This is a genomic window from Rhizobium changzhiense, assembly GCF_013087625.1.
In the GTDB taxonomy this organism is placed as follows: domain Bacteria; phylum Pseudomonadota; class Alphaproteobacteria; order Rhizobiales; family Rhizobiaceae; genus Rhizobium; species Rhizobium sophorae.
In genome coordinates this window covers 169,733-285,075 of sequence record NZ_JABFCQ010000006.1, presented here as the reverse complement: position 1 = coordinate 285,075, position 115,343 = coordinate 169,733, and the positions used below count along the sequence as shown (strand labels likewise).

The 115,343-nt window shown below is 61.4% G+C and carries 100 protein-coding genes and 2 pseudogenes (1 of these 102 cut by a window edge); 56 read left to right on the top strand and 46 right to left on the bottom strand.

Annotated elements, in window-relative coordinates:
* The 3 genes from G9X68_RS26670 to G9X68_RS26660 all read right to left on the bottom strand — a co-directional run.
* Window positions 1–187: the beginning of a helix-turn-helix domain-containing protein gene (locus G9X68_RS26670; RefSeq protein WP_171604928.1), read on the bottom strand. 218 nt of this gene lie to the left of the window's left edge; the window shows 187 of its 405 coding nt (coding positions 1–187); its start codon is at window positions 185–187; its stop codon lies off the left edge, out of view.
* Between the two features lie 202 nt (window positions 188–389).
* The gene (locus G9X68_RS26665; RefSeq protein ID WP_171604927.1) at window positions 390–1,226 is read right to left on the bottom strand and encodes an amidohydrolase family protein; all 837 of its coding nucleotides are present in this window, start codon (window positions 1,224–1,226) and stop codon (window positions 390–392) included.
* Between the two features lie 75 nt (window positions 1,227–1,301).
* Window positions 1,302–2,087, bottom strand: coding sequence for an IclR family transcriptional regulator (locus G9X68_RS26660; protein ID WP_171604926.1), 786 nt, complete (start codon window positions 2,085–2,087; stop codon window positions 1,302–1,304).
* A 311-nt stretch (window positions 2,088–2,398) separates the two neighbouring features.
* On the opposite strand from G9X68_RS26660, the gene G9X68_RS26655 reads away from it, so the two are divergent.
* The 4 genes from G9X68_RS26655 to G9X68_RS32105 all read left to right on the top strand — a co-directional run bounded on the left by G9X68_RS26655 (window position 2,399) and on the right by G9X68_RS32105 (window position 8,008).
* Window positions 2,399–3,133: an SDR family oxidoreductase gene (locus G9X68_RS26655; RefSeq protein ID WP_171604925.1), complete on the top strand. Its 735-nt coding sequence runs from the start codon at window positions 2,399–2,401 to the stop codon at window positions 3,131–3,133.
* 94 nt (window positions 3,134–3,227) lie between these two features.
* The gene (locus G9X68_RS26650) at window positions 3,228–4,505 is read left to right on the top strand and encodes an L-fuconate dehydratase (protein WP_171604924.1); all 1,278 of its coding nucleotides are present in this window, start codon (window positions 3,228–3,230) and stop codon (window positions 4,503–4,505) included.
* A gap of 247 nt (window positions 4,506–4,752) precedes the next feature.
* Window positions 4,753–7,332 (top strand): caspase family protein, encoded by a 2,580-nt coding sequence (locus G9X68_RS26645; RefSeq protein ID WP_171604923.1) that lies wholly within the window; start codon window positions 4,753–4,755, stop codon window positions 7,330–7,332.
* Window positions 7,333–7,354: 22 nt separating this feature from the next.
* Window positions 7,355–8,008, top strand: a complete 654-nt coding sequence (locus tag G9X68_RS32105; protein WP_244956250.1) for a tail fiber domain-containing protein — start codon at window positions 7,355–7,357, stop codon at window positions 8,006–8,008.
* Between the two features lie 297 nt (window positions 8,009–8,305).
* Here the strand turns inward: G9X68_RS32105 and G9X68_RS26635 are convergent, their stop codons facing one another.
* Window positions 8,306–9,916, bottom strand: coding sequence for an NHL repeat-containing protein (locus G9X68_RS26635; RefSeq protein ID WP_171604922.1), 1,611 nt, complete (start codon window positions 9,914–9,916; stop codon window positions 8,306–8,308).
* A 149-nt stretch (window positions 9,917–10,065) separates the two neighbouring features.
* Here G9X68_RS26635 and G9X68_RS26630 point away from each other — a divergent pair, with 149 nt between their 5' ends.
* From G9X68_RS26630 to G9X68_RS26595, 8 genes are all read left to right on the top strand, one after another.
* Window positions 10,066–10,656: a hypothetical protein gene (locus G9X68_RS26630; RefSeq protein ID WP_171604921.1), complete on the top strand. Its 591-nt coding sequence runs from the start codon at window positions 10,066–10,068 to the stop codon at window positions 10,654–10,656.
* Between the two features lie 135 nt (window positions 10,657–10,791).
* The gene (locus tag G9X68_RS26625) at window positions 10,792–11,169 is read left to right on the top strand and encodes a hypothetical protein (protein ID WP_171604920.1); all 378 of its coding nucleotides are present in this window, start codon (window positions 10,792–10,794) and stop codon (window positions 11,167–11,169) included.
* Window positions 11,170–11,379: 210 nt separating this feature from the next.
* Complete coding sequence (locus tag G9X68_RS26620; protein WP_171604919.1) at window positions 11,380–13,329, top strand: DUF4384 domain-containing protein; 1,950 nt, start codon at window positions 11,380–11,382, stop codon at window positions 13,327–13,329.
* Window positions 13,330–13,352: 23 nt separating this feature from the next.
* A complete protein-coding gene (locus G9X68_RS26615; RefSeq protein WP_171604918.1) occupies window positions 13,353–14,969 on the top strand; it encodes a caspase family protein in 1,617 nt (538 codons plus the stop codon).
* Entirely contained in the window at window positions 14,966–17,494 is a 2,529-nt protein-coding gene (locus G9X68_RS26610; RefSeq protein ID WP_171604917.1) for a trypsin-like serine protease, read from the top strand. The genes G9X68_RS26615 and G9X68_RS26610 overlap by 4 nt, the downstream gene beginning before the upstream one ends.
* A gap of 11 nt (window positions 17,495–17,505) precedes the next feature.
* Window positions 17,506–18,690 carry a serpin family protein gene (locus G9X68_RS26605; RefSeq protein ID WP_171604916.1) on the top strand — a complete coding sequence of 395 codons (1,185 nt, stop codon included), beginning with the start codon at window positions 17,506–17,508 and terminating at the stop codon, window positions 18,688–18,690.
* Window positions 18,691–18,732: 42 nt separating this feature from the next.
* Entirely contained in the window at window positions 18,733–21,138 is a 2,406-nt protein-coding gene (locus tag G9X68_RS26600) for a protein kinase domain-containing protein (protein WP_171604915.1), read from the top strand.
* A 170-nt stretch (window positions 21,139–21,308) separates the two neighbouring features.
* Window positions 21,309–21,620 (top strand): DUF982 domain-containing protein, encoded by a 312-nt coding sequence (locus G9X68_RS26595; protein WP_171604914.1) that lies wholly within the window; start codon window positions 21,309–21,311, stop codon window positions 21,618–21,620.
* Between the two features lie 82 nt (window positions 21,621–21,702).
* On the opposite strand, the gene G9X68_RS26590 is transcribed toward G9X68_RS26595, so the two are convergent.
* Entirely contained in the window at window positions 21,703–22,674 is a 972-nt protein-coding gene (locus G9X68_RS26590; RefSeq protein WP_171604913.1) for a DMT family transporter, read from the bottom strand.
* 134 nt (window positions 22,675–22,808) lie between these two features.
* On the opposite strand from G9X68_RS26590, the gene G9X68_RS26585 reads away from it, so the two are divergent.
* Window positions 22,809–23,501, top strand: coding sequence for a hypothetical protein (locus tag G9X68_RS26585; RefSeq protein ID WP_171604912.1), 693 nt, complete (start codon window positions 22,809–22,811; stop codon window positions 23,499–23,501).
* Between the two features lie 138 nt (window positions 23,502–23,639).
* Complete coding sequence (locus G9X68_RS26580) at window positions 23,640–24,065, top strand: hypothetical protein (RefSeq protein WP_171604911.1); 426 nt, start codon at window positions 23,640–23,642, stop codon at window positions 24,063–24,065.
* An 81-nt stretch (window positions 24,066–24,146) separates the two neighbouring features.
* On the opposite strand, the gene G9X68_RS26575 is transcribed toward G9X68_RS26580, so the two are convergent.
* From G9X68_RS26575 to G9X68_RS26520, 12 genes are all read right to left on the bottom strand, one after another.
* Window positions 24,147–24,404, bottom strand: coding sequence for a CrpP-related protein (locus tag G9X68_RS26575; protein ID WP_171604910.1), 258 nt, complete (start codon window positions 24,402–24,404; stop codon window positions 24,147–24,149).
* 225 nt (window positions 24,405–24,629) lie between these two features.
* A complete protein-coding gene (locus G9X68_RS26570) occupies window positions 24,630–25,505 on the bottom strand; it encodes an FHA domain-containing protein (RefSeq protein ID WP_171604909.1) in 876 nt (291 codons plus the stop codon).
* A gap of 2 nt (window positions 25,506–25,507) precedes the next feature.
* The gene (locus G9X68_RS26565; protein ID WP_171604908.1) at window positions 25,508–26,413 is read right to left on the bottom strand and encodes a type II secretion system F family protein; all 906 of its coding nucleotides are present in this window, start codon (window positions 26,411–26,413) and stop codon (window positions 25,508–25,510) included.
* Window positions 26,410–27,273 carry a type II secretion system F family protein gene (locus G9X68_RS26560; protein WP_168312503.1) on the bottom strand — a complete coding sequence of 288 codons (864 nt, stop codon included), beginning with the start codon at window positions 27,271–27,273 and terminating at the stop codon, window positions 26,410–26,412. The genes G9X68_RS26565 and G9X68_RS26560 overlap by 4 nt, the downstream gene beginning before the upstream one ends.
* Before the next feature lie 94 nt (window positions 27,274–27,367).
* Window positions 27,368–29,266, bottom strand: coding sequence for a TadA family conjugal transfer-associated ATPase (locus G9X68_RS26555; RefSeq protein WP_171604907.1), 1,899 nt, complete (start codon window positions 29,264–29,266; stop codon window positions 27,368–27,370).
* Between the two features lie 19 nt (window positions 29,267–29,285).
* Window positions 29,286–30,245, bottom strand: a complete 960-nt coding sequence (gene cpaB, locus G9X68_RS26550; RefSeq protein ID WP_171604906.1) for a Flp pilus assembly protein CpaB — start codon at window positions 30,243–30,245, stop codon at window positions 29,286–29,288.
* Window positions 30,242–31,180, bottom strand: coding sequence for a hypothetical protein (locus G9X68_RS26545; RefSeq protein ID WP_171604905.1), 939 nt, complete (start codon window positions 31,178–31,180; stop codon window positions 30,242–30,244). The genes cpaB and G9X68_RS26545 overlap by 4 nt, the downstream gene beginning before the upstream one ends.
* A 1-nt stretch (window position 31,181) precedes the next feature.
* Entirely contained in the window at window positions 31,182–31,859 is a 678-nt protein-coding gene (locus G9X68_RS26540; protein WP_171604904.1) for a TadE/TadG family type IV pilus assembly protein, read from the bottom strand.
* Window positions 31,831–33,468, bottom strand: coding sequence for a TadE/TadG family type IV pilus assembly protein (locus tag G9X68_RS26535; protein WP_171604903.1), 1,638 nt, complete (start codon window positions 33,466–33,468; stop codon window positions 31,831–31,833). Before G9X68_RS26535 ends, G9X68_RS26540 begins: the two co-directional genes overlap by 29 nt.
* The gene (locus tag G9X68_RS26530) at window positions 33,465–34,265 is read right to left on the bottom strand and encodes a TadE/TadG family type IV pilus assembly protein (protein WP_171604902.1); all 801 of its coding nucleotides are present in this window, start codon (window positions 34,263–34,265) and stop codon (window positions 33,465–33,467) included. Before G9X68_RS26530 ends, G9X68_RS26535 begins: the two co-directional genes overlap by 4 nt.
* A 5-nt stretch (window positions 34,266–34,270) precedes the next feature.
* Window positions 34,271–34,834 carry an A24 family peptidase gene (locus G9X68_RS26525; RefSeq protein ID WP_168263328.1) on the bottom strand — a complete coding sequence of 188 codons (564 nt, stop codon included), beginning with the start codon at window positions 34,832–34,834 and terminating at the stop codon, window positions 34,271–34,273.
* Between the two features lie 13 nt (window positions 34,835–34,847).
* The gene (locus G9X68_RS26520; protein WP_003548168.1) at window positions 34,848–35,051 is read right to left on the bottom strand and encodes a hypothetical protein; all 204 of its coding nucleotides are present in this window, start codon (window positions 35,049–35,051) and stop codon (window positions 34,848–34,850) included.
* A gap of 393 nt (window positions 35,052–35,444) precedes the next feature.
* On the opposite strand from G9X68_RS26520, the pseudogene G9X68_RS26515 reads away from it, so the two are divergent.
* Window positions 35,445–36,837: pseudogene (locus G9X68_RS26515) on the top strand (TadA family conjugal transfer-associated ATPase).
* Between the two features lie 83 nt (window positions 36,838–36,920).
* Here G9X68_RS26515 and G9X68_RS26510 read toward each other — a convergent pair.
* Window positions 36,921–38,327, bottom strand: coding sequence for an RtcB family protein (locus tag G9X68_RS26510; protein WP_171604901.1), 1,407 nt, complete (start codon window positions 38,325–38,327; stop codon window positions 36,921–36,923).
* Window positions 38,328–39,021: 694 nt separating this feature from the next.
* Window positions 39,022–40,578 (bottom strand): RNA-binding protein, encoded by a 1,557-nt coding sequence (locus G9X68_RS26505; RefSeq protein ID WP_171604900.1) that lies wholly within the window; start codon window positions 40,576–40,578, stop codon window positions 39,022–39,024.
* A gap of 210 nt (window positions 40,579–40,788) precedes the next feature.
* On the opposite strand from G9X68_RS26505, the gene rtcR reads away from it, so the two are divergent.
* Window positions 40,789–42,396 carry an RNA repair transcriptional activator RtcR gene (gene rtcR, locus G9X68_RS26500; protein ID WP_171604899.1) on the top strand — a complete coding sequence of 536 codons (1,608 nt, stop codon included), beginning with the start codon at window positions 40,789–40,791 and terminating at the stop codon, window positions 42,394–42,396.
* 223 nt (window positions 42,397–42,619) lie between these two features.
* Here the strand turns inward: rtcR and G9X68_RS26495 are convergent, their stop codons facing one another.
* Genes G9X68_RS26495 through G9X68_RS26480 form a run of 4 tightly spaced genes read right to left on the bottom strand, consistent with a single transcriptional unit; the run spans window position 42,620 to window position 47,656 of the window.
* Window positions 42,620–43,165 carry a sarcosine oxidase subunit gamma family protein gene (locus G9X68_RS26495; RefSeq protein WP_171604898.1) on the bottom strand — a complete coding sequence of 182 codons (546 nt, stop codon included), beginning with the start codon at window positions 43,163–43,165 and terminating at the stop codon, window positions 42,620–42,622.
* On the bottom strand, window positions 43,158–46,115 hold the full coding sequence (locus G9X68_RS26490; protein ID WP_171604897.1) for a sarcosine oxidase subunit alpha family protein: 2,958 nt from the start codon (window positions 46,113–46,115) through the stop codon (window positions 43,158–43,160). Before G9X68_RS26490 ends, G9X68_RS26495 begins: the two co-directional genes overlap by 8 nt.
* The gene (locus tag G9X68_RS26485; protein WP_171604896.1) at window positions 46,112–46,393 is read right to left on the bottom strand and encodes a sarcosine oxidase subunit delta; all 282 of its coding nucleotides are present in this window, start codon (window positions 46,391–46,393) and stop codon (window positions 46,112–46,114) included. Before G9X68_RS26485 ends, G9X68_RS26490 begins: the two co-directional genes overlap by 4 nt.
* 12 nt (window positions 46,394–46,405) lie before the next feature.
* The gene (locus G9X68_RS26480; protein WP_171604895.1) at window positions 46,406–47,656 is read right to left on the bottom strand and encodes a sarcosine oxidase subunit beta family protein; all 1,251 of its coding nucleotides are present in this window, start codon (window positions 47,654–47,656) and stop codon (window positions 46,406–46,408) included.
* Window positions 47,657–47,743: 87 nt separating this feature from the next.
* Between G9X68_RS26480 and G9X68_RS26475 the strand changes: the two genes are divergently transcribed.
* The 16 genes from G9X68_RS26475 to minE all read left to right on the top strand — a co-directional run bounded on the left by G9X68_RS26475 (window position 47,744) and on the right by minE (window position 63,048).
* Window positions 47,744–48,703, top strand: coding sequence for a GlxA family transcriptional regulator (locus G9X68_RS26475; RefSeq protein ID WP_171604894.1), 960 nt, complete (start codon window positions 47,744–47,746; stop codon window positions 48,701–48,703).
* A gap of 78 nt (window positions 48,704–48,781) precedes the next feature.
* Complete coding sequence (locus G9X68_RS26470) at window positions 48,782–49,465, top strand: helix-turn-helix domain-containing protein (RefSeq protein WP_027665461.1); 684 nt, start codon at window positions 48,782–48,784, stop codon at window positions 49,463–49,465.
* A gap of 88 nt (window positions 49,466–49,553) precedes the next feature.
* The gene (locus G9X68_RS26465; protein WP_168312517.1) at window positions 49,554–50,462 is read left to right on the top strand and encodes a class II glutamine amidotransferase; all 909 of its coding nucleotides are present in this window, start codon (window positions 49,554–49,556) and stop codon (window positions 50,460–50,462) included.
* 38 nt (window positions 50,463–50,500) lie between these two features.
* Complete coding sequence (locus G9X68_RS26460; RefSeq protein WP_027665463.1) at window positions 50,501–51,187, top strand: GltB/FmdC/FwdC-like GXGXG domain-containing protein; 687 nt, start codon at window positions 50,501–50,503, stop codon at window positions 51,185–51,187.
* 14 nt (window positions 51,188–51,201) lie between these two features.
* Window positions 51,202–52,530 (top strand): FMN-binding glutamate synthase family protein, encoded by a 1,329-nt coding sequence (locus G9X68_RS26455; protein WP_003548137.1) that lies wholly within the window; start codon window positions 51,202–51,204, stop codon window positions 52,528–52,530.
* Between the two features lie 80 nt (window positions 52,531–52,610).
* Entirely contained in the window at window positions 52,611–53,918 is a 1,308-nt protein-coding gene (gene glnT, locus G9X68_RS26450) for a type III glutamate--ammonia ligase (protein WP_168315148.1), read from the top strand.
* A 94-nt stretch (window positions 53,919–54,012) separates the two neighbouring features.
* A complete protein-coding gene (gene purU, locus G9X68_RS26445) occupies window positions 54,013–54,897 on the top strand; it encodes a formyltetrahydrofolate deformylase (protein ID WP_168312519.1) in 885 nt (294 codons plus the stop codon).
* A 174-nt stretch (window positions 54,898–55,071) separates the two neighbouring features.
* Window positions 55,072–56,205, top strand: a complete 1,134-nt coding sequence (locus G9X68_RS26440; RefSeq protein WP_171604893.1) for an aminomethyl transferase family protein — start codon at window positions 55,072–55,074, stop codon at window positions 56,203–56,205.
* Between the two features lie 11 nt (window positions 56,206–56,216).
* Window positions 56,217–56,822 carry a dimethylamine monooxygenase subunit DmmA family protein gene (locus G9X68_RS26435; protein ID WP_097616669.1) on the top strand — a complete coding sequence of 202 codons (606 nt, stop codon included), beginning with the start codon at window positions 56,217–56,219 and terminating at the stop codon, window positions 56,820–56,822.
* Window positions 56,819–57,784, top strand: coding sequence for a PDR/VanB family oxidoreductase (locus tag G9X68_RS26430; protein WP_171604892.1), 966 nt, complete (start codon window positions 56,819–56,821; stop codon window positions 57,782–57,784). Before G9X68_RS26435 ends, G9X68_RS26430 begins: the two co-directional genes overlap by 4 nt.
* Window positions 57,785–57,818: 34 nt before the next feature.
* Entirely contained in the window at window positions 57,819–58,859 is a 1,041-nt protein-coding gene (locus G9X68_RS26425) for a heme-dependent oxidative N-demethylase family protein (protein ID WP_171604891.1), read from the top strand.
* Between the two features lie 40 nt (window positions 58,860–58,899).
* Complete coding sequence (locus G9X68_RS26420; protein ID WP_171604890.1) at window positions 58,900–60,237, top strand: NAD(P)-binding domain-containing protein; 1,338 nt, start codon at window positions 58,900–58,902, stop codon at window positions 60,235–60,237.
* Window positions 60,238–60,358: 121 nt separating this feature from the next.
* Window positions 60,359–60,961 carry a methyl-accepting chemotaxis protein gene (locus tag G9X68_RS32235; RefSeq protein WP_018448673.1) on the top strand — a complete coding sequence of 201 codons (603 nt, stop codon included), beginning with the start codon at window positions 60,359–60,361 and terminating at the stop codon, window positions 60,959–60,961.
* Between the two features lie 209 nt (window positions 60,962–61,170).
* Window positions 61,171–61,890: a septum site-determining protein MinC gene (minC, locus tag G9X68_RS26410; protein ID WP_171604889.1), complete on the top strand. Its 720-nt coding sequence runs from the start codon at window positions 61,171–61,173 to the stop codon at window positions 61,888–61,890.
* 85 nt (window positions 61,891–61,975) lie between these two features.
* Window positions 61,976–62,791, top strand: a complete 816-nt coding sequence (gene minD / locus G9X68_RS26405; protein WP_025397600.1) for a septum site-determining protein MinD — start codon at window positions 61,976–61,978, stop codon at window positions 62,789–62,791.
* Window positions 62,788–63,048, top strand: coding sequence for a cell division topological specificity factor MinE (minE, locus tag G9X68_RS26400; protein ID WP_003574994.1), 261 nt, complete (start codon window positions 62,788–62,790; stop codon window positions 63,046–63,048). Before minD ends, minE begins: the two co-directional genes overlap by 4 nt.
* A 41-nt stretch (window positions 63,049–63,089) precedes the next feature.
* Here the strand turns inward: minE and G9X68_RS26395 are convergent, their stop codons facing one another.
* From G9X68_RS26395 to G9X68_RS26380, 4 genes are all read right to left on the bottom strand, one after another.
* Window positions 63,090–63,470 carry a DUF6481 family protein gene (locus tag G9X68_RS26395; protein WP_171604888.1) on the bottom strand — a complete coding sequence of 127 codons (381 nt, stop codon included), beginning with the start codon at window positions 63,468–63,470 and terminating at the stop codon, window positions 63,090–63,092.
* Between the two features lie 246 nt (window positions 63,471–63,716).
* A complete protein-coding gene (locus G9X68_RS26390; RefSeq protein ID WP_027687567.1) occupies window positions 63,717–63,941 on the bottom strand; it encodes a hypothetical protein in 225 nt (74 codons plus the stop codon).
* A gap of 228 nt (window positions 63,942–64,169) precedes the next feature.
* Entirely contained in the window at window positions 64,170–64,379 is a 210-nt protein-coding gene (locus G9X68_RS26385) for a cold-shock protein (protein ID WP_003548109.1), read from the bottom strand.
* Between the two features lie 280 nt (window positions 64,380–64,659).
* Window positions 64,660–67,029: a trimethylamine N-oxide demethylase gene (locus G9X68_RS26380; RefSeq protein WP_171604887.1), complete on the bottom strand. Its 2,370-nt coding sequence runs from the start codon at window positions 67,027–67,029 to the stop codon at window positions 64,660–64,662.
* Between the two features lie 248 nt (window positions 67,030–67,277).
* On the opposite strand from G9X68_RS26380, the gene G9X68_RS26375 reads away from it, so the two are divergent.
* A complete protein-coding gene (locus tag G9X68_RS26375) occupies window positions 67,278–69,062 on the top strand; it encodes a trimethylamine N-oxide permease (RefSeq protein WP_171604886.1) in 1,785 nt (594 codons plus the stop codon).
* Between the two features lie 109 nt (window positions 69,063–69,171).
* Here G9X68_RS26375 and G9X68_RS26370 read toward each other — a convergent pair whose 3' ends face one another.
* Complete coding sequence (locus G9X68_RS26370) at window positions 69,172–70,203, bottom strand: aldo/keto reductase (RefSeq protein WP_168315143.1); 1,032 nt, start codon at window positions 70,201–70,203, stop codon at window positions 69,172–69,174.
* Between the two features lie 239 nt (window positions 70,204–70,442).
* Window positions 70,443–71,659: pseudogene (locus tag G9X68_RS26365) on the bottom strand (flavin monoamine oxidase family protein).
* Window positions 71,660–71,914: 255 nt separating this feature from the next.
* On the opposite strand from G9X68_RS26365, the gene G9X68_RS26360 reads away from it, so the two are divergent.
* The 8 genes from G9X68_RS26360 (at window position 71,915) to G9X68_RS26325 (ending at window position 79,015) form a co-directional block, all read left to right on the top strand.
* On the top strand, window positions 71,915–72,514 hold the full coding sequence (locus G9X68_RS26360; RefSeq protein ID WP_171604885.1) for a class I SAM-dependent methyltransferase: 600 nt from the start codon (window positions 71,915–71,917) through the stop codon (window positions 72,512–72,514).
* Window positions 72,515–72,637: 123 nt separating this feature from the next.
* On the top strand, window positions 72,638–73,312 hold the full coding sequence (locus G9X68_RS26355; RefSeq protein WP_011655266.1) for a response regulator transcription factor: 675 nt from the start codon (window positions 72,638–72,640) through the stop codon (window positions 73,310–73,312).
* Window positions 73,309–74,709, top strand: a complete 1,401-nt coding sequence (locus tag G9X68_RS26350; protein ID WP_171604884.1) for a sensor histidine kinase — start codon at window positions 73,309–73,311, stop codon at window positions 74,707–74,709. Before G9X68_RS26355 ends, G9X68_RS26350 begins: the two co-directional genes overlap by 4 nt.
* A 12-nt stretch (window positions 74,710–74,721) precedes the next feature.
* Window positions 74,722–75,702, top strand: a complete 981-nt coding sequence (locus G9X68_RS26345; protein WP_171604883.1) for a 3'-5' exonuclease — start codon at window positions 74,722–74,724, stop codon at window positions 75,700–75,702.
* Between the two features lie 160 nt (window positions 75,703–75,862).
* On the top strand, window positions 75,863–76,009 hold the full coding sequence (locus G9X68_RS26340) for a DUF1127 domain-containing protein (RefSeq protein ID WP_003548073.1): 147 nt from the start codon (window positions 75,863–75,865) through the stop codon (window positions 76,007–76,009).
* A gap of 625 nt (window positions 76,010–76,634) precedes the next feature.
* Window positions 76,635–77,471, top strand: coding sequence for a 5-dehydro-4-deoxy-D-glucuronate isomerase (gene kduI, locus G9X68_RS26335; protein ID WP_171604882.1), 837 nt, complete (start codon window positions 76,635–76,637; stop codon window positions 77,469–77,471).
* Window positions 77,468–78,232 (top strand): 2-dehydro-3-deoxy-D-gluconate 5-dehydrogenase KduD, encoded by a 765-nt coding sequence (gene kduD, locus G9X68_RS26330; RefSeq protein WP_319004761.1) that lies wholly within the window; start codon window positions 77,468–77,470, stop codon window positions 78,230–78,232. Before kduI ends, kduD begins: the two co-directional genes overlap by 4 nt.
* A 42-nt stretch (window positions 78,233–78,274) precedes the next feature.
* Window positions 78,275–79,015, top strand: coding sequence for a FadR/GntR family transcriptional regulator (locus tag G9X68_RS26325; protein WP_171604880.1), 741 nt, complete (start codon window positions 78,275–78,277; stop codon window positions 79,013–79,015).
* Window positions 79,016–79,036: 21 nt separating this feature from the next.
* On the opposite strand, the gene G9X68_RS26320 is transcribed toward G9X68_RS26325, so the two are convergent.
* Window positions 79,037–82,324, bottom strand: coding sequence for a GH36-type glycosyl hydrolase domain-containing protein (locus G9X68_RS26320; protein WP_171604879.1), 3,288 nt, complete (start codon window positions 82,322–82,324; stop codon window positions 79,037–79,039).
* Between the two features lie 345 nt (window positions 82,325–82,669).
* On the opposite strand from G9X68_RS26320, the gene G9X68_RS26315 reads away from it, so the two are divergent.
* From G9X68_RS26315 to G9X68_RS26305, 3 genes are all read left to right on the top strand, one after another.
* Window positions 82,670–83,338 carry a hypothetical protein gene (locus G9X68_RS26315; RefSeq protein WP_171604878.1) on the top strand — a complete coding sequence of 223 codons (669 nt, stop codon included), beginning with the start codon at window positions 82,670–82,672 and terminating at the stop codon, window positions 83,336–83,338.
* A gap of 851 nt (window positions 83,339–84,189) precedes the next feature.
* A complete protein-coding gene (locus tag G9X68_RS26310) occupies window positions 84,190–84,450 on the top strand; it encodes a hypothetical protein (RefSeq protein ID WP_131139697.1) in 261 nt (86 codons plus the stop codon).
* 362 nt (window positions 84,451–84,812) lie between these two features.
* Complete coding sequence (locus G9X68_RS26305) at window positions 84,813–86,126, top strand: MFS transporter (protein ID WP_171604877.1); 1,314 nt, start codon at window positions 84,813–84,815, stop codon at window positions 86,124–86,126.
* Here G9X68_RS26305 and G9X68_RS26300 read toward each other — a convergent pair.
* Window positions 86,123–87,712: a DHA2 family efflux MFS transporter permease subunit gene (locus G9X68_RS26300; protein ID WP_171604876.1), complete on the bottom strand. Its 1,590-nt coding sequence runs from the start codon at window positions 87,710–87,712 to the stop codon at window positions 86,123–86,125. The two genes, G9X68_RS26305 and G9X68_RS26300, sit on opposite strands and share 4 nt — an antisense overlap.
* A 588-nt stretch (window positions 87,713–88,300) precedes the next feature.
* On the opposite strand from G9X68_RS26300, the gene G9X68_RS26295 reads away from it, so the two are divergent.
* Window positions 88,301–90,322, top strand: coding sequence for a beta-N-acetylhexosaminidase (locus G9X68_RS26295; protein ID WP_171604875.1), 2,022 nt, complete (start codon window positions 88,301–88,303; stop codon window positions 90,320–90,322).
* An 86-nt stretch (window positions 90,323–90,408) separates the two neighbouring features.
* Here G9X68_RS26295 and G9X68_RS26290 read toward each other — a convergent pair whose 3' ends face one another.
* Window positions 90,409–90,885, bottom strand: coding sequence for a winged helix-turn-helix transcriptional regulator (locus G9X68_RS26290; RefSeq protein ID WP_171604874.1), 477 nt, complete (start codon window positions 90,883–90,885; stop codon window positions 90,409–90,411).
* An 89-nt stretch (window positions 90,886–90,974) separates the two neighbouring features.
* Between G9X68_RS26290 and G9X68_RS26285 the strand changes: the two genes are divergently transcribed.
* Together G9X68_RS26285 and G9X68_RS26280 are read left to right on the top strand one after the other, a co-directional pair.
* Window positions 90,975–91,790 carry an oxidoreductase gene (locus G9X68_RS26285; protein WP_171604873.1) on the top strand — a complete coding sequence of 272 codons (816 nt, stop codon included), beginning with the start codon at window positions 90,975–90,977 and terminating at the stop codon, window positions 91,788–91,790.
* A 47-nt stretch (window positions 91,791–91,837) separates the two neighbouring features.
* Entirely contained in the window at window positions 91,838–92,839 is a 1,002-nt protein-coding gene (locus tag G9X68_RS26280; RefSeq protein WP_171604872.1) for an NADP-dependent oxidoreductase, read from the top strand.
* Between the two features lie 26 nt (window positions 92,840–92,865).
* On the opposite strand, the gene G9X68_RS26275 is transcribed toward G9X68_RS26280, so the two are convergent.
* The 5 genes from G9X68_RS26275 to G9X68_RS26255 form a co-directional block, all read right to left on the bottom strand.
* On the bottom strand, window positions 92,866–94,068 hold the full coding sequence (locus G9X68_RS26275; RefSeq protein ID WP_171604871.1) for an ROK family transcriptional regulator: 1,203 nt from the start codon (window positions 94,066–94,068) through the stop codon (window positions 92,866–92,868).
* A gap of 96 nt (window positions 94,069–94,164) precedes the next feature.
* Window positions 94,165–95,364, bottom strand: coding sequence for an MFS transporter (locus G9X68_RS26270; RefSeq protein WP_171604870.1), 1,200 nt, complete (start codon window positions 95,362–95,364; stop codon window positions 94,165–94,167).
* Window positions 95,365–95,378: 14 nt separating this feature from the next.
* On the bottom strand, window positions 95,379–96,155 hold the full coding sequence (locus tag G9X68_RS26265; RefSeq protein ID WP_171604869.1) for an SDR family oxidoreductase: 777 nt from the start codon (window positions 96,153–96,155) through the stop codon (window positions 95,379–95,381).
* A gap of 25 nt (window positions 96,156–96,180) precedes the next feature.
* The gene (locus G9X68_RS26260) at window positions 96,181–97,044 is read right to left on the bottom strand and encodes a MurR/RpiR family transcriptional regulator (protein ID WP_171604868.1); all 864 of its coding nucleotides are present in this window, start codon (window positions 97,042–97,044) and stop codon (window positions 96,181–96,183) included.
* A gap of 25 nt (window positions 97,045–97,069) precedes the next feature.
* Window positions 97,070–97,456, bottom strand: a complete 387-nt coding sequence (locus G9X68_RS26255) for a RidA family protein (protein ID WP_171604867.1) — start codon at window positions 97,454–97,456, stop codon at window positions 97,070–97,072.
* A 111-nt stretch (window positions 97,457–97,567) separates the two neighbouring features.
* On the opposite strand from G9X68_RS26255, the gene G9X68_RS26250 reads away from it, so the two are divergent.
* Genes G9X68_RS26250 through G9X68_RS26240 form a run of 3 tightly spaced genes read left to right on the top strand, consistent with a single transcriptional unit; the run spans window position 97,568 to window position 100,657 of the window.
* Complete coding sequence (locus G9X68_RS26250) at window positions 97,568–98,050, top strand: hypothetical protein (protein WP_171604866.1); 483 nt, start codon at window positions 97,568–97,570, stop codon at window positions 98,048–98,050.
* Between the two features lie 30 nt (window positions 98,051–98,080).
* The gene (locus G9X68_RS26245) at window positions 98,081–99,556 is read left to right on the top strand and encodes a M81 family metallopeptidase (RefSeq protein WP_171604865.1); all 1,476 of its coding nucleotides are present in this window, start codon (window positions 98,081–98,083) and stop codon (window positions 99,554–99,556) included.
* On the top strand, window positions 99,557–100,657 hold the full coding sequence (locus G9X68_RS26240; protein ID WP_171604864.1) for a D-TA family PLP-dependent enzyme: 1,101 nt from the start codon (window positions 99,557–99,559) through the stop codon (window positions 100,655–100,657).
* A 24-nt stretch (window positions 100,658–100,681) separates the two neighbouring features.
* On the opposite strand, the gene G9X68_RS26235 is transcribed toward G9X68_RS26240, so the two are convergent.
* Window positions 100,682–101,665, bottom strand: a complete 984-nt coding sequence (locus tag G9X68_RS26235) for an MBL fold metallo-hydrolase (RefSeq protein ID WP_171605071.1) — start codon at window positions 101,663–101,665, stop codon at window positions 100,682–100,684.
* A 132-nt stretch (window positions 101,666–101,797) separates the two neighbouring features.
* Here G9X68_RS26235 and G9X68_RS26230 point away from each other — a divergent pair, with 132 nt between their 5' ends.
* The 3 genes from G9X68_RS26230 (at window position 101,798) to G9X68_RS26220 (ending at window position 103,779) form a co-directional block, all read left to right on the top strand.
* A complete protein-coding gene (locus tag G9X68_RS26230) occupies window positions 101,798–102,694 on the top strand; it encodes a LysR family transcriptional regulator (RefSeq protein ID WP_171604863.1) in 897 nt (298 codons plus the stop codon).
* A 241-nt stretch (window positions 102,695–102,935) separates the two neighbouring features.
* A complete protein-coding gene (locus tag G9X68_RS26225) occupies window positions 102,936–103,292 on the top strand; it encodes an ArsR/SmtB family transcription factor (protein ID WP_171378296.1) in 357 nt (118 codons plus the stop codon).
* Window positions 103,276–103,779 carry an SRPBCC family protein gene (locus tag G9X68_RS26220; protein WP_171604862.1) on the top strand — a complete coding sequence of 168 codons (504 nt, stop codon included), beginning with the start codon at window positions 103,276–103,278 and terminating at the stop codon, window positions 103,777–103,779. The genes G9X68_RS26225 and G9X68_RS26220 overlap by 17 nt, the downstream gene beginning before the upstream one ends.
* Before the next feature lie 76 nt (window positions 103,780–103,855).
* Here G9X68_RS26220 and G9X68_RS26215 read toward each other — a convergent pair whose 3' ends face one another.
* Window positions 103,856–104,749, bottom strand: coding sequence for an arginase family protein (locus tag G9X68_RS26215; RefSeq protein ID WP_171604861.1), 894 nt, complete (start codon window positions 104,747–104,749; stop codon window positions 103,856–103,858).
* 18 nt (window positions 104,750–104,767) lie between these two features.
* Complete coding sequence (locus G9X68_RS26210) at window positions 104,768–105,145, bottom strand: VOC family protein (protein WP_171604860.1); 378 nt, start codon at window positions 105,143–105,145, stop codon at window positions 104,768–104,770.
* A 304-nt stretch (window positions 105,146–105,449) separates the two neighbouring features.
* Between G9X68_RS26210 and G9X68_RS26205 the strand changes: the two genes are divergently transcribed.
* Window positions 105,450–106,034, top strand: coding sequence for a GNAT family N-acetyltransferase (locus G9X68_RS26205; RefSeq protein WP_171604859.1), 585 nt, complete (start codon window positions 105,450–105,452; stop codon window positions 106,032–106,034).
* 226 nt (window positions 106,035–106,260) lie between these two features.
* Here G9X68_RS26205 and G9X68_RS26200 read toward each other — a convergent pair whose 3' ends face one another.
* The 5 genes from G9X68_RS26200 to G9X68_RS26180 form a co-directional block, all read right to left on the bottom strand.
* Window positions 106,261–107,394, bottom strand: a complete 1,134-nt coding sequence (locus G9X68_RS26200) for an ABC transporter ATP-binding protein (RefSeq protein ID WP_171604858.1) — start codon at window positions 107,392–107,394, stop codon at window positions 106,261–106,263.
* Window positions 107,395–107,486: 92 nt separating this feature from the next.
* Window positions 107,487–108,692: an ABC transporter substrate-binding protein gene (locus tag G9X68_RS26195; RefSeq protein ID WP_168315291.1), complete on the bottom strand. Its 1,206-nt coding sequence runs from the start codon at window positions 108,690–108,692 to the stop codon at window positions 107,487–107,489.
* Between the two features lie 72 nt (window positions 108,693–108,764).
* Window positions 108,765–109,622 carry a carbohydrate ABC transporter permease gene (locus tag G9X68_RS26190; RefSeq protein WP_171604857.1) on the bottom strand — a complete coding sequence of 286 codons (858 nt, stop codon included), beginning with the start codon at window positions 109,620–109,622 and terminating at the stop codon, window positions 108,765–108,767.
* Entirely contained in the window at window positions 109,619–110,503 is an 885-nt protein-coding gene (locus tag G9X68_RS26185; RefSeq protein ID WP_171604856.1) for a carbohydrate ABC transporter permease, read from the bottom strand. Before G9X68_RS26185 ends, G9X68_RS26190 begins: the two co-directional genes overlap by 4 nt.
* 13 nt (window positions 110,504–110,516) lie before the next feature.
* Window positions 110,517–111,674, bottom strand: a complete 1,158-nt coding sequence (locus G9X68_RS26180; RefSeq protein ID WP_168313093.1) for a Gfo/Idh/MocA family protein — start codon at window positions 111,672–111,674, stop codon at window positions 110,517–110,519.
* A 320-nt stretch (window positions 111,675–111,994) separates the two neighbouring features.
* On the opposite strand from G9X68_RS26180, the gene yghX reads away from it, so the two are divergent.
* On the top strand, window positions 111,995–112,882 hold the full coding sequence (yghX, locus tag G9X68_RS26175; RefSeq protein WP_171604855.1) for a YghX family hydrolase: 888 nt from the start codon (window positions 111,995–111,997) through the stop codon (window positions 112,880–112,882).
* Window positions 112,883–112,948: 66 nt separating this feature from the next.
* On the opposite strand, the gene G9X68_RS26170 is transcribed toward yghX, so the two are convergent.
* On the bottom strand, window positions 112,949–114,322 hold the full coding sequence (locus tag G9X68_RS26170; protein WP_171604854.1) for an MmgE/PrpD family protein: 1,374 nt from the start codon (window positions 114,320–114,322) through the stop codon (window positions 112,949–112,951).
* Window positions 114,323–114,361: 39 nt separating this feature from the next.
* Here G9X68_RS26170 and G9X68_RS26165 point away from each other — a divergent pair, with 39 nt between their 5' ends.
* Window positions 114,362–115,336, top strand: a complete 975-nt coding sequence (locus G9X68_RS26165; protein WP_171604853.1) for a LysR family transcriptional regulator — start codon at window positions 114,362–114,364, stop codon at window positions 115,334–115,336.
* The last annotated feature ends 7 nt before the right edge of the window (window positions 115,337–115,343 follow it).

Here is a 115,343-nt window from a genome sequence, read left to right as displayed (position 1 = left end):
GCGCGCCGGCGATTTCGACCAGCATGCTGGCGGAAACGCGGTTGGAGCCCTTTTCGTATTTCTGGATCTGCTGGAACGTTACGCCCACACGATCGCCCAGTTCCGTCTGAGAAACTTTCCTCAACAGACGCTGGATACGGATCGTCTTTCCGACGTGAACATCGACGGAATGCGGTTCTTCTTTCATCTCATTTCCCTTCTGAAGGCAGCGGACAGGGAGTTATTCGCCATATCCGTGTCAACAACTTTTAGCCGAGATAAATAAGGCTAGCAATTGCTTGCATGTAGATAGAGTTAAGCCCGAAAATCTGGCCTTTTTGTCCTGGAATGGTACAAAAAAACATGCCGAAATGGCACGCCCTGGAGACCGGTCGCTTTATTTTGTGACGTCAGAGCGACCAGAGGCGTTGCGCATTGGCGAAAAGCAACCTCGATCGCTCTGCCTCGCTGCTGCCGGAGAGCATCGCATGGGTCGCCGAGACCCAGGTAGAGAGGCCGCCACCGAGCGTGCAGACCGGCCAATCGCTGCCCCAGACGACGCGGTCCCAGCCGAAACTTGCGGTCACATGTTCGATATAGGGCTGCAGCGTTTGCGCCGTCCATGTCTTCGCATCGGCATAGGCGACGACGCCGGAGATCTTGCAGACGACGTTCGGCCGCCGGGCAATCTCCGATATGCCGGCCTTCCACGTCTCAAAGGCATCCGAGCGGATATCCGGCACGCCGCAATGGTCGAGCACGAACTGTACATCAGGCGCAAGATCGGCGAGGGCGGTCACACGGCTCGCCTGATGCGGCAAGGTGCAAAGGTCGAAGGTCAGGCCGCTGCCGCCGATGCGCCGGATGTTTTCGCGAAACAGGGCGCCTTCGGAGACATCATCGGCCACGACATGCAGCACGCGGCGGAACCCCTTGACGAAGGGATCGGCCCTTTGCCGCTCGAGATAGGCGGCAAAGCCTTGCTCTTCCGGCCGGCAGGAGACGATGGCGCCGGCAATCAGACTGCCTTCCTTTTTGGCGATCCTGCCGACGTGATCGGTCTCTGCCTGCATCGCGGCGGGATCGACATCGACCTCCATATGCAGCACCGTGGTGATGCCGCAGCGCCGGGCCTCGGTCGCATAGGTCTCGTAGAGGAAATCGTGATCGAGATCAGGCGCGCCCGAGAGCCAGGGATAGGGCAGCGCCGATCGATCGATGATGTGCAGATGGGTGTCGATGAACACGCTCTTCTCCTCCAAGAGTGGTTGCGGCAAACCTATTCCCCGTGAATGGATTGTTCAAATAGAAATTCTTACGCCTCAGGCCGGGTTGACGACATCGGCGCCGGCAAGCAGCGAAAGCTGGGCGGCGGTCTTCTGCACCAGTGTGATCGCCTGCGTGATATCGGGAGCGGACGGCGCATTGACGAGCGCGATAAAGGGGCAGGTGAGGGCGGCGATGCAGCGGCGATCCGGCCCGAGAACGGGAGCGGAGAGATTATAGACGCCGGATGTCTGGGCGCTTGCCATCATCTCGTAGCCGCGCTCGCGGATCTGGTCGAGACGATCGTAGAATTCGGGCCCGAGTTCGACGTCCGCGCGGCTGCGCACATGTTCGGAGATCATCATCTCCCGCTCCTCCTTGCTGCGGAAAGCCAGCAGCACATGCCCCGAACCGGTGTCGAAGAGGCTGATATGGGCGCCGATGCGGATCGAGAATCCCCAATAGTCGGGCGCCTCCTGCTGGGCGATGACGACAGCAGCACCCCGATCGAAGACGGCGAGATGATTGGCCTGGCGCGTGCGCTGGGCAAGATCGCGCATCAGCGGCGTGGCGTAAGAGGCGAGCCGGCGCACCGGCGCGTGCAGCTGCGCAAGACCGAAGAGCTTCAGCGTCAGCGAATAGCGGTCGCCATCCAGCCGGGTGACGTAACCACGGCGCACTAAGCGATCGAGCATGCGGTAGAATTCGTTGGGGCTGCGGTCGAGCCGCTTGGCGATATCAGCCTGGGTCAGGCCGCTGTCGACGCCGGCGAGCAGCTCCAGGATATCGAGGCCCTTGTCGAGGGCAGGAGCGCGGTAGCGGTCTGACTCGTCGGTCTCCATTCCTTCCTCCTGTGAATATCATTCTGCATATACGCAGAACCGCAGCCGGAAAAGGAAAACTTCGCGCTTGACCCTTGGCCAATCGTCTGTTTGTCTATAAACAGACAAATCATGCCTGAAGACATCGCTCGATATCAGGTAAAAACCGCACGCCTTCCCGGCACTGAGGACCGGGCGGCAAGCCGCCAACAATATCTTGCCGGAGGACAGTCGAAGCGCGCAAAATGGGAAAAGGGGTGTATGCCCGAGCCTCATCAAGACAAACCGCATTCCGTCGTCCAGCGTAGACAATTCCAGAAAAGGCCCGTGATATGACAAACAGACTTTCCGGCAAGACCGTTCTCATCACCGCCGCCGGTCAGGGCATCGGCCGGGCGACGGCGGCAGCCTTTGCCGCGATCGGCGCCAAGGTCCACGCGACAGACATCAACACCGAGGCGCTGGCGACGCTTGCCGCGGAAACCGGCGTTTTTATCCATAGACTGAACGTGCTCGAAGAGGATGCGGTCAAGGCTCTGGTCGCCGAGATCGGCGCCGTCGATGTGCTGTTCAACTGCGCCGGCTTCGTCCATGCCGGTTCGATCCTCGAGATGAAGGATTCCGATCTCGAATTCGCCTTCGACCTCAACGTCAAGGCGATGATCCGCACCATCCGCGCCGTGCTGCCCGGCATGATCGAGCGCAAGGACGGGGCGATCATCAACATGGCCTCCGTCGCCTCCAGCATCAAGGGCGTGCCGAACCGCTTCGCCTATGGCGTCACCAAGGCAGCGGTGATCGGGCTCACCAAAGCCGTCGCCGCCGATTATGTCGGTCAGGGCATCCGCTGCAACGCCATCTGCCCCGGCACCGTGGAAAGCCCGTCGCTGCAGGACCGCATGCGGGCGCAGGGCGATTACGACGCGGCGCGCGCCGCCTTCATCGCCCGCCAGCCGATGGGCCGGCTGGGCTCGCCGGAAGAGATCGCCGATCTCGCCGTCTATCTCGCCGGCGCGACCTACACGTCGGGCCAGGCGATCGCCATCGACGGCGGCTGGACGATCTGATTTCAGCGGATGCGGCCGGCCCGGCAGTCTTGCCGGCCGGCCCGGCCACTGCAATCGGCCCTATATAATCGCCCATACAATCGGGAGAAACACCATGACCCGCATCACCGACCTTCGTGTCTTCGATCTCCGCTTTCCCACGTCGCAAAGCCTGGATGGATCTGATGCGATGAACCCCGATCCGGATTATTCGGCGGCCTATGTCATTCTCGATACGGATGCGCCGGGCCTTGCCGGCCACGGCCTGACCTTCACCATCGGCCGCGGCAACGACATTTGCTGCATGGCGATCGAAGCGATGCGCCACCTCGTCGTCGGCGCCGACCTCACAGAAGTTCTCGCCCATCCCGGCGCCTTCTGGCGCCATCTGACCAGCGACAGCCAGTTGCGCTGGATCGGCCCGGAAAAGGGCGCCATTCACCTGGCGACCGGCGCGGTCGTCAATGCCGTCTGGGATCTGCTTGCCAAACAGGCCGGCAAGCCGGTCTGGCGGCTCGTCGCCGAGATGTCGCCGGAAGAGATCGCCGATATCGTCGACTACCGCTATCTCACCGATGTGCTGACGCGCGCCGAGGCGATCGAGATCCTCAAGCGTGCCGAGGCGGGCAAGGCCGAACGCATCGCCATCCTCGAAAAAGAGGGTTACGCCTGCTACACGACCTCGGCCGGCTGGCTTGGCTATGGCGACGAGAAACTGCGCCGCCTTTGCCAGGAGGCGATCGACGCCGGCTTCAACCATATCAAGATGAAGGTCGGCCGCGACCTGGAGGACGATATCCGCCGCCTCAGGATCGCCCGCGAGGTGATCGGTCCCGATCGTTACCTGATGATCGACGCCAATCAGGTCTGGGACGTCGGCCAGGCGATCGACTGGGTCAAGGCGCTCTCCTTCGCCAAGCCCTTCTTCATCGAGGAGCCGACAAGCCCCGACGATGTCGCCGGCCACCGCAAGATCCGCCAGGCGATCGGCCCGGTGAAGGTCGCAACCGGCGAGATGTGCCAGAACCGCATCATGTTCAAGCAGTTCATCGCCGAGGGCGCGATCGACATCGTGCAGATCGATTCATGCCGCATGGGCGGGCTGAACGAGGTCCTCTCCGTGCTGCTGATTGCCGCCAAGTTCGACCTGCCGGTCTGGCCGCATGCGGGCGGCGTCGGCCTTTGTGAATATGTGCAGCATCTGTCGATGATCGACTACGTCGCGGTGTCGGGGACCAAAGAAGGCCGTGTCATCGAATATGTCGATCACCTGCACGAACACTTCCTCGACCCCTGCCTGATCGAGAACGCCGCCTACATGCCGCCCACCCTACCGGGCTTCTCCATCGAGATGAAATCAGCCTCGATCAGCAACTATACGTTTCGAGATTAAGGAAGTTTCGCCGCAGTCTGACGTATCCGATGCCGGCCGCATGATAGTTTCTTGATTTTTTATAGTCTTTCCCTGCCGTCGATGGGCTTCCAATCTGACGGGACTGCTCCAATTCACTTGGAGGCGGCAAAGCTTGCTTTTTGGACCGCCGAGGAATAGTTTTGAACTGTGAATGCAGAGGGGGCCCAGCACCAGCAGGCCAGCAAATTTTATTGAACTTAGACAATAGAATGTTTGCGATCGAGCCATGCCCAAGTTTCACGACGTCAAGAGACTGTGCGCTTTTCTGCTGATCGTCGCAGCAATGCTGCTATCGATCGGCACGGTACATGCCGCCGTCACCGAGGAGAGCGGACGCCGCGTCGCCCTGGTCATCGGCAACTCGGTCTACAAGACGCTGCCCTCGCTTCCCAATCCTGCCAATGATGTCGAAGAGGTCGCGACCACGTTGCGCGCGGCCGGTTTCGACGTGACGATCGGCGTCAATGTCGACCGCATCGGGCTCGAAGATACGGTGCGCCGCTTCCTGCGTTCGACCAGCAATGCCGAGGCCGGCCTCATCTACTATTCGGGCCACGGCATCCAGGTGGGCGGACAGAATTTCATCGTGCCGGTCGATGCGACGCTGGAGACGCCCTATGATGTCGAGACGCAGACCATGCCGCTCGACCTGATCCTGAACCATCTCAAGCAGAATTCGCGGGTGCAGCTGATCTTCCTCGATGCCTGCCGCAACAATCCCTTCAATGCCCAAAAATTCTGGATGGCGGAAAAACTGGAACCGGTCGGCGCCACACGCGGGCTTGCACGCATCGACAGCGATCTCGGCAGCCTGATCGCCTTTTCCACAGAACCAGGCCAGGTGGCGCTCGATGGCGAGGGCGCGCTCAGCCCCTATTCCGAATCCTTCATCAAGCGCGCCAGCGAACCCAACAAGGAGATCCGCCAGGTTCTGACCGATGTGCGCCGCGACGTGATCGCCATGACCGACGGCAAGCAGGTTCCCTGGGAAAACTCCTCGCTGATGGACAGCTTCTATTTCATCCCGGCGCCGCCGCCGCCAAGCGTCGAACCGATGCAGCAGGTGAGCGTGCCGGAGGGTGCGGCCACGACCAAATTGCCGATCGCCCCGCCGCATGACGAGATCGGCTCGGCGCTGCTCGTCACCCTCAACCAGCTTCCCAAGACCGGCAAGCTCAGCTTCGATGGCAAGCCGGTCGAGCAGGGCGCGAAGATGCCGGCCGCGGCACTGACGGCGCTGACCTATGATTCATCGGATGTTGCCGCCGGAACCGTCGGCCTGATCGGCTATACCGTGAGCGACCCTTACGGCCAGGCGACGCAGGGTGTCGTGGCGATCACTGTCTCGGCGGATGCCGGCGCCAAGCTCGCCCAGCTCGAACAGGAAAAGCAGGTACGGCTGGCCGATGCCGAAGCCTATCTGAAGGCGCTGCCGCGCGACGTGGACACGACGATCGGCGTCGGCCCTGTAGAAGCCAGCCTGCCGGTCGTGCCGGCATCGGCCGCGGAGATGACCTTCAAGGTCGCGGCCCTGCCCAACAAGGGCACGCTGCGCGCCGGAGACCGGGTGATCGGGCTCGGTCACGTGCTCGAAGCAGCCGATATTCCCGCTCTTTCCTATGAGCCGCAGATCGGCACCGAAAACCAGCCTTTCGCCCTGACGCTGCAGGCAGCCAATGACGACCTGCCACCGGCGACCGTCACCTTCAAGCCGGTGCTCGACGCCTGCGACACATCAGCCGCTGCCCCCCTCGACCTGCAGGGCGTGACAGCAGGCAAGCTGCCGAACGAGATCGTCGCCGATGAAGCACTGCCCGCCTGCATGGACGCAGTGAAGGCCTATCCCGAGGTGGCGCGCTTCGTTTACCAGCTCGGCCGCGCCCAGCTTGCGAACCGCGACACTAAGACCGCCTTTGCGACCATCAAGAAGGCGATGGATGCCGGGCATGTCCGGGCGATCGAGCAACTCGCCAGTTTATATATCGTTGGTGCTTCTGTACCAGCCAATCCCGCGAAAGCGAGTGAGATCGTCCAAGCCGGGGCCAAAAAGAACGATCCCTACGCCCTCTATGCCTACGGCAAGAGCCTCTTCTATGGACGCGGTATCAAGGCTAACACCCAGCTGGGTCTCAGACTCATGCTGCAATCCGCAGATCTCGGCCATACATTTGCAATGAACGAACTCGGTTATATTTTCCTCAACGGAGTTAACGTTCCTGCCGATCCAGAGCGCGGCATTCGCTTCTATGAGGCAGGCCTCGAACGCAATGATATTTATTCAATGAATAATCTCGCGCTGGTTTACCGGTTCGGAAAAGCCGTGCCTCAGGATCTCGGCAAAGCGTTGGAGCTTTTCACCAAAGCAGCAGAAGGCGGCCAACCTTATGCTCCTACAAACCTCGGCCGCATGTACAGAGACGGCATCGGTGTGGCCGCCGACAAGTCGGCCGCGATAAAGTGGCTGGAGACAGGCGCAGAACGTGGTGACTACTGGGGTGCGCTCGACCGTGCCAGACTGGCAAAGGACGAGGTCGCCGACCCCGAGAGCATGGCAATTGCTGCGCGTTATTTGGCCCTGGCAACTGCCGTCAACATGCCGAGGACAGGAGATCCGAAGAATCAAGCTCTGGCGGAACTCAAGACGCTACCTAACGCTGCGAAGAAGAAAGCAGAGGCAAGCTTTGTCGCCGAGCTAAGTGCTCAGGAGCAAAAAGCAATTCCCAAGTCCAAGTCGCTCGATGACAGGCTCGTCAAGCTCGCCAAAGCGACATGGGTCAAGCGAAATCCAAGGTACGATCTCTTCTAAAAGGCAATATGGGGCGCCCTACATGACCAACAAATCTATCATCCGTGTACTAATGTGCTCGACCTTCATCGCGGGCTCCGGCACAATTCTACAGAGTTGCATCTTTGATCCAGGCGGCAGAACACTGTTCGCCAGTGAAGAGCCGGCCAGGAACGCCACCCCTACCAGGAAAACCACGCCCACCGTCAGAAGAGTGGCCGCAACGAGCAATCAACCGGCTTTCGCCCGCTCTGAGAACGGTTCCGGGGGGAATTCCAGCTCGGGTGGCGGCATGGGCGGTGGCGCCGACTCTGGTAGTTCAGACAGCGGCGGCCCCAGTGGGGGGTGGGACGGTTCAGATCGCCGCTTGAAGACGCAAATTCGTCGCATCGGCACCTCACCCTCCGGAATTCCAATCTATGCATTCCGCTATCTCTGGGGTGGCCCACTTTTTATCGGCACAATGGCCCAGGATCTGCTTTTGATCCGGCCTGATGCGGTTATGCAGACTGCGTCCGGGTACTATATGGTGGATTATGCGCGTCTCGACATCGATATGGTTTCTGTAGAAGAAGGTATTTCGTTGGCGACGTCAGGGGCCGGCGCGGTAGCCGTAGCACTCTCTGTTAACGCCGCAAGCCGCCGCCCACAGGCACAACGCGTTTCTTCGGAAGGTTTCGTTCTGTCAGCACTATGATCGAGAAGACGGCCGACTGACCCATAAGATTCCTTTCAAAGGAATTCTTTGGTTCTCATGTCGGTCAGCGGCAACATAACCGCTGTTTGGGCGCTCTCTTTCTGTACCCTCGTCTATGTCCGGGCGGCTATCGCTCTCGGGCCACGATTTTACAACCCCACACACGCGGCACCTCGGGCCACTTCATCAAGCATCCCGCCTATCGGGAATACGTTGCAAGCGTCGCTGCGCATGGGCTTCTGACAATGGTGAAGCGGCGGCTGGCGTCGAGGACTGCGGCATGAGTTTTCCGACCGTTCAGCCGTCGAGCCCCTTGAAACGCACTGGCTGGTAGCCGCGCATCAACAGGCTGCCGAGCGAATAGGTATTGCGGCAGACGCGGCCCTTGCAAGCATTCGGTGAGGCCTCCATCACCTCCACCTTCTTGTCGGCCGTGAAGCGCATGAACAGCAGCACATGCGAGCCGGGCTTGTTCAGCGCGTCGCCCGGCCGCATCGACCAGGGGTCGGAGAGGCGCTTGGTGATCCCGGGGATGGCGCGCGTCGAAACGTGCATCTTCAGGCCCCAGGCATCGCTGACGAAACCGGAGCAATCGACGCCGAGGATATTGGATTGCGGCGCGCTCTTGGTGCAGACGTTGCCGGCGGTCTGGCCCTTTTCCACGCCGCCGATGAAATTCTCGAGCGGCGTCTTGCAGCCCCAGCAGTAGGGAACACCCTTGACCGTCTGGCCGCGCTTGCCGATCAGGTAGATCGGGCGGCGCAGCCGGTTCATGTTGACGCAGCCCGGGCCGGGATCCTTGCCATAGGCGGTTGATGTCACCAGCCAGTTCAGCGTCTCGAAGCCGATTGCCCGCTCGATGACGTCGCTGCGCGATTTCGGCACGATCGCCACCTTCGGCGTCTTGCCAAGCTTGCCGGCATTCGGCTGTTTGGCCGGGCGGGCGACGGCAAGCTTGCGGCCGGGCTCCCGACCGTCGAGCCGCAGCACCTGCGCCCGGCTTTCCTGCGATCGCAGATAAAGCACGTCGCCGCGCGGGCCGATCGCCACGAAGCGCCTGGAGAATACCGTGCCCGGTTCGATCGGCAGGTCGTAAACCCGGTCCATCGCCCCGTTCGGCGTGAAGCGCACTACCAGCATGCCGGTGCGCTCGGGCCGGTCGGCGGGCACGAGCTCGACCAGCGCATAGGGCCTGCCTGTCGTGTCGATGTCGAGAAGTTCGACGGTGCCGATTCGCCCTTCCGAGGCCAGCTGCAGCGAAAGGAAATTCTCCTCCGAGCTCGCGCGCCGCAGCAGGATCTCCGCCTTGTCGTTTGCGGCGGCCCGGACCTCGGCAACGATATCGCCGAGCCCGCGGCTCGGCACGTATTGAATGATCGGCGGGCGGGACTCTGGCCGGCTGGTGCTGCGGCCGATCTCATCGATGATGCTGTTCAGCGGCCCCGGCGACACCGAGCCCATGGAGGCGAAGACCGAGCGGGTGTAGTCGTCGGCATCAGCGCCGCCGTCGACGGCGCGCAGTGTCTGCGACCGGCCGTCGGCATCGGTGGATCGCTCGAGCGGCACGACGCCGTCCGACCAGAGGTAAAGTTCGTTGTGAACGACGGCGAGATCCTCCGGCGTCGCATTTTCCGGCAGCGGCAGGATCTCAGGCTCGGCCTGCGAGCGTTCGGCGTCGACGGCGAGCACGCGGCCGTTATTTTGGTCGAGGATGTAGATGGTGCCATCGTCGCCGACGGTGATCGCCGCCGGCCCGGATGCCTCCGCTTCCTCGTTGGAAGAGATGATGCCGACCGAACGCGCACCGTCGCCGCTGCGAAGCTCGATGATCGTCGTATCTTTGGCGAAAACCGGCGAGGCGACCGCAAGTGCCGCGGCAAACAAAAAATGCGACCCAAAACTACGCATTGCCTCGACCCCCAAGGACCGTCACGTCTTTAAAAATGGTAGGCTAGATATGGCTCGTCAGCAAGTCGTTGCTTTCCAAACGATTTGGAGATCTGCGCCGGCGATAGTACAAGATCATCGTCTCGAAGATTTATCGGCAGGAAATGCTTATGCTAGAATGGAACGGTGACGAACTGGCGCTCGACATAAGCTTGCTGGAACAGGTTCGCGCGGCGCGGATAAACTTCTCAGACCGCGTCTGCGCCGCCTCGGCCAGCAAGGACGACAAGCATCTGGCGCAGTTGCGCTCGGAGCCGACCTATCTGATGGCCGAGTTCCTCTATTCGATGAAGGTCTTCGGCATCAACACCGCCGAGGATATCGAACGCTTCGCCGATCTGCACAATGATTACGTGGTTTCGCTCACCCGCGATCCGGCCAAGCTGCAGCGGCTGGGGCTCTCGCAGGATCGTGCGCTCGCCTCGATGTTCACCGCCGACACCAAGCCGCGGCTGATCCAGAACTGGGCTGATAAATCAGGCGCGATCGACCAGTCCAATCTTGCCCGTTTCCTGGTCGCGGTGATGTCGAGCGAGACCTGCCGCAAGACGTTGATCGATTTCGAGACAGCAGGCTTCATGCAGCGCAAACGCTCGCCCTACGGCACCATGGTCGTCTGGTCGACCGGAATGATCGAGGAGATTTTCGGGGAGATGCTGCGTGATCTGCGCCTTAGCCTGCAGCAATTGAAGATTCTCTGACCTCCGCTGCCAGCCGATTTCAACCCTCCCAATCGATTGGCACTGAGCGCCGTTGCCTTCTTTCCGACCTCTCCCTATTGTCGCTCTGCTTGCGCTCTTGCGGCGCGCATCAGGTTGATAACGGATTTGACGACGATGACGAAATCCTGGCTCATGACCTTGTCGATCAGCCTTCTGCTGGCGCCGCAGATACCGGAGCTCGCGCATTCCGGCCCGGCCGAAGACGCGCTTGCGGCGCGAAACCCCTCGCTGGCAGCGCTGCGTCAACATGACGAAAAGGCCTTTGCTGCAGCGACTGCGATCATCGCCGAACACGAACGCGCCAAGGGGTTGACGCCCGGCGAGGCGAAGCTGCCCGATGCGACCTCGCCCGGCCGCGACATGGGCTCAGGGCCCGGCAAGGAATTCACGGTCGACAATCCGGATATTCTCTGGCTCTACAATTCCTCGCCCGAAGGAATGAGCGATCTGATCTCGATTTTGAAATCAGCCGGGCAGAAACCCAAGAACTAACCGCCTCCTCGCAGTTGGAACGGACTATAACAGGCACCGGATATTCCAGAGCGTGAGTCTTGCTCACGTCTTGCCTTGGCGGATTCTTCCAGGCTCCAAATAATTTGTAACCCTCCCTCAAGCAAGACAGGCAAAGCCATCCCAATTTCGCCAGTCAGTGCTATTCTCATCTTCAACACAGTGTGAGATGTTCGAAGAGGAGGTTTTCCAATGCCGAACCGCAAAGCCATCCTGGCAGCAGCCACCTTCCTTTCGTTTTTTTCGGTGGTTCCCGCCCTCGAGGCGCAGAACGAACGCACATTGACCGAAGCGCCGGCGCAGACCGGGCCTGTCAGCATCACCTTCGATCGCGCGGAAGCCAAATACGCCATCGGCGAAGTTGTCGGCCTCTTCATCCAGTCGACCGAGAACGCCTATGTCACGGTGCTGAACGTCTCGCCGAACGGCTCGGTCGTCAAGCTTTTCCCGAACAAATACCAGACCGACGCCCTTGTCGGCGCCGGCAAGCGCGTGCAGGTGCCGGATCCGGCAAGCGGTGCCAAGCTGCAGGTTTCCGGCCCGGTCGGCCAGGAGCAGATCAAAGTCTTCTATTCCTCCAAGCCGCTCAACATCTTCGCCGATCTCGGCGGCAGCGGCGGCGGTATGTTCCGCTCGATCGACGGCGGCATGGATGCCGTTTCCCGCAGCCTTGAAGAAGCCCGCAGCCTCGGCACCAAGATCAGCAGCAAGACGCTGATGCTGACGACGGTCGATAGTCTGGCTGCCCTCCCGCCCGTCGCAGCCGCCCCCGCAGCGAAACCGGTCGAGCAGGCTGCAAAGCCGCCCGTCGCGCCGAAACCTGCGGCCGCTCCGAAGCCGAAGCCGGTAACGAAACAGGAAGTCGCCAAGAAGCCGGAAACGGTCGTGGAAAAGCCGAAGCCGGCAGCCCCGAAAAAGGTCGCGCCGAAGCCTGTCGAGCAGGCAACACAACAGCCGCCGAAGAAGTACAAGATCGTCACCAATCTGGCGCCCGGCCAGGAGCTTGCCGCCGATGAACTGGAGCTGATCGGTCCGGCCGACACCACCTCATCCACCCGGCCGACCCAATATAAACAGCCGACACAGTACAAGCAGCCGAGCCAGACTTCGCAGACGAAGATGCCGAAACTGCCGATGCCGCAGATCAAGATGCCGCAGTTCAAGCTTCCCGGCGGTTTCAGCATCAAGATGCCACAGCTGAACCTCGGCCGTTCGGCAGAACCTGATCAAGACGGCGAGGAGATCGAGGTAGCAAACGCCGATACGCCTGTTTGCACCGCCCTTCTCGACAAGCTGAATACCGCCGTTGCCGCCAAGGATATCGGTGCTGCCGCGGCTGAGGCCGATGCGATCGCCGTCAGCGCCGATTGCGGCCAGTTCCAGGTGAATGCCCAGCGCCGCGTCGCGGCCCTCAGGCTTTCCGCTGCCCAGGAGATGATGGCCGCCAACCAGCCGGTCGCCGATTACGAGCCGCTGCTTGTCGCCGCCGACAGCCCGCAGGTGCTCTGGCAGGCCTCAGCCACGCTCGGCGAGATCTATTTCTCCGCACGCCGCTTCGCCGATGCCGCCGCCGATTACCAGCAGGCGATCGAGATCATCAAGAACGAGACCCGCACGCCGAAGGCACCGCCGGCCGAGACGATCTCCGATCTCATCCAGCGCGCCGCCCAGGCCCGCATCCTTGCCGCCAACCCGACGAGCGATAATCCGCAAGGCAGCTTCGTGCCGGCCGAAAAGGATCACCGCAGCGGCGTGCTCGGCGGCATCTATTCCGAGAATGTGCGCGGCATCGTGCCGGTCTCCATTCCGGTTCCGATCACCTTCGATTTCAACAAGTCGAGCTTCACCTCGATCGGCACCGAAGCCGCCGAGGAACTACTGGAGGCGCTGAAGGAGCAGAAGCCAGGCCGCATCATCCTCGTCGGTCACACCGACCGGCGCGGCAGTGACGACTATAATCAGAAGCTGTCCGAGCGCCGTGCTCAGGCCGTTGCCGATTTCCTGAAGAGCCACGGCCTCGACGCGACAATCGACGCCGAAGGCCGCGGGGCATCCGAGCCGGTGGACGTCACGGCAACCGCAAACCTCACCGAAGACGATGTCGATGCGCTGAACCGCCGCGTCGAATGGCGCCGCGAATAGGCCGGGCGAGGAGGAATCTGGCCATGACCGCATTCGTCTCCATGGCCGCAGCACTTGCCCTCCTCACCATGGCGGCCACCGACAGCCTGGCAAAGGTGATCGAGGCGCCCGAGCGTGGTGCGGTCAGGGCCGTGCTGATCGGCATCGACCTGTACCGCAATGTTCCGCCGCTGCACGGCGCCGTCGCCGATGCCGAGGACCTTTCGCTTTCGCTGCGCTCGGTCGGCGTCGAGGACATGACGCTGCTGAAGAATGGTACTGCCGACCGCGAGGGCATCTTCCATGCGATCGAGGCCGTGACGGAAAGGGCAGGGCCTGGCGACCTGATCGTGCTCGGCATCGCCGGCCACGGCTCGAGCGAGCCCGAGCGCGTCAAGGGTTCCAAACCGAGCGGCCGCGACGAGGTCTATATCCTTGCAGGCTTCGACACCCGGCTGCCGGGATCGCGCGAGCGCATCTTCGGCGACGAATTCAAGGCGCTGATCCGCAATATCGAGGCCAAGGGCGCCGATGTCGTCTTCATCGCCGATACCTGCCATGCCGGCGGCATGACCCGCGACGTCGATCCGCGCGGCGCCGAGATCACCTGGCGTCAGGCGCCGTCCTATACGATCGAGGAAGACGATCTCGCGCCGATTTCGACCACGGCGGATGCGCTGTCCACCGGCTTCGATTTCAAGCGGCTGACCTTTCTCGCCGCCGTCGACGAGAACACCAAGTCGCCCGAGATCACCATTCCCGGCATTCCGCAGAAACGCGGCGCGCTGAGCTATGCCACCGCCCGCGCCTTCGAAGGGGCTGCGGATCGGAACGCCGACGGCGCCGTCAGCCGCCGCGAACTGTTCGAATATGTGCGGCAGGCCGTCTACCAGTTCACCAACCAGCGGCAGAACATCTTTACCGAAAGCCCGCCCGGAACCGATCTCGATCGCGCCGTCGTCTATAATTTCGAAGGGGCGGGGGCACAGGCGGCAGCGGAGACATCAAACACTCCGCTGCCCGCCGAGCCCGCGCCGATCAGCGTTGCCGCCCTCGGCTCCGAGCCGGTGCTGCAGGGGATCGACCCCGCCGTCACGCCGTTCAAGCTGACGGAGGGTGCTGATGCCGAACTCGTCTTCGACCCCGAAAAGCACGAGGCGATTGCCGGCGGCGATGTCGTCGCCTCCGGCGTCGGCGCCGGCGACATGCCTTTCGTCGTCGACCGGATGGCCGCGCTCGATGCGCTGAAGCGGCTGTCGGAGACCAACCCGCAGACCGTGCGCGTGACGCCTTCCGATACCGTCCATCGCGAAGGTGAGCGCGTCGGCGTCACGGTGTCCGATATATCAGGCCGCAAGCTCGCACTCTTCGACGTCACCGGCGATGGAACCGTGCAGTTCCTCTATCCCGGCGAGAAGGAGGTCGATGCCGAGATGTCCGCGACCTTCGATCTCGATCTTTCGGTCGTCGCACCTTTCGGTACGGACCTGCTCGTCGCCGTCACCTCTGAAACCCCAATGCCCGAACTGATTGAATTCCTGAAGCAGAACGACCGGCGCCGTACTGCCGGCAATATCGCCAAGCGCCTCGGCGAATTCCTGCCCGAGGGCGCGCGCGTCGGATTTACGGTCCTCTATACCTCCGCCGGAGCCAAGCTATGAGCACGTCGATGAGCAAGGTCCTCAATATTGCGTCCGTCATGCTGCTTCTGGCGACTCCTACGCTGGCGCAGCAGGATACCGATTTTGCCGGCGAGGATGGCGGGCGCGTCATCGGCGGCCTGGCGGCCAAGAAGGGCGAATGGCCCTGGCAGGTCAAGATCCTGGCACCCGACCCCGAACAACGCGGCCGCTTCGGCGGCCATTGCGGCGGCTCGCTGATCGCACCGCGCTGGATATTGACGGCCGCCCATTGCGTCACCAGCGGCCGCTCCGGCAAGCAGGATCTCTTTGCCCGCGACCTGCTGATCGTCGAGGGCAAGTCGAAGATCGACAAGGTGATAGCGGTCGACGGGCCCGACAAGCCGGGGCTTGCCGTGGAAGAGGTGATCATTCACGAAGATTTCGACCGCAAGGTCTTTGCCAACGACATCGCCCTCATCAAGCTGAGCGAGCCCGCTAAATCGAAGCCGGCGATCCTTGCCTCAGCCTCGGATCACGAAGTGGAGGCCGCCGGCCACCCGGCCGTCGTCACCGGCTGGGGCTACACCAAGGCCGATCACGGCTGGGATGACAAATACCTGCCGACCGAGCTGCAGGAAGTGGAACTGCCGATCGTGCCGCGCGAGGACTGCCGCGCCGCCTATCGCGACAGTTCGATGCGCATGAACCCGATCGACGAGCGCAATGTCTGCGCCGGTTATGCCGAAGGCGGCAAGGATGCCTGCCAGGGCGACAGCGGCGGGCCGCTGGTCGCCCAGCGTCCCGACAAGCGCTGGATCCAGCTCGGCGTCGTCAGCTGGGGCGCCGGCTGCGCCGAGGCCGAACACTACGGCGTCTATACCCGTGTTGCCGCCTTCCGCGACTGGATCGCCGCAAAGACCGACGGCGACGTGCCGAATGTTGAAGGACCTGCCGCCGGCGATCAGGTCGCGTCCACCACGACCGGTGGCGGGACGAAGCAGCAGTCTGGGCAGAAAACGGCCAATCTCGCCATCACCACCCCGCCCGCCAGCGATACGGCGCCGGCCGGCACGACCGAAACACCTGCCGCCGACACGCCCGCCGGCGATACCTCGCCGGCAAACCAGCCCGTCGCCGACGAACCCGCCGTGCAGCCGCCGGTCGTCCAGACGCCGGTGATCGAAAGCTCGCCCGGCGACCGCGCCCTGTTGATCGGCATCGACGATTACGAGATGCGCGAGGCGAAACTGACCGGCTCTGCCACCGATGTGAAGGCGATGCAGGTATTCCTCGCCAAGACGCTCGCCTACCGCCCTGAACAGATCCATACGCTGACCAATCGCAAGGCGACCCGCGAGGCGATTCTTGCCGAAATCGACGACTGGCTGGTGCGCCAGTCGACCCCCGGAAGCCGCGTCTTCCTCTATTTCAGCGGCCAGGGTTCGGAAGAAATGGGCGCCGAGACGACGACCAGCCCGACGCTGGTGGCAGCCGATGCCAAGCTGGTGCGCGAGGGGGGCAAGGTAACCGTCACCAACCAGATCCGCGAAACAGAGATCGCCGCAAGGCTCAACAGCCTCAAGGACCGCCGCGTCACGCTGCTGATCGATGCCTGTCATGTCGGGCCCGGCAGTCGCAGCGCGGTGGCAGCACCTTCCGGCACCGTGCGTTGCCTCGGCCCGGCGCTGGCAGCGCTCGAGCCGCCGAACAAGTCAGGCAAGGAAGCCAAATTCTCCTTCGGCGGCGAAAACGCCATGGTCTGGTCGGCCGTCAACGCGGGGCAATGGGCCCTTGTCGACCGCGAGGCCAAGCCGGCGCTCGGCGTCTTCACCCGCCGCTTCATCGAGGGAGTGCAGGATGGCGTGGCGCGCGCCGCCGACAAGCCGAATGTCAGCAATGCCGCGCTTCTCGATTATGTCCGGCGCAAATCCGACGAATATTGCCGGACGCATGCGGGAGACTGCCGCTTCACCCCGGTGCCGCAATTTTATGGCCAGCCGGATGCGCTCGGCCGGGACGTCATCACCGGCGAGGAGGCGAAGACGCCGGTCGCTGCCGTCGAGAACACGCTGAAGAGCGACAACGAGGCCGGCGTCGCCGTCGACGTGCTGCCCGGCACCGCGGTCAACATCGGCGACAAGGTGGCGATGCGCGTCTCCACCAAAAAATCCGGTTACCTGATCCTGGTCGATATCGACGCCTCCGGCAAGCTGACGCAGCTTTACCCGAACAAGCGCTCGATGGGTCTGAAGCCGACCGCCAAAAGCGGCGACAACCGGCTCGATCCGGCCCGGCCGGTCGTCGTGCCGGATGCGCGCAATCCCTATACCGGCTTCGAATATGTGGTGGAGGGACCGGCCGGCGTCGGCATGGTCGTTGCCATCCTCAGCGACAAGCCGATCGAGGTGCTCGACCTGCCGGATGTGCCGACGCCGCTCATCGGCCAGCGCGCCGCCTTCAACTATGTCTACGATCTCGCCCGAAGCCTCAGGATCGTCGGCGACGACGAGACCGGCGCCCAAGGCAAATGGTCGTTCGATTCCAAATTCTATCGCATCCGCTGAAGGAGCGAACCATGCCGAAATCCACTCTGCTGGCGGGTCTTGCCGCTTCCCTGATGGCGCTTGCCCCGGCCGCCCATGCCGGCAACGCCGGCGACAGTAAGGCGATGCTCGCCGCGCAGGCAGGGCTTGCGGCCGAACTCATCGACCGGACGCTGGCAAAGGAGGGGGCGGCCAATATCATGGTGTCGCCGGCAAGCCTTGCCGCAGCACTCGGTCTCGCGAGCCTCGGCGCCTCCGATCAGGGCAAGGCGGCGATCGCCAAAGGCCTCGGCTTCGGCGGCGAGGTGAAGGGACCGGAGATTGCTCTTGACGCAATGACCCCGGAGAAGCCCGCAGCGGCGGACGCGCCTTTGGCGACGGCGGTCGCGATCGTCTTCGACGACAGACTGGTGCTCGTCCCTGATGCGCTCTCCATGCTCGCCGGCCACCGGATCAAGCCCTCGATCGAGGATCTCGACGGACCGAAATCGGTCGAGCACATCAACGGCTGGGTCAAACAGGCAACGCGAGGGGCCATTCCCACGATCCTCGACGCGCCACCCGGCGGCGGCTTCGTCAGCCTCGGCGCACTCTCCTTCAAGGCGCGTTGGAAAACCTCCTTCGAGAAGGAGAGCCCGGCAAGCCCCTTTCAGCGCCCGGATGGCTCGACAGTTTCGGTGCCGATGATGCATCTTGCCGGCGATGGCCAGAAATTCCGCTTCGACGAGAAATTCTCAGCCGTCGACCTTGCCTATGCCGGCGAGAGCTACAGCATGGTCGTGGTGGCGGCGCGCTCCGGCAAGGGTGTGGGCGGCGCGGACTTGAAGGCGCTCACTTCCTGGCTGCAGGGGGAAAAATTCGAAGCCGCCAAGGGCGAAATCTTCCTGCCCCGCTTTTCCCTGAACGACGGGCGTGATTTGATGCCGGTACTGAATGCGATGGGAGTGGCGCCCGAGAAAGCCAAGGATGCAGGTTTCCCGGGTTTTACCAAGGAAAACATCAGCCTGGCGCGCGTCCTTCAGAAGACGATGATCAAGGTTGACGAAAACGGCACGGAGGCGGCGGCGGCCACGGCTGTCATCACGGAACGCAGCATCGATCCGAAGCTTATTCGAGTCGTGGCCGATGCCCGTTTTGCCTTCGCGCTTCGCGATACGAGAACCGGCCTGCTGCTGGCCGCAGGACTTATCGGCGATCCGCTTCTGGTGGGTGAATAGAATTCGGTTTCATGAATGCAATGAATGCAGGGGGACAAGTGCATGAGAAGTGATCTGATCGCCCGCTACACGATCGGCGAGCCGGTCTATGAGAACGAGTTCATCGTCTATCCGGCCCAGGACAAGCGGATGGACCATGCGGTCTTCATCGTCACGCCCGATATGGCGCTGAAACTGGACAAGGCCCGTTTCGAGCGGGTCTGGACCTCCATCAACGAGGCCAAATCGCTGACGGCGCGGCGTTTCGTCGAAATCGAGGACCTCATCCCGCCGTCGCCGGAAGACGACAATTTCTACATCGTCGAGAAGCGGCCGTCGAAAACGCTGCACCAATATCTCGACGAAACGGAAATGGTAGCTTACGAGCGCGCCGTCGAGATCGGCCGCCACATCCTCGAGGGACTGGCAACACTGCACGGCGCCGGTTACGCCCACAATGCCCTGACGGACCAGTGCATCTACGTGTCGGAGGATTATTCCGGCCTGTCGGTCCGGATCGGCAACCTGCACCTGATCTCGAAGATCGGCGAGCACATCATCCCGCCCTATGTGCCGGAATTCGGCGCGCCGGAGATCTATGCCAGCGGCACTTTCTCCGCCTCCGCCGCGCTCGATATCTACGCAATGGGCATGATCGCCTACAAGCTATTCCTGCCGCGGCAGACCTATGCCAGCGTCTTCGACAGCGTCATGGTCTGGGAAGACGAGCACCAGCGCGAGCAGAGCTGGAAGAACATCCATCTTGACCCTTCCAACATCTTTCCCCGCTTGGACGTGCTGATCCCCGGCTTTCCCGAAGGTCTTGCAAGCCTTGTGGAAAGGATGCTGAGCCGCGATCCGGGCGCGCGACCGCGCACGGGCGCCGACGCGCTGGGCGAATTCGCGCGCGTGACGACAGGCATCCAGCCGATGTCGTGGGATCCGCGCGGCGGCATACCGCAGCAGCAGGACACCCCGAAACCGAAAAAATGGACGCCCGTCAAAATCTCCATGATCGCCGCACTGCTGCTGATCTGCATCGGCGTCGGTGCCATCACCATCCCGAAGCTGCTCCGCCCGGATCCGAAGCTCGTCGCCGACGTCGGAACCTGGAAGAAGGAGGCCGAAAGCCGCAAGCAGAAGGCGATCGCCGCCAAGGCGCCGGAGCGCCCGGCCAGTGACCAGGCGAAACTCTCCTATGACACGGGTGCTGCGGCGCTGACATCGGCCGATGCTCTGCTCAAGGACGAAGATTATGAAAAAGCCCTTCCGGGATTCCAGACGGCCGCCATCAACCTCGGCAATGCGCTGATCGGCATCTCGAAAGAGAATGCCGAGAAGGCGAAGGCTGCCGCTTCGGCCGCCGGCGGCGACAAGGCGCCGGGTTTTGCCGAGGCAGACGCCAAGATGAAGACCGCTGCCGATGCCGCCACCGCAAAGCAGATGCATGCTGCGGTCGGCGCCTACGACGAGTCGAAAACGACGTTTGACGATCTCGCCAAGGCGCTGACCGCGCTGACGGCCGCCGAAAAGGACGCCGTGGCAAAGCGCGAAACCGTCAATCGCATCGGCGCCGGCGATAGCCCCGACGTCGCCAAGGCGAGCGGGCTGATGACCGAGGCCAAGGCCAAGGCCGAGCAATGGCAGATGCCGGCCGCGACCACAGGCTATGGCGACGCCGCCAAACTGTTCGACTCCGTCATCGCAGATGTCATGGCGGCGAAGGACGAGGCAACGGCGTTGAAGCAGAAAGTCACCGATCTCACCGCCTCCATTGCAACCCGCGCCGGTGCTGCCGATCCGACGCTTGCGGCACTCGCCCCGAAGATCGGCGAGGCCGACGGCCGCTACACTGCAGAGGCCTATAAGCTCGCCATCGTTGCCTACCAGCCGATCCTTGCCGATCTGGAGGCGCTGTCGGCGCGCGGCTTCTGCCCGGTTTCGCAGACCCTTGCCTTCGAGACCGTGCCGGCCGGAAGTTATTCGCTGGAGAATGTCCGGCTGATGACCTCGTCGATGCAGGAGCTCGGCGGCATGCTCGGCGTTGCCAATGGCGCGGTGAAGATCGACAAGTCCTTCTGCATGCAGACCAAGGCCGTCACCCGTGCCGAGATGGCGGAATACTACACCGCCAATTCCGATCCCGCCGCAGCACAGGCCTATGCCGACAATCCTGAGCAGCCGGCCGACGACGTGCCGCTTGCCGTGGCGCAGAACTATACGGCCTGGCTGTCGAAAAAGCTGAACGCGCCCGTCCACCTGCCGTCGGCGACGGAATGGATGGCAAGTGCGGCGAAGATCACGCCGGAAAAACTGCCCGACAATGGCGATATCATCCTGCAATGGAGCGCCACCCCCTGCGAGGCCGGCGGCAATGTCGCCTTCATGGCGCAGGAAGGCTCGACCTTCGTCGTCTGCTCCGACGCGTCGGCCGGTGGCATCTTCCGGGTTACCGCCGAATTGCGGTGAGCGCGGCGAAAAATGGTACCGAATGGGGAGGGCGTGCGCACCCTTTCTGCTTCATTCGGCAGCTCGCGCTCAAGCCGCATCATTCGACAAATTTCAATTCCAAATTACAAAGTACGCGCGTATATTGAGCGTGGGGACTGCAGTATCCGTGCCTTGAGGGGTCGAGGACAATGTGCTGGAACACATCATCAGCATTTACGCCGGTTGGGTTTGCTTTGCGAGGCCCGGCATCTCGCAAGATCGTATGGACACTGGGCGACGCGGCGCGCCTCCTGATCAACGACTGGCCTTGCGATGACGGCGAGGAATATGTGGCTGCCGTGAAAGCCTGCGTCGACGCATTGAGCGGGAAGATTCCCCCGGAACAATTCCGGGAAGCACTTCTGCGTGCGGCCGATGAAGCGGGTATCGCAACTCTATCGCTCGTCCGGCAGGGAATGGGAGAGCGACGACCGGACCTGCCTCCAATGATGCGAACATAGGTCTTATTTCAAGGCGGCCACCTGCCTATCGACGTCAGGTTTGCGCCAGGAAGCGGTCATTGGGAAGCCAATGCGCTCGTACTCAGGCTTTGGTCGCCTCCGCTCTGGTCATTGGCTTCAGCAGGATGATGAGAAGCAAGCCGGCGACTATGAGTGCCGCGCCTTCGAGATGATAGCGTTGCAACTGTTCGCCGAGGAACAGGTAGGCGAGCACGGCGATAAAGATCGTCTGGATGTAAAGCAGCACGCCCGCCCGCGCCGCCCCCAGGGCCTCGATGCTGCGATTGAAGAGATAATACATAACCGCGCCGCCCGGGATCGCGACATAGCCGAGCGCGATAAGGCCGCTGGCATTCAGCGTCGAGCGCTCGTCGGAGACAAGCTCGAACAGGTAGAAGGGCAGCGCCGTCAGCACCGCTGCACCGAGGAGCAGCACTAGGAGCGCAAGGCGATTCACATCGAATTTTGCCCGGCGGAGCATGACGGTATAGAGGCTGAAGCAGAACGCGCCAGCGACGATCCACAACTCCCCGGGATTGAGATCGAGACGTAAGAGCGCAGCCGGGCTGCCTTTGACGATGATGACCACGATGCCAAGAAAGGCGAGGATCGATCCGATCGCCTGCCAGCGTCCCATCGGCTCAGCCAGAATGAAGCGGGCAAGAATCATGGTGATGATCGGGATCAGGGCGATGATGATGCCGGCGGTAGTGGCATCGGCATGTTCGAGGCCGACAAAAATCAGGCCCTGGCAGATCGCAAGCCCCACGCCGCCGATGGCGAGCAGCTCGAGGCCGCGAGCCCGCACAAGGGCGACCATGGCGCCGAAATGCTGGTACACGATCGGCATCAGGATCGCCCAGGCGATCAGCACGCGCCAGAAGCAAAGCGCCCAGGGCGGCATCTCCGAAGAGACCCATTTCGCGGCGATATAGACGCCGGCCGACAGCAGCCAGCAGAAAACCCCCACGGAATAGGCGGCTGCAAGCGAACCGCCCGCCGCCTGTTCCGTCCCGACCGTGTCGCGATGGACCGCCAAGACATGTATCGCCATGGCCCAGTTATGCCACAGTTCCCGTGTGCTGCACAGATGAAGGCAGCGGTATCCCCGGTTGCGAAGCGTCATTTGCGGTCATTGCGGCAATTGCCGAATAGGTTATCCTCCGCGCGTATCCAGGGGTGCGGCTTATGACTGATACCTCCCGACTGCTTCAACTCGCAGTGGAAGACAACATCGCCTGGTGCAGTAGGATTTGTTCTGCACATGGATCCAACGAAACTCGGTCTTCGGAGGCCTGGGCGAATTTGGCTATTTCGCCACCGTTTTATCCGAACATAATAACCCGCGAAAAGGGCGTTCAGAACGAAGTTGTTGAACTCACTCACAAAGTTCGTGAAGCCAATCACTCTCGAAAGTGGGGGATCAAAGACAGCTTCGGAGACCTGACTCTCACCGAGCAGGGTTTCGAACGAATACTCGCTGGGCATTGGTACGGTGGGACGGTTTCGAACGGCGAGTCTGTCGGCTGGAAGACCGTAACCTCCCCAGCCGAGTTGCATTTTTGGGAAAGAGCTTGGGGGTCTTCTGACGACACCATTTTTCCCAGCACCTTACTTGAAGATCAGAGGATAACCTTTTGGTTCAAGGGTGAGCTTAGCGCAATCGAATCTGGCTTTATCAGCTTTGACACCGGATTTTCGCTCGGATTATCAAACTGGTTCTCCATCAAAAGCCAATCATTCGCGCAGATGGCAGTGTTGCAAGCTGCAGGACCGTCTTCTCAAGGGCTACCTATCGTATGCTGGTCTAGGGACGATATTTCCGATGAAGATATGGGGCTGGCAAAACTTGGCCCTCTTCAAGTCTGGATATCTCAGTAATCAGTGAGCGATCCTTGATCGCTTTGGGCCAAGAGCAGCCAGGGGATCGCGTCCGCTCTTGGCGCTGAAAGCTGTCCGTTCGTCTATCGTCGAAAACATGTTGAGCAGCGCAAATAAGTGATGATCAGGAGTAGGGAAATGAGAGAAATTGCATGGGGAAACGACGACGACGGGATGCTTCTTGGGGCCAGAGTCCACGATGCAAGATTGATTTCGTTGGAGTTTGCGAACCGTCGCCATCTACTTTTAACTTTAAGGAGAGTTGATGGAACGGAGGTAAAACTCTCGTATGAGGGAGTTCAAGAAATTTCCCTGGGGCAAATTTGGGATGATTCGATCGTCATCGATATTTTCGTCTGGAGCGTCGAAAATGTGCCGGCTTCGCAGTCGGTAGATGTGGGATGGAACGCGTTGTTTCAGGGGCGGGCAAGCCTCCAATATCTTGAGGAGGATATAAGAAAAATAATCGATCGAGATAGGTCACAGTTTTTGTCCATCATAGGCTTCGTCAATGGCACATCAACTGCGGTGGTTTGCAAGATCCTGCGCATCTCAGAAGCTTGAGGGCAATGCCATATTGTTTCACCAGCGCCCGGACAAGACGCTTGTCATTGAACTCAGGCGTCGCAACCAAAATCAACAACGTCACGCATCGAGCGTATCTCGTTTGGCAGTCGAGATCAGCTCCTTGAAGTGAGTAACAATTCTACCTTCGCGGCTAGCGTTCTCGGCTTCCCAACCGAACTTCCACGCGTCGTGACGCGCAAGCCAATCTCCCAGAGCAGCGCTGTCACCAGTCGGCATCCTATGGGCCGCAAGGTATGGGTTCTCGTGAGCCTTCAGTCCGAGCACCCGCGCCCTTGAGCCTGCTTCCTGTAAATCGATCAGCTCTTCAATTGTCATACGCGATCCCCCACGATGTCGTCGACGGTAGCATCGCGGTCCGCGCATGCAAGCGAATGCTAAATTATGGGTTAATTTGGGACAGTTGCGAGTGGAGAGCACCTTCGATGGCTATCCCGCAGCCCGAGCATGCCTGCTTTGGCCCCCACAGCCCTCATATGTCCTCTTTCAGGATTTCATCCAAGACGTACCTTCACAGTGTCCTGTTTGATCAAAGCTCCGCGATCAGCGGCGCGCCACCGGCTTCACCGCAGCCCGCCGCTGCAGCGCGAAGCGCGCGGCCGAGCAGTTGACGTCGGGAACGAGATCGTAGGTCTGTTGGTAGAGGCTCTGCGCCAGCGTATTGTTGCCGCGGTTTTCCGAGGCGAGGGCTGCGAGCGCCGTACGCTTGTAGGCCTCGACGATCGGCTCGGCGGCCTTGGCCAGCGCGGCATCGTCCGATGGTTCGGCTGCCAGCGAAAGGGCGGCATAGGTTGCGTCGCCATCCCTGCCGACACGGCCGCCGACGGCTCCGTTGAAGCTGGCCTCCGAAACCTGGCGCATGCGCCGGGCGTTCTTGATGCATGTCGGAATGCGGGCGGCCTCCGCATTGATGCGTTCTGCCGTCGGGCCACCGTCTGCGCTGCCGCTGTCGGAGAGGATCACGTAGCCGATGATGCCGACGATGGCGAGATAGGCGACCCCTACGCCGGCGAGGAAGGCCGGCTGCTTGAGCAGCGACTTCTTCGGCTTGTCGTCACTTGCCTTGGATGCTTCCTTCTTCGGCGCTTCCTTGGCGGCGGCCTTGACGACGAACTGGAATTCGACGTCCTTGCCGAGGCGGAAGCTGTCTCCGGCTTTCAGCGAGGCGGTCTGCAGCAGGGCTTCGCCGCGCAGCATGATCGGGTTCAGCCCCATGCGGCGGATGATGAAGCCGCCGTCGCTTTGGCGCTCGATGCGCGCATGGATCGGCGCCAGGAACGGATCGTCGACGACGATGTCGGCATTGCCCGCCCGACCGATCGACATTTCCGGTTTGTCGAGCACATGGCTGCGGCTCTGGCCGCCGGGACCGGTCTGCAGAAGGCTAGGCTTGTTTCCGCGAAAGAAGGAAAAGACCATGATCAGAACATCCCACTCGACATCATCTCGACAATTGCAGGCGCCAGCACCAGAAGCAGGATCGATACGACGATCATCATCGCCGGCATGACAATCTTGGCCTTTAGCTTTTCGCTGGCCCTGTCGGCCTTTTCCCAGCGGCGGAAGCGCAAGTCCCGCGCATGTTCGCGCAACAGTTCCACGCGGTTGCTGCCCTCGACTTCGCCCTGGATCACGGCGCGGATGACACGGATGACCTCCTCGGCGGTCATACGGCGCTCCAAGCGCTGCAGCGCCTCGATCATGCCGGTGCCGAGCGCCACGTCCTTCAACGTCTGTTCGATCTCCTCACTCATGACGGTGCCGGGTGCCGCCTCGGCATAAAGCCTCAGGCTTTCCGGCAGCGTCGCCTGCGCCTGCTGCGTCATGACGACGAGGTCGAGGAAATAGGGAAATTCGCGCGAGATGCGTTCCTTGCGGTCCTGTGCCTTGTCGTCGGCGACGACCCAGAAATAGATGGCGGGGATCAGGCCGAGGATCAGCCCGGCTACGAGCCCGCCGATCACGCTGCCGCTGGCAATGCCGAACAGCAGGCCGAGCACGACGAAGCCGAACAGGCTCAGAACGACGAGAAGGGCGATATATTCCCGTCCCGTGACGCCGCCGAATGGCCGGCCGGCATAGATCAGCTTCTGCTCGAGCTGGGCGCCATAATCGGCCAGCAGCGGCTCGAAATGCGTCAGCACGAATTCGACCGGCGTGCGCATGCCGATGCTGTCGACGATATTGGGCGGCGGACCATCACCGCCTGCTGACCGGCGCACGACCTGAATGCTGCCGAGCAGATCGCCGATCCACCAGACGAACAGCGCAGCGGTGATCCCGGCAAAGACGACGGCGATCGGGGCGAGAGGTATCTGAGACATCATACCGACACCTTCATCATCGAGCGCATCCAGAAGAAACCGGTCGCGTAGAGAATGGCGCCGACGATCGCGATGACGATGCCGATGGCGTTGCCGAACACCTTGTCGATCAGTTCCGGCTGACCGAAGAAGATCATCAGGATCATGAACAGTGCGCCGCCGTTGACGACGCGGAAGTTCATGCGCGCCTGCGACGAGGAGGTGGTGATCTTCTGATCGAGCTTCCAGATTTCCTTGAAGGATTTCGACATTTCGGTCAGCGGCTCGGAGATGTCGCCGCCCTGGCGGGCAAAAAGACCGAGTGCCGCATCGACCATCTTGAAATGCAGGCTCGGCACGTTGCGGCCGTGGCGGTCGAGCGCCTCGACCAGGCCGATGCCGAGCTTCTGTTCGCGGGCGATGCGCTCGAACTCGCGCGAGGCCGGCATCTGGCCGGTATCGGCCACCGCATTGACGGCGATGGCGAGCGGCTTGCCGGTGCGCACCGCCGAGACGATCTGGTCGACGGCATAGGGAAGCTGCGATTCGATCTGCAGCCAGCGGCGCTGCAGAAAATAACGGATCACGCCCTTGGGGAGGAAGAAGGCGACGGGGATTGCGATGACCAAGCCGAAGATCGGCCCGAAGATCAGCGAGATCACGATGAAGACGACGATCGCCGTGATGCCGTAGGCGAGGATCATCGTATAGGGAGGAACGGCATCGCGCCCGAAGACCTGCGCCGCCTCGCTGGCGAGCGCGATGTCACGCTCGGTGGCGCGCAGCAGCGGCGCCGGCCAGCGCACCGGCGCGCCCCAGACGAGCAGCCCCGCCGTTATGGCGCCGAGGGCGACCGTAAAAATCTGCAGAATGCTGATATCCATGGCTTCCCCCTCAGAGCAATTCCAGGAAAGTGCGAAGCGGTTTTCCGTCTGGAATTGCGTAAAAACAAAAGCTTAGAGCGGTTCTGGAACCGCTCTAGACGAACATGTCCAGTTTTTCGATTTCGCCGTCGTCGTTGAACTCGACGAGCTCGGCGACGAAGCTCGGCAGGTAGCCGGTGAAGGCATGCATGGCCTGGCCGCCGGCGCGGCCGACGAGATTGAAGATCGGCTCGACGATGATGAGCCCGGTATCCGGATCGATGCCGATCACCTCCGATATTTCGGTGACGGCGCGCCGGCCGTTCGCCAGGCGGTTCAACTGCACGACGAGTTCGACGGCGGCAACGATCTGCTGGCGGATGGCCATGACCGGCAGCGAGCTCTGGCCCTGCAGCACCATCACCTCCAGGCGGGTCATCATGTCCTGCGGCGTGTTCGCGTGCGCCGTCGTCATCGAGCCGGCATGGCCGGTGTTCATCGCCTGCAGCATGTCGATCGCCTCCGCACCACGGCACTCGCCGACGATGATGCGGTCGGGGCGCATGCGCAGCGCGTTGCGCACGAGGTCACGGATGGTGACGCTGGTTTCGGACTCCGCCGTCTTCGGCCGCGATTGCAGATAGACGACATGGATACCGTCGAGCTGCAGTTCCGATGTGTCCTCGACGGCAACGACGCGCTCACCGACCGGGATGAATTGCGACAGGCTGTTCAAGAGCGTCGTCTTGCCGGAGCCGGTGCCGCCTGAGACAACGATGTTCTTGCGCGAACGAACGGCCGCCTCGAGGAAGGCGCGCATCGGCTCGCTCAGCGCGCCGGCGGTCACCAGTTTGCTGATATCGAGCCGCGACTTGCCGCCGAACTTGCGGATGGTGAGGCAGGCGCCCTTGACTGCCAGCGGCGGAATGACGGCGTTGACGCGTGAGCCATCCGGCATGCGGAAGTCGGCCATCGCCTCGCTCTCGTTGATCGAGCGGTTGGAATCGACGGCGATGCGCTCGATCACCTTCATCAGCTGCCGCTCATTGGCGAAGGCGAAGGGATAACGTTCCAGCAGGCCGAATTTTTCGACGTAGATCTCATCATAGCGCGTCACCATGATTTCCGAGATCACGTCGAGATCCATCAGTTCGGAAATCGTCCCCCAGCGATACATCAGCTCCTCGATATTGGAGCGCAGGTGCATATGGGCGATCTCGTAGCGGTCGCCGGCATTGAAAAGAGCCTGCCGGGACTGGAAGGCGGCGCTGAACCGGGTGTCGAGCTGGGCGAAATCCGAGCGGGTGGATTCGAAGTTCAGCTTGAGCTGCAGCGCTGAAATCAGCGCCTTGCCGACGTCGAAGAGGCGGCGATTATCCTGTTCCTCGCGCGAGAGGCTTGCGGCATTCGACGAAGCATCCCGCCGCCCCGTGCGGGCGATGCGTTTTGCCAGCCACCGATAGACGGCGTTCTTGATGACGAGGATGACGAGATCCTGCGGCGCAGCGTCCAGCGCCTCCTTGATGAACATGTCGAGACGCTCGCGGATGCGGCTGCGCGTCTCCTCGCGGCCGAAATCGGAGGATTTCACCAGCCGGTCATATTGCGTGTCCTTCAGCAGGCGCTCGTGAATTTCCATCTGCAGGGCGAGCACCCGTTCCTGATCGGGAAACTGCGTGACGGCTTCGGGGGCCGCGGCGGGCTCGACCAGTTCGATCGTGACGTTCGGCACCCAGATCGACATGCCGGCCGATACCGCAACCGGCATGCCGGCCCGAAGCGGCTGATCGTCGACCCGCGTCGGGTTGCGGCCGTGATGCTGCACCGACCAGCCCTGGCCGGACTTGCGCAGCACGAATTGCGGCGAGGAGACATGGCTGCCGCGCAGCCGCACGACGCCCGCGCCGGCGGGCAGCGTCAGCGTGCTGCTTTCGCCGACGAAATAGGTCTCGTTCGCCGAGAGCGGGATCACCTCCCGACCGCTGCCGTCCTCATAGGAAATCTTCAACAGCATGGCTCATTCCCCCGCGGCGTCACATGCGCGTCCAGTTGATGCTCGGCAGGTCCTCGACGGTATTGTCGGCCGGATTGCGCAGCACGAGATTGAGGCTGCCGTTCGACTGGCCCATGGCAAAAATCAGCATTTCAGCTTCCGACGGCGTCACTTCGACGGTCACATTGTTGTAGGTGCTGTTGGCCTTGGTGACCGCGCCCTCCGCAGTCGTCGCCGCCCCGACGGCCAGCACTTTGACATTCTGCAGGAAGGTGCGGGTAACGACGCGGGTGCGCGAGCTTATGCCGAGTTTATAATCCTGCGCCTGTTTGCGGTAGGCGTTGAGATCGTTCTCGTCGGCGCCTGGATACTGGGTGAGATAGTTCTTCAGCATCTGCTCGACCGGCGACTGCGGCTGGGCTGGAGCCTGCGGCTGTCCGGCCACGGCCGGCGCCTGGCCGCCCGGGGCGGCAGGCTGACCTGGCACGGCAGCGGGCTGGCCGGGCGCTCCCGGCTGGGTCGCGGCGGCCGGCGCCACGGGCTCGACCGGTTCGTCGACCGTGCCAAGGATATCGACATAGCTGCCCGGCTCGACGAAATGGCCGACGGCCGCGGCCGCATTGACCGGAAGGGTCAGCGCCCGCTTGCCGGGCGCGATCATCGTCGTCAGGCGTCCGCCGTCGGTATCGTCGAAATACTGGAAGAGCAGCACGGAGCCGGCCGGAATGTCACTGGCAGCCGTCCTGTCCTTCAGCCATTCCTGATAGGCGCTGGCGGCGGGAACCGCGAGCTTGGCGAGCGCCCCGAAGCTTTCCGGCAGCATCACCGGTTCGGCGAGCATGTCGGGCGTGATCGCCTGTCCTCGCGTGACCTTCCTGTCGGGCTGGAGCCGCATGAAGGCATAGGCCGTCTGCTCGTTCTTGACGCTCTCGGTCCAGAAATAGAGCAGAACGCCGGTGATGAGCCCGACGATGACAGCCGCGATGAGCTTCCAGTTCATGGTGTTATTCCCCCTACGAAGGGTTGCCTGATTTGAATGACTTCGACGGTCCGGCCGTCGGTCTTGCTGCGGGTGTAGAGGACATTGGCCTCGACGCTGCCGCGCCGGCCATAAAGGGCAGTGACCCCGCCGCGCTGCGCCCGCGGCGTCTCGATGGTGAAGCCGTCGCGGGCAAGCAGATCGGCGCGCTGGTCGGACCAGCGCACGGCCGACAGCGTGCCTTTCGACACGACCGTGCGCGACGTGTGGCCCTTGTCGCGATCGCCGATATCGCTCAGCACCTCGACACCGGCCGGCGGACGCAGCGACATCGGCAGCTTGCTGATATCGGCCGGAGCCGCGAAGGCCGGCAGCGTCGAGGCAACATCCTCGAAGCGGCTCATCAGTACCTCGGTCCTCGGCGCATCGGCGGGACGGCGGATCATGATCGAGACGCCTGGGATCGGCGCTCTTGCCGAAGGATTCTTAGGATCCTGCCGACGGAGATAGTCGAGGGCCGCCTCGCCGTCGCCGTCGAAGAACCGCACCACCACGGCAAGATCGTCGCGGATGCGGCTCGTCTTCGGAACGATCAGCATGTTGGCGGCAATGACGGCGGTCAGTTCTTCCTTATCGTTGCTTTTCGGCAGGGCAGGGCGGGTATTGACGGCCAGTACCCGCAGCCACTCGTCGGTGATATCGGAAATGCTGCGATCGCTCTGGTAGGGCGTGAATTCAAGCGGTTGACCGTTGATGACGAGATCGCGCGGCGCCCGCTCCGGCGCGCCGAGGATGCCGGCCAGCATCGAATTCAGCGTCACTTTGAAATCCTTGTAGATTTCGGCGCGGCCCGGTGTGGCGATGGCGGCGGCGAGCCCGACGACGAGCAGCAAACCAGTGAGGTGACCGGCGAGATAGCCGACGAGGCAAAAGGAGATGCGCGAGCCCTGTCTCATCTTATTTCGCTCCCGGAAAGACGCCGTCGAAAAGATCGCCGGAATCGTCGGCCACATCGCGGATTTCCCGGCGCAGCGTCGGATCGTAGCCGCGGCTCGTGGTATCGTTGTTGTGTGAGGCAAACAGCGTCGAGTCGTCGACCGTGAACGCGTCCTTCCAGCGGAGGCTCCTGATCGTATCGAGATCGTCGGAATCCCTGAACTTGTAGACCCGGTCGGCCGTCGCGGTGACGAGCTGCGGCTTTTCATTGGCGAGGTCGCCGACCATATCGCCGAAATCGCGGCCGTTCTTTAAGGTATTCTGTACGTCGTCCCAGACAAAGGTGCGCTGAGGGTCGCCGCCGCCTTCATGCGATGGCGTGCGCGAGCAGTTCATGGCGTCGCGTCCGGGCAGTGCCGGCAAAGCCGGGATCGGGAAGGCGTTCGAGAAATCCGACGTGCAGTCCAGCCCATTCGCCTCTGCGAAGGCGGCGTTGCGCATCGCCACCATGGTTCCGACCTTCTTGGTGGAAATCTTGTTCGCATGGATGACGAAAATCACGATCAGCAGGATAACAGGCGCAGCGAGCACGAATTCGATCGATGCCAGGCCGCGCTTGTCGCGGTGCAGCCGCATCAGCAGCCCGCGGCCGGGAGGACCGCTCATAGGCTCAGTGTGTGTTGACGGCAGCCCAGGCATTGGCTCCTCCCTGATCGAAGACGCGCGTCAAGCCGGTGAAACTGTCGGCCGCCGGGCTCTGCTTGATGGTGTTCGAAACGTCGCCGATATCGTCGGCAAGCGTGGCGGGCGCAAGCGATGCGAGCCAGTCCTGCGTGTAGAGGTCGAAGGCCGTGTAATTGTGGACCCAGCTCTGTGCCAAGGCATAGGCGGACGGTGTCTTGTCCTTGAAGATGCGGATCTGGAGCCGGGCGCGCGGGGCGCGCGAAACGATCGCCAGCGTCTGGTAATCGTCGAGTTGCTCGCCGCCAAAGGGCGTGAAGTTGAAAGGTGTGCGTCCCTTCAGCCAGTAAGGCTTCGGGAAGGAGATGACGGGCAGTGCGCCTGCCATCGAAATCGCAGCGCCCGCTGGGCTGCAGACCCCATTCCAGATCGTGTCGAACTTGCGGGTGAAATCGTTTTCATCCTTTGTCTGCTTGTCGGAATAGCGCGGCGGCACGTCGATCGGCAGCTGAAAGGGGTTCACGATGCCGAATTCGATGCCGAAGAATTCCTCTGCGACAAAGAAGCTGCCATCGAGCAGTAGTTCCTGCCACCAGCTGAGATCGCCAAATTGCTCGATGATCGCCTTGAACGGGACCTTGCTCAGATAGGCCGGGCCGAAGGCTTCATAAAAGATGTAGAAATCCACTAAAGCATCGTCGATGCCGCTTTCGTGATTGACCCAGTCGCGGATATGGCTGCCGTCGACGCCGCCTGCGGTCAACGGACCCTTGCCGTTGGGGAAGCCGCGATTGGCAAACTCGCCGCGCATGAGAAACGGATCCTGCCCCTGAGTGCCATAGGTCATGGCGAGGCACATTTCAGCATAGGCCGAGGCGGGATTGATGCCGTCACGATCGACCGGCAAGTTACCGCCAGCGCCTTCTCCAGCCTGGCCGCAGGATTCGCACGGCGGATGGAAGACGACGTGGTCCGACTTGTTCAGGCGCACCAGATGCAGGGCTTCGTTGCCGACGCGCTGAGGAAAGCTCTCGACCAGATAGTCGTTGAGGTCGTTCATGGCGTCGATGATGTCGCTGGACTTCACGATGAGGCCCCAGGGATCATAATCGATCTGTGCTTTTACCGTATATGCAATCGCCTTGGTGGCTCCTATCGCCCGGACCCCCTGGAACGCCAGGCAAGCACCGTAGATGATGCCGCCGACGATCGGGACCTTCTGCCAGCCCGGGCAATGGGGCATCGGCGGCATCGGCGGCAGAAGCGACGCCGGTCCGAAGCCATCCGTGAAAGAATATTCGGCGAGTTTCGCCAGAATGGCGCCCGAGCGCAGGGCCAGTTCCGCGGTCGTCAGCTGGAAGGCGACCGAGGTCGCCATGACGACGGTTGCCTGCGAGGAGGCGACGTTGTTCATCGCCATGATGTTGAGATAGCGGGCTTCCCAATCGGCATGGACGAGTGCTGCGGCATCCGCCGTGTCCTGCGTGCGCTGCTTGTCGTAGATCATCTGTCCCGTATTCAGGATCCAGACGATCATCAGGGCGAGCGCGATCGTCATGTAGAGAATGATCGGCGACAGGAAGCCGCGTTCGTCGCGGTGCAGACGCTTGATAAGGGTCGGTGTCATAGCAGGTTCACCTCCGCCGTCGAGATCGTGTAGTAGCGGCCGTCCTTCCTCTGGCCCCGGGCAAAGACCCAACCGGCATATTCGAGCAGCAGGAAACGCGCTTCCACCTTGGCGGTAACCGGCACGTGCGGCGAGCGTTTGATGGCGGCGGCATAAAGCGCCATCGGCGCGCGGTCGACGGTGACCGTGACGTTCTGCGGGTCGAACATGTAGCGGGCCTGGTTGCGCATCGCACGCCAGTTCTTCGAAAGGCCTGAGGCATCGGCAAGGCTTTTCAGCGCATCTTCCGGCGGCTGGCAGGCGCCAACGCATCTCAGCTGGTCGTAAGGGGCAGCCGGGATCAGTGCCAGGCGGGCGGCAAGATCGGCCTTGCCGGCGGCGGCATCGTCATCGCAGGTCTTGACGTCGATTAAGCTGCGGAGGGTGATCGGAAAAGCCGGGCAGAAATAGACGCGGGCGCTGCGGGCCGCCGCATAGGCGGCATAATGGGTGAAGAGGTGGTTCTTGGCCAGGATCGTGAACTGGAAGACCACGAACATGAAGAAGACGAAGACCGGTGTCACGAGCACGAAATCTATCATCGTCGTGCTGCCGGAGATATCGCCGTGAAGCTCCGATATACGGCGCCGGCGGGCGGAAAGCCGCGGCAGCAGCAGCATCGAGGCAAGCAGCATCATGGCGATCGCAAAGGTACCGAGAAGCGCGCCGTGATCCTCAGGGACCCAGAAGGTCCGCGAGTGCAGGATCGAACTCCAGAAGGCACCGTCGAAGATGGGGCGTTCGAGTTCCGCGCGCATTGCCGTTACCTCACGAGTGAAAGAGGGGTGAAATCGGGCATGAAAAGGCACCAGAGAAGTCCGAGAGCTGCGGCAACGCCGAAGCGGACGGTATGATGGGTTTCGCGCGGCTTCAGCACCGAAGCGGCATCGCGGAAACCGGCAGGCAGGAGAAGCGCAAACAGTCCGACCGTTCGGGCCAGCACGCTCCACTGAACGCGCCGCGCCATGGAGAAAACGGCGATCACGCCGCCGGCCATCAGCGATGCAAGTGTGACGTCGATGGCGGGCCAGAGGCCAAGAATGGCGCCGAGCGCCGCCATCAGCTTGACGTCGCCGCCGCCGCAGCTTCCGGCTGCGAAGGCGATGATGAAGATCAGGCCGGCTGCAAGGAGGCCTGCGAAGGCAAGCCCTATCCCTGCTAGACCGCCGCTGACTGCCGCCAACATGAACCCGCCAAGCAGGCAGGGATAGGTGACGGCGTTCGGGATATGACCGTGGCGATGGTCGAGCACCGCCGCGGTCATGGTGCAGGCGACGGCAAGAGCCGCCGCCGCAGGCATCAGGGTCAGATCATAGGTCGTATCCATGATCCCGACCCGCTTATTGACCCGGCTCAGGAATTCTCTCGGCATCCGAGAGCGCCGTGTTCTTTTCGTTGAACCATTCGCCGATCTGTTTGCCGAATGCGAGCAGGATCAGCATCAGCGGAATGACGATCAGGGCGACGGCCAAGACGATCTGGGCCATGTCGCCGCGTTCGTCCTTGTGAAGTGCAATTGCGAGAGTCTTGAGTTTTCCAAACATCTGATTACTCCTCATTCCCAGGTTTGTTTCGGTTCGAAGCCGTGGTGAAGATAAACCAAGCATGCGCTATCGATCCGAACGAGCATGTTGCTCGATCCAATGATATTTTCTGCTTCAGCTTTTCTTCCCCGGCGGCCAACGTTTGTTGAGCAACACCATTAAGACCCAAGAGTGCGCCCAAGGCCAGCCCTCCGTCAAGCAAACGAAACGAAGGGTTCCAATTGTCTTGGAGGCATCCGCTGCAAAATCGCAGTTGACGCCCAATTATTTTAACTAAGCTTTTGAACTGGTTGCAGTTTTACCTGCAGATATGAAGTTTTTGACGGCCTCGCGAGGCTTCGTCTACTGCTCCATAATTGGCCAATTCTTTCAAAGCGATAGAAGAAACGGCGAGTGGCGCCCATAATAACTGCCTCCGCGGGGGCCGGCCATGGTGTTGTTTGGCGATCTGGATTAAGCTTTCGTCAAATGGCGGGGTATCGCCCGCCAGTCGATCCGGAGAGAGAACGATGGAAACGATGAGCAGCATCTTAATACTTGGATTGGTCCTCATTCCATTGATGATGTTCTTTCCAACCGCGGTTCAGATGATGGCGACGCTGTTCGGCATGAGCACGGTCCTCGTCGGGATGCCGCTCTGATGAAAGCCGTTTCCGACGACGCTGCCGAACAGGCAACCTTCCAGGTCCTGACCCGGGCGCTGGACAAACTGCTCGGACCGATCCGTTTTCTCCTCGACGATCCGAGCGTGTCCGAAATCCTGATCAACGGCACATCCGACATCTTCGTCGAAAGGCGAGGCAAGCTCGAACGCGCCGATACGCGGTTCGCCAGCCGTGAGGATCTGGAATCGGCCGCGCGCAGCATCGCGCAGTTCTCTGGCAAGCGGCTGACGCCGGAGGAGCCGAGCATCGAGGCCCGTCTGCCGGATGGTTCGCGCGTGCAGATGATCCAGCCGCCGGCCGCCCGCACCGGGCTCTGCATCTCCATCCGCCGTTTCCTGAAAGAACATCGCAGCATCCGCGACCTCGTCACCCAGGGCAGCCTGACCGAGGAGTCGCTGTCGCTGCTGCAGGCGGCTGTCGGGCTGCAGAAGAACGTCATCATCTCCGGCGGCACCGGCACCGGCAAGACGACGATGCTGAACGCGCTGTCGGAAGCCTTCGCCGACCACGAGCGCGTTATCGTCATCGAGGACACGTCGGAACTGCAGATCCGCAAGGAACACGTGGTCTATCTCGAAGTGACGAAGCCCGACCGTTTCGGCCGCGGCGGCGCCAGCATCCGCGACCTGTTCCGCTCGTCGCTGCGCATGCGGCCCGACCGCATCATCGTCGGCGAGTGCCGCGGCGGCGAGGCACTCGATATGATCCAGGCGATGACCTCAGGTCACAGCGGCAGCCTTTCGACGGTGCATGCGAACACGCCCTATGACTCCCTGCACCGACTGGAAACGCTGGCGCTGATGTCTGATATCGACATGCCGCTTCGGCCACTGCGCGCCCAGATAGCCTCGGCAGTCGACGTCGTCGTGCAGATCGCCCGCTTCAAGCGCACCGGCCGGCGCCGGGTGATCGAGATTTCCGAGATCAAGGGCCTGAACAATGACGGCCAGTATATCGTCGAAAGCATCTACAAGCTCGAGGGCGACGGCCATTCCAATCCCGATGGCGCATTGCTGTGGACCGGTGTCGTACCGAGCTTTGCCGCCGATGCAGTAGAAGAGCTGCAAGGCGCCGAGCGCCCCGAGTGGGTAGGCGCCGCCGTGCTGCAGCAAACGGCTTGAACCTATGGGCGGACGCTACTTGGGAACGTCTGCCCGGCATGGTGCATTCGAGGGAAGGCAAGCTTAGTTGCCTTCCCCGATGTTTACCGGCGTTTGTTGCGCCAGGGCGCATTCTTCTGCCAGTCGCCGGCCATGATGCTCCCATAGGGGATCACCTCGTCGACCACTTCGGCGAGACCGTAGTGCTCGATCTGCGCCCGCACGTTCTTAGCGCTCTTGTAGGCACTCGGCAGTTCCGACACATCGGCGAAACCAGAGAAGAACCGCGCGTCGAGGCCGTTTGTTTCCTTCTCCAGAATAGCCGCGATGTTGTTCGGGCTCAGACCTCGCGAATCCGCCCCATACTCCGCAGACAGCTGCCTCATATGCGCGCTGCGCGAAAAGTTGCGGCCAGCGCCATGCGGCGAGAAGCCGAGGCCATGGGCAGCGTTCGAGCCACGAACGATCAGGATCGGTTCCGCCATATTGAGCGGAATGATGGTCAGATCGGTCGCGTCCTGCGCCCAGTTGTCGAAGGCAGGGGTCGCACCCTTTCCGTGGTAGAACAGCCCGTCCGACTTCCGGAAGACGAAATTATGCTCGTTCCAGAAGCGGTCCGCGACCTTAGCCGAGAGTTTTTGCGCCGCCATGTCGTGGAGGACATAGTGGTTTTCCTTCGTCCACTGGCGGATCGTCTGCAGCGCCGACCAGTAGAAGTCACCTTCCTCGGTATCCGCCGGAATCCAGGCATTTTCCCTATGCGTCTCAGGCGAGATGCGTTCCCGAAACCGGTTGGCGACCTTCATGCCCTTGTCATAGAGCCGCGCCCCCGGTGCTCGCGATCCATGATGGGTCACAAGCGCGGTTTCGCCGGTCGACTTCATCGTCCCGACATAGGCGAAATGATTGCCGTCGCCCTGGGTCGCGAAATGCTCGATGCCAGCGCTCAGCACGCCGTCGCGCAGATAAGGATTCTGCTCGAAGGCCGAAAGCGTCGCCTCGGAAGGCTTCAGCTGCGCGTCGCGCGGCCGGCCGCCGGGACCGAAATGCGTCACGGCATGCACGGCATCCAGAAGCGACTTCGGATCCACGCCAGGAAAGATCGAAATCGCCATGGAACAGCAGATATCGGCCGAATGCATGCCGGGATGGATTGCTTCGGACGCAACTACGCCGCCGACCGGGATCGTTCCGACCGGACCCGCCGGGCAAGCGTCCGGCATGATCGCCGCGGAACGGACGACGGGTGTGCGCACCAGCGCCCGCATCGTCGCGTTGACCTTCTCGACATTGTCCTGCTCGAAGGCGTTCTCGACACGGATGTTGGAATAGATCTCGATATCGTTGTCGGCCCTCAAGGCAAGCGTCGGCCCGGGCTGGAAAGCTTTTGCCGCCTCCAGCGCATCTGTCACCGAGCCACCCTTGCTCAAAACCGCGTTGGCCGCGTCGAGAGCCGGGCGAAACCACTTCCCCTGGCTCATGCCGGCATCGATCAAATCCTGTCCGCTCATTACCGCTATCATCGTCTTTCCTGCGTCTGCAGTCCTTCTTGTTCCGTTGCTTCTCTTCACACCACCTGGGCGACGAGCGTTGCCGGAGATCTATCTCGCCGCACGCATTCCATGATCATGGCGCGATGCGGCCCCTGTAGTCACCGGCGGCATTCGCCCAGGGCTTTCTTCATCATCCCGGCGACGAGATGTGGCAGGACAATTTGCTGAGCTACGTGCTCCTTTCGGAAGCGCGGGATGATTTGAACACCCGGCCTGCCCGCCGGAAATCCGATGGGCCGCTCTACCTGTAGTCCTGCCGGCATTCGCCGAGTTATTCCGTCCCTGTGGAGCAGGGATAGTACACGCCATGCAGCGGCGACGAGGGTGGACGAAACCGGATGGCCCCGCTCGTGCCAGAGAGCGTATGCCCAGGAGGAGTCGAACCTGCCAGACCATCCAACGTTGGCGGCTGTAGTCCCGTCCGGCATTCACCGCTGCATTTGGCATTCCATGTCATTCCATTCGTCCGTGACGACGAGGTGTGGTGAAACAGCCTGCTCTATCCGCTGAGCTACGGGTCCATGAACTGGAGGACCCGACGGGATTCGAACCCGCGACCTGGAGATTAACGATCTGTAGTTTCATCCGGCATTCGTCACGGCCCCCTCGCGCCGTTCACGGCAGCGCGAGGGTATTGCGTCCTGTGAGCCCGTCAGAGCTCGATCGCCTCGATGGCTTTCACCCAGCCATCCGCTCCATCGCTGTTGGCCGCGAACGCCGTGATCACCCCATAGACGGCATCCGAGAAGCCGCCGATGTTGAGCACATCTTCCCGCGTCGGCGCCTGTGTCGTGGCATGGGGCTGGATATCGAGGCAGACCAGCTTTGCAGCCGGGTTGACCCGTTTGATCCTGGCCCATTCCGTCATCATAGCCGTCGGCTGGCCGTGCCTGCCTGCATCCACCCAGGACTCGTTGTCCGAGATGAACACCACGAGATCGACCTTGGCCTTCTCGTTTGCCAGCCTCTTCAGCGGTGCGGAGCAGTTGGTTCCGCCGCCGCCGATTTTCGCCAGCTTGTCGGCATTGGTCATCACCGAATCCCGCTTGTTGAGGCTGACGTGCACCACGTCATTCTCGAACGGCAGCACCCGCGCCTTCGGGTTGCGCTGCAGGAACGCCGCGGTCATCAGACCGGCGACATCGATGCAGCGAACCGAGGACGTCGCGCCCTTCCGGTAGCCGGTCACGGGCGAGCCCATGGAACCTGACACGTCGGGGCAGAGCACCACATTGCCCATCAGGGACGGCACATTGGCGATGGCGATATCCATCGCGTCCTGAAGCGCATCCCGCACGACATCCGGAACCTGGCCATCGACCATCTTCCACGCCATCATCAACTGATAGGGGAAGACCTTTGCCTTGCGGATTTCCTCCGGATCGGCAAGCCGCGCCGCCAGCGCCTCGGCAAAACCCTCGACCTCGAACACGCCGTTGCGTGCAAAGGTGTTAAGGTTCTGCCGCACCATCTGCCAGCCGCCCTTGCGGGCGATCTCGACCCAATGCTCCCGTGTCAGCGGCAACGAGGTCAGCATCTGGAACGGGACGTCCGGCACCGGGCCGGTCTGGTCACGTCGGAACGCTTCCAATGCCTTGACGAGTTCCGGCAGGGCCGCGTAGTCGTGCGGCTTGCCGATCGCCCAGGCATAAAGCGCCTTGCGCTCCTCTGTCGCCGGCTTCGGATGCACCATGCGGATGACGTCGGCGAGCGAAGGATCGTTTCCGACCATCGCACGCAGGATCTGCTCGGTGCCGGCCCGTTCGAGCCACGCCTGCACCACCTTCTTCGGGCGTGTGCCGAGCGACTTGCGACCCGTGGCGCCGGAGCGCATGACCTGCACGAAGCCGCGCAGCATCTTGCCGCTCTTCACCACCCGCGGGAACGCACGGGCGAAGGCATCGCTCTGAAGGCTGGAGAGCATGGCGAGCAATGTCACCGGCATATCCTTCATGTGGCCCTTTTCAGCCGCGTAGACCGCCACTCTGGCGAGAAACTCCGGCTCGACCTGAAGGGCAAGCGTCTTTACCGCTTCGAGCTGCTCAGCCCCATCCGCATAGAAGGTGCCGTTGAAGGTGCCGGTAACAGCATATTGCGCCAGCGCCTCGCGCGGCGTCAGCTGGTAGGCTGGGGCCGCTTCATGATTTTTTGTATCCGTTCCCGGAAGCAGCTTCCCGAGGTAGGTTTTGAAGATTGCCTTGCTGACCATGACAGCGCCTCTTGGTTGGTTCTTGCCAGATACATTTCAAGACGCGTGCCAGTTTGGAGAAAAGCACACATCCTGCGTGTGTTTTTCTTTTATCCATATGTTTTTAAATATAAAATTTTTCGACGCCTTTACACGCAATCATGAATTGCGAAAATCGTTATCCCGAATATATTATCGTTGATTATAGTCTCTTATAATTTTGGATAAGACATGAAGCGCCGCGTCGCCATCAGCATATTGGGAACCACCCTGGATGCAGGGAAATGGGAAAATCGCTGGAGCCGCTGGCGGCCCAATGTCGCGCTCTGCCAGCAACCGGGCCAGTTCATCGACCGGCTGGAGCTGATCCACGACAACCACTCGCAAGCTCTCTGTCACCGCATCGTTGCCGACATCGAAACCGTGGCACCGGCAACGGAGGTGCGGAGCAACATAATCAACTTCCGGGACCCCTGGGATTTTTCGGAGGTCTATACGAGCCTCAGGGACTTTGCCCGCAACTACAACTTCGACCCCGAAACGGAAGACTATCTCGTCAACATCACCACCGGCACCCATGTCGCCCAGATCTGCTGGTTCCTGCTGACCGAAGCCCGCATCATTCCCGGCCAGCTGTTGCAGCTCTCGCCGCCGCGCGACCGGGAACCTGATCAGGATTTCGCCGGCACGCACCGGATCATCGACCTCGACCTTTCCCGCTATGACGAGATCGCCAAGCGCTTCGCTTCCGAGCGGGAAGATGCCGCCTCTTTCCTGAAATCGGGGATTTCGACCCGCAGCGCCACCTTCAACAGAATGATCGACGAGATCGAGAGGGTGGTGATCCGCTCGACCGCGCCTGTTCTCCTGACCGGGCCAACCGGGGCCGGCAAGTCGCAACTCGCCCGCAGGATCTACGAGTTGAAGAAGAGCCAGCGCAAGGTCAGTGGTCCGTTCATCGAGGTCAACTGCGCGACCCTGCGCGGTGACCAGGCCATGTCCACCCTGTTCGGCCATGTGAAAGGAGCGTTTACCGGCGCTGCCGGCGAGCGTGCCGGCTTGCTCAAATCCGCCGACAAAGGCGTGCTGTTCCTCGACGAGATTGGCGAGCTCGGCCTTGACGAACAGGCCATGTGCCTGCGCGCGATCGAGGAAAAGAAGTTCCTGCCCGTGGGCGCTGATCGCGAAGTGTCCGCGGATTTTCAGCTGCTTGCCGGCACCAATCGCGATCTCGGCGAAGATGTCCGAAAGGGAAGGTTCCGCGAAGATCTCTATGCCCGCCTGAACCTCTGGACGTTCCAGCTGCCGGCCCTGCGCGAGCGCAAGGAGGACATAGAGCCCAATCTCGACTTCGAGCTCAGGCGCTATCTGGAACGAGAAGGCGAAAATGTTACGTTCAACAAGGAAGCACGCGAACGCTACCTTACTTTCGCAACTGGCCCGCAGGCCGTCTGGAGCGCCAATTTTCGCGACCTGTCGGCTTCCGTGACCCGCATGGCGACCCTCGCACCGCATGGGCGCATCACGACTAACGTCGTAGATGATGAAGTCCGACGGCTGAATGCGTTTTGGCGCGCCTCGAGTGACGACGGCAGGGTAGATATGATCCTTGAAGAAGTGCTGGATGCAGAGACTGCTGCCAGCCTCGATCGCTTTGACGCAGCACAGCTTGCCGCTGTCCTGCATACCTGCCGTCAACATGCCACCGCAAGCGCGGCGGGCAGAGCCTTGTTTGCGATCTCGCGATTGGAGAAAAAGAGCAGCAACGATGCCGATCGCCTGAGTAAATATCTCGCGCGGTTCAGTCTCAGATTCGAGGACATCAAGAAAGCAGGATAAGGGCTATGTGCTGGGCGTGAACGCCAATCATCTCTTTCGCTATGAGACAAACCATTGGCGGTTACCGGGACGGTGAAGGACATCGCCTTTGTCCACGACCTCATCGACAGTTTCGAGCCGGTGGTGCGCTTGCCGACAAAGGCTATGTTGCTGATCATCCGTGCGCCAGGATTGCGCAAAGCGGAGCGCAGTTCGTCATCCCGTCAAAGCGCACGGATGGCCTTTATGCACTATCCTTTTCGGCGCTGGCCGCCATATGCGCGAGATCGTCCCAGAGGCTTTCGGCAAAGCTGCGTAGGACCGTAAGCTTAAAGCTGTCATCGCCGGTGCGGACGATCTGCACGGAGAGATGACCGACCATCGTCATGGCCGAATGGCCTTCCGGAAAGACGGAAGGATCGAGATCGACGGCGGTCCCCCTTGAGAGAAGCGCCCGCGAAGAACGGCCGGAAACGCCGATGCGCACGCGTCCGTGGCTCTGGTCCATGACGAAGGCCTTTCCCGCAAGCGCTGCCGCGAGAGCATCGAGGCTGGCGGGGACAAGCGGCTCATCGCCGGCGACGAACCATTGCCGGAAACCCGCCTTGCGGATCGAACTTTTCGCAAAGCCTGCTTTCACCAATTCCGTGGCGAGCGCGGTGGGCTCGATTGCGCCGAGCACATGCAGGAGATGGCCCTCCGGCAAGGCTTCCAGCCGGACGCCCGTCCCTGAGATGCCGTTATATGCCATGCCGGCAAGAACCGGTTTGTGTTGCGGAAGATCACGCATGGAGCTTCTCGTTTTCGGGATCGATGAAGACGGGATGGCAGAGCACCGCATCGGTGAATTCGTTGCGCAGGCCGTTCCAGACCGTCACCTTTTCACCGATGCGCTCCGGCCCGCGCTTGACGAGCGCCAGGCCGATCGTATGACCGAGCCCTGGCGAGAAGGCGCTTGATGTGACGTACCCCTGATCGTTTTCGAGCGTCGCCGCAGCGCCGTCGGCAAGGATATGCGAGCCGGTGCGGAATCCGGTCGCCGGATTAAGCGGCTTGACACCGACAAGGCGCGGCCGCTCGGGGTCCTGCAGGCCTTCACGCGTAAGCATCGCCTTGCCGATGAAATCCGGCTTGGTTGATGAAACCATGCGGCCGAAGCCGAGATCGCCAGGCGTCACCGTGCCGTTGATTTCGGCATGGGTGACATGACCCTTTTCGATGCGCATGACGCCGAGCGCTTCGGCGCCATAGGCGCAGATGCCATGTTTCTCGCCCGCCGCCATGACCGCATCGGCGACACCTTCGCCGTAGCCGGCCGGTACTGCGAGCTCGTAGGCAAGTTCACCGGAGAAGGAAATCCGGAAGAGCCGGCCTTCGAGGCGGCCACCGAAGAGGGAGACCTTGCGGGCGCTCATGAAGGGGAAGGCCGCATCCGACAGATCCTCGTCGACGATCTCGGAGAGGATGGCGCGCGACTTCGGCCCGGCAACGGTCATCTGCGCCCATTGATCGGTCGAGGAGGCGAAGCAGACATCGAGTTCCGGCCAGAGCGTCTGGGCGCAGAATTCGAGATGGGTCAGCACGCCGGCGGCGAGCGCCGTCGTCGTCGTCATGAAGAAATGCTCGTCACCGAACCGGCTGATGGTGCCGTCATCATAGATGAAGCCATCCTCGCGCAGCATGATGCCGTAACGCGCCTTGCCGACGGCAAGTTTGGCGAAGCCGTTGCAATAGATGCGGTCGAGGAAGGTCGCTGCATCCTTCCCGAAAATCTCGATCTTGCCCAGGGTCGAGACGTCGCAGAGGCCGGCATTCTTCCGGATGTTCAGCACCTCGCGGTCGACGCTTTCGCGCCATGTCGTCTCGCCGGAGCGTGGGAACCAGGAGGAACGGTACCAGAGGCCGGTTTCGACGAAGACCGCGCCGTTCTTCTCAGCCCAGCCATGCAGCGGCGATTTGCGCGCCGGCTGGAAATGTTTGCCGCGCGATGCCCCGGTCAAAGCACCGAAGGAAACTGGCGTATAGAAGGGCCGGAAGGTCGTCGTTCCCACTTCGGCAGGTGACACGCCACGCGCCTCGGCAAGAATGCCGATGGCGTTGATATTGGAAAGCTTGCCCTGATCGGTCGCCATACCTGATGTGGTGTAGCGCTTGGCGAGTTCGACATGACCGTAACCTTCGCGGACGGCGAGGCCGAGATCCTTGAGATGCACGTCGTTCTGATAGTCGACGAAAGCCTTGCCCTTCGAGCCCTTGACCGACCAGAGCGGTTTTGCCTGTGCGGCCGTCTCGGACGCCGCTGCAAAGGCCGGCTCCGCCGCTGCGAAACCGATCGCCTTCAACGCGGCAGCTGCCTTTGCGGCGCCATCACCGAGGCAGGTCGCGGTTTGCGCCATGCCGGCAGCCGAGCCGGCAACGGCAAGGCCCTCCTGCTGGACAGGCGCCAGAAACGCCGAGGCCTCGTCCGACCATTGCGGTTTCGCACCGCGATGGCAGGCAAGGTGGATGATCGGGCTCCAGCCGCCCGACATGGCAAGCGCATCCGCTTCGATCCGGCGAAGGCCGCCTTTGGTTTCGACGCTGACGCCGCGCAGGCGCTTGCCGCCAAACGCATCGATGACCCTGGCGCCCTTCAGCACTTCGGCGCGGCCCTGCCAGCTCTCGGCCGCATCCCCGCGGCTGTCGACGATCGCCGCGACCGCGAGGCCGGCGGCTTCAAGGTCGGCAGCGGTGCGATATCCGGCGTCGTTGGTGGTGAAGATGACAGTGCTTCTGCCGGGCGCGACCGCCTGCCGGTTGAGATAGCTGCGCATCGCGCCTGCCACCATCACACCGGGAATATCGTTGCCGCCGAAGACAAGCGGCCGCTCTTCGGCGCCCGTCGCAAGGATCGCCTGGCGGGCGACAACGCGCCACAATCTTTCGACAGGACGATCGGGATCGGGCATCGCCACATGCTTCTGCACGCGTTCGACCGCGCCGAAGACATTGTCGTCGTACCAGCCGAACACCGTCATGCGCGGCAGGCGGCGCACGTTCTCCAGGCTCGCCAGCTCGGCAAGCAGCTCTCCCAGAAGCGCGTCCGCCGGTTTGCCGTCAACAGTGCCGCTATCGGAAAGCAGGCTGCCGCCGAGTTCGGATCCCTCGTCGGCCAGGATGACGCGCGCACCGGCGCGGCCGGCGGTGAGCGCCGCGGCAAGACCGGCAGGGCCGGCGCCGATCACCAGCAGATCGCAATGCGCCCAGCATTTCTCGTAAGTATCGGGATCGGCCTCGTAGGAGGCCCTGCCGAGACCCGCCGCCTTGCGGATCACCGGCTCGTAGAGCTTTTCCCAGAGGGCCGCCGGCCACATGAAGGTCTTGTAGTAGAAACCGGCGCTGAGGAAGGGCGAGAGCAACCCGTTGACCGCGCCGACATCGAAGCCGAGCGAGGGCCAGCGGTTCTGGCTCTTTGCCGTCAGCCCCTGGTAAAGCTCGATCATCGTCGCGCGCGTATTCGGTTCGGTGCGCCCGCCGCTGCCTGTCGTCACCAGCGCGTTCGGTTCGGCAGCCCCCGCCGTCAAGATGCCGCGCGGGCGATGATATTTGAAGCTGCGGCCGACGAGCTGAACACCGCTGGCAAGCAGCGCCGAGGCAAGCGTGTCGCCCGGATGGCCTTCGAGCGCCCTGCCGTCGAAGGTGAAGCCGAGCGAAGTAGTGCGGTCTATGCGGCCGCCGGCGGAAAGACGGAAGCTCGTCATGCCGGTTCTCCGCCGAGCTTGGAAAGGGCGGCATCCCTGACGCCGTGGACCGCATGGGTGACGGTATCGCGCTCGACGATCAGCCAGCGACGGCATCCGGCAGAGTGGTGCCAGTATTCGCTGTGCCGGCCCCTCGGATTGTCACGCAGGTAAACATAATCGAACCAGGCCTCCGCGCCGGCATCCGGGGCCGGCCTTGCAAGGCTCGCATCGCCGCGGATCGAAAATTCTTCCTTCGGTCGGGCGCCGCAATGGGGACAGGAAATCAGGCTTGCCATCGTCGAATATCCTCAGTGCAGATTGGGCTGGGCGCCGACGCCCTTTTCGTCGATCGGATAGCCGCGCGCGAAGCGATCGAGCCGGAACGCGCGGGCGGTCTGATGCGGCGCGTTGCGGGCGATCAGATGGGCATAACAGAAGCCGGAGGCGGGTGTGGCCTTGAAGCCGCCATAACACCAGCCGGTATTGAGATAGAGATTGTCGATATGGGTGCGGTCGATGATCGGCGAGCCGTCCATGCTCATATCCATGACGCCGCCCCATGAGCGCAGGTAGCGCACGCGCGACAGCGACGGGATCAGCGCCAATCCGGCTTCGGCGACGTGCTCGACCGCCGCGAGATTGCCGCGCTGGGCATAGGAATTGTAGCCGTCGATATCGCCGCCGAAAACCAGCCCGCCCTTGTCCGACTGGGACGCGTAGAAGTGCCCGGCGCCGAAGGTGACGACCGTGTCGATGAAGGGCTTCAGCCCTTCGGAAACGAAGGCCTGCAGCACATGGCTTTCGATCGGCAGGCGAAGGCCCGCCATATCGGCAACGACGGTGGAGTTGCCGGCGGCTGCGAGCGCCAGTTTGCCGCAACCGATGAAGCCCCTGCTGGTCTCAACGCCGGTAATCTCACCGTTTTCGGTGCGGATGCCGGTGACCTCGCATTGGGTGATAATGTCGACACCGCGTTGATCGGCGCCGCGCGCATAACCCCATGCCACCGCATCGTGGCGCACCGTGCCGCCGCGCGGCTGGAACAGGCCGCCCATGATCGGGAAACGGGCATTGCCGAAATCGAGGAACGGCAATTTCTTGCGCACTTCCTGCCGGTCGAGAAGCTCGGCGTCGACGCCGTGCAGCCGCATGGCGTTGCCGCGGCGCGTATAGGCGTCGCGCTGAGCGTCGGAATGGAAGAGGTTGAGCACGCCGCGCTGCGAGACCATGGCGTTGAAGTTGAAGTCCTGCTCCAGCCCCTCCCAGAGTTTCATCGACAGTTCGTAGAAGGGATTATTACCCGGTAGCAGGTAGTTGGAGCGGATGATCGTCGTGTTCCTGCCGATATTGCCGGAGCCGAGATAGCCCTTTTCAAGGACGGCGACATTGGTGACACCGAATTCCTTGGCAAGATAATAGGCGGTGGCAAGACCATGGCCGCCGCCACCGACGATGATGACGTCGTAATGCGGCTTCGGCGCCGGATCGCGCCAGGCAGGCGCCCAGCCTTTGTTGCCGCGAAGGCCGTTCAGGAAAATCGAAAGAGCGGAATAGCGCATGGGTCACCCCGGAAAGAACAGGTGCATGATGCCAGAAAGGGGAGGGCGGACTTGCACAGAAGGGACATCAATCGCTAAGAAAGGGACATGTCCTCACTTGATAGCAGAAATGCGCAGACGATCGGCTTCATCCTTATCCCGGGATTTGCGCTGATGTCCTATGCCTCGGCGACCGAACCGTTGCGGGCGGCAAATCTTCTGGCCGGGCGCGAGATCTATCGGCTTCAGATCTTCTCGCCGGATGGCGCACCGGCGCTCTCTTCCTCGGGCGTCAGCGTCCCTGCCGAACCTCTGCCCGTCAGGGGCGCGGGGCTCGGAACGGCCTTCGTCTGCGCCGGCGGTTCGCCGCGCGACTGGCGGTATCCAGGCGTGCTTGCCTGTTTGCGGCAGCTGTCGCGCGAAGGTGTGCGGATCGGCGGTATCTCGGGCGGCCCCTATCTGATGGCCGCCGCCGGACTGCTCGGCGGCCGCGACTTCACGATCCACTGGGAGCATGCGGCCGCCCTTCTCGAAGCCTTCCCGGACCTCACGCCGCGCCATGCGCGTTTCATGATCGACGGCAACCGGATCACCTGCGGCGGTGGCATCGCCCCGCTCGACATGATGCATGTGCTGATCGCCGAACGCATGGGACCGGATTTCGCCCGCCGGGTCAGCGACTGGTATCTTCATACCGAGGTCAACGAGCCCGCTGCACCCCAGCGTGCCTCGCTGGCCGAACGCTATGGCGTCCATCATCCCGGCCTGCTCAGCGTTCTCGAGCGGATGGAGGAGACGATCGAGATGCCGCTCGAGCGCGCCGCCATGGCGCGCATCGCCGGCGTCACCCCCCGCCATCTCGACCGGCTCTTTTCGGCTCACCTCGGCACCACCTTCCTCGATCAATACCGCAGGATCAGGCTTCAGCATGCCCATCGCCTGCTGAAACAGAGCCCGCTTTCCGTCTCGGAAATCGCGGTGGCCACCGGTTTTTCCAGCCTGAGCCATTTTTCCCGGATGTTCCGTGCCCTCTACGGCATCGCTCCACGCGCGGCACGGCGGCAATAGTTTTCTTCACGGTTGAGAAATTTTCACTATGACGATAGGGTTGCCCTGAACAAAAGAGAAGGCGGCAGTGGAAAACCCATGAAATCCAGGCGTGAAGCGGCAGAGCAACCGGAACAGGCGCATAGTGGACGCGCTCCCTTTTCCCAGGACCCGCACGCCGTCCGGGAGCCGAAGGAAAACAACCTCGAAATGGCGATCGGCCACGAGGTGCGCGCCTACCGCAAGAAACTCGGCATCACGGTCACCGATCTGGCGGCCGCGACCGGCATTTCGCTCGGCATGCTGTCGAAGATCGAGAACGGCAACATTTCGCCGTCGCTGACGACGCTGCAATCGCTGTCGCGGGCGCTTGGCGTGCCGCTCACGGCCTTCTTCCGCCGTTTCGAGGAACCGCGCAACGCCGTCTTCGTCAAGGCAGGCCAGGGCATCGAGCTCGAACGGCGCGGCACGCGCGCCGGTCATCAGTATAATGTACTCGGTCATATCGACAACAATACCAGCGGCGTCATCGTCGAGCCCTATCTCATCACCCTGACGACCGATTCCGACATCTTCCCGACCTTCCAGCACGAGGGCATGGAGTTTCTCTATATGCTCGAGGGCGAAGTCGTTTACCGCCACGGCGACCAGCTTTTCCAGATGCAGCCGGGCGACAGCCTGTTCTTCGACGCCGATGCGCCGCATGGGCCGGAGGAACTGGTGAAACTGCCGAGCAAGTACCTCTCGATCATCAGCTATCCACAGCAGAGCTCGAAAAGCTGACTTGCCTTAAAAGAAAAAATCTTTCTTCCGAGTTGAAAAACGAAAACAGACCTGCTAGTCCTTTCTCAACACGAACGGAGGTCTGGTCATGTGCGGAATTGTGGGGCTCTTCCTCAAGGATAAAAGTCTCGAACCGGAGCTTGGGGCACTGCTGTCCTCGATGCTGGTGACGATGACGGATCGGGGGCCGGACAGCGCCGGTATCGCTATCTATGGTGACGCCAGCGGCAACAATGCCAAGATCACCATCCAGTCGGCCAATCCGAAGAAGGATTTCGCCGGCCTCGAGGCCGAGCTCGGCCAGACGGTTGGCGCACCGGTCGCCATCCAGGTGAAGAGCACGCACGCCGTCATCACGCTTGCGAAGGATCTGCTCGACACGGGCAAGGCAGCCGTTGCCGAACTGCGTCCGAATGTTCGCATCATGAGCAGCGGCGATGCCATCGAGATCTATAAGGAAACTGGCCTGCCGAAGGATGTCGTCTCCCGCTTCGCGGTCAATTCAATGGCCGGCACCCACGGCATCGGCCATACCCGCATGGCGACGGAATCAGCAGTCACGACGCTCGGCGCCCATCCTTTCTCCACCGGCTCCGACCAATGCCTGGTGCATAATGGCTCGCTCTCGAACCACAACAATCTGCGCCGCGAGTTGAAGCGCGAAGGCATGACCTTCGAAACCGAAAACGACACCGAGGTCGCCGCCGCCTATCTGACGGCAGAGATGGCCAAGGGCAAGAATCTCGGCCAGGCGCTGGAAGGCGCGGTGAATGACCTCGACGGCTTCTTCACCTTCGTCGTCGGCACGAAGTCAGGCTTCGGCGTCGTGCGCGATGCGATCGCCTGCAAGCCCGCCGTCATGGCCGAAACCGACCAGTATGTCGCATTCGGTTCGGAATACCGGGCGCTCGTCAATCTGCCCGGCATCGAGAATGCCCGGGTCTGGGAGCCGGAGCCTGCAACCGTCTATTTCTGGGATCACCAGAAGGTCGCTTGACCGGCGCCTCGTGCGTATTCTCCAAGGGTTATCGAAACATGCCTGTCATTGATCTTGCCACTACGCCGTTGCGTGAACTCAACAGCGCCCTGCACAACATCCAGAACGGTTCGAACGACCTTTCCTTCGAAGTCGTCAATCCGCGCGGCAGCCATTCGGTTGCCGTCGGCATCGATGCGCCGGTCACGGTCGATGTAAAGGGGTCGGTCGGCTATTACTGCGCCGGCATGAACGACGGCGGGACCGTCACCGTTCACGGTTCGGCAGGTCCGGGTGTTGCGGAAAACATGATGTCTGGAACCGTCGTCATCGAGGGCGATGCCAGCCAGTATGCCGGCGCAACCGGCCGCGGCGGCCTCCTTGTCATCAAGGGCAATGCGGCGTCACGCTGCGGCATCTCGATGAAGGGCATCGACATCGTCGTTCATGGCAATATCGGTCACATGTCCGCCTTCATGGGCCAGTCCGGCCACCTCGTGGTGCTCGGCGATGCCGGCGATGCGCTTGGGGATTCGCTCTATGAGGCGAAGCTCTTCGTACGCGGTTCGGTCAAGAGCCTGGGTGCCGATTGCATCGAAAAGGAGCTGCGTCCCGAGCATCTGACGAAGCTGGCCGAACTTCTCGAAAAGGCGGGTGTGAGCGAAGTGAGGCCCGAGGAATTCAAGCGTTACGGCTCCGCCCGCAAGCTCTACAATTTCAATATCGACAACGCTGACGCATATTAAGGCGAGGGACCATCATGAGCTATCACAACCCCTATACCCCGCCGCGCAAGTCCGCGACCTTCGACGATTACACCCTGGCGGAAATCCGCCGTGCCGCGGCGACCGGCATTTACGACATCCGTGGCGCCGGCACCAAACGGAAGGTTCCGCATTTCGACGACCTGCTGTTTCTCGGCGCATCGATCTCGCGCTATCCGCTCGAAGGTTACCGCGAGAAGTGCGACACGTCGGTCGTCCTCGGCGCGCGTTTCGCCAAGAAGCCCATTCACCTGAAGACGCCGATCACCATTGCCGGCATGAGCTTCGGCGCGCTCTCCGGCAATGCCAAGGAGGCGCTCGGACGCGGCGCGACGATTGCCGGAACCTCCACCACGACAGGCGACGGCGGGATGACCGATGAAGAGCGCGGCCACTCACAAACGTTGGTCTACCAGTATCTGCCGTCGCGATACGGCATGAATCCTAAGGACTTGCGTCGCGCCGACGCGATCGAAGTGGTCGTCGGTCAAGGCGCCAAGCCCGGCGGCGGCGGCATGCTACTCGGCCAGAAGATCTCCGATCGCGTCGCCAACATGCGCAACCTGCCGAAGGGAATCGACCAGCGCTCGGCCTGCCGCCATCCGGATTGGACCGGCCCGGACGACCTTGAAATCAAGATCCTGGAACTGCGCGAGATCACCGACTGGGAAAAGCCGATCTATGTGAAGGTCGGCGGCGCGCGTCCCTATTACGATACGGCGCTTGCCGTGAAGGCTGGGGCCGACGTGGTGGTGCTCGATGGCATGCAGGGCGGAACCGCGGCAACGCAGGATGTCTTCATCGAGAATGTCGGCATGCCGACGCTCGCCTGCATCCGCCCCGCCGTCCAGGCGCTGCAGGATCTCGGCATGCATCGCAAGGTGCAACTGATCATCTCGGGCGGCATCCGTTCGGGCGCCGACGTGGCCAAGGCACTGGCGCTGGGCGCCGATGCCGTCGCCATCGGCACGGCAGCGCTCGTTGCGATCGGCGACAACGATCCGCATTGGGAAGAAGAATACCAGAAGCTCGGCACGACGGCCGGCGCCTATGACGACTGGCACGAAGGCAAAGACCCGGCTGGTATCACGACGCAGGACCCGGAACTGATGAAGCGGCTCGATCCGATCGCCGCCGGCCGCCGTCTCGCCAACTATCTGAAGGTTATGACGCTGGAAGCCCAGACCATCGCGCGCGCCTGCGGCAAGAACCACTTGCACAACCTGGAACCTGAAGATCTTTGCGCGCTGACGATGGAGGCGGCCGCAATGGCCCAGATCCCGCTCGCCGGCACAAACTGGTATCCCGGCAAGGGAGGCTACTGATTTCTACCGGCCGGGCAAACGTCCCGGCCGCCTCGCATCCATAAGCAAAGTGTCTCGAAGAAATCCAAAGGGGAACGAGAATGACACTGGATCTTGCTGCTTTTGCCAAAGACAAAGGCATCAAATATTTCATGATCAGCTATACCGATCTGTTCGGCGGCCAACGCGCCAAGCTGGTCCCGGCAGAAGCCATCGCCGATATGCAGAAAGATGGCGCCGGCTTCGCGGGCTTCGCAACCTGGCTCGATTTGACGCCAGCCCATCCCGACCTGTTCGCGGTTCCCGATGCTTCCACCGTCATCCAGCTTCCGTGGAAAAAAGACGTGGCATGGGTTGCAGCCGACTGCGTCATGGACGATCAGCCTGTCGAACAGGCACCGCGTGTGGTGCTGAAAAGACTGGTCGCTGAAGCTGCGAAAGAAGGGCTCAGGGTGAAAACCGGCGTCGAGCCCGAGTTCTTTCTCATCTCTGCAGACGGCTCGGTGATTTCAGACCAGTTCGATACAGCCGAAAAGCCCTGCTACGATCAGCAGGCGGTGATGCGTCGCTATGATGTCATTGCCGAGATTTGCGACTACATGCTCGAGCTCGGCTGGAAGCCTTATCAGAACGACCACGAGGACGCGAACGGCCAGTTCGAGATGAATTGGGAATATGACGACGCTCTTCAGACGGCAGACAAGCACTCCTTCTTCAAGTTCATGGTGAAGTCGGTTGCCGAAAAACACGGCCTTCGCGCCACGTTCATGCCGAAGCCCTTCAAGGGCCTGACCGGAAACGGGTGCCATGCCCACATCTCGGTCTGGGACATCGATGGTAAGGTCAACGCCTTCGCGGACAAGGAAATGCCATTTGGGCTCTCCGCTCAGGGTAAGACCTTCCTGGGCGGCATCATGAAACATGCCTCCGCGCTGGCCGCGATCACCAATCCTACGGTCAATTCCTACAAGCGCATCAACGCGCCGCGCACCACATCCGGTGCCACCTGGTCGCCGAACACCGTGACCTGGACGGGCAACAACCGCACCCACATGGTGCGCGTGCCGGGACCGGGACGCTTCGAGCTGCGCCTGCCTGATGGTGCGGTCAACCCGTACCTGCTGCAGGCGATCATCATCGCGGCCGGCCTCGACGGCATCCGCAGCCAGGCAGACCCCGGCCGGCACTACGATATCGACATGTATGCCGAGGGGCATCTGGTGAAGGACGCGCCGCGCCTGCCGCTCAACCTGCTTGACGCGCTGCGTGCCTATGATGCCGACGAGGGCTTGAAGGCAGCGATCGGAGCCGAGTTTTCCGCCGCCTATCTCAAGCTCAAACATCAGGAATGGAATGCCTATTGCTCGCATTTCACCCAGTGGGAACGCGACAGCACACTCGACATCTGAGTGGCTGGATGCCCCAATGACCTGACGCGCCGGGACAAACAAGCTCCGGCGTGATCGGACCTTCTGCACTTGCTATGGCGAAGAAAGTGACAGCATGAAGAACTTCGTACTCACCGTATCCTGCAAGTCGACACGCGGCATTGTCGCGGCGATTTCGAGCTATCTGGCCGACAGGGGCTGCAACATCATCGATAGCTCGCAGTTCGACGATCTCGATACCGGCAAGTTCTTCATGCGCGTCAGCTTCATTTCGGAAGAGGGACTATCGGGCGCCGATATCGACGCCGGTTTCGCGGCCGTCGCCGCGCCCTTCGCGATGGATTACGATTTTCACGACAGCGAGAAGCGCATGAAGGTGCTGCTGATGGTGTCGCGCTTCGGCCATTGTCTGAACGACCTGCTCTACCGCTGGAAGATCGGCGCCCTGCCGATCGATATCGTCGGTGTCGTCTCCAACCATTTCGACTACCAGAAGGTCGTGGTCAACCACGACATCCCCTTCCACCATATTCCGGTCACCAAGGCCAACAAGGCACAGGCCGAGGCCCATATCATGGAAGTGGTCGAGCAAACCGGCACGGAGCTGATCGTACTCGCCCGCTACATGCAGATCCTGTCGGACGAGATGTGCCAGAAGATGTCCGGGAAGATCATCAACATCCACCATTCCTTCCTGCCGAGCTTCAAGGGCGCCAATCCTTACAAGCAGGCCTACGGCCGCGGCGTGAAGCTGATCGGGGCAACCGCGCATTACGTCACCGCCGATCTCGACGAGGGCCCGATTATCGAGCAGGATACGGCGCGCATCACTCATGCGCAGTCCCCCGACGACTATGTCTCGATCGGCCGCGACGTCGAAAGCCAGGTGCTGGCGCGCGCCATCCACGCCCATATCCATCACCGCACCTTCATCAACGGCAACCGCACCGTGGTCTTCCCGGCAAGCCCCGGCAGCTACGCCTCCGAACGCATGGGTTAGAGAAGGGTTGAGGGACGGCAATAGCGTAGCCGCATCCCTCGTTCATTCGGTGAGGGATGCAGCAAGAGCGCCGAAAGTTTTGGGAAATGCATGTCGGGCGGGCTTGCCACGGCGCGAAAGACGAATATAGTCAGGAAATAAATATTCCGTAGAGGAAACAAAAGGGAACGGACAATGGCTTTATCATGGCGTTTCTCCGTCTTGGCGGATCGGCATCGCGCTCTGGGATCGAAGCTCGAGGACTGGAGCGGCATGGGCACCGCCTGGACCTACGACAAGGACATGGCGGAAGAACATGTCGCCGTCCGCACCAAGGCCGGCATCATGGATGTCTCGGGCCTGAAGAAGGTGCACCTGGTCGGCCCGCACGCCATCGCCGTGCTTGACTCCATCACCACCCGTGACATGACGAAGATCTACCCCGGCCGCTCGGTCTATGCGACCATGCTGAACGACCGCGGCCACTTCACCGACGACTGCATCGTCTATCGCACCGGCCCGAATTCCTGGATGCTGGTGCATGGTTCGGGCTCCGGCCACGAGGAACTCGTCAAGCAGGCTGCGGGCCGCAATTGCGCCGTGCTCTTCGACGACGACCTGCACGACCTGTCGCTGCAGGGTCCGATCGCGGTCGACTATCTCGCCAAATATGTGCCCGGCATCCGCGACCTCAAATATTTCCACCATATACAGACGACGCTGTTCGGCGCGCCGGTTATGATCTCGCGCACCGGTTATACCGGCGAACGCGGCTACGAGATCTTCGTGCGCGGCCAGGACGCCGTCATGGTCTGGGACCGAATCGTCGAGGAAGGCAAGGAGATGGGCATCATCCCCTGCTGCTTCTCCGTTCTCGACATGCTGCGGGTCGAAAGCTACCTGCTCTTCTATCCCTACGACAATTCGCAGATGTACCCCTTCGCCGATCAGCCGCCCGGCGACAGCCTCTGGGAACTCGGCCTCGACTTCACCGTCAGCCCCGGCAAGACGGGCTTCCGTGGCGCCGAGGAACATGCGCGCCTCAAGGGCAAGGAACGCTTCAAGATCTTCGGCATGCTGATCGATGCCGACGGACCGGCCGATCTCGGCGACGAAGTCTTTGCCGACGGCAAAAAGGTCGGCGTCATTACCTGCCCGAGCTATTCGTCGCTGACGAAGAAATCCATGGCGATTGCCCGTCTGGACGTTGACAAGGCGGTGCATGGGACGAAACTCGAAGTCCGCGGCAAGACCGTGAAGGCAGGCGCCACCGCCCATACGCTTCCCTTCGACGATCCGGAGAAGAAGAAGAGGACTGCCGTAGGTTAAGGAGCACGCGAATGCTCGTTGCAGGCATCAAGAGCCGACCAGTCTACACGGGCCTGACCATCCAGCCCAACGCCCGGCGGCACATTTTCGCGCTCGAAGGGGAGGGTGCCAGGGCTCTGCTCGATCAGCAGCCGGCGCTTGACGAAACGGCTCTTTCCCGCAGCGAGATCCTCTATGTCGCCCGCGGCTCGCAAGGATCCGGCCTGGACGAGACGCTGCGCCGCCTCGGCGCCGACATGTTCTTCACGGCGCCGACAATCGCAACGCTGCTCTTCCGATTGAAGGGTTCGCTTGCCACTGCTCATATGGGCACGCGGCTTTATCTTTCGGGCACGGAAGGTTTTATCGGCCAGGCAATGCTCGTGGCGCTCGATTACGGTATGGACCATGCGTCCGTCATCACCGAGCATCGCGGCTCGCTGGCCCGGCGTGTGCAATGCGTCCATTGCAAGGGCATCACCGACGACGTCACCACCAGCCCGTTTGCCTGCAGCCATTGCGGGCTGCCGCTTCTGGTGCGCGACCATTATTCGCGCCGGCTCGCGGCCTTCCAGGGCGTCAATATCGATGCGGAAGAACCGGGCAGCGCGCCTGATCCGGAGGAGTTGTTCCTTTGAGCGGTGGTACTGAAATTCCTGTCCGCGTGGCGCGGATCACGCCGATCGCCGAGCGCGTCAAGCGCTTTCGCTTCGAGCGCTTGGATGGCAAACCGATGCCTTATTTCTCCGGCGGTGCCCATGTCATCGTCTCGATGAACGATGGCGGCCATATGCGCCGCAACGCCTATTCGCTGATGTCGCCGCCGCATGATTGCGCAGCCTATGAGATCAGCGTGCTGCATGTCGAGGATTCACGCGGCGGCTCCACCTTCATGCATGAGAAAGTCCGCGAAGGCGACGAGCTGAAGGTCAGCTATCCCGTCAACCTGTTCCAGCCGGACTGGCGCGGGCGCAAGCATCTTCTGATCGCCGGCGGCATCGGCATTACGCCCTTCATCGCGATGATGGAGCAGTTCTCCCGCGAAGGCGCCAATTTCGAGCTGCATTATGCCATCCGCACGCGCGACCGCGGCGCCTACTGGCGGGAACTCCAGGAGCGTTACGGCGGACATCGCATCAAGGTCTATTGCGATGCCGAAGGCGGCGCCATCCCCCTGACGCGGCTGCTCGACAGCCAGCCGCTCGGCACACATCTCTATGTCTGCGGCCCGTCCGGCATGATCGACGGCGTGTTGAAAGCCGGCCTCAACGCCGGCTGGCCGGAACAGAACCTGCATTCGGAACGGTTCCTGTCGTCGCTGCCCGGCAAGCCCTTCGCGATCGAGCTCCTGCGGTCCGGCAAGACCGTGAAGGTCGGCCATCACGAAAGCATGCTGGAGGCGATCGAGGCGGCGGGCGTCGACGCGCCCTTCCTCTGTCGCGGCGGCGCCTGCGGTCAATGCGAGACCGGGGTCGTCACCTGCGACGGCAAGCTGCTGCACCATGACGTCTATCTGACGAGCGAAGAAAAAGCATCCGGCCGCAAGGTGATGATCTGCGTTTCCCGCTTCGAGGGAAACACGCTTCATCTTGATCTCTAGCGGCATCGGGAAAAGCGGAACAAGGAGACCGAACATGGCAATCGCCTTCAAGCAGGAAACCTTCCGGAACGACTTCAGCTACCGCAACAGCCCCGAAAACATCCGGCGTTTCCCGTTTCCCTTCGACCGCGACGAATACATGTATTCGGTCAATATGGAGCCGCATGTGCACGGCCGGGCGGGAACCGTCTACGAAAGCCTGATCGACGTCGACGAGCATTATGTCGCCGAGATGCACGACCGGGCGCTGGTGCTGAAGGAAGATCCGCTGCGCTACCAGGCGCTGCCGCACATGATGAGCGCGCAGTGGGACACGCTCGAACTATTGATGGAACAGCAGGCGGCAGGATACCCCGACCATTTCACGCTGATCCGCAACGGCGACCAGTGGCGCTGGATCAACCGCCCACTCGGCATCGACGACAGCTTCACCTTCGGCGATGCCTCGACGCTGCCCTATGAGCCCTTCGAATATATCACCCGCCAGGCCCAGGGCGATTTCTGCATCGTCGACCAGCGCGACAGCAATCTCTGGATGGATGCCGGCATGGTGACGACTCAGGCCGACTGGTCGCTCGATTTCGATATCGGCATGAACTTCATGGAATGGCACGGGCCGGTGCCGCTCGCCCACCAGATCGGCGTCTTCGACAGGGCGCTGAAATTCCTGCTGAACCTGCAGCAGGGCAAGCCGACGCGACGCTTCAACTGGACGATGACGATCAATCCGCGGCTCGACACCAGCCCGGAGAATTATCACAAATGGGGGCCCGACCGCACCACGGTGACGCCGGACAATGTCGGTGAGAAGGTGCATCTGCGTGTCGAATTGCAGAGCCTCTGGCGCCTGCCGCGCTCGAACGCCATCCTCTTCGTCATCCGCTGCTACCTGATGAACATGGAAGAGCTCGTCACCGTGCCGAAATGGGCGCGACGCTTTCCGCGCGTACTGAAGACGCTGCCGCCTGAGCTCATCGACTACAAGGGCCTCACCCGCTTCCGCGAGACGACGATCGACTGGCTTGCCAAATATGACGATGGGGCACCCACCAGCCCCGGCATCTATCCGGACTGACACGCAGGACAATACGATATAATCAAGAGGGGAATGCTTCATGACAAGAGTAGCCGTCATCGGTGCCGGTCCTTCCGGACTGGCGCAGCTGCGCGCCTTTCAATCGGCCGCCCAGAAGGGCGCCGAGATCCCGGAGATCGTCTGCTTCGAAAAGCAGTCGGACTGGGGCGGGCTCTGGAACTATACCTGGCGCACCGGGCTCGACGAATATGGCGAGCCGGTCCACGGCAGCATGTATCGTTACCTCTGGTCGAACGGCCCGAAGGAATGCCTCGAATTCGCCGATTATTCCTTCGAGGAGCATTTCGGCAAGCCGATCGCCTCCTATCCGCCGCGCGCCGTGCTCTGGGATTATATCAAGGGGCGCGTCGAGAAGGCGAACGTCCGCCACTGGGTGCGTTTCAGCACGCCGGTGCGCATGGTCCGCTTCGACGATCAGACGAAGAAGTTCACGGTGACGGCGCATAACCGCGTCGAGGACCGGATGTATGATGAGGAATTCGACTATGTGGTCGTGGCATCCGGTCACTTCTCGACGCCGAACGTGCCCTATTTCGAAGGCGTCAAAACCTTCAACGGCCGCGTGCTGCATGCCCACGACTTCCGCGACGCGCTTGAGTTCAAGGGCAAGAACATCCTGATCGTCGGCCGCAGCTATTCGGCCGAAGACATCGGCTCGCAATGCTGGAAATACGGCGCGAAATCGGTGACGACGAGCTATCGCTCGAAGCCGATGGGCTTCAAATGGCCGGAGAATTTCGAGGAGCGGCCGCTGCTGGTGAAGCTCGAAAACCGCACGGCGCATTTCCTCGACGGCTCGACGAAGGAGGTCGACGCCCTGATCCTCTGCACCGGATACCAGCACCACTTCCCCTTCCTGCCCGACGACCTCCGGCTGAAGACCGCCAATCGCCTCTGGGCCGACAGCCTCTACAAGGGGGTGATCTTCGACAAGAACCCACAGCTTTTCTATATCGGCATGCAGGATCAGTTCTACACCTTCAACATGTTCGACGTGCAGGCCTGGTGGGCGCGCGACGTGATGATGGGCCGCATCACGCTGCCGCCGGAAGAGGAGCTGAAGGCCAATTTCGACATGTGGCGCGCCCGCGAGGAGACGCTCGAAGATGCCGAGCAGATGATCTGGTATCAGGGCGACTATGTGAAAGAACTGCTTGCCGAAACCGATTATCCCAGCTTCGACATCGAGGGCACCAACCGGACCTTCATGGAGTGGGAACATCACAAGGCCCACAACATCATGGGCTTCCGCGACCATGCCTACCGGTCGCTGATGACCGGCAACATGTCGCCGACGCACCATACACCCTGGATCGAGGCACTCGACGATTCCATGGAGGAATATCTGCGCAACTGATGAGGCGGACCTGCATTGCCGGAGGAGGGTGTTCGTGCTCTCTTCCGGCATTGTGACGTGCGCCTTTTTAAATGAGACGACATAAATCCATCTGCAATTCTTCTTTTCGGATGTGGCCTTCATGGATTTTCAAACGAGCATTCTCGGGCGCATGAGCGGTTTTCTCTATCGCTGCCGCGCCGATGAAAACTACACGATGCTTGAGATGACCAACGGCATCGAGCGCATCTTCGGTTATCCGGCCGACGAGATCATCGGCAACCGTACGCGGACATTCACCTCGATCATGTACGAGGAAGACGTGCCTCTCATGGACGAGATCGTCGGACGGGCGCTGGAGAGGCGCACGGACTGGACGATGGAATACCGCATCCGTCACGCCATGGGCCATCTCATCTGGGTCACCGAGACCGGCGGCGGTATCTGGGACGAAAAGGGTGAGCTTCTCTATCTCGAAGGCAGCATCATCAACATCGAATCGCTCTATCAGCGAATCGATGACCAGACCGCCGACATGCGCGTCACCGCCTCGAAGACCAATGAGATCCTGCAATCGCTGCGTTACCTGAAGCTGCTCGCCGTCAATGCCGGCATCGAGGCCGCCCGCGCCGGCACGGCCGGATCGGGCTTTGCGGTGCTTGCCGCCGAGATGCGCACGCTTGCCAACTCCTCGGAAGAGGCCGCACGCGCCATTTCCAACGCACAACGCAAGGCGGAAGGCTGAGCTTTTCCCAGGCAGCGGAGACTTTGCGGCTCACGTTCAAAGCCGCATTATTAACCGTTCGGTGCCTCCGCAGATTGCAACGCTTTTCCAATGACTTGCGGTAATCCCGCGCTTGAAGAATCTCAAGTGATTGTGGGTGAAATTAAGCCTGCGTTAACTTTTTGTTAACCATAGCAGCGGTAGACATGGTCAACGATTTCTTCACATAGATGACCAAAGTGCTAACAGACGCTCGCTCTATCCGCATCAAGGGCCGCTCATTCCTCGCGGTCATGCTGTCTCCGGATCTTCCGATCGATGATTGGTTGATCAGGCTGGACGATCTGGCCGCGCGTTCGGCCGGCTTCTTCCTGGGACGGCCTGTCGTGCTCGATCTGACGGACCTGCAAATCGACCGGCCGCAGCTGAAGGATCTGATCGCCGAACTTGCCAAGCGCAATGTCAGCATCATGGGCATCGAGGGCGCCCGGCCTTCGATCCTCGGCTCCGGCATGCCGCCGGCACTCAAAGGCGGTCGTTCGGTTTCCGATATCGAGGTTCAGGCAAAGGAGCCCGCTGATCCGCCCGGCAAACCGGCGGCGGCGGAGAGCCGCCCGGCCATGCAATCGATCGTCATCAGGGAGCCGGTGCGCTCGGGGCAATCGGTGATCTTTCCGGAAGGCGATGTCACCGTCATCGGATCGGTCGCCTCGGGTGCCGAGGTCATCGCCGGCGGGTCCGTCCATATCTACGGCGCCTTGCGTGGCCGAGCCATGGCGGGTTCCATCGGAAACGCATCGGCGCGGATCTTTTGCCGCAAGCTCGAGGCCGAGCTGGTTGCAATCGACGGCATCTACAAAATGGCGGAAGACATGGCCCCCAATCTTCGCGGACAGGCTGTTCAGCTCTGGCTCGAAGACGACGCGATCATGGCAGAGAAACTGATCTGACGACAGCGCCGCGCGTCTCTTCGAGAGCCGCGAAGGACGCGTTAACACTTTGAATTACTGGGGCCACGGCAAAGGAGAGACAATGATGGGGAAAGTGATCGTCGTCACGTCAGGCAAGGGTGGGGTTGGCAAGACGACCTCGACCGCCGCATTGGGAGCGGCGCTGGCGCAACGCAATGAAAAAGTCGTCGTCGTCGATTTCGACGTCGGCTTACGCAATCTCGACCTCGTGATGGGCGCCGAACGCAGGGTCGTCTACGACCTGATCAATGTCATCCAGGGCGATGCCAAGCTTACCCAGGCGCTGATCCGCGACAAGCGGCTGGAAACGCTGTTCCTGCTGCCGGCCTCGCAGACGCGCGATAAGGACAATCTGACGGCCGAGGGTGTCGAGCGCGTCATCAACGACCTGAAGCGCTATTTCGACTGGATCATCTGCGACAGCCCCGCCGGGATCGAGCGCGGCGCAACGCTCGCCATGCGCCACGCCGACGTTGCCGTGGTCGTCACCAATCCCGAGGTCTCGTCGGTGCGCGATTCGGATCGCATCATCGGCCTGCTGGATGCCAAGACCGCCAAGGCCGAGCGCGGCGAGCGGATGGAAAAGCACCTGTTGCTGACCCGCTACGACGCCAACCGCGCCGAACGCGGCGACATGCTCAAGGTCGACGACGTCCTGGAGATCCTGTCCATCCCGCTGCTCGGCATCATACCCGAAAGCATGGATGTGCTGCGGGCATCCAATATTGGTGCGCCGGTCACGCTGGCAGACAGCCGCAGCGCGGCTGCCATGGCCTATTTCGACGCCGCTCGCCGGCTCGCCGGTGAAGTCGTGCCGATCGCCATCCCAGAGGAAAAGCGGAATATATTCGGCAAGATCTTTGGACGGAGGGCGGCATGAATATTTTCCGTCTTTTCAACAAGCAGAGAACCGCCCCGGCGGCCCGCGAACGGCTGCAGGTCCTTCTCGCCCATGAACGTTCCTCGGCGGGGTCGGACCTGGTCTCACTGCTGCGCGAGGAAATCCTTGCAGTGATCGCAAAGCATGTGCAGCTCGACCACGACAAGGTGCAGGTGACGATCGATCGCAACGAATACGTTTCAACGCTCGAAATCGACGTCGAAATCCCGCTGAATGCGGCCGTGCAGGCCGCTTGAAAGAGAGCGCTGCCTGTTGCGAAAACAGGCGGCGCTGACGATCAGGACTTCCTGGCTTTACGATTGGCGTAACGCAGGTCGCGTTCGGCCTTTCGGGCAGCTTCGTCGGCAATTACGCGAGCGATCCGGTCTTTGTCAGCCGCTTCGCGGGCGTCGGCATCGGCGCGTGCTGCGGCCTCGGCGGCAGCCTGACGTTCGGCCTCGGCCGCCTGAGCCCGCTCCAGCTCCTCGAGCTTGGCACGTTCTCGCTGAGCGCGACGTTCTTCCCTGGCCGCGGCAATGGCTTGACGCTCCGCCTGCTTTGCCAGCCTTGTCGGTTCGGCTGAATCCTTGGCGCTACGATACGCATTGAGGAGAGCTGCCTTGGCTTCGGCAGCGGCGCTGCGGCGATCGGAAAGCTCGTTGTTTCTGGCGTTTTTCAAATCTGTTTCCTGACTGTTGGATTTCGACCTTAGACCATGATGCCGAAAAGTATGCGGTTTTCGGACGACATCATGCTCTAACTCTTTAATCTAGAACAGGATTCAGAGTTTAGGCCGATCCGGCCTAAATCATCCTGTTCTAGGGCGCCGCGCGTCTTCAGACGCGCAAAGGACGCTGCAATACGTTGAACTGCCGCATCATTTTATCCTGAAATCGAATCCGATTTAAGGAATTATGCGGCAAGGTCAGATTTTCTTTTTCCGCTTCGCGGCAGGCGCAGTCGTCGCTGTCAAGCGATCCTGCAATTCCTTGGCCTCACGGGCCTCGCGTAACCGCAAGGTTTTTTCCTCGCGAGCCCGCACTGTCGAGTCGATCTCTTCGACCGCGCGGCTTCGCTCCAAGAACTGCGATTGCACGTTTCCGAAGGCAATCTCCGCCTGCTTGCGTGATTTGCTGTGTGTCTCTGTCATATTCATCCCGGATTTTATTACAAGCGCCACGCGTCTCTCAGAAGCGCAAAAGACGCTGTAACGCTTTGAATTCCTGCATAATTCCTTAAATCGATTCCGCGTTTAAGGAATTACGCAGCAGCCCGCTGGCCGACTCAGCAAAAAGGCCAGGCAACGTGCCTGACCTCAATAATATCATGCTTTCGACAGTGCCGGTACATCCGCGGTCAAAGGGAAGCAGATTTCAGTTTAAGCAGCTTGGAGATTGCAAGCGGACATTTTGCCCGACTTGTTATCGCGCTCAAGCTCGTAGCCGATCTTCTGGCCTTCGACGATTTCGCGCATGCCGGCGCGCTCGACGGCAGAGATGTGAACGAAGGCGTCAGCGCCGCCGTCATCAGGCTGAATGAAGCCGAAGCCCTTGGTGGAATTGAACCATTTAACTGTGCCAGTGGTCATAACAAACCCTTTCATAGCAATTGAACGACCGCGTGCGGAAGCACGACGGATGATGATCTCGATTTTGAAGAGGGAAGTTCGTCCAGGGCACGTTGCCAGCGTGCGATAACAAAAGTCAAACAAGCAATATCGACCACCGGGATATAATCATCAAAGCGGGATATGTCAACTTTTAGTTTTTTTGAGCCGCCGATTCGCCATCAGATTGCATCTCGTTGGTCGTGCCCGTCGGCGGCAATATCAACAGCCGATCGCCGTCTACCGACCTCCAAAGCAGGCATCACGAGCGCGGCCGCGTCTTCTGCGGGTCGTAATGCGAAAGCGGCACGATCGTCGCCGGCAGGCGCTTCTGGTGGCCGTCGAGCTTGCCGATTTCGACCTCGGTGCCGGGGCTTGCATGCATCACGTCGATGCGGGCGAGTGCAATCGTCTTGCCGAGGATCGGCGAGCGCGTGGCGCTGGTGATAACGCCCACTTGGGCGCGACCAATATGGATACAATCGCCATGGCCGACGGCCTCGTTGGCCTTGATGTCGAGGCCAACTAGCAAATGGCGCGGATGCTCCTTGCGCCGGATCAGCGCCTCGCGGCCGATGAAATCGTCCTGTTTGGATTTCAGCGGCACCGTGAAGCCGATCCCGGCCTCGAACGGGTCCGTCTGGTCGGTGAATTCGTGATGGGCGAAGATCAGGCCCGCCTCGATGCGGACCATGTCGAGCGCCTCCAGCCCCATCGGCTTCAACCCATGCGGCTGCCCGGCCTCCCAGACGGCGTCGAACACGGTCAGCGCATCCTTCGGATGGCAGAAGATCTCGTAGCCGAGCTCGCCGGTGTAACCGGTGCGCGAGACGACGATCGGGGTACCCTCGAAGCCGCCGATGCGGCCGACGGTGAAGCGGAACCATTCGAGCTCGCCGATATCAGGCTGGCGCGGCGCCGTCCAGATGATTTCCTTGAGGATATCGCGGCTCTTCGGACCCTGCAGGGCGATATTGTGCATCTGATCTGTCGAGGAGCGGACCCAGGCCTTGAAGCCCTTTTTCTCGGCCTGCTGGCGCAGCCATATGCCGCTGAAATCATCGCCGCCGATCCAGCGGAAGTTCTTGTCGCCAAGCCGTAAGAGGGTGCCGTCATCGATCATGCCACCGTTTTCGTAGCACATGGCGGAATAGACGACCTGGCCGGTCGACAGTTTGCGCACGTCGCGCGTTAGGCAATATTGCAGCAGTTCCTCGGCATCCGGCCCCGTCACCTCGAACTTCCGCAAGGGCGAGAGGTCGATGACGGCGGCGCGCTCTCGGCAGGCCCAATATTCCTCAACCGGCCCTTCGCTTGAAAAGCGGCTCGGCAGCCAGTAGCCGCGATATTCGGCGTAGTCCCGCGTCAAGGCGGAGAGGCGGGGATGGAAGGCGGTTTCGCGCGTCAGTTCGGCGTCGGCATCTGGGGTCATGCGATAGGCTACCGCTCGTGAGAATTTCTCTTTTCCGGAAAAGGTGCGGACGTGGATATCCGTCGGATCCCAGCCGTTCGCCGCATCGATATCGTCAGGGCAGGACGAGGAGACGCATACGAGATCGGTCAGCGCCCGCATCAGCACGTAATCGCCGGGACGCGACCAGGGCTCGTCGAGATAGAGCTGGTTATTGTGGTCGATATTGGTGTTGTAGAAATAGTTCAGCGCTTCCCAGCCCTTGCGGCCGGCAATGCCGTAGGGCGCCAACGCAGCGTTGAAATTATCCGTGCAGTTGACGTGGCCGGGGTAACCCATGTCGTCGTAATAGCGCGAATTGCAGGCGGTCGCGAAAGCGTCATGGCGCCCGACCGTATCCTGGACGATTTCGACCAGCGGCTCGAAGTCGCGGTCGAAGGCCTTGGAGGGGAGACCCGGTGTCGGATAGCTGCGGCCGAGCAGTGTGCGGGTGACGGTGGAATCAAGCGCAAGATCAAGGCCCTTGTCGACCTTGCGGGCGGCGAAGGCCTGGAAATCGGTGCACTGGCGCCCATAGACGTCGATGATCTGGATGAATTCGCCGGCGCGCACGAAATAGGCCGTGGCGGTCGCCGCCCGGATGCGGATATCCTCGACCGGATCGGCAACCGGCTCCGGTAGGGCGGCGGCATAGTCGCGGATCAGCTGGCTGCGCTTGATCCTGACCTCGATCGGCGTCGCCGTATCCTGTGCCTCCGGCGACATGGCGCTGGCGGGGGCCGCGACGATCAGCAGACCCTTCATGGCAATCGTGAAATCCGCCCGGCTGCCCGGCTTCGATCCCGCCCCGAAAATACTGAGCGCGCCGGCCGTTGCCAGATCGGCGCCGCGACGCTGAAGCGTTGCACGCGTGCGGGCAGCACTCTCGTCCTCTGCCTGAAGAATGGCCTTCAAACCCTCGGCTGAATTGCTGAAAGCCGTTCCGAGACCAGCCGCCAGGAAACGCCCTTTCTCGTCGAGGAAAGAGATCTCGCAGACCTGCCCGCCCTCGCTGTCGATGACGCTGACGCGGTCGCCCGGCTCGACGCGCATGACGACCGATCCGCCGCCCTTTGCCCGGTAGCGCTCGGTTCCTTCCGGCAGGGCGGGAATGCCGGGATAATGCACGAGGCTCGCAGTCGCCGGGCGCAGGCCGCTCATAGCAGGATGAAGTTCTCGCATGCTGCCCTCATGGGGATCGGGCATGCCCTCGGGCACGCCAACACAGGTTACAAAATAGGTGGAGAAAGTAAAGTGATGTTGACTAAAAAGAAAATATCTTCACTATGCATAAAGAGTTCAGACTCGGGAATCCGTCGGGAACACGGATCGCCAAAATCATCCGGGCGGACTTGAGACAGTGAGGGAGACACGTTCAGGGAGACGTACGAAAGATACGTCCGGAACAGATATAATGGGGAATTTCAACGATGACAGACGCTGTGGAGGCCGGGATTTCGTCCGGCACCGAAGGTAAGCTTATACGCGCCCTCGATTGGAAGGGCGCATTCTGGGTGGCTGCGGGCGTGCCGCCGCTCGTCCTATTCTCTATCGGCGGCATCGCAGGCACGACGGGCAAGCTCGCCTTCGTCGTCTGGATCATCTCGATGGTGATGGGTTTCCTGCAATCCTTCACCTATGCCGAAATCGCCGGCATGTTCGCCAACAAATCCGGCGGCGCCTCGGTCTATGGCGCCACCGCCTGGCTTCGTTATTCGAAATTCATCGCGCCGCTCTCCGTCTGGTGCAACTGGTTTGCCTGGTCGCCGGTGCTATCGCTCGGCTGCGCCATCGCCGCCGGATACATCCTCAACGCATTCTACCCGATTCCCGCGGCGGATTCGCAGATGGTCCTTGACTGGATCTCAGCGCATGCCGCTTCCATCACGGCCGACAGCCCCCGCGTCGCCGAATATATCGCGGCCCATGCCGGCACCACGCCGGATGACGCCGTCAAGGCATTGCTCGGCACCGACGGCGTCGCCGCCCTGACGCCGGCGATCCGCAGCTGGTCGCTTTTGAGCTTCAATATTCCCTTCCTTGCCACCGCCAATATCAACGCCACCTTCTTCATCGGCGGCATCCTGATGCTGATCATCTTCGCGATCCAGCATCGCGGCATTTCGGAAACGGCAAGCGTGCAGAAATGGCTGGCAATCATCGTGCTGGTGCCGCTGCTCATCATCGGCCTTTACCCGATCGTCAGCGGCCAGATCCTTGCCACCAACGTCACCGGCCTCGTGCCGCCGACAGCCGCCTATGCCGCGGCCGACGGCACCTGGAGCAACGGCGGCTGGACGCTTTTCCTCGGCGGCCTCTATATCGCCGCCTGGTCGACCTACGGCTTCGAGACGGCGGTCTGCTACACCCGCGAACTCAAGAACCCGAAGACCGACACCTTCAAGGCGATCTTCTATTCCGGCCTTGCCTGCTGCCTGTTCTTCTTCCTCGTGCCCTTCGCCTTCCAGGGTGTTCTCGGCCATGCAGGCATGCTGGCCCCCGGCATCGTCGACGGCACCGGCGTTGCCGAAGCGCTCGGCGGCCTGATCGGCGCCGGCAGGGTCATCACCCAGTTGCTCGTCGTACTGATGATCATGGCGCTCTTCCTCGCCATCATGACGGCGATGGCCGGCTCTTCGCGCACGCTCTACCAGGGCTCGAAGGATGGCTGGCTGCCGAAATACCTCGACCACGTCAACGAGAACGGCGCGCCGACCAGGGCGATGTGGACCGATTTCGCCTTCAATCTCTTCCTGCTGGCGATCGCCTCGGATGTCGGCGGCTATTTCTTCGTGCTCGCCGTCTCGAATGTCGGCTACATCATCTTCAACTTCCTGAACCTCAATTCCGGCTGGATCCACCGGATGGATTCCGGCCATATCGAACGTCCCTGGAAGGCGCCGACCTGGCTGATCGGCCTCAACACCGTGCTGGCCTTCGTCAACGCGCTGTTTCTCGGCGCCGGTGCCAAGGTCTGGGGTTATTCCAATGCGCTCTGGGTCGGCTTCATCTTCGCCGCCCTGATCCTGCCGGTCTTCGCCTATCGCCACTATGTGCGCGACGGCGGCAAATTCCCAGCCGGCGCGATGGAGGATCTCGGTCTCGTCGGCCAGGATCTCGGCGTCAAGAAAGCCGGCATCCTGCCCTATGTCGCACTCGCCGGCGGCCTGGCGATCGTCCTGATCGCCAACGTGATCTTCCAGCTTCCGGCCTAAAATCGCCTCCCAAGCAGAAAGGCCGAAAAGCCGCCATGGAAACATGGCGGCTTTTTCATTGGCGGTTGCAGACCGGGCGAGACGACTCATCCGATTGCAGACAGAAGGCTCAGCGGCCGCCCTCGATCTTGCGGTGGCGCTGGTTGATGCCGCCTTTGCCGTAGGGATAGTCGAAAGGCTGGGGCGCACTCACCTCGTTCAACCGCGCCATGTCGTCGTCGGAGAGTTTGAGCTTCATGGCGCCCAAATTGTCGGCGAGCTGTTCCGGCGTGCGGGCGCCGAGGATCACCGACGTGATTGCCGGCTGCGCCGCCGTCCAGGCGAGCGCCACCTGCGCCATGCTGACGCCATGCGCCTTGGCGATCTCCTCAACGACAGCGATGATTGCCCAGGTTCTCTCCAGCGCATTGCGTGGCGCATAGGATTCGCCGCCGCGATTGGGGTTTTCGCCGAGGCGGGTGGCACCCGTCGGCATCTCGTCGCGCTTGTACTTGCCGGTCAGCCAGCCGCCGCCGAGCGGCGACCACGGCAAAAGACCCATGCCGGCATCCTGGCAGGCAGCGACAATCTCGAGCTCGATGTCGCGCACCAGCAGGTTATATTGCGGCTGCAGCGTCACCGGGCGGGTATAGCCGCGCGCCTTGGCGATCTCCGAGGCCTTGGCGATGTGCCAGCCGACATAGTTGGAGAAGCCGTAATAGCCGATCTTGCCGGAGGAAACCGCATCGTCGAGGAAACGCAGCGTCTCCTCGATCGGCGTCAGCGCGTCCCAGGCATGCATCTGGTAAAGGTCGATCTGCTCGAGGCCGAGGCGGCGGAGCGAATCGTCGAGAGCCTGGCCAAGATGCCGGCGCGACAGGCCGATATCGTTGGGGCCGTTGCCCATCGGAAAGCGCCCCTTGGTGGCGACGATCGCCTGGCGGGCCTCGGTCGGGCGCGCCTTCAGCCAGCGTCCGATGATCTCTTCCGACTTGCCGGCGCTATAGACATCGGCGGTATCGATGAAATTGCCGCCCCAGGCGAAATAATCGTCGAGCAGCTTGTGCGAGGCGGCCTCATCGGCCTCCGCGCCGAAGGTCATGGTGCCGAGGCAATAGGCGGTGACGACGGTCCCGCTGGGACCGAGCTTGCGATAATCCATTTCTTCCTCCTCATGCGGATACCCGCAGCCGACGTGCAAACGTCGGGGTAGAAGCCGGGGCTCCTGCAATCAATGACAATGACAATATTGTGCTTGAGGCGGCCGCTTGCCGCCGGATGACGTATAGCGCCCCGGGCTGGGAGCACAGGGGCTGGGGTGAGCATAACCAATCCCGCCCGCGCGACAAGTGAGAAAAAAATATTCCTGCCTGCCGTCGCGGCCGGTGACGATCACGGATTTTACCAAAACGAGCCGGCGATCCGATCGGCAGCGGCGGCGCCGGTCTCGTAGGCGCCGTGCGCCGTCGAATAACGCGACTTCGAACAAGCTTCGCCGGCAAAGAAGATCCGCTCGTCATGCGGTGCGGCGAGACGGCCGCGTTGATCGGAGGCGCCGGGCTCGGCGTAGGAATAGGAGCCGCCGATATGGGGCATTGCTGCCCAGGCCGACATTGCGGCGACTGATAGCTCCTTGCGGATGTCCGCGCCAAAATGTGCCGCCAGTTCATCTCCAGCGAAGGAGAAGGCAGCCTCTCTGCCTTGCCCCTCCAGATCATGCGCAAGGTCGCCGGCAAAATAAGCCTCGACGACGGGAGCGCCGAACGGCCGGAGCTGATAGGTGCCGGTCGCGCCGCGACGGGTACAGCCGAGCATATGCGTGTCCGCCGGCAGCGCCTCCTGATTTGCGAGCCTCAGGAACAGCTTGTCGGCGAGCCCGAGCGGTAGACGGGCCGCGGCCTCGATCTTGTCAGGCAAAGGCGGGTCGAAGGCGATCTTGCCGGCGGCAAGCACATTCGTCGAAACGGTCACCAGCACCGCGCGGGCATTGAGCACACCCTGGTTCGTCTCGACGCCCATACGGCCGGCATGACGATGGTCGATGCGGGTGACCTCGGTGCCGAGCCTTGCCCGAACCGGCTTGCCGTAAAGCGAGACCAGCGTTCCATAGCCCTCGCGCACCCGCCAGTCAGGGCCAGGGCCGGGATCGTATCTGTTGTAATCGACAACCGACGACCGCTCCAGTTCGGCGCCGGTGATATAGGTGCCGACCGCCCGGATCTGGCCGTTCCAGGGATTGCCGGGCTCGAGCATATCGGCCATGGCTGCGTCATTCCCCCCGTGGCTGCACGCGCCTCCGCATCCTCCCGCTGAAGCCGCCGTCCGCCATCATTCCAGGGTGCCGGCGTGCGGTCGACGGTCAGTCCAACCTCGCCGGCGATTGCAGTCCAGGCATTGGTCCGCGCACCATGCAGCCAGCCGCAGCCGAGATCGAGCGCGATATCGGCGTCAGGCAGCCCGACCGTCCAGGCGCGCCCGCCGAGACGGTCGCCGGCTTCAAGCAGGAGGATGGAAAGACCCGGGCGGATTGCCTGCAGGCGGCGGGCGGCGGCAATGCCGGCGGCACCGGCGCCGATGATGACGACATCCTCGTCGGCACCTTTTTTGTCACCAGGCATGCATTCTCCTTCGGTCGCTCGCCGCCTATTCGCCTACCCGAGGGGTCCTGGGATCTAACAGCTAAGCTCCCCATCCATGGAACGCAAGGGACGGCCGGACGGCCGTTCCCGCCCGATCACGTTCGATTGTAAAATGCACCCGCAGCCTGTCTCGTATGAATATCCGCCTTAGCAGCGATCCGCCGGCGATCTGACAGACTGTTGCAATGTTGAGCCGCTTCATAGGTGGGATCAGAACATCAATGTGAAGGTCCAATGCCACGTCTCGATCGACGACGCTTTCTCCTCGCCTGGCTTCGCGCGCCTCTGCGCATCGCCTCGATCACGCCGTCAGGCCCTCGCCTTGCGGGCCTGATGACCAAGGAAATTTCTGCGTTGACCGGGCCGGTTCTCGAGCTCGGCCCGGGCACCGGTGTTTTCACCGCGGCCCTTTTGGAACGCGGCATTGCCGAGCGCGATCTGACGCTGGTCGAATACGAGCGGGATTTCGCCACGCTGCTTCAAGGCCGCTTTCCCGATGCCAGGGTGCTGCGGGTGGACGTGCGGCAGATGTGGAAGACGGCGCTTTCCGGAAGCTTCTTCGGCGGCGTCGTCAGCGGGCTTCCGCTTCTTGCCATGCGGCCGGAGGACGTGCGGGCGCTCCTCGAGGGCTGCTTTTCCAACCTCAGGCCATACGGTGCCTTCTATCAGTTCACCTACGGGCCGAAATGCCCGGTGCCCGTCGAAATCCTCGACTCCCTCGGCCTTGTCTCCACGAGGATCGGCTGGACGTTGCGCAATCTCCCGCCGGCCGCGGTCTACCGGATCAGCCGCAGATACCAGCCAATGATATTGATCGAGCAGCGCTGCGCATGATGACGGATACTATCCTTTGCTATGAGGCGGCGATCCTGCATTCGATGCGCAACAGGCATCGCAGACTTGCTCGATGGTGATATGGTTTCCACCTATGGACCGAGGCCCCGATAGGAATGTGAGATGCGCATATTACTGATCGAGGATGAACCTCAAATGGCCGTGGCGCTCCGGGGGGCGCTCACTAGGCACGACATGGTGATGGATCACGTTTCGACCCTGTGCGACGCCGAGCTGGTGATCGGCGACGGCGCCTACGACGCCGTCCTCCTGGATCGGCAACTGCCCGACGGCGACGGCCTCGAACTCATTCCGAAGATCCGCAAGAAGGGGCTGACGCTGCCGATCATCGTCATCACCGCCAAGGGAGAGGTTCCAGACAGGATCACCGGGCTTGAGACCGGCGCCGACGATTACCTTGCCAAGCCCTTCGTCTTCGACGAACTTCTGGCGCGGCTGCGCGCCGTGATGCGCCGCTCCGAAACCTTGCGCCCGGCGCTGATCTCGATCGGCCGTCTTTCGTTCGATCCGACCTATTGCGACATCATCGTCTCCGGCCTGCGTTTGGAAATGCCGCGCCGGGAGGCGTTGGTGCTCGAATGCCTCATGCGCCGTGCCGGTCGCATGGTGCCGAGACCCGCCTTGATGGAAGCGGTCTTCGGCTTCGACGACGAGATCCAGTCGAACGCGCTCGATTCCCACATATCGCGGTTGCGGCGCAAGCTGGCAGCATCGCAAGCAGGCGTGGTCATCAACGTTATCCGGGGCGTGGGTTATCTCCTGCGTGAAGCATCATGAGCAAACGATGCTCCTATTCGCTGCGCAAGCGCCTGTTCTGGCGGCTTCTTGCCGTGCAATCGGTCGTGCTCATCCTGGTGATGATCGTGCTGATTTCGGTTGGCAAGTTATCCGAATTCAGCTCGACGGAGGGCACGATCGAGATCCTGCGCCAGGCCGTCTTCCGCCAGCCCACCGGAGAGTTGAGCCTGAGGGAGACCGAGGATCTGCGACAGCTGCGCAAAGACGCGCCCGATCTCTGGTACACTATTCGCGACATGCAGGGACATGTTTTGACCGAGGGCCGGATTCCGGAAGAATATGCCGCAATCGGCAACACGCTCGATCATGTCGGCCAGGCCAAGTTCGGCTCGAACCTCGGCGACCACGACCGTCCGGCTGCCCGGATGAAGTGGATTGCGACGGATTGGGGGCAGGTGCAGTTTCTCACGGGCACCGACGGCCCCAACTCCTCCACCTTCATCCTGCTCAAGCTCTCGCTGGTCCTTGTAAAAATTGTTATTCCCATCGTCGCGGTGATGGCGTTGGGTGCGTTGATCGCGACGCCGCTCGTCGTGCGAAGGTCGCTGGTCGGGATCGACCAGGCCGCGCTCCAGGCCGATACGATCGATATCGACCAGCGTGGCGGCCGGCTGTCGGAAAACGATATTCCCGAAGAGATCGCGCCGCTGGTGCACGCCGTCAACCGCGCGCTCGGCCGTCTCGACGAGGGTTATGAGCGGCAGGAGCGGTTTCTGACCGATGCCGCCCATGAGCTGCGCACGCCGATCGCCATTCTGAACACGAGAATTGGATCGCTACCGCACAGTTCGATCAAGACCGACCTCTTGGAAGACGCCGCAAGGCTCGCCGTTCTCACCGAGCAGATGCTCGATCTTCAGCGACTGAAACAGGGCAAGGTCCAATTCTGCAAGGTCGATCTTGGCCAGCTGGCGAGGAAGGTCATCATCGAGATGGCGCCGCTTGCCTTTGCCGCCGGTTATACGGTGCAGTTCGATGTCGACGGCGCCGGCGAGATCGAAGGCGATCCTCTGGCGCTACAGCGCGCCCTGATGAACATCCTGCAGAACGCAATCAACCACGGCGGCAGGAAAGGCACCATCTCACTGACGTCAGGCTGCAACTGGATCGAGGTCAGCGACGAGGGACCGGGCATCCCCGCCGATGTCCGGGATCGGATATTCGAGCCGTTCTTCAAGCGCCATCACGACGGACGCGGTGCCGGCCTCGGCCTCAATCTCGTTCGCGACATCCTGCGTTTGCACGGCGGCGAGGTGACGATAGACAACCGCAATCCCGGCGCGGTCTGCCGGCTGAGCTTCCCGCCGGAGAGGGCAGCAGGTGGGGATACTCCACAGCGCCTGCCGCGAGTGATGGATTCAATCGCGTCTCCGTGACATATAGATTCGATGAGCGTGCACAGAGATTCGCAACTCGACATGTTTGCCAAGGCATCGCCCGCGACGGCCAAGGCACGCGGTCCATTGCACCGGCGGCCATCGCAGCCGGTCGTTCACTCCGATGAAGACATGGTGCGGGCGCTCGAAGAGAGCGGCAACTATCGCATCTTGAGAAAGCTGGCCGCCCGGCCTATTGCGTCAGTCAGACAGCCCGGGTTTTCGCGGCTCGGCGTCATTCTCGATACGGAGACCACAGGTCTTAGCCACCGCAGCGACGAGATTATCGAAATCGGCGCCGTCGCTTTTACCTTCGACGACGACGGCGCGATCGGCGATATCGTCGGCGTTTACGGCGGCCTGCAACAGCCGTCCCGGCCGATCCCGCCCGAGATCACCCGGCTGACTGGTATCACGGATGCGATGGTCGAAGGACAGCTCATCGATATCCAATCGCTGCGCAGTCTGATCGAGCCGGCGGATCTGATCATTGCCCACAATGCCGGTTTCGACCGGCCGTTCTGCGAGGCCTTTTCCAAGATTTTCAGCGGCAAAGCCTGGGCATGCTCCGTTTCGGAGGTCGATTGGAGCGCCCGCGGCTTCGAGGGTACGAAACTCGGCTACCTCGTCGGTCAGGCCGGATATTTTCACGAAGGCCATCGCGCTGTGGACGACTGCCACGCGCTCCTGGAAATCCTCGATCGAGAGCAGCGCGACGGTGAAAGCCCGTTCACCGAGCTTTACCGCGCCAGCCAGCGCTCGCGCATCCGTATCTTTGCCGAACACAGCCCGTTCGAGATGAAGGATCATCTGAAGGCGAGGGGTTATCGCTGGTCGGACGGCAGCGACGGCCGCCTGAAGTCCTGGTGGATCGAAGTCGGCGAGGAGGATCTCGACGACGAACTCTCCTATCTGCGATCGGATATTTACCGATGGGCCGAGGCGGAGCCGCCGATCGTGCGGCTGACGGCCTTCGATCGTTTCAAATCCTGATTGGCTACTAGATACGGCGACCCATGCAGGGGCCGCATAGGTGCAGTGATGCATTGGCGCTGCAATAATCAGATGTCCCATACTATATACAGTTCGTCGAAGCGAACGAAGCGCCAAGGACTGGCAGCTAAGCTTCGAAAGCCCACGAAAGGGGATCATCATGAACGTAGCACGCTCTTTCAATAACTGGCGCAAGTACCGTCAGACGGTCGCTGAACTGGGTCGTATGTCCGCACGCGAACTGGACGACCTCGGCATCGGCCGCAGCGAAATCCGCAACGTCGCCCGCGCAGCCATCGCCCGCTAACGGCAGCTTAGACCAAGCATCTTCGAGACTTGCCCAGCGCCTGCTTCCTCCCGAGCGGGCGCTTTGCTTTTGTGCTTCCGGCAAATGGATCCAGGGTGATTAAGCTTCCCGCTTTTCGCATAACGCATAGCTGCCCTGCAAAGAAATGCCTACCAACTGAGCAAGAAATAAGTATGATTATTTCTATCGAAGCGATGCACCTCCTCCCGCGTCCCTTCGATGTACAGGCGTCCCATCCTCCTCCCAGGGCCGTCTGTGGAATGACAGCACTCCTCCTCCCAGCTGTCGTTCGGTTTTTTTCGAAAGCCTGCCGCACCTCCTCCCGCGGCAGGCTTTTTCGTTTTGGCCCCAGAAAATGCCGGACCGCGCCGAAGCGTCCGCTTGCGATCATCGCTTGATGATGGCGTCATCATCTCCGGAAACTCTCCTATCTATTCCCGAATTCGCTTCGTGCTCTTGCGGGCCTTTACGGCTCCTCAAGCGCGCACGGACAAACATGTTGACTCCAAACTTGTCGTACAACTATGTAACCGGATGGATACCGCCGCAGCGGAACAGGCCGGGCAAGACCGGCTCCCGCAATAGCGACGACCCTTGGCGACAATGAAGCGGAAGGAAAATTGACATGCAGATCGACGTGAGGCACGCCTCCCATCCCGAGGCCGTGCGTGATTTCGACACGGAGACGCTGCGGCGTCATTTTCTGGTGGAAACCGTCTTCGCGAGCGGCGAGATCCGGCTCACATATTCGCATTACGACCGGATGGTCATCGGCGGCGCGACGCCGCTCGGCCCGGGGCTGACGCTGACGGCGCCGACGGCGATCGGACAGGAAACCTTCCTTGCCGAGCGTGAACTCGGCGCCCTGAACATCGGCGGTGCCGGCCGCATCATCGTCGACGGCACGAACTACGATCTTGCCAAATATGATTGCCTCTATGCCGGCAAGGGCGCCAAGGACATCCGGTTCGAGAGCGCGGATGCGGCCAATCCGGCAAAGTTCTATCTGGTCTCGACGCCGGCGCATCAAACGCACCCGACCGTATTGCTCACCCGCGAAAAGGCTCGTCACCTGACGCCGGGCGAAGCCGCGACGGCCAACAAGCGGTCGATCTACCAGTTCATCCATCCGGATGTCTGCCAGTCCTGCCAACTCACGCTCGGCTTCACCATGATCGAGCCGGGCAGCGTCTGGAACACAATGCCTGCCCATACGCATGACCGCCGCATGGAAGCCTATCTCTATTTCGATCTCGAAGCCGAGCAGCGCGTCTTCCACTTCATGGGCGAGCCGCAGCAGACCCGGCATATGCTTGTCGCCAACGAACAAGCGGTCATCTCGCCGCCTTGGTCGATCCATTCGGGCGCCGGCACCAAGAATTACAGCTTCATCTGGGCGATGGCCGGCGACAATAAGAGCTTCACCGACATGGACCATATCGCCATTGCGGATCTGAGGTGAGCACCGTGGCAAATCCCTTCGACCTTTCCGGCCGAACTGCCGTCGTCACCGGCGCCAATACCGGTATCGGCCAGGCGATCGCGGCCGCACTCGCTGAGGCCGGTGCATCGATCGTCGGTGTCGGGCGTTCCTCGATGGATGAAACCGAGGCGCTGGTGAAGGAGGCGGGCAGCCGCTTCCATGTCGTCAAGGCCGATCTCGCCAGCATCGAACCGGTCAAGGGGATCGTCACTGAGACCATCCAGACCTTCGGCGGCCTCGACATCCTCGTCAACAATGCCGGCATCATCCGCCGCGCCGATGCGCTCGACTTCACCGAGGAAGACTGGGACGCGGTGATCGACGTCAATCTGAAGACCGCCTTCTTCCTGTCGCAGGCGGCCGGCCGCCATATGGTCGACAAGGGCAGGGGCAAGATCATCAACATCGCCTCGCTGCTCTCCTTCCAGGGCGGCATCCGCATTCCGTCTTATACCGCCTCGAAAAGTGGCCTCGCCGGACTGACCAAGCTGCTGGCCTGCGAATGGGCCGGCAAGGGCGTCAACGTCAACGCCATCGCCCCCGGCTATTTCGTCACCAACAACACGACGGCGCTGCGTGAGGATCCGGACCGCAACGCCGCCATCCTCGCCCGCATCCCGGCCGGGCGCTGGGGAACGCCGTCCGAACTCGGCGGTGCCGCCGTCTTCCTGGCATCGTCGGCGTCCGACTACGTGCACGGAACGGTGCTGCCCGTCGATGGCGGTTGGCTGGCGCGCTGATCGGTTTCGGCGCAGCCGCCCCGACACCAGGATCGAAACAGGATGACGGACAAGGACAACGCGGTCTTCAACACCTTTCAGCAGGCGCCGAACCTGCGCAGCAATCTTGCCGACATGTTGACGGCGCGAATCGAGTCCGGCGACCTGAAGCCCGGCCAGCGCCTGCCGACCGAACAGGCGATCATGGCGACGACCGGCGTCAGCCGGACGATCGTGCGCGAGGCGCTCGCCGCCCTGCGCGCGAAGGGTTTGATCACCACCCGCCAGGGACTGGGCGCGTTCGTCTCCAACGATCCGACGCCAAGATCCTTCTCCATCATTCCGAACGACCTGCAGTCGATCGACGAGGTCCTGCGTGTGCTGGAGCTGCGCATGGGGGTCGAATATGAAGCTGCCGGTCTTGCCGCCTTGCGGCGCACGCAGGAGGATATCGACCGCATGCAGGACCGTCTCGACGCCCTCGACAAGGCGCTCGAGGAGGGCGGATATGGCGCGCAAGAGGATTACGCGTTCCACAGATCCATTCTGGTCGCGACACAAAACTCCTATTACGGCCGCCTCTTCGACACGTTCGGCAACATCATGGTGCCGCGGCAATGGGCGCGCTTGGACAAGATGACTTCAGCCGAGCGCAAGCGCCATGCGGCGCGCATGCGCCGGGAGCACCATGCCATATTCACGGCGATCCGCGACGGCGAAGAAGCCGCTGCCCGCCGCGCCATCCGAACCCACCTGTCGAAGAGCGCCGCGCGCTTCGAAGAGCTGCGCGACGCCACTGCATAGACAGCGCCTCGTCCTGAACTGTTACGCCTCAGATTTCGGCGTCATCAGCCGCCGCCAGGCGGCGTGATCCGTCTGCAGATCGACGGAAGCGTGAACCTCCGGCAGAAGCGGTTTGCGTTTGCGCCGGCCGAAGCGCCGTTTGAAGCCGAGGATATTTTCGACGAAGCTCCTGGTGTAGAGCCCGGGGCCGCTTGAATAGATGCGCCATCCGCCGTCGACCGCGATCTCTCCCGCCTTGACGCGCTCCCATTCGGCCGCTGCCTGATAACGATCATGGAAAGCCGCGTCGCTGCTGCTGAAATAGGTGTTGCGCTGGCGCAGCGATGCATGCGGCAGCGCCGTGGTGACAGAAATCGGATTGACGACGGCGATCGCCTGCCAGAGTTCGTCCGCCTCGGCATCGAGTGCCAGCGTTTCGCAGTAGCGCAGATGCGCATGCACATACATCAGCCCGATCTCGCGGCCGAAGAAGGAGGAGGATTCGGCGCGGCGAAACAGCGTCTCAGGCCCGCCGGCATAGGTCGCCGGTCTTTCCATCAGCCGCACGCCGTCGGGAAAAAGCAGATGCTCTTTAATCAGCTTCATATGATCGCGTCTTTGCGCCGGCGTGAAGAGGCCGCCGAGCATTGCCTGCGTCATCGAGATCAGCGAGAAATGCAGGCCGGTGCGCCGGTCGCTCGGATGCAGCAGCAATTCGACGCCGTCATGGCTGGGATCGAAGATGCCATAGCCGGCAACGACGCCGTCGCGCACGAGATGGCGGTTGAAATCCCGGCGCATCGCCGTTGCGATCTTCCTCAAACCCTTGGCCTTGTCGCCGTGGCCGAGGCGGCGCAAGATCGCCGAATAACGGACGATCTGCTCATAGAGCAGGGCAACGGTCCAACTGCTGACCATCCAGTCGCGCAGATGCGGATCGGCCGGCTGCAGGGAATCGTTCCAGTCTCCCTCGCCATAGCGGATCAGATGCGTACCCGGGATGAAAGCTTCACGAACGGTATCAAGCAGCTTCTCGACATGGATCGCAATGGTGTCGAACTCCGGCGCCCGGGCCATCGTCTTTTCGTCACGCCAGGAGACCTTCTCGTCGAGGATGGCGAGATCGCCGGTCGCTTCGATATAGTCGCAGAGCGCCTTCAGCGGCCAAACGACGATGTCGCCGTGACTATCGCCCGCCCGGATGTTGGCATAGGGCTCCAGCATGAACCATTGCGGCCAGTCGCCCTTTTCCAGGTATTGTTCGCTGAAGACGGTTTTCAGCACCTCCTTGGATTCCCGGTCATGCTCATAGGCGAGCAGGAATTCGATCGGCCCTTGGCATGCGTCGCGTGTGCCCCAGGCCGCACCGGTATATTGCTCGAGACCGTGCGGTACGCTCAGATGCACGATCGCATCATGCGCGAGCCAGGGCAGCAGCGTCGTCTGCGCGGCAAGGTCCGGCGACGTGCTGCCGATCGTCAAGCCGTGCACGGTGTTCCGCCAGAACTTTGATGCGGGTGCAAGCATGGCTTCATCGGTGATGCCGGCCTCATAACGTTGCGCCAACCGTTCGGCTTCCGCCGCATCGGTCATCGAGCCGACGACGGCGAAAGAGAGCGCTTGTATCGCCCGGGATCGGAGCGCCACGAAGGCGCCGTTGCGCGTTACCCCGTCGCTATAGAGCAGTTCGTCGCCACCGATCTCCTCGATCGCATCGGGCGTCGAACTCACCAGCCAGTAGCCGGCATCGGGATAACGCTCGCCCCAGAGCCAGGCCGGGTCCGGCCGGAAAAGGATGCGTTTGCCTGACGTATCGAATTCGATCTGCCCGCCCGCATCATATTCGCGCTCCCCGAGCACGACATGACCGAACACCAGGAAGCGGCACGGCTTGCCCTCGACGGACACGGTCCACTGCATCGCCGCGTCCTCGCCGGAGGCGACCGCCGACACGATGATCGTGCGTTCCGTGCAACGATAGATCCAGCGGCAATCGCTGAGCCCCATTTCGAAAGCCGAGGGCACCGCCAGTAGCTGCCAGCCGGCGCCGATATCCGCCATGATGCGCAGCCCGCTGGCGCGCGTCAGATTGTAGGGGTCGCGGGAGACGGAAAAGAGCTTGTGAAAGGACGTATTGCCGATCGTCAGCTGCGCGGCGAAAATGCCCTGCATCCAGCAGGTCGCGGCGAGCGTCGCATCGTCGAGCAGCATATTCTCACCGCTTCTGACGATCGCCCCGTGACGGCGCGCCACGATGAGCTCCTTGTCGCGCAGGACCACATGACGGTTCAAAACGCCGTCCGACACGAAAAACGAAAGAAGCTTTCCGTCGACCCGCTCTTCCAGGCTCCGCTCCGGATAGAGCTTGCCGATCGCCTTTTTATCCAGCGCCTCGGCCTTCAGCAAAGCAGCATCCTGAAGCAGGCTGCGGACCGGCGTGGCCTCCTCGATATCGGCGACCGCACTGTCTGTCGCCGCGAGCTCGTCAAGCCGTGAAAGATCGGCATCGCTCGACGCCTCGGGATGATCGGCGGCGAACACGGCAAAGAAGGTCACGGTCGCGCCGGTCGCCGGCACGGAGAGCGATTTCGACTGGATGGCAGGACATGCCGTCTCTTGCTGGCGCCGTTTGCTCGGCAGGCTGGTGCCGAAGGGGCCGACCAACAGGTCGTCGAGACGGTCGCTCGCCTGCACCAGCTGGATCGCATCGGTGGCATAGGCAGCCGCCCCATCGAGGCAGCCCTGCACGAGCCACGGGTTGCGGGCGCCCGACTGCTTGAGATTTTGCCGGTTCATCACGACAGGGCCGAATGTCTGGTGACCGGCGATATGATGATCGACATATTGCGAGGCATAGGCTTCGCTGTTCATCAGGAAGCCGCGATCGCCGAGACCGACGTCCTGGATCAGCACCAGATCGACCGGCAGCGCGCCATCCTTCAGATGCCGGATAGAGGCACGCCAGAACCAGGCCGTTTCGGTGGGATGAAGCTCGAGGCGGACGTTGTAGCCGATATCGCCCGTTTTGCCGCTCCAGGAGAGGCTCGTCGCATCGTGCCCGAAGCTGCCATTAGCGCGTGGCCCGACAAGCTCCACCACCTCGGGCGCGGCCCCGCCGATGCGCAGATAAAGGCGACCGACGCCGCCGGCGAGCGGCGAGCCCTGTATCTGGTTGATCTGCACCGATCCCTTGTCGTCGGCATATTCGATGGCAAACAGCGTGCCGTTCGGCAGGGCCGATATCGACAGGCCGGAACCGTTGCTGATCGCAAAGAGGCCAAGCTCGTCGCGTCGGGGCATTTGAAAACTGCGCGTAAGGTCCGTGGCCATTGAGATCTCGTCGATTGGCTTCAGAAGGGAACTGGAGGATGACGCAAAATGGTTGAGGGAAATCTTACCACTATCGCCGGTTCTCGATTAGGTCCTTGAAAGACAGGCCAGCCGATATCACTTGATGTTTCAATTCGAAAGTTGCACCGAGAGGTCATTGCCAAGGCGTCAAAGGAACTGAGGTCGACGGTGACGATGATGCCGTCAGGTTGCTCAATGGCGCCATAAGGCGGGAACGGAGTTCCCTATCGTTTAAGTTCAAGGCAAACTGGGACGGCAAAGCGCTGATTCCGTCTGTGTGTGCTTCTTGACGCAACTCGCAACTCCCATTCAACGAGGTGACTATTGACGCAGTTCTTCGAAACCACCCAAGGGATCATGACAATCGGAGCGTTCATCGGCGCTGGCGGTTTAGCCGCTGGCTCCTTGCTTCCCATCGCCATCCGGCTTGCGAAGTCTGGGATCAACCGGCGCCCGAAAGCCGAGGTTAGAAACCTAGCGATGCTGACGGTGCTGGCCCTGGACGATTTTGTCGGAGCCAGCTATGCGGCCGTTCACGACATGCCCGAATTCAATCCTATGGATGAAGGCGAATTCGCGTTTCACGTTCGCGATCCAACCCTTGCACTTCCGCAGGACGCGAACTGGGGGCTTTTTAGTACCGAGCTTTCAGAAGAAATTTTGTGGTTGTCGAACCGAGTGAAGACCCTTTCTTATGCGTTGGATAGTCTCGACCTTTCCAGGCCCGGATACGATGGCTTCTTCGAGCGACGCCAAGAAGGTTATGCTGGTCTGGCGGCTGAAGCGATGGACATTATTGAGCGTATGCTTGAAGAGTTTGACCTCACCCTGCCTGCCAAGCCGGAATATTATCGCCAGCGGGAAGGTTTCGTTTCAGCTGTCCAAAAGGCTGGAGAAAACAACTCGCGGCGCTCAAAGGCGCGCGCTCTCGCGCACCCGGGTGGGTCAAATGTGCTGCAACTGTTCCCAAAGGCGAACGACGACGCCGAGTAAAATCAAACGAAATCGTCGAACCTGATCAAAGGCGTCGCGTCCTCACGTATGGCCTCTCCACGATTGGATGGCTCGTTTCTCTGTGGCCTAGTCCGGCGCCAGATCGACGCCTTCTAAAGAGTTCAAGATCCAGGTCGCGGTAGCAGCGTTCAAGATGCTATCGGACTACTTCGGCTGGATGATCCGCTGTTGCATAGCTGCATTGCACAAAAAATGTTTTCCAACCGATCAAAAAAGGGGCATGGTGATCACAGCTGATGCAACACGACGGCTTTCCTCCCAGTTCCGTCGTTTCAGCTGTTCCCCTCTGGAGGTTTATACCTTCACAATTAATGGGCCACGGTTCTCCGTCGGCCCTCTTTTTTTGTCCGCGAAGATCACGCGTTGCTGCCGCCGGGTTTGATCGACCGGCATCCAATCCCCAGGCGCTGGCCTCGGTCCTATAACCGCAATTCAGTCATTAAATAGAATTGTTTGAGATCGGAGTGAATATGCGAGCTACGTCGCGACATAATAGCTTTAAGATGTCGACAATCGTTTGCAAGCCTGTCGCACCGTGTCCGAGTGATATCTGGACTTTTACGGCACCGGGCCGAAATAGCTAAATATGTTGATTGAGAGCAGATCCTAGCTTTTGCCAGGCCCGGAGCGTGGCAAAAGCTGGGATCGGATATTGCGGCATTCCAGGCGTTCGCTTGCGATCGGGATGCAGACGTCCGCTTCAGCGCGGAGACGGAACTTCGCCGCCGTGGCAACGCGGACGTAAAAGTGGCTGACGAAGCCGAGCAGGGAACACTGCTTTAGGAGTTCTTCGGCTCCTGCAGGGGAAGGGACACAGCGGTGAGGGTTTGATGGCAGAACGAATGTCTGAACGCGCCAAAGGTGACATCGACGCTATTTTGGAACGGCTCTATCGGGTTTCCCCGGAGCTGGATAGAATTGCCACCGATTGCGAGAAAGCTTTGCGGCTCAATGCTGAAGCAAGAGGCGATTACATTTCGCCACGAACCATGCAGGCGTTTGCCGAAATGCGCGATGCCGTAAGCGCGCTGTACGGCTCGGCGCAGAATGCGATGAAGGAAGCCGACAGATTCTTTAAGCCGAAATCATAGGTTAGATTCGCTGCGAATGCGCGATATTTTCCCAAGATGAACTTGTCGCATGAACCCGTTAGGCCCATGGCGGTCGCATCGCCAATGTTCGTTTGTGCATGAGCGCGATTTACTGGCATCGCAGGAACGGCGCGATTGCCGCAAAAAGCAGTCCAAACCTCTCAAACACTTTCCTCCCAACCTTAGCAGCGGCCTCTCAGGCTCCGGCCTTTAGCTTCAGATCAGATGTACGAACGGATCACCTTGCAGAGTGTCATAAAACGCCCAGGTAAAGCTGGCAAATGGGCATCGCGGCTTGCGGCTGTGATCTTTTGGGCTGAATGCGCTATGGGCGGACCACGGCAGCCGGGTATGGAAAACAAATGACCACAATCACAATCGACGATGCACTCAACCACGCGGGGGCAGGACGATATCAGCGACGGCTGATGGCCATCTTCGGCTTGGTCTGGGCAGCTGACGCCATGCAGGTCATCGCGGTGGGCTTCACAGCGGCTTCGATCGCCACGAGCTTCGAACTAACGGTGCCGCAGGCGCTTCAGACGGGCACGGTGTTTTTCCTTGGCATGTTTTTGGGCGCAATGGGGTTTGGTAGGCTTGCCGACAGGATCGGCCGTCGCGGCGTTCTGATCGCGACTGTCTCCTGTGATGCCGTCTTTGGCACGCTGTCAATTTTCGCGGCAGACTTCACCTTCCTTCTGTTCATGCGCTTCCTGACCGGTGCAGCAGTCGGCGGGACGTTGCCGGTGGACTATGCGATGATGGCCGAATTCCTACCGGCGAAGAACCGAGGCAGGTGGCTGGTGCTGCTGGAGGGTTTCTGGGCCGTCGGAACCCTGGTTGTCGCACTTGCAGCCTGGCTGCTCAGTCTGTGGAACGTGGCCGAAGCCTGGCGATTGATCTTTGCAGTAACAGCGGTCCCGGCGATTATCGGTTTCGGTCTGCGGTTTTTCGTGCCGGAATCGCCGCTCTATCTTCTGCGCAAGGGAAGGGGTGGAGATGCAAAGGCGATCATCGACCGGATGGCCCTGGTGAATGGCCGCAGTGCTCTGGGAGAAGAGGTTGACATCGCGCCTGCGGCACCGACCCGTAGTATCGGAATATTCTCCCACGCTCTGCGGCGTCGAACCCTTCTGATCCTGGCGGTTTGGTTTCTGGTGTCCATTTCTTACTATGGCGTCTTCACCTGGATGCCTCCGAAACTTGCCGGGGACGGCTTTGGCTTCGTTCGAGGCTACGGTTTTCTTGTGCTGATCGCGCTTGCCCAGATTCCTGGATATGCGCTCGCTGCCTACGGTGTCGAAAAGTGGGGGCGGCGTCCAACGCTTGTGGCATTTTGCATCCTTTCCGCGATGGGATCCATATTGTTCGTCGTCGGCTCGTCCGCACTCTTGGTAGCGTCGTCACTGCTCATCATGAGCTTCGCGCTGCTTGGTACGTGGGGTGCACTCTACGCCTATACGCCAGAGCTTTATCCTACTGCGTCTAGGGCAACAGGAATGGGTGCCGCCGGTGCTATGGCTCGGCTTGGAGGGCTGCTTGCGCCATCGTTGATCAGTCTTTTTGTGACTAAGGATTTCGGCCTGGTCATCGGGATTTTCGCTGCTTTGCTGCTGTTGGCAGGTGCTGCAGCCTATTTCATCGATGCCGAGACGCGCAGTGCTAAGCTAGCCTAGAAGCCGTTTGGCCGATGCGTTGGCTTCCATCTCAGGATCGCGGGGGGGGTAGACGTTGGCCGCCTGGCAAAAGGCACTGAAAGCAGGGCGCAGCCGGTCAGGACGGCAATCACCATCCAGGCTTCGTTGATTGCCCGGACGCTTGCCGCGGTCTGGACCAGCGGATCGAGCAGTGCCGTGGTATCCGCGTCGAAGCTGCCACTATGCCCCGATATGGTCTGAAGAGGTGCGCCGACGAATGTCGCAGCCTCGACGTCGCCGGCTTGAAGACGGGTCCAGAGGCCTTGTCCCAGCGGTTCCGACCGCGTGTAGATGATGGTGTCGATGAGAGCGATGCCGATAGCCCCGCCAAGATTGCGCATCAGGTTGAAAAGTCCGCTCGCGTCGGGAATGCGGTCTGGCGGCAGAGTGCCGAGAGCCAGCCGCGTCGGCGGCAGCAGGCAGAACATGATGGCAACGCCGCGCACGACCTGCGGCCAGAACATCGCGTCATAATCCGAACGAGGATCCTGAAACGCGCTCATCCCGACACCGATCGCAAACAGCGCGAAACCGGCCGCCGACAGCAGGCGCGCGTCCATCCGCTTCTCCAGCGCGACTGCGATCGGCGCCGTGATCAGCTGCGCTATGCCGGTGACCAGCATCGTCATGCCGATTTGGAGGGCGTCGTGTCCTCTGATGAAAGCGAGAAAGACCGGCATGAGATAGACCGAGCCGAAGAGGCCGATGCCGAGCACGAAGCTCAGAACCGATCCGACGAGAAAGTTTCGATCGCCGAAGTTGCCGAGATCGACGATCGGCCGGTTTCTGCGCAGCGTTCGCCAGATGAAGACAGCTCCGGATGCAAGGCAGACTGCCAGCAGACTTAAAACATAGGCCGAGATCCAGCCGCTCGTCGGCGCCTCTTTCAGGCTGAGTTCCAGGCTCGTCAGCGCGGTTGCCATCAGCAGAAGCGACAGGCCGTCGAGATGCCTGAGTTCGGACGGATCGGTCGCCTGCTTTGGCAAGGACCGTGTCGCCAGGGTTGCCGAGGCAATGCCTGGAAGGATGTTGATCAGGAACAGCCAGTGCCAGGAATAGGTCTGCGTCAACCATCCGCCGACGATCGGCCCGACGGTCGGTGCCAGCACCGCCAGCACACCGGCGATTGTCGTCGCAAGCGCCTGCCGCTCGTTCGGGAAGAGAATGAACACGGCTGAAAACACCGAGGGGATCAGCGTTCCGCCGGAAAAACCCTGAAGCACCCGCCAGGCGACCAGCTCGCCGAAGCTGCCGCTCATCGCACAGCCGGCAGAGGCTGCGACGAACAGGCTGATGGCGGTAACGAACAGCCATCGCATCGTCAAAAGCCGGGTCAAAAAGCCGGTGAGCGGGATCGCAACCACTTCGGCGATGAGATAGGCCGTCTGTATCCAGCTCATCTGATCCGGATCGATATCCAGCGCCGACTGGATGGTCGGCAGCGATGTCGCCACCACCTGGACGTCGAGGATCGCCATGAACATGCCGACGCACATCGCCATGAATCCGAGCCAGACGATGGCGGATGTTTCATCAGGGCGGGCAGATTCAAGTCGTTCCGACATGCGATGATCCCGCGGGCTGCATTCTCCGCCCAGGGTGCGAAGACTAAGGCCGATCCTGTTTACGATCGAGACGGTCGGCGGCATGCCGCAAACAAAGACGTGGAGCGGTAATTCCGCCGATGCCGACACCATAGTTCGGATGAGGACGGAAGCGATAGGGATCTGCCAACACAAATACGTCACCAACGCGACCAGCCGTCCGACGCCCGACTCGATGGAATCCGAGAGCGCCCGACGAGGTCTTCCTGGACTTCGGTGCGTCGCTGAGAGCCAATCCGGAGGCGCTGCAGAAATTTCCAATCGGCAATTGACGTGTCGGCGGGAAACTGACTATCAATCTTAAATCAATTTGATTGACATCAAAAACCTCCGGATTGCCGGGATGAGGTTGAGCAAGCATGCACCCGCCCATTTGCATCGGAGCCGGCTTTGCGGAAGCAACCGCTCCGACCCGACTTGGCCACGCGATCATCGGCAACATTTCCACCCGCCGCCTTCTACCAAAAGGCCGCTGGCGCCATACCCCAATTCCGCTCCCGGTATGCGCCGGAATACGCATGATCCGATCTTCAAGAGGAAAGAGTGACCATGTCCACATCGCGACCGAAAACCCTGCGGCTTGAAACCCTTTGGAACCCACCTGCGGATGGTAAGGAGTTTTCCTACGTCCTGCGCCTCAAGAACCTCGGCACCGAACCGCTTTCGAATTTCTCCCTCTGCGTCAGCGGCCCGGGTCGTGTCGATCCGGCCGGGCGCGTCGAAGGCGCCACGGTTTCGCAGCGGCTCTCGAATTTCACCGAATTCCAGCCGCCGGCCAATTTCGTTCTCGGCGCCGGCGAGACATGGACGATATCGGTCTACGCGCTGAGCTGGCAGTTCCGTCACTGGACGGACGGCGCGACGAGCGGCTATCTCGCGCTTTCCGACGGCAGCACGGTCGTGCTCACCATAGAGCCGACGCGATCTTCGGTCAGCAATGCGCCGCTGAAGCGTGGCGCCGAGATCTATCCGGTTCCCGTCAATGCACCCGTTCAAGTGTCGATCATCCCCTGGCCGAACCATGTGGCGGTCACTTCCCGCCGTCCGCTGCCGGCCGGTTTTGCGCCGCAGGCGCAGAGCGCTGAAGGGGAGGCGGGATCAAAAAGTTTCGCAGCGCTGGTCGAGCATCTCTTCGCCGTCGAAGGCATTGTGCGGAGCGAGGCGGAAGGCGCGGTTCCGGTTGCCCTGAAGGATGCCGCCGGGCTCGGGCCAGAGGCCTATCGGCTGAGCTTCGAGGGTGAGGCGATCACGATCGAGGCAAGCCGCCAGACCGGCTTCCTCTACGGCCTCGTCACACTCGGCCAGATCTGGCGCGGTGCAAGGCTGCATCCCGAGGTCTTCCAGTTTCCGGCATCCGGCGAGATCGTCGATGAACCGTCGATGGGCTGGCGCGGCCTGCATCTCGATGTCGCCCGCCAGTTCTACGCCGCCGCCGAGGTCAAGAAGCTGCTGGCAGTGCTTGCCTGGAACAAGCTCAACCGCTTCCACTGGCACCTTTCCGACGACGAAGCATGGCGCGTCGAGATCGACGCCTATCCTGATTTGACGGCGGTCGGTGCCTGGCGCGGCCACGGCCTGGCCGTTCCGCCGCTGCTCGGTTCGAGCCCGGCCCGCACCGGCGGTTATTACACCAAGGCTGCCATCCGCGAGATCGTCGCCCATGCCAAGAGCTTCGGCGTGGAGATCGTGCCGGAGATCGATGTCCCCGGCCACTGCTACGCCATGCTGCGGGCGATACCGGAGCTGCGCGATCCGGCCGAGGTCGGCAGCTATTATTCGGTTCAGGGCTTCCCCGACAATTGCATCAATCCGGCCCGCGAGAAGACCTATGAGATCGTCGAGACGATCCTTTCGGAACTCATCGAGCTCTTTCCGTTCAAGACCATCCATCTCGGCGCCGACGAAGTGCCGCTCGGTGCGTGGTCCGGTTCGCCGCAGGCGCTCGAGCGCCTGCGCAGCGTGGCGGGGAACGAGGTTGCCGATGCGCATGCCAAGCGGCTGAACGTCGTGACCAATACGCATGGCGCCGATGACATTCACGGCTCGGGTGCCGCCATCCTGCAGGCGGAGTTCCTGAGCCGCGTCCAGCGCTTCCTTGCTAGCAAGGGCTGCATCACCGGCGGCTGGGAAGAGGCGGCCCACGGCGATGTCATCGACAAATCGAAGAGCTATCTCTGCAGCTGGCGCAATGTCGAGGTCTCGGCCGAACTTGCCGAGCGCGGCTACGAAATCGTCGTCTGCCCCGGGCAGGTCTATTACCTCGACATGGCGCTCAGGCCTGACTGGGATGAGCCCGGCGCCAGCTGGGCAGGCACCTCCGACGCGGAGAAGCTCTACAATTTCGATCCCATCGGCGGCTGGACGACAGCGCAGAAACAGAAACTCCTCGGCATCCAGGCCTGCATCTGGTCCGAGCCGATGACGGATCGCGCCGTTTTCGACCGCCTCGTCTTTCCGCGCCTTTCCGCACTTGCCGAAACAGGCTGGACGAAGCCGTCATCCAAGTCGTGGGAGCGTTTCCGGGCGCTCGCGGGACTGATGCCGCTGCTCTACGGACTGCAGCAGTCGTAGCGGCCCGGATTGGGCCACGGGTTTTGATTTGAGGATCACCCCGCCATCGCCGGAGGCGGTGATGGCGGGGGATACTGACATCGCTTTCAAAGGGCGTTGTCAGATGCCGCTTCATCTGCCGCGGGCAGCTGACATTCGGGTGCGGCGATACGAATAGGACGTGTTCCAATCGGCGCGCCGGTCGCGCGGTCGATGGTGACGGGATCGATCTCCATACCGGACTCAGCATCGAAGAAGCGGGTGACTGCACCGCCGCCGCGGTGCTTGCGGCCCCAGGCACCGATTGCAAACAGCACCGGCAGAAAGTCGCGGCCGGCTTCCGTCAGCACATATTCGTCGCGCGGCGGACGCTCGGAATAGCGACGCTTTTCCAGCAATCCTTCCTCGGTCAGCGATGACAACCGCCCCGTCAGCATTGTCGGGACGATGCCGAGGCTTTTGCGAAATTCATCGAAGCGGGTCAGCCCCGCATGGGCGTCGCGCATGATCAGCATGCTCCACGCATCGCCGACGAGCGCCAGGCTGCGGGCGATAAGGCAGGGCTGTTTGGAAAGATTCTTCATGTCGATATCTTTTTAGTAGTGACTTGCTATCGATTTGATAGTAACAGAATGCCCATGAACGTTCCACGACAAAATGAAGGCAGACGTCGATGAGCAAAAGAGAACGCGGCATTGCCCTGGTCACCGGGGCTTCCTCCGGCATCGGGCTGGTGACGGCGCAAGCGCTGCGGCGCGATGGTTACCGTGTGTTCGGCACCAGCCGAAAGCCGATGGCCGACACTGGCGATGGGATCACCATGCTGGTCTGCGACGTCATCGACGATCAATCCGTGCAGAGCGTCGTCGACGAGGTTCTGAAACACACGGGACGGATCGATCTTCTCGTCAACAATGCCGGGATCGGCCTGCTCGGCGGCGCCGAGGAATCGACGACGGCGCAGGCCAAAGCCGTGTTTGACGTCAACGTCTTCGGCACGATGCGCATGACCAATGCAGTGCTGCCGGTGATGCGGCGGCAACGTAGCGGCCGGATCGTCAACCTGAGCTCGATCCTCGGGCTGATCCCGGCGCCCTTCAACGCGCTCTACGCAGCGACCAAACACGCGATCGAAGGCTATTCGGAATCCCTCGACCATGAAGTGCGCACACAGGGCATCCGCGTCGTGCTCGTCGAACCCGGTGTCACCCGCACCTCCTTCGAGGAAAACATCACGCGCCCGGACCGGCCACTTGCCGTCTATGATGCAGTGCGCGCCGACGCGGAGAAGCTGATGCGCGAGATCGTCTCAAAAGGCGATGCGCCCGAGGTGGTCGCCGCAACCGTCATCCGGGCTGCCAATGCGGCCTCGCCCAAGCGACGCTACACAGCGGGGAAGGCCGCAGGACAGGTGCGTTTCATCCGCCGCTTCCTGCCCGAGTCCTTCGTCGACAAGAGCCTCCGGAAATTCAACAAACTTCCCGATTGATCCTGCTTGCGGCATTGTCGGATCACACAAAACGAAAGTTCGCCCTCATGAAAGCATTCCTGATCGATCGCTACAAGAAAGGCGGCGCCCTCAGGCTCGGCCAGAGCCCTGAACCGCAGCTGCGCGAGAATGACGTCATGGTCGAGATCCATGCCGCCAGCGTGAACCCGCTGGATGCCAAGATCCGGGACGGAGAGTTCAAGCTTATCCTGCCTTACCGGCTTCCCTTGGTGCTCGGCAATGATGTCGCTGGTGTCGTGGTCCGCGTCGGCGCCAATGTCCGGCAATTCAAACCCGGTGACGAAGTCTATGCGCGTCCTGACCAGGATCGCATTGGCACGTTCGCCGAGTATATCGCCATCGACGCTGCCGATGTTGCGCTGAAGCCCGCCAATCTCACCATGGAAGAGGCCGCATCCGTTCCGCTTGTGGCGCTGACCGCATGGCAGGCGCTGGTCGAGCGCGCCAAGCTGCAGAAGGGGCAAAGGGTGCTGATCCATGCGGGCTCCGGCGGCGTCGGCACCATCGCGATCCAGCTTGCCAAACATCTCGGCGCCCAGGTGGCGACGACAGCGAGCACGGCAAATATCGATCTGGTGAAAAGCCTCGGCGCCGACGTGGTGGTCGATTACAAGAAGGACGACTTCGAGAAGGTTTTGAAGGGTTATGACGTCGTGCTGAACAGCCTCGGCAAGGAGACGCTGGAGAAATCGCTCGCCGTCCTGAAGCCCGGCGGCAAGCTGATCTCGATATCAGGTCCGCCCGATCCCGATTTCGCCAGGGAAAACGGTTTCGGCTGGCTGCTGCGGCAGGTCACGCGCTTCTTGAGTTTTGGCATCAGGCGAAAATCGAAGCGCTGGGGGATCGACTATTCCTTCCTCTTCATGACGGCAAACGGCGCGCAGCTCGGCAAGATCGCCGCGCTGATCGAGGCAGGCGCCATCCGCCCCGTCATCGATCGGGCCTTCCCGTTCGAGAAGACCAACGAGGCGCTGGACTACGTGGAGACAGGCCGCGTCAAGGGCAAGGTCGTCATCGCGGTAAAGTGAGGTCTGGACGTCCGATGAGCCCCGGCCTAGCCGAGCGGCTTTTGCAGGACGTCGAAGCGCGGATTGGTTTCGGAAAAGATCGGCAGGGCGGCGGCGCCGAGGATTGCCGTATCCTTGCCTGTCATGCCGATCATCACCCGGGGTACCGCCCGCTTCCGGTTGGGATCGATCGGGGTGTGCAGCGGCTCCAGCCGTTCGGCGAGCCGGCGCATCAGCGATGTCGATATGCTGCCGCCGAGCACGATGGTCTGCGGATCGAAGGCCAGCTCGAGGAAATCGAGGGTCTGCCGCAGCGGCTGGATGGCCTGATCCAGCCAGGCGTCGAGACCTTCGCCGCCCTTGGCGATCAGCGCGTCGAGCTCGTCAGGCGACAGCTCCTCGGCATTGGCAATGCCCATGTATTCGTAAGCGACGGCCGGCGAGATATAACGATCCAGACAGCCGCGCTTGCCGCAGCTGCAGAGCTTGCCATGCGGTTCGACGATGATATGCCCGATCTCGCCGGCATTATTGCGGCTGCCCTTGTAGAGGTGACCATCCAGGAACATTCCGGCGCCGATGCCGCCCCCGCCCGCGAGAAACAGGTAGACGAAGCTGCCCAGACCGCGGGCGACGCCATGAAGACGCTCGCCGATCGCTGCTGCCGTCGCATCGTTCTCGACCAGCACCGGCACCTTTACCCGCTGTTCCAGCTCATGCCCGACAGGAAAACCCTGCCAGCCGGGCAGGTTCAGCGGGCTGAGAGAGGTCGTGCCGCCATCGGCATAGCGGCCGGGCAGGGCCATCCCGACGCCGAGCAGGCGGTTCCGGTCGAATGCGAAGGCCTGCTGAAGATCCTCGACCATTGCTTGGAGAGCCGGCATCGCCCTTTGTGGATCCGGATGTTCGACGTGCCGCTCGATGCGCGCGCAGACGGCTCCGGAGAGATCCGTCAGGACCCCGCTTGCGCGCTGGCGGCTAAGTTCGAGGCCGATCGAATAGGCGCCGCGCGGATTGATGGAATAGGGGATGATCGGCTGGCCGCGCGCCAGCTTCTGCGCCTCGGATGGAACGAGAAGGTGCGATCTCTCCAGTTCCTCGACGATATTCGACACGGTCTGGGCAGTCAGCGCCGTCATCCGGGCGATCGCCGCGCGCGACAAGGGACCGTTCGTGCGGACAGCCTCGATCACCACACGCCGGTTGTGAGACTTGGCCTGCTCGAGATTCGTGCCGGAGATCGTCTTCATGTCGCCTTCAAAGGAAATGGTGCGTCACCCTTGTCACAAGACGTACACCGATGAAAGCTCCATTCTTCTTCACGCCCTATTTGCCGATGGGGTCGGCTAATGGACTTTGCCTCTATGCAAGAGGCCGATGATCGCTATCCCCGCCAATCCCGTGATGGCGCTGAGGATAGCGGTTCCCGAATAGCCCGTCACATAGGTGCCGGCGGCAAAGACCAGTGCGCCGATCCCGGCGCTGGCAAAGATATTGACGGAGATCAGGGCGCTGCCGAGCCCCGGCCGATTGGCGATCAGATCCTGTAGATAGGTGATCGGAATGGTGATGATCGCCGACGCTCCGATGCCCGCGAGCAAGGTGAGCGCATAGAGGTGCCACGGCTCGAAGGCAAAGCCGAGAAGGCTGAGGAACACGGCGTAGATGATGGTACCGGCGGCAAGCGCCGTCATCTGGCCGGCCTTGCGCGCGATCCGCGACCAGACGATGATGAAGACGACCTCCAGCAATGCGACGATGCCGACCAGAATGCCGACATCGCTCAGCCTGCCATGCGCAGCACCAGTGGCGATCAACGGCAGCAGGGCGTCATTGAGATGCAGCGTGCTGGTGATCAGCGCCACCCCGCAAATATGCGCCGAGATCCGTGGCGAAACCACCTGGCGAAGCGCGCCAAGATAGCTGAGATGATGAACTGCTGCGATCTCCGTGCCTGCTCTCTTCGGCAGGGCGAAGACGATGATCCCCTGGCAGAGCAGGCATGAGATGCTGGCAAAGAGGTAGGCCGGCAGCATGCTCGATGCGCCAGACAGCAGCAGGCCGGTTATCCCTGGGATCAGCACCCAGGACAGCGAGATCATGGCGCGCACGCCGGAGTTGGCCGTCACCATGTCGCTTCGGTTCATGCCGTGCATCGCCGCCCGTGCATTGGCAAACAGCAGCGAGTTCAGCGCCCCGTAGATCGGCAGGGGCAGCAACCCGCTGATGACGAATATGGCCGCTGTGGGAAAAGCGTAGACCATGCCGTAGCCGAAAATGCCGAACAGGCAGGCGCCGATCATCGTCGACCGGTATTCGCCAAGCCGATCGGCGAGATTGCCGAGCAGAATGCTGATGACGACGTTCACCGCCGCCGAGACGAAACTCAGGAAGGAATAGAGGCCGTCGCTCAAGCCCAATTCTCGGATACCCACGACCGAACGATAGGGTGCGGTCATTGCCCCCGCCATTCCGAAGGTGAAAATGGCGATCATGCTGGCGCGGATCGCCGGATTACGGAAGACGTCGGGGAAAAGGCGGCTCATGCGGTCTCTGAATGTCAGTAATGTTCCGATTGCGAGAAGGTCCGCGCGAGTTCGGCCTGGCCAGCCGTGAGGCCGCAATCGACAGGCAGGCAGACGCCGGTGATGGCTGCAGCCTGGGGACCGGCAAGGAAGCCTACGGCATTCGCAACATCTCTCGGATCGACGACGCGCTGCAGCGGATACCAGCGGCGCGCTTCCTCGAAAACATTTGGATTGGCGGCCGCGCGTGCTTCCCAGGCCTGCGTCTTCACCGTGCCGGGTGCAACGGCGTTGGACCGAATGCCGAACCTACCGTATTCGACGGCGACCAGCCGGGTGAAATGCAAAAGTCCTGCCTTGGCGGCGCTATAGGCCGGGTGTCCGAAGACATGCATGCCGTTGACCGAGGCGATATTGACGACAGAACCCTTCGCAACGGTCAGCATGGGCTCGAACGCGCGGAAGCATAAGAATGCCGCCTCGAGATTAAGCGCATTGTCCGCCCGCCAGATCTCGGGCGTCGTGTCGTGCAGACTGGTCGCGCGGGCGGCACCTGCATTGTTGACCAGGGTTCGAACTACGCCGACGTCGGCGGCGCGTCTTGCCAATTCGGCAATGCTCGTCTCGCTGGTTACATCGCATTGGACGGCGACGAAGCGATTATCCGGCCCGAGCTTCAATGCCACGGCAGCCGCAGCCTCCGCATCGATATCGGCGAGCAACACGATGTCGTGGTCATCGGCGAGCCGTGCGGCGATCGCCGCGCCGATATCGCCTGCAGCACCGGTAACGATGGCAATCGACTGCGTCATTTTCTGTCGCTCCCGTTCATGAACCTCAATCTCCAAGCAATTGCCGGTCGTCGCCGTCGCGGTGAATGACGAGCTGTTGCTTGATGCGCCGAAGCGTGGTCGTCGCCTTCGGCTGAACGGCATAGGCGACCAGGCTCGAAAGGATATCGATCGTCGCGATGTAGGCGATGCGCGTCGAGGTCGGGCGATAGATATTGTGGCCCTCGGGAAGATCGATCGGCACGACGATTTCGGCGGCCTTGGCAACCGGGCTGGCCGTCTGGGTCAGCGCGATCGTCTTCGCCTTGGTCTGACGGGCAAGCTCGAAGGCCCGCACCAGCTCCATATTACGCCCGGAGAAGGACGAGCCGATCAGCACGTCGCCCGGCCTTGCCGCGGCAGCCATCATCAGCTGCATGCTGTGGTCGGAACTTGCCGTGATGCGAAGCCCGAGACGGAAGAGCCGGTTCTGGAGCTCGTCGGCAATCATCGACGAATTGCCGCCCGACCCGAACGCATAGATCATATCGGCTTTGGCGATATGCGAAACAGCGGCTTCGATCGCGGCCAGATCGAGCGATCGATGCAGCAGAAAGAGCGCGTTCTGCGCCTTGGTGATGATATCCTGGGCGACATCGGCCGGATCGGTGCTTTTCGATTCCGGCTTCAGATACCGCACGCCGATATGGGCGGTCCGGGCAAGCTGCACCTTGAAGTCGGAAAAGCTCTCGCAACCGAGCCGCCGGCAAAAGCGCGTGACGGTCGGCGGCGATACCTCGGCCCGTTCCGCCAGCTCGATGATCGAGGCATTCACGGCAAACTCGAAGTCGTTGACGATGATCTCCGCGATGCGGCTCTCGGAGGGAGAGAGCCGGCCCTTGTCTTCCTGCAGCGTTGAAAAGATATCCAAGCCCGTCCCCCCGATAGTTCTCTGTCTAATCCTTCTTCTTATAGGCCACGCAGTCGATCTCAACCTTGCAATCAACCATCATCGACGATTGCACACAGGCGCGTGCCGGCGGATGTTCGCCGAAATACTCCTGATAGATGTTATTGAAGGTCCAGAAATCGCGCGGATCATCGAGCCAGACGCCGACGCGCACGACGTCCTCGACGCCGTATCCGGCTTCATCGAGGATCGAAAGGACGTTGGCAATCGTCTTGTGGGTCTGGGCGATGATATTGCCGTCGATGATTTCGCCATCTTCCATCGCAACCTGCCCGGAAACATATAGCCATCCGTCGGCTTCGACCGCACGTGCGAAAGGCAGCGCCTTGCCGCCGGCGCCCGTTTGAACAGTGCCATATCGCTTGATCGGCATGCTGAAGTCCTTGCAAATTATTTTCTTGATAAGTTGACAAGTGACCATAGAAAGCAGAATTTGACCAGTGAAAAACGCGATTTATGAAAAGAATTTCAATCCAGGGCAGATATGCGCGATCCTTTCAAGAATCCATTCCCGTCCGACAGTGCCCGATATTCTATCTGGGAGATGCTCGTTCCGCGCGATATCGATGCCTTTCTGGCCGCCGATTGGTCGATGGTCGAGCATGACTTCGTGGAAGAGGGCTTCATCGGCATCGATGGCCGCAAGGAAGTCAGCCCCGACAAGTGGCGTCTCGCTTTCCCGACACTTGCGGCCTATCGCGACGAATGGCTGAGGCAGGCGAAGGATTTCGCCGGCCAGAGCTTCGCAGAGGATGCTCGCACGGCGATCTTCACCACGACAACGCTGGAAGATATTGAAATCGAAGGCGACATGGCGCTTGTCCGCAAGAAATTCGACGGCGGCATTTCCAAGCCTGACGGTACCAGAGACGTCATGCAATGGCAGACGCTCTATTATTGCAGGCTTCACCAAGGACGCTGGAAAATCTCAGGTTTCACCGGCTACCTGCCGAACCCGATGGGTTGACGCGGGGCCGACAACACGAAGGCCACTTTCTTGCGCATTTTCACGGCAGCATTGGCGACCGAGACCAACACTTTTTCCCCGATCTGCGTGGATCGCCGCGCATTCGAAGCCTCTCTCTATGCCCCGCCCGGCCAGCATCCCGAAACACCAACGCTCTGCACCGCGCCGATCACCGTCGGAAGGCGCGCCACCCGAGAAAAGGGTTGGGAACTGATTGAGGGAACGGCCACCTGGGCCGACCCCGCAGGCCTCGTCAACCGGACGACCTACGAGGAATTGCGTGACGAAATCCTCGGCCAACTCCGTGCGGCAATGCCTGTCGACGCCGTCGTCATGGGCCTGCACGGCGCCATGGTGGCCGCCGGATACGAGGATACCGAAGGCGATCTGCTGTCGCGCATCCGCGAGATCGTCGGGCCTGATGTCCTCATCTGCGCCGAACTCGATCCGCACAGCCATCTCACCGCAAAACGTGTCGCCGCTCTCGATTTCGCCGTCTATTTCAAAGAGTTTCCGCATACGGACTTCGTCGACCGCGCCGAGGATCTCTGGCGCATCGCGGTCGAAACCCTCGACGGCCGGGTCAAGCCTGATATGTCGGTGTTCGACTGCAAGATGATCGACGTCTTCCCGACATCACGCGAACCGATGCGGTCCTTCGTCGACAAGATCATGCAGATCGAGAAGGATGATCCGGACGTCCTGTCGATCTCGGTGATCCACGGCTTCATGGTGGGCGACGTTCCCGAAATGGGAACGAAGCTGCTGGTGGTAACTGATAACAAGCCGGAAAAAGGCGCGGCTTTGGCGCGCGAACTCGGCCTTGAGCTGTTTTCGAAGCGCGGCACCTTCATGGTCCCGCAGATCGACGAGAAGGAAGCCGTCGCGCGTGCGACGGCCGCCACCGCATGGCCTGTCGTCATCGCCGACGTCTGGGACAATCCGGGCGGCGGCACGGCAGGGGATGCGACTGTTATCCTCGAGGAGCTGATCGCCCGTGGCGTCACGAATGCCGCGATCGGCACCATCTGGGATCCGGTGGCCGTCCAGATCTGTTTTGCGGCAGGCGAGGGGGCAGAAATTCCACTGCGCTTCGGCGCCAAGTCGGCGCCCGGCACCGGCAATCCTGTCGACGGCACCGTCAAGATCGTCAAGCTGGTGAAGAATGCCGAGATGCAGTTCGGCGAGAGCCTCGCACCTTTCGGCGATGCCGCCCATATCGTGCTTGACGGCATCGACATCATCCTCAATTCGACACGCGCTCAAAGCTTCGATCCGAGCCTTTTTTCGGCGATGGGCATCGACCCCGCCACGCAGAAGATCCTGGTGATCAAATCCACCAACCATTTCTTCGCGTCCTTCTCGAAGATCGCGGCCGAGATCCTTTACTGCTCCGCCGGAACGCCTTATCCCAATAATCCGGCGACGACGCCGTATCGGCGGGCGCCGAAGACCATATGGCCGATCATCGCCGATCCACATGGACCAGAACGCGGAGCTGCCTAGATGCATGACAACCGGTTTGCCGTCATCGCCAAGGCAGGCGACAGGATCGCCGATCTCCCGACGCCGCGTCCTGTGATCGACGAAGACAGGCTGGCCGCAAACATAGACCGCGTTCAATCCTACATGGATCAGCACGGACTGAACTTCCGCCCGCATATCAAGACGCACAAGATCCCGGCTCTCGCCGTCGCGCAGGTTGCCGCAGGCGCCAAAGGCATCAATTGCCAGAAGGTGACGGAAGCCGAAGTCTTTGCCGAAGCCGGATTCGAGGACATCCTCATCACCTTCAACATTCTGGGGCCGCAGAAGCTCGAGCGCCTGGCCAAGTTGAACGAGAGAATTTCGGCCCTCAAGGTCGTCGCCGACAGCGAAGTGACGGTCGACGGGCTCGCGGCGCATTTCTCCGGCCACAAGCCGCTGAACGTGCTCGTCGAATGCGATACCGGCGGCGGCCGCTGCGGCGTGCAGACACCGGGGGAGGCGGCATCGCTCGCCAAGCGCATCGCCGCTGCCGACGGCCTCACCTTCGGCGGCATCGTGACCTATCCGAAGCCGCAATCGGCCGCCGCCGTGGAAGCCTTCATCACTGAGGCGCTGGAACAGCTGAAAACGGAAGGCATAAGCTGCCTGATCGTCAGCAATGGCGGAACGCCAAGCCTCTTCGAGGCGCATCTCGTCACCTCAGCCACGGAACACCGCGCCGGCACCTATATCTATAATGATCGCCAGATGGTGCGCATGGGCCATTGCACCGAGGATGATTGCGCCATGCACGTGCTGGCGACCGTCGTGTCGCGGCCAAATGCCGACCGCGCCGTCATCGATGCCGGGTCGAAGGCGCTGACATCGGATCTTCAGGGGTTTAGCGATTACGGCCTGGTGATCGGTTATCCCGAGGCACGGATCAGCAGCCTCTCGGAAGAACACGGCGTGATCGACCTATCGAATTGCACCGGCCCCCGGCCGCAGATCGGCGAGAGGCTCTTCATCATCCCGAACCACACCTGCGTGGTGTCCAATCTGTTCGATACGATGGTCTTCCATCGGGGCGGTATCGTCACTCGCGTCGAGGAAGTCGCAGCCCGCGGTCTCGTCTGGTAGCCTTCGCGACCGCCGGAGCGGACCTCAGTTCTGCAAGGCCCAGTCCGCTATCTGCCAGCGCATCTGCCCACGGTCGGCGACGACACGACCGAGCCCTGGGAAGGGCATGTGCGTGGCGGCGATGAGGGCGCCTTCCGAAGCGGCGCGAGGGAAAAACCGGTCACGCATCGCTTTAGCCGCCGCACGATCCTGCTCGAACAGGAAGAACACATCGGTCGCCGCAGGATGCACGACCGGAAAGATCATATCCGAGACCATGATGAGGCTCTGTCCGCCATCTTCGACCCGCACCCCGATATGTCCGGGTGTATGGCCGGTCAGGTCGACAATTGAGACGCCCCGCACAATTTCTCGCTCTCCGTCGATCGCCTGAAGTCTCGGGTAGAGACGCACGACCTCCTCCGCCATCTTGAAGCTGGTTTGCAGATAATCGGGCGCGCCGTTGCGCTTGGCCGGATCAGTCCAATGGGTGACGTCGCGGCGATCTATATAAAGTTCGGCCTTGGGATAGTTGTTCTTGCCGCCGAGAATCAGACCACCCATGTGATCCTGATGCATGTGCGTCACGATCACGGCGTCGATCTGGTCGCGCTGCAGGCCTAGCGCGGCGAGCGCCTGCGGCAACTGCCCGGTTTGCCCGATCGAGCCCGCTGTACCGGCATCGATCAGGATGCGACGTTCGCCATCCTCAACGAGGTACTGGTTAAAGAGGAATCGTACCCCACTCGGCCGGGCGGTGAACTGCGCGACTGCCGCCTGTTCGACCTCCGCCGCGGTACGCCCTGGAAAATAGTCATAGGGCATATCGGCATACCCGTCCGTCAGCGCCGTCACGGTAAAGCGACCGATGCGGATCTGCGCGAGTGGCGTAACGCTGACCGGCGCTTTGGCGGCCTCCTGCGTCGCAGCAAGCGCAGAAGCGCCTTCAATCATTCCGCCGAAGAGGCTTCCCCCGAGGAGACCGAGAGGCAGAGCGCTTGCAAAGGCACGACGCGAAAGCTGAGGCATGACGTCCTTCCTGATGATTGGCAATATGGGGAGCCTGACAGCGCCCTCGAACGACGTGAAGCTATGACATCCACAAACAGTAGGGTATCCTGCCATTTCGGGAAGTTTACTCTCAGATTTCGGAAGGATTGGATGGATCGTTTTGACGCGATGTCGGTACTGCTGGCGGTGGTCGATGCCGGCAGTCTTTCTGCAGGGGCGCGGCGGCTCAATGCACCGCTCGCCACGGTCAGCCGCAAGGTCGCCGATCTCGAAAAGCACCTCGGGGTGCGCTTGGTGCTGCGCACCCGCCGCGGTCTCTCGCTGACAGAGGAGGGGCGCGCCTTCGTCGCCGCCTCACGTCGTATTCTTGAGGACCTGGACGCAGCGGAGCGGCAGGCCAGCGGCGATCATGGTGCGCTGCGTGGCGGGCTCCATGTGACCGCACCTATTGCTTTCGGCGAGCGCTATCTGCTGCCAATCGCGCTGGAATTCTTGAAGGAGCAACCCGACATCGACCTGCGCGTGACGCTCGTTGATCGGCAAATAAATTTGGCAGATGAGCAGGTTGACGTGGCTCTGCGAATTGGTCACCTGACGGACAGTGCGCTGATCGCGACGCGCGTCGGCAGTGTCCGCCGGGTGATCTGCGCGAGCCCCGAATATCTAGCCCGCCGCGGCGTGCCGCGTCGGCCGGAAGACCTCCTACGACATGATGGCGTAAGCTTCCAGGGCTTTGCGACCGCACCGGAATGGCGGTACCGCCGGGATGGTCCGGCCTTCACCATCGAGCCGCGCTCCAAACTCGCAGTCAACACGACGGAGGCGGCCATTCAGGCTGCGCTGGCCGGTATCGGCATTATCCGCGTGCTGTCTTATCAGATTTCCGATCAACTGCGCTCCGGCGCTCTGCAGGAATTGTTGAACGAGTTCGCACCGGAACCTCTGCCTGTGAACGTTATGCACGGACCAGCCGATCCCCAGTCGCTGAAGGTGCGGTGCTTCCTCGACTGGATCGTGCCCCGCCTACGTGCGCGGATGGCCCAGTAGCGTAGCCGCAGGTGCGCATCCGTCGATGACGATCAGGCGCATCAGTCCGAATGCTTCAGGCCGCGGCTGGCCCTGTCGTCTTTCCAGAAAGAGCTGAGCTAGAGGCGCAATACAGCCATACTACCAAAGCCTGCGGCGGCCCCAGCCTTCCGGTCGGCGTTCCACGCGGGCCGGCTTGATGCGGCGGGACACGTATTGAGGCGCTTGCGCTTCGTAGCGAGAAGGCTATACACTGAACTAGATGGTTCAGTATGTAACTCTTCCTCTCGATCTCTCGTTCGCGGCGCTGTCCGATGCGACCCGCCGCGGGATCATCGATCAGCTTGGGCGAGGGGACGCGTCGATCACCAGTCTCGCGGATAAGTTCCAGATGACGCTGACCGGCATGAAGAAGCACGTCCAGGTTCTCGAGCGCGCGGGGCTCGTCGTCACGCAGAAGGTCGGACGGGTGAGAACCTGCAAGCTTGGGAAACGCGGCCTCAAGGCGGAGGCCGAGTGGATCGAGGCGCATCGCAAGCTCTTCGAGGCCCGCTTCGAAGCATTGGACGAAATCATCAGCGAAATGAAACGGGAGGGAAGCGATGAATCAGCAAGTTGACAGTGAAGGTGGTGCGCAGAACGGCACGTCAGTCGAGCGCAAAGGGGATCGCGAACTCGTCGTAACGCGGACATTCAATGCGCCGCCGAGCACGGTCTACAGGGCGTGGAGCCAGCCCGAGCTGTTCCAGCGCTGGTGGGTGCCAAAATCGGCACCCGGCGTTTCGCTCGTATCGTGCGATATGGACGTCCGTACAGGCGGCAAATATCGGCTGGAATTCGGCGCCGGCGGTTCGGACACCATGGCCTTCTACGGCAGATATCTCGAGGTGGTGCCGAACGAGCGCATCGTCTGGACCAACGACGAGGGCGAAGAGGGCGCGATCACGACCGTGACGTTCGAGGACCAAGGCGGGAGGACACTACTGACTTTCCACGAGGTCTATCCGTCCAAGGAGGCGCTTGAGGAAGCACTGCAGGGCGGGGCGGCTGCATTGCCGGAGCAACTGGAACAGCTCGATGAATTGCTTTCCAGCATAGGGGAGTAGCGCGGGTCGGGTAACTCGCCTCGAGGGAACATCTGCTCTTGGGAAGTGACTCCACCGGCCTTTCCGGCCGGAGCGTTCAGTGCGCTGCTGTTCCGAGTGCTGCGGCTAGTACGTCGGCCAGGCCGCGCCCGGCGCTGCCGTCCTCATCAAGGCGCGGATTGTAGATGGTGATCTCGATACCGACTGCCTTGCCGCTCGCCAAGGCAAGCCGAAGCGCGGTCCCTAGCTCGTCCCACGACAACCCGCCCGGCATGCGGAAATCGACAGCCGGCATGATGACGTCGTCGAGGCAATCGGCGTCGAGATGGATGAAGAAGCCGTCCAGTTCCTCTCGCGTCAGGTGGTCGACCGCTTCGCGCGCGGCGGCCTCGATGCCCACTCGGCGCACGGCGGGAAGGTCAATCGCCTTGAGCTCGTTGGGAAGCGGCTGGCTTCCGTACTCCTCCTGATCCTTATGATCGCGATATGCGAACGCGACGGCGTCTTCGGGACGGACCAAAGGACCGCGACCTTCGATGTCGGTCAGGAGCGACGGGCCGTGGCCGGTGACGAAGGCAAGATCCATCGAGGCGCCCTCACCATTGGGTTCCGCCTCGGGCTGGAAGAAATCGGCGTTGCCGTCGATGAAGAACAGGCCGTAGCGGCCGCGCCGTCGAAACGCGAGCATCGAGCCCATTAGGATCGTGCAATCGCCGCCGAGTACAACCGGAAATTCGCCCGCGTCAAGCACCGCTTCCACCGCATCGGCAAGCTTGGGCGACCACGCCGCAATTGCCTTGGCATTCAGGGTGCCAGTCTCGGGATCGGGCGTAGGATCCTTCGGAGGCACCGCCAGCCGCTCGGCGCGGCCCGCATGGATGCGCTCCGCAAGACCGAGGCCCAAGAGCTGGTCGGGCAAGTGCTCCACACCGTCGGTCGCGAGGCCCAGCGTAGAGGGGGCTTCGAGAATTGCATAGGGAAGGGTCGGCATGCGCGCCTCCGTTAGCGGCTATTTTGCGGAGTAGGTCACGGCCTCGATCTTATGACCGTCCGGATCGCGGACGAACGCCCCATAATAGTTGGCATCATAGTTCGGCCGCAGCCCCGGAGCGCCATCGTCGCTGCCACCATATTTTAATGCTGCTGCGTAAAATCGATTGACCATCGAACGGTCCTCGACGGCAAAGGCGATATGAGTTCCATTGCCCACGGTCGCTGGTTTTCCATCAATCGGAACCTGGACGCTGAAGTGAAACGTACCAGTGCCGTAACCAAGTCCACCCTCGTCCTCGGCCATCGGCACAATTCCGACGATGGGCAAAACGGCATCGTAGAAGCGCTTCGAACGCGCAACATCATTCGTCCCGACCGAAACATGGTGGATCACAACTACCTCCGCTTCCAGCCTTGTCCCCCTAACGGCAGCTTCTGGTCATTGTTCCCTCAAAGCCGACTGTCGTTTGTTCGGAACTGAAGCAGGTGGTGCGAACGATCGGCGGAGAGCGGACGGGCAGCTTACGGGATGACACCAATGAGAAGCGGCCGTTCCGGACCTTGAACAGGCATTCCAAGCGAATCTAGAACCGCTGAGCCAGCAGCAACCGGTATCGCTCCCACGCCATCCGGGTTACGATGCGCAGGTGAGAACGAGCGCGGGCGCCTCGTCGGGCCACCTACGTCAGGAGGGCAGTGTGAAATCACCAACAGTGAGAGTTATGGCCGCGGCCGAGGAAGATCTGGCGGTCGAAACGGTCATGCTGGCATTTGCTGCGGATCCTATGGCGCGATGGACCTGGCCGCACGCACACCAGTACCTTGCGGCCATGCCGCGAATGATCCGGGCGTTCGGGAGCAGCGCATTCTCTAACGGCAGCGCCTTTTGCACCGACGGCTATGCCGGGACGGCGCTGTGGTTATCGCCCGGGGTGCATTCCGACGAGGAAGGGCTTGGTGCGGTGCTCGAGAGCACGGTTGCGCGCTCTCTTGCCCCCGAAACCACCGCCATATTCGAGCAGATGGCCGCGTACCACCCGAGCGAACCACATTGGTACCTGCCCCTGATCGGCGTCGACCCAGCGCATCAAGGCCAAGGTCACGGCGACGCCTTGATGGCGCACGCACTCGCACGGTGCGATCGCGATCACGCGCCAGCCTATTTGGAATCCTCCAACCCGCGCAACATTCCGTTCGACCGACGCTACGGCTTCGAACCGCTCGGCGCGATCCAGGCCGGTTCGTCACCGACGCTCGTCCCGATGTTGCGGCGGCCGCGTTGAGCTTCAGTTCGATCAGATAGTTTGTGGCATACGGGCGGCGCCGAGAACACTGATTGCCCAATGAAAGTCCGCTTCGGGCCGGACTGCAGGAGATTTCCAAAGACGTTCGCGGAGTGAAAAACTCCCCGAATTCCTACCGGTGGACAGCCATAATTGCATAGGGTGTTATTGCCCCTAGCCGGAACCGACCTCTGTCAGGACGAACCTCGACACGGAGCCGGTCGGTTCAAGCCGCCGTCGGGTTGATCACGTTCATATCGATTTCGGTCAGCTCGACGCGGCGCTCGAAGGCAATGCCCGCCTCATCGAACAGATGGCAGTCGGCGGCATTGATGCCCGTTGCAACCGGCGCGTCTGCACGGATGCCGACGCTGCCCGGCAGCATGGCGCAGAAATTCTCGGACTCTCCGTTGAGCGAGGCGTAAGCGACCGTGTTTGCCCCGAGGCGCTCGATGACCGTCGGCGTCACCTTGAAGACGATATCGCCGCCGCCGAGCTGGATATGTTCCGGCCGGATGCCGAGCGTCAAAGCCTTGCCGGCCATGCCGTCACGCGGCGTCACGGGCAGAACGGCTGTCTGGCCTTGATAATCAACCTCGACGCCATTGGCGCTGACGCCCTTGCAGGTTACGGGAAGAAAATTCATTTTCGGATTGCCGATGAAGCCGGCGACAAACTGGTTTGCAGGCTTGTGATAAAGCTCCAGCGGTGCCCCCGTCTGGGAGATATCGCCGGAATCCAGCACGACGATACGATCCGCCATCGTCATCGCTTCGACCTGGTCGTGCGTCACATAGATCATCGTCGCCTTCAACTGCCTGTGCAGCTTGGCAAGCTCGATGCGCATGTCGGCGCGCAACGCCGCGTCGAGGTTGGAAAGCGGCTCGTCGAACAGAAAAATCTTCGGTTCGCGCACGATGGCGCGGCCGATCGCGACGCGCTGGCGCTGGCCGCCGGACAGCATGCCGGGTTTCTGCTGCAGCCGCTGTTCGAGGTGAAGGATGCGTGCGGCATTTTCCACCTTGGCCTTCAGCTTTTGCTCCTCCATCTTTTCGACGCGAAGCGGGAAGGCGATGTTCTCGAAAACAGTCATGTGCGGGTAGAGCGCGTAGGACTGGAACACCATGGCGATGCCGCGCTTGACCGGCGGCAGATCATTGACCCTGATACCATCGATGACGATGTCGCCCGCACTCGTCGCGTCGAGACCGGCGATCATGCGCAGCAGGGTGGATTTGCCGCAGCCTGACGGGCCGACGAAGACGACGAACTCGCCATTCTTCACCTCGAGCTGCACGCCCTTCAGAACTTCGTAGTCGCCATAGAACTTCTGAACTTTGTTGAGAAAGAGCTGTCCCAAAAATCTGTCTCCACCGGCGGCCTTCGTCGCACATTCGATCGGGGAGGGATCGCGGGCTGTTGCACCCGCGATCCCAAAGAGTCCAAAGCGGCTTACTTGAACGCTTCGATTTCGCCGGCAGCCTTCTTGAGTGCGGCTTCCGGCTCGGCCTTGCCCGTCACCACGGACTGGACCATCTCGATCATCGAGTTCTGGAAGCCCTTGTAGTCGGTGAAGAGCGGCTCGGGACCACCGTAGCTGATACCCTCGATGAGCGGCTTCCAGTAAGGATCCTTGGCGACGAATTCATCGACCTTGGCGGACGGACGCAGCGGGGTGAGGCCGGCCCCGCCCTGCAGCTCGTATTCCGACTGCACATCGGGCGAGGTGATGAACTTGGCGAATTCCGTCGCCTTGTCCTCGACCCCCGAACCCTTGAAGATCGCCAGGCTGTCGGTGATCAGCAGCGTGCCGGGGCCCTTGGCGTCGGGGCCGAGCGGCAGCGTCGTGATGCCCCAGCTGATCTTCGTCGCCTTCAGGCGGTCGGCTGCACCAGAGCCTGCCTGGATCATCGCGACCTTGCCGTCGAGGAAGATGGCGCGGACTTCGTTCTGCTCGTAGGCCGTCGGGCCTTCTTCGGAGTAGGGGACGATGTCCTTATAAGCCTTCAGCGCGGCGAGAATCTCAGGGCTGTCGAGCGTGACCTTGCCGTCGGCATCGATCACCTTACCGTTGTTGGTGTAAACCCAATGCATGAACTGGTGCATCGTGTTGTCGAAGGTCTTGGCAGGGAGACCGTAGCCCGGGATGCCGGTCTTTTCCTTGATGGTCTTTGCCATCTCGATTTCTTCAGCCCAGGTCTTCGGCGGCTTCTCGGGATCGAGGCCGGCCTGCTTGAAAAGATCCTTGTTCCAATAGAGCGCCTTGGTGGAGAAGGCGATCGGAACACCCCACTGCGTGCCCTCGAAGGTCACCGTGTCGACGATGTTCGGATAATAGGTCTTCTTCTCGTCATCCGTCATCGGCACCGGAACGATCAGGTCGTTCTGGGCGAATTCCTTCAGCGTGCGCGAGCCGACATAGGCCATCGCGACCGGCGTGCCGGCGGCGGCGAGTGTCGTTGCCTTGTCCTGGCACTGCGCCCAGCCGACGACCTCGGGGGCGATCTTCCAGCCGGTGTTCTTTTCTTCCCACTGCTTGATATATTTGGTGTGGACCGGGTCGATCGTGTCGCCGCAATAGATCCAGCTGATTTCCTTGTCGGCCGCCTGGGCAGTGACTGCGGTCAATGCCGTCGAACCGAGCAAGGCGAGGGCCATCAGGCCTGTCTTGATGGTAATGCTCACGTCGTGACTCCCATTCTTGTGTTAGCTGTTCACTCGTTTTTGGTCTTATTGTTTCACCGCACCGGCGGTCAGCCCGCCGACAAGGTAGCGCTGAAGGAAGAAGATGACGACCATCGCCGGCGCGATACCGACGAAGGAAGCCGCCATCAGTTCGTTCCAGATGACCTCCTGCTTGCCGAAGTAAGCAAAGAGCCCCACCGGCAAGGGCATGTATTCGGTCTTCGAGTTGAACGTCAGCGCGAAGATGAATTGCTGGGCGTAAGCGCCGATGAAGGTGGTGATGGCGACGACGATGATCCCCGGCATCGCAATGGGCAGGATGACCCGGCGCAGCGTGTAGAAATGGCTGGCGCCATCCATGTAGGCCGCTTCGTTGAGTTCCTGCGGAATACGGATCATGTAAGTACGCAGCAGCCAGATCGCCGAGGGGATCAGGAAGGCGACACCCGGCACGATCATGGCGAGATAGGTGTTGAGCACGCCCATGCTGCGCATCAGCCGGAAGAGCGGGATCAAAAGCACGGCGCCGGAGAACATGTTCACCGTCAGGAAGGCGCCGAGCAGGATGCCCATGCCCCTGAATTCGAACTTCGCGAAGGCATAGGCCGCCGGAATGACGAGGCAGAGCACGATCAGCGTGACCACGGTCGAGATGAAAAACGAGTTGAAGATATAGCGCCCGAAGCCCGGCACACTGATCCACATCGTCCGATAGGCGTCGAAGGAGCCGTTCTCCGGCCAGAAGCGATAGGGCGAGGAGAAGAGCTGGCTGAGCGGCTTCAGCGAAACCAGGAAACCTTCGACGAAGGGCGACAGCACGAAGAAAAGAAACAGCGCAATGCCGCAATAGATCAGGATGATTTCCCACCAGCGGTAACGGTCGATCATGGCTGCATTGCTCATGCGCGCTTCTCCGGATTGAGGCGGCGGGTGACGCGGAAATAGGCGAAGCAAAAGAGCGACAGGAAGATGCAGATCAAAACGGCGCGCGCTGCACCTTCACCGTATTTCTTCGAGCCGATCGCCGTCTGATAGGTATCGATGATCATCGTCGTCGTCTCGCCGCTCGGTCCGCCTTGCGTCAGGATCCAGATGATGTCGAACGAATTGAAGGTGGCGATCAGCGACAGCATCGACATGGTGATGATCGCCGGCACCATCAGCGGCAGGGTGATGCGGCGGAAGCGGTACCAGCGGCCAGCGCCGTCGGTCCAGGCGGCCTCGTAGAGATCCTTCGGAATGGATTGGATCGCCGCCAGGAAGTAGATCGTCACCAACGGCACGCCGATCCACACGTCGGTGATGATCGTTGCCCAGAAGGCGGTGCTGCCATAGGCGAGGAAGGCGACAGGGCCGTCGACGAGACCGAAGCGCTGCAGCATGCCCGATATCATGCCGAACTGGCCATTATACATCCAGCCCCACATGAAGATGCCGATCGCCATCGGCACGATCCATGGCGGCATGGTCAAAAGCCGGAACAAAGAGCGGCCGGGTACGGCGGCATTCAGCATGCATGCGCCGAAGGTGCCGATCACCATTTTCAGGGCGACCGAGAAGAACGTCCAGATGAAGGTCCGGAAGATGACTTCGGCAAACCGTTCATTGAAGATCTTCTCGTAATTGATCCAGCCGACCCAATTGGTGGTCTTCCTAAGCGATGCATCGGTGAAGGAGAGAATGAACGTATCGACGAGCGGATAGGCGACGATCGCCAAGACATAGAGGACAGCCGGGAGAAGAAGGATCCAGGCGAAGATGACCGTGCTTTTTTGAACACTCATCTTGCCGCGCTCCTCAAGCCGCTCTTGCGTGAAGGGCTTCGTCGAAGCGGTCCCAGATGGGTCTGAGATCGACGACCGTTTTCTTCATCCTCGCTTCGTCCATTGCCAAGGCGAGAATGCCGGCTTCGAGCGCATTCAGCGTGGAAACAGGAAGTTCGAGCCCGGTGCGCACGCTTTCAAGCAGGTCGCTCGCCATCTGTTCATCGGCGCCGTAATGCTGGGAGAGCTCGGTGGCGGCATATTTGTTTTCGACGATCTTGTTGCCGGTCAGTTGCTCGTGAACGTCGAGATAGCCGCGAACGAAATCGCCTTCGGCCATGCCGCGCGACCCCATGATGGCAAAACGCCGGAACTGGTCGGGCACGTTGAGATTGGTGTGGAAGTTCATGCCGACGCCATTGGCATATTCGACGATCGCGACCTGATAGTCGATGATATCGGCATCGCTGTCGAAGACCTTGTCCGATCCCATCCATCCGCTCGGCTTGCGGTGGAAAAGCTCGAGGTCGTTGATGCCCTCGCGCGCCGGGTCGTTTGCCGGAATGAAGCTCTTGCGGCCGCCGAAACTTGCGACGCGCTCCGGACGTGCGCCGGCGACGCCATTGTACAGATCGAGGTCGTGGCAGCATTTCTCCAGCATGAAGCTGCCGGAATAGCGCTCATAGCGGCGCCAGTCGCGCATGAAAAAGGCGCCGTGATAAGGCTCGATATGTTCGGAGGCCTCGATCGACACGATCTGACCAAGCTTGCCCTCGGCCTGGATGGCGCGGAGATCCTTATAAAGAGGAGAATAGCGCAACACGAGACCGACCATCAGTCGCTCATGGCCGAATTTTGCCATCAGATGGGCAAGTTCGATGCTTTCGGCGATGGTCGTGACGATCGGCTTTTCGCAAAAGACCTTGAGACCGGCTTGAAGCCCGAGCCTGATATGGTCGAGATGCAGGTGATTGGGGGAGCCGATCATCAGCAGATCGAGTTTTTCGGAGGCGAGGAGCTCTTCCGGCGAACCATAAGCCTTGCCGACTGAAATTCCCTTTTCCGTCAATCCGGGAAGTCCGGCGGGTTCCGGATCCACATAGCCGACAATGTCGAAGCTGCTATCGATTGCCTTGAAAACATAGCCGAGATAGCCGAGCCGGAATCCTAGCCCGATGATTCCCACTTTCATGCCGATCAAGTTCCCATTTAGTAATTTATTTTCTTTAAGTTGGGACAAAAATCGGGAGGCGTCAATAGAAAACGGGCATCGAAGCACGAGCATGAAATTAATTTTCATAGATCGATAGCTGGCGACCGATTGCTTACAGCGACTGGCCGGACGCGGTTCGCCGGATGGACGCAGCGCGTATGCTCCCGAAGCCAAGGCAGTCGTTCAGCGCCGGCTGCCCCAGCCGTCAAGCTCACGCGAAACTCTCGAAATGTTGAAAAGAGACGCGAGCTTACCTGTGTAGGATGGTGTGAGAACAAAAGAGGCAAGGAGGAGCCATCATGACGCGTATGACAGCCAAGGATTTCCCTCAGGAACTTCTCGAACTCTACGACTATTACGCGCATGGGAGAATTACCAAGCGCGAGTTTCTCGACCGGGCCGGCAAATTCGCCGTCGGCGGCGTGACGGCAGCCGCCATTCTTGCGTCGCTGAGCCCTGACTATGCGCTGGCGACCCAGGTCGAGTTCACCGATCCCGATATATCAGCCGAATACATCACCTATCCCTCGCCAAAGGGAAATGGCGATGTCCGCGCCTATCTCGTCCGCCCCGCAAAAGCCGCCGGCAAAGTCGCGGCCGTAGTGGTCGTTCACGAAAACAGAGGTCTGAACCCCTATATCGAGGATGTGGCGCGGCGCGTGGCAAAGGCAGGTTTCATCGCCCTTGCGCCGGATGGCCTGACCTCGGTCGGCGGCTATCCCGGCAATGACGAAAAGGGGCGGGAACTCCAGCAGAAGGTCGACCCGGAAAAGCTGATGAACGACTTCTTCGCGGCGGTCGAATTTTTGATGCACAGCGATCTCACCACCGGCAAGGTCGGCATCACCGGTTTCTGCTATGGCGGCGGCGTCGCCAACGCTGCGGCGGTGGCCTATCCGGAGCTTGCCGCAGCCGTGCCCTTCTACGGCCGGCAGCCGCGCGCCGAAGACGTACCGAAGATCAAGGCGCCGCTGCTTCTCCATTATGCCGGGCTGGACAAGGGGATCAACGAAGGCTGGCCGGCCTATGAAGCTGCGCTGAAGTCATCCGGAAAAACATTCGAGGCCTACGTCTACCCTGACGTCAATCACGGCTTTCACAATGATTCCACGCCCCGCTACGACGAAGCGGCAGCCAAGCTCGCCTGGCAGCGAACGGTCGATTGGTTTACGAAATACCTCGCCTGAGAAGGCCGGACTTGAACGAGCCGCGGCGGGGAGCCATTCCCCGCCGTTTTTCCGTCCTGCTGCCTGTCAAGGCGACTGACGGTCTGTGATCAGGTTCCAGAAGGGATCGTCACCGGACAGGTTTTCAAAATCGGCAAGCCCGCGAAGCTGCAGGAAAGAGGCGCCGGACACATTCCGATTTCCCCAGCGCAAGCAGTCCCGGAATTTGACTTCACGTTCATGAACGCTCATCGGCGCTTCAAGCGATCCCTTCGCATGCAAGCGGGACTTGTTAAAAATGCGCCCGTCGCGCATCGTGACCGTGACGACATGCGGGAGGCGCTCCACGCCTTTTTCCTCATCAGCCGAATAGGACTGCATTTCGATGCGTGGCATGAATTCCCGGATTTCCGCCCGCCCAATCTCCTGCCGTGTAAAGTCGGAAAGGCTAAGGGAGCCTTTGAGGAAAGCTGTCGCCAGGCAATATTGCATTGAGAAGCGTGCCTGCATCTCGTCGGTGGGATCGGGATAAGCCAGGTTGCGGGCAGCGGATATGCCGACCTTCGTCTCGATCCTGGCAATGTCGCCCGCCAAAAGCCCATGCTGCTGCTTCAGATCCAGAAGCGCGTCGACAGCGCGATGGGTCGAGGCGCAGCAGGGATGGCGCTTGGTCACCACGCCCCAGCTTTCGATGATATGCTCCTCCTCGAATGTCAAGCCCGCCCAGCCCTTGGCATCATCGCCCCCGAAAAGATCGAGGAAGCCTTGCGGCCGCTCGAGGATATCCGGCCGCCCACTCATGCCCGCAAGCGCCATGCGGGCCGCGTCCACGGCATTGCGCGCGGCAATGCCGGCGTGAAGCGGTTTGGCGGTCGTGCCGAATTGCCCTTTCGGGCCGCAGGCGAAGCTCGTCGCGAGGCTCATCGCCGCGGCCAGGCTCTCTTCGTCGCCGCCGAGAAGCCGAGCCACGCCAGCCGCGGCCCCGATGCTGCCGACCGTCGCCGTTGCGTGCCAGCCCCTGTTGTAGTGAGACGGATTGACGCCAAAGCCGACCGCCGCTTGCGCTTCCAGCCCGGCCAGGTAGGCCTCGAGAAACCGTCTTCCGCTTGTCACGTTGCGGCGCGTCAGAACTGCCAGCAGCGCCGGCACCAGCACTGCGGAGGAATGCGCTCTCGCCGGATGGAAATTGTCATCGAAATCGAGCGCATGCGCCGCCGTTGCGTTGATGAGTGCGGCGAAAGAGGGCGAGGCGGAGCCGCCGGTCACGAGCCGCGCTTCGCCGCCCCCGGCGATTTCCCCGTCGAAGGCGCGGGTGAGCGCGGCAACACTTTCATCGCCACGGCCTGCAATCATACAGCCGATGGTGTCCACCGCAGCATCTCTTGCCCGGTCCATGGCGACGTTTGAGAACGTCGTTCGCGACAGGACCTGTTCCGCGATCTTCCGGAGAACGGTGGCCATTGACGAAAGTCTTTCCGTGCGTTTGGTTCTCAGCGGAAAATGTTCAACTTTCCGCAGGTCCGCAATCTTATGCGGTTTGCGGGTAGGGCTATCGACATTGGAGATAGAATGGCGCGAGACACGAGTGCGGCGATCAGCCTGAAGCATATCGAGGCCTATGACGCCATCGCGGCGACTGGCTCGACGATCGCCGCTTCCGTCGAGCTTGGGATCTCGCAATCGAATGCCAGTCGCTTGTTGCAGCAACTTGAAGACTATCTCGGCGTTCGGCTTTTCGACCGGGAAAAGAACCGGCTTCAACCGACCCGCGAGGGGCTGCAGCTCGGCCCGGAAATCCGTGCCATTTCCGACCGGCTACGCGCCTTGAAAACAGCGGCGATGGAGCTCGAGAGCGGTCGGTCGCGCGAGATCATGCTGCGGCTCGCCTTTCCCTCCAGTCTTTCCTCGACGCGCATTCCGAAGCTGCTGAAGAACTTTCTCGCGGCGAATGGTCCAATGCGCGTCGAAGTCGCATCGGGCAGCTATCTCGCAATTGAACGGATGGTGGCCGACGGCGAGGCCGATCTCGGCTTCGCGCGTCTGCCGCTGATGAGCCCGGGATTGAAGCAGGAGAAGATTCTGTCGTCGCGGGTCATTTGCGCCCTGCACGATGATCATCCCAAGGCCGACAGCCGCCAATTGTCGGTCGGCGACCTGAAGGGGCAGGATCTGATCATGCTGAACAGGGAGCGACCGGTTCGTCACGAGCTTGAGGCGTTGTTCTACAAGGCCGGCATCCGCCAACGCCCCTTGCTCGAAGCGCATTCGGTCGCGAGTGCCTGCGCGCTGGCCGCGCAGGGGCTCGGCATTGCGCTGGTCGGCGAGATCATCGCCCGCGAATATGCGACGCTGCCGCTGCAGTTCATTCCGCTCGAACCGGAACTGCCGGTTGCCTACGCGCTGATCAGCGGAGAGAAATTTCCGATGCCCAAGGCCGCCAGCCTCTTCCTTCAAAGCATTTCGGACTGGGTATGATGACGGT

Excerpts from the sequence above, each read along its gene's own strand:
- G9X68_RS26545 (WP_171604905.1), bottom strand. The coding sequence starts at position 31,180 with ATGAGACAGGGCTCGCGCATCTCCTTTTGCCTCGTCGGCTATCTCGCC.
- G9X68_RS26530 (WP_171604902.1), bottom strand. The coding sequence starts at position 34,265 with ATGCGCGCGGAACTCGAACGCCCCATCTTCGACGGTGCCTTCTGGAGT.
- G9X68_RS26220 (WP_171604862.1), top strand. The coding sequence starts at position 103,276 with ATGAATCAGCAAGTTGACAGTGAAGGTGGTGCGCAGAACGGCACGTCA.
- purU (WP_168312519.1), top strand. The coding sequence starts at position 54,013 with ATGAAGAACTTCGTACTCACCGTATCCTGCAAGTCGACACGCGGCATT.
- minE (WP_003574994.1), top strand. The coding sequence starts at position 62,788 with ATGAATATTTTCCGTCTTTTCAACAAGCAGAGAACCGCCCCGGCGGCC.
- G9X68_RS26435 (WP_097616669.1), top strand. The coding sequence starts at position 56,217 with ATGCTCGTTGCAGGCATCAAGAGCCGACCAGTCTACACGGGCCTGACC.
- G9X68_RS26565 (WP_171604908.1), bottom strand. The coding sequence starts at position 26,413 with ATGATGTCTCAGATACCTCTCGCCCCGATCGCCGTCGTCTTTGCCGGG.
- G9X68_RS26355 (WP_011655266.1), top strand. The coding sequence starts at position 72,638 with ATGCGCATATTACTGATCGAGGATGAACCTCAAATGGCCGTGGCGCTC.
- G9X68_RS26310 (WP_131139697.1), top strand. The coding sequence starts at position 84,190 with ATGGCAGAACGAATGTCTGAACGCGCCAAAGGTGACATCGACGCTATT.
- G9X68_RS26240 (WP_171604864.1), top strand. The coding sequence starts at position 99,557 with ATGCATGACAACCGGTTTGCCGTCATCGCCAAGGCAGGCGACAGGATC.
- G9X68_RS26385 (WP_003548109.1), bottom strand. The coding sequence starts at position 64,379 with ATGACCACTGGCACAGTTAAATGGTTCAATTCCACCAAGGGCTTCGGC.
- G9X68_RS26485 (WP_171604896.1), bottom strand. The coding sequence starts at position 46,393 with ATGGCAAGCCTGATTTCCTGTCCCCATTGCGGCGCCCGACCGAAGGAA.
- kduI (WP_171604882.1), top strand. The coding sequence starts at position 76,635 with ATGCAGATCGACGTGAGGCACGCCTCCCATCCCGAGGCCGTGCGTGAT.
- G9X68_RS26280 (WP_171604872.1), top strand. The coding sequence starts at position 91,838 with ATGAAAGCATTCCTGATCGATCGCTACAAGAAAGGCGGCGCCCTCAGG.
- G9X68_RS26235 (WP_171605071.1), bottom strand. The coding sequence starts at position 101,665 with ATGCCTCAGCTTTCGCGTCGTGCCTTTGCAAGCGCTCTGCCTCTCGGT.
- G9X68_RS26195 (WP_168315291.1), bottom strand. The coding sequence starts at position 108,692 with ATGGCCCTCGCCTTGCTCGGTTCGACGGCATTGACCGCAGTCACTGCC.
- G9X68_RS26600 (WP_171604915.1), top strand. The coding sequence starts at position 18,733 with ATGAGAAGTGATCTGATCGCCCGCTACACGATCGGCGAGCCGGTCTAT.
- G9X68_RS26300 (WP_171604876.1), bottom strand. The coding sequence starts at position 87,712 with ATGTCGGAACGACTTGAATCTGCCCGCCCTGATGAAACATCCGCCATC.
- G9X68_RS26230 (WP_171604863.1), top strand. The coding sequence starts at position 101,798 with ATGGATCGTTTTGACGCGATGTCGGTACTGCTGGCGGTGGTCGATGCC.
- G9X68_RS26525 (WP_168263328.1), bottom strand. The coding sequence starts at position 34,834 with ATGGATACGACCTATGATCTGACCCTGATGCCTGCGGCGGCGGCTCTT.
- G9X68_RS26420 (WP_171604890.1), top strand. The coding sequence starts at position 58,900 with ATGACAAGAGTAGCCGTCATCGGTGCCGGTCCTTCCGGACTGGCGCAG.
- G9X68_RS26390 (WP_027687567.1), bottom strand. The coding sequence starts at position 63,941 with ATGACAGAGACACACAGCAAATCACGCAAGCAGGCGGAGATTGCCTTC.
- G9X68_RS26190 (WP_171604857.1), bottom strand. The coding sequence starts at position 109,622 with ATGAGCAATGCAGCCATGATCGACCGTTACCGCTGGTGGGAAATCATC.
- G9X68_RS26495 (WP_171604898.1), bottom strand. The coding sequence starts at position 43,165 with ATGCGTGATCTTCCGCAACACAAACCGGTTCTTGCCGGCATGGCATAT.
- G9X68_RS26655 (WP_171604925.1), top strand. The coding sequence starts at position 2,399 with ATGACAAACAGACTTTCCGGCAAGACCGTTCTCATCACCGCCGCCGGT.
- cpaB (WP_171604906.1), bottom strand. The coding sequence starts at position 30,245 with ATGAACTGGAAGCTCATCGCGGCTGTCATCGTCGGGCTCATCACCGGC.
- G9X68_RS26585 (WP_171604912.1), top strand. The coding sequence starts at position 22,809 with ATGACTGATACCTCCCGACTGCTTCAACTCGCAGTGGAAGACAACATC.
- G9X68_RS26620 (WP_171604919.1), top strand. The coding sequence starts at position 11,380 with ATGCCGAACCGCAAAGCCATCCTGGCAGCAGCCACCTTCCTTTCGTTT.
- G9X68_RS26630 (WP_171604921.1), top strand. The coding sequence starts at position 10,066 with ATGCTAGAATGGAACGGTGACGAACTGGCGCTCGACATAAGCTTGCTG.
- G9X68_RS26345 (WP_171604883.1), top strand. The coding sequence starts at position 74,722 with ATGAGCGTGCACAGAGATTCGCAACTCGACATGTTTGCCAAGGCATCG.
- G9X68_RS26285 (WP_171604873.1), top strand. The coding sequence starts at position 90,975 with ATGAGCAAAAGAGAACGCGGCATTGCCCTGGTCACCGGGGCTTCCTCC.
- G9X68_RS26505 (WP_171604900.1), bottom strand. The coding sequence starts at position 40,578 with ATGGTCAGCAAGGCAATCTTCAAAACCTACCTCGGGAAGCTGCTTCCG.
- glnT (WP_168315148.1), top strand. The coding sequence starts at position 52,611 with ATGACACTGGATCTTGCTGCTTTTGCCAAAGACAAAGGCATCAAATAT.
- G9X68_RS26490 (WP_171604897.1), bottom strand. The coding sequence starts at position 46,115 with ATGACGAGCTTCCGTCTTTCCGCCGGCGGCCGCATAGACCGCACTACT.
- G9X68_RS26305 (WP_171604877.1), top strand. The coding sequence starts at position 84,813 with ATGACCACAATCACAATCGACGATGCACTCAACCACGCGGGGGCAGGA.
- G9X68_RS26625 (WP_171604920.1), top strand. The coding sequence starts at position 10,792 with ATGACGAAATCCTGGCTCATGACCTTGTCGATCAGCCTTCTGCTGGCG.
- G9X68_RS26440 (WP_171604893.1), top strand. The coding sequence starts at position 55,072 with ATGGCTTTATCATGGCGTTTCTCCGTCTTGGCGGATCGGCATCGCGCT.
- G9X68_RS32235 (WP_018448673.1), top strand. The coding sequence starts at position 60,359 with ATGGATTTTCAAACGAGCATTCTCGGGCGCATGAGCGGTTTTCTCTAT.
- G9X68_RS26645 (WP_171604923.1), top strand. The coding sequence starts at position 4,753 with ATGCCCAAGTTTCACGACGTCAAGAGACTGTGCGCTTTTCTGCTGATC.
- G9X68_RS26380 (WP_171604887.1), bottom strand. The coding sequence starts at position 67,029 with ATGCGAGAACTTCATCCTGCTATGAGCGGCCTGCGCCCGGCGACTGCG.
- G9X68_RS26425 (WP_171604891.1), top strand. The coding sequence starts at position 57,819 with ATGGCAATCGCCTTCAAGCAGGAAACCTTCCGGAACGACTTCAGCTAC.
- G9X68_RS26650 (WP_171604924.1), top strand. The coding sequence starts at position 3,228 with ATGACCCGCATCACCGACCTTCGTGTCTTCGATCTCCGCTTTCCCACG.
- G9X68_RS26455 (WP_003548137.1), top strand. The coding sequence starts at position 51,202 with ATGAGCTATCACAACCCCTATACCCCGCCGCGCAAGTCCGCGACCTTC.
- rtcR (WP_171604899.1), top strand. The coding sequence starts at position 40,789 with ATGAAGCGCCGCGTCGCCATCAGCATATTGGGAACCACCCTGGATGCA.
- G9X68_RS26255 (WP_171604867.1), bottom strand. The coding sequence starts at position 97,456 with ATGCCGATCAAGCGATATGGCACTGTTCAAACGGGCGCCGGCGGCAAG.
- G9X68_RS26580 (WP_171604911.1), top strand. The coding sequence starts at position 23,640 with ATGAGAGAAATTGCATGGGGAAACGACGACGACGGGATGCTTCTTGGG.
- G9X68_RS26475 (WP_171604894.1), top strand. The coding sequence starts at position 47,744 with ATGTCCTCACTTGATAGCAGAAATGCGCAGACGATCGGCTTCATCCTT.
- G9X68_RS26535 (WP_171604903.1), bottom strand. The coding sequence starts at position 33,468 with ATGACACCGACCCTTATCAAGCGTCTGCACCGCGACGAACGCGGCTTC.
- G9X68_RS26605 (WP_171604916.1), top strand. The coding sequence starts at position 17,506 with ATGCCGAAATCCACTCTGCTGGCGGGTCTTGCCGCTTCCCTGATGGCG.
- G9X68_RS26465 (WP_168312517.1), top strand. The coding sequence starts at position 49,554 with ATGTGCGGAATTGTGGGGCTCTTCCTCAAGGATAAAAGTCTCGAACCG.
- G9X68_RS26185 (WP_171604856.1), bottom strand. The coding sequence starts at position 110,503 with ATGAGTGTTCAAAAAAGCACGGTCATCTTCGCCTGGATCCTTCTTCTC.
- minC (WP_171604889.1), top strand. The coding sequence starts at position 61,171 with ATGACCAAAGTGCTAACAGACGCTCGCTCTATCCGCATCAAGGGCCGC.
- G9X68_RS26275 (WP_171604871.1), bottom strand. The coding sequence starts at position 94,068 with ATGAAGACGATCTCCGGCACGAATCTCGAGCAGGCCAAGTCTCACAAC.
- G9X68_RS26540 (WP_171604904.1), bottom strand. The coding sequence starts at position 31,859 with ATGCCTGGGCTGCCGTCAACACACACTGAGCCTATGAGCGGTCCTCCC.
- G9X68_RS26340 (WP_003548073.1), top strand. The coding sequence starts at position 75,863 with ATGAACGTAGCACGCTCTTTCAATAACTGGCGCAAGTACCGTCAGACG.
- G9X68_RS26320 (WP_171604879.1), bottom strand. The coding sequence starts at position 82,324 with ATGGCCACGGACCTTACGCGCAGTTTTCAAATGCCCCGACGCGACGAG.
- G9X68_RS26295 (WP_171604875.1), top strand. The coding sequence starts at position 88,301 with ATGTCCACATCGCGACCGAAAACCCTGCGGCTTGAAACCCTTTGGAAC.
- G9X68_RS26560 (WP_168312503.1), bottom strand. The coding sequence starts at position 27,273 with ATGGATATCAGCATTCTGCAGATTTTTACGGTCGCCCTCGGCGCCATA.
- G9X68_RS26470 (WP_027665461.1), top strand. The coding sequence starts at position 48,782 with ATGAAATCCAGGCGTGAAGCGGCAGAGCAACCGGAACAGGCGCATAGT.
- G9X68_RS26610 (WP_171604917.1), top strand. The coding sequence starts at position 14,966 with ATGAGCACGTCGATGAGCAAGGTCCTCAATATTGCGTCCGTCATGCTG.
- G9X68_RS26325 (WP_171604880.1), top strand. The coding sequence starts at position 78,275 with ATGACGGACAAGGACAACGCGGTCTTCAACACCTTTCAGCAGGCGCCG.
- G9X68_RS26290 (WP_171604874.1), bottom strand. The coding sequence starts at position 90,885 with ATGAAGAATCTTTCCAAACAGCCCTGCCTTATCGCCCGCAGCCTGGCG.
- yghX (WP_171604855.1), top strand. The coding sequence starts at position 111,995 with ATGACGCGTATGACAGCCAAGGATTTCCCTCAGGAACTTCTCGAACTC.
- G9X68_RS26510 (WP_171604901.1), bottom strand. The coding sequence starts at position 38,327 with ATGAGCGGACAGGATTTGATCGATGCCGGCATGAGCCAGGGGAAGTGG.
- G9X68_RS26555 (WP_171604907.1), bottom strand. The coding sequence starts at position 29,266 with ATGCTGTTGAAGATTTCCTATGAGGACGGCAGCGGTCGGGAGGTGATC.
- G9X68_RS26570 (WP_171604909.1), bottom strand. The coding sequence starts at position 25,505 with ATGGTCTTTTCCTTCTTTCGCGGAAACAAGCCTAGCCTTCTGCAGACC.
- G9X68_RS26350 (WP_171604884.1), top strand. The coding sequence starts at position 73,309 with ATGAGCAAACGATGCTCCTATTCGCTGCGCAAGCGCCTGTTCTGGCGG.
- G9X68_RS26165 (WP_171604853.1), top strand. The coding sequence starts at position 114,362 with ATGTTCAACTTTCCGCAGGTCCGCAATCTTATGCGGTTTGCGGGTAGG.
- G9X68_RS26370 (WP_168315143.1), bottom strand. The coding sequence starts at position 70,203 with ATGGATTATCGCAAGCTCGGTCCCAGCGGGACCGTCGTCACCGCCTAT.
- G9X68_RS26250 (WP_171604866.1), top strand. The coding sequence starts at position 97,568 with ATGCGCGATCCTTTCAAGAATCCATTCCCGTCCGACAGTGCCCGATAT.
- G9X68_RS26615 (WP_171604918.1), top strand. The coding sequence starts at position 13,353 with ATGACCGCATTCGTCTCCATGGCCGCAGCACTTGCCCTCCTCACCATG.
- G9X68_RS26375 (WP_171604886.1), top strand. The coding sequence starts at position 67,278 with ATGACAGACGCTGTGGAGGCCGGGATTTCGTCCGGCACCGAAGGTAAG.
- G9X68_RS26590 (WP_171604913.1), bottom strand. The coding sequence starts at position 22,674 with ATGGCGATACATGTCTTGGCGGTCCATCGCGACACGGTCGGGACGGAA.
- G9X68_RS26575 (WP_171604910.1), bottom strand. The coding sequence starts at position 24,404 with ATGACAATTGAAGAGCTGATCGATTTACAGGAAGCAGGCTCAAGGGCG.
- G9X68_RS26480 (WP_171604895.1), bottom strand. The coding sequence starts at position 47,656 with ATGCGCTATTCCGCTCTTTCGATTTTCCTGAACGGCCTTCGCGGCAAC.
- G9X68_RS26180 (WP_168313093.1), bottom strand. The coding sequence starts at position 111,674 with ATGAAAGTGGGAATCATCGGGCTAGGATTCCGGCTCGGCTATCTCGGC.
- G9X68_RS26520 (WP_003548168.1), bottom strand. The coding sequence starts at position 35,051 with ATGTTTGGAAAACTCAAGACTCTCGCAATTGCACTTCACAAGGACGAA.
- G9X68_RS26270 (WP_171604870.1), bottom strand. The coding sequence starts at position 95,364 with ATGAGCCGCCTTTTCCCCGACGTCTTCCGTAATCCGGCGATCCGCGCC.
- G9X68_RS26660 (WP_171604926.1), bottom strand. The coding sequence starts at position 2,087 with ATGGAGACCGACGAGTCAGACCGCTACCGCGCTCCTGCCCTCGACAAG.
- G9X68_RS26360 (WP_171604885.1), top strand. The coding sequence starts at position 71,915 with ATGCCACGTCTCGATCGACGACGCTTTCTCCTCGCCTGGCTTCGCGCG.
- G9X68_RS26215 (WP_171604861.1), bottom strand. The coding sequence starts at position 104,749 with ATGCCGACCCTTCCCTATGCAATTCTCGAAGCCCCCTCTACGCTGGGC.
- G9X68_RS26225 (WP_171378296.1), top strand. The coding sequence starts at position 102,936 with ATGGTTCAGTATGTAACTCTTCCTCTCGATCTCTCGTTCGCGGCGCTG.
- G9X68_RS32105 (WP_244956250.1), top strand. The coding sequence starts at position 7,355 with ATGACCAACAAATCTATCATCCGTGTACTAATGTGCTCGACCTTCATC.
- G9X68_RS26170 (WP_171604854.1), bottom strand. The coding sequence starts at position 114,322 with ATGGCCACCGTTCTCCGGAAGATCGCGGAACAGGTCCTGTCGCGAACG.
- G9X68_RS26460 (WP_027665463.1), top strand. The coding sequence starts at position 50,501 with ATGCCTGTCATTGATCTTGCCACTACGCCGTTGCGTGAACTCAACAGC.
- minD (WP_025397600.1), top strand. The coding sequence starts at position 61,976 with ATGGGGAAAGTGATCGTCGTCACGTCAGGCAAGGGTGGGGTTGGCAAG.
- G9X68_RS26635 (WP_171604922.1), bottom strand. The coding sequence starts at position 9,916 with ATGCGTAGTTTTGGGTCGCATTTTTTGTTTGCCGCGGCACTTGCGGTC.
- G9X68_RS26265 (WP_171604869.1), bottom strand. The coding sequence starts at position 96,155 with ATGACGCAGTCGATTGCCATCGTTACCGGTGCTGCAGGCGATATCGGC.
- G9X68_RS26595 (WP_171604914.1), top strand. The coding sequence starts at position 21,309 with ATGTGCTGGAACACATCATCAGCATTTACGCCGGTTGGGTTTGCTTTG.